This window comes from Stappia sp. ICDLI1TA098 (assembly GCF_054880955.1).
The window spans coordinates 844,199-956,791 of record NZ_JBTZBT010000002.1 but is presented as its reverse complement, the minus strand read 5'-3'; the positions used below and the strand labels follow the sequence as shown (position 1 = coordinate 956,791).

At 66.3% G+C, this 112,593-nt stretch carries 102 protein-coding genes (2 of these 102 only partly in view); 73 read left to right on the top strand and 29 right to left on the bottom strand.

What is annotated here, in order from left to right; all coding sequences use genetic code 11:
• Positions 1–606, bottom strand: partial view of a fumarylacetoacetate hydrolase family protein gene (locus ACSLUQ_RS14670; RefSeq protein ID WP_417771791.1) — the 5' portion only. It extends 540 nt beyond the left edge of the window; 606 of the gene's 1,146 nt are visible here — the first part of the coding sequence; the start codon lies at positions 604–606; the stop codon falls past the left edge of the window.
• A 249-nt stretch (positions 607–855) separates the two neighbouring features.
• On the opposite strand from ACSLUQ_RS14670, the gene ACSLUQ_RS14665 reads away from it, so the two are divergent.
• The 12 genes from ACSLUQ_RS14665 to ACSLUQ_RS14610 all read left to right on the top strand — a co-directional run bounded on the left by ACSLUQ_RS14665 (position 856) and on the right by ACSLUQ_RS14610 (position 14,936).
• Positions 856–2,322, top strand: coding sequence for an aldehyde dehydrogenase family protein (locus ACSLUQ_RS14665; RefSeq protein ID WP_461808930.1), 1,467 nt, complete (start codon positions 856–858; stop codon positions 2,320–2,322).
• Between the two features lies 1 nt (position 2,323).
• Positions 2,324–3,841: a xylulokinase gene (xylB, locus tag ACSLUQ_RS14660; protein WP_461808929.1), complete on the top strand. Its 1,518-nt coding sequence runs from the start codon at positions 2,324–2,326 to the stop codon at positions 3,839–3,841.
• A gap of 28 nt (positions 3,842–3,869) precedes the next feature.
• On the top strand, positions 3,870–4,544 hold the full coding sequence (locus ACSLUQ_RS14655) for an HAD family hydrolase (protein ID WP_461808928.1): 675 nt from the start codon (positions 3,870–3,872) through the stop codon (positions 4,542–4,544).
• Between the two features lie 20 nt (positions 4,545–4,564).
• On the top strand, positions 4,565–5,404 hold the full coding sequence (locus ACSLUQ_RS14650; protein WP_417771795.1) for a MurR/RpiR family transcriptional regulator: 840 nt from the start codon (positions 4,565–4,567) through the stop codon (positions 5,402–5,404).
• Between the two features lie 45 nt (positions 5,405–5,449).
• Complete coding sequence (rpiA, locus tag ACSLUQ_RS14645) at positions 5,450–6,154, top strand: ribose 5-phosphate isomerase A (RefSeq protein ID WP_417771796.1); 705 nt, start codon at positions 5,450–5,452, stop codon at positions 6,152–6,154.
• Between the two features lie 248 nt (positions 6,155–6,402).
• Positions 6,403–7,467: a substrate-binding domain-containing protein gene (locus ACSLUQ_RS14640; protein ID WP_461808927.1), complete on the top strand. Its 1,065-nt coding sequence runs from the start codon at positions 6,403–6,405 to the stop codon at positions 7,465–7,467.
• A 90-nt stretch (positions 7,468–7,557) separates the two neighbouring features.
• The gene (locus ACSLUQ_RS14635; protein ID WP_417771798.1) at positions 7,558–9,072 is read left to right on the top strand and encodes a sugar ABC transporter ATP-binding protein; all 1,515 of its coding nucleotides are present in this window, start codon (positions 7,558–7,560) and stop codon (positions 9,070–9,072) included.
• Positions 9,073–9,094: 22 nt separating this feature from the next.
• The gene (locus tag ACSLUQ_RS14630; protein WP_417771799.1) at positions 9,095–10,093 is read left to right on the top strand and encodes an ABC transporter permease; all 999 of its coding nucleotides are present in this window, start codon (positions 9,095–9,097) and stop codon (positions 10,091–10,093) included.
• Between the two features lie 344 nt (positions 10,094–10,437).
• Positions 10,438–11,502 (top strand): ABC transporter ATP-binding protein, encoded by a 1,065-nt coding sequence (locus tag ACSLUQ_RS14625; protein ID WP_461808926.1) that lies wholly within the window; start codon positions 10,438–10,440, stop codon positions 11,500–11,502.
• A 124-nt stretch (positions 11,503–11,626) separates the two neighbouring features.
• Positions 11,627–12,943 carry an ABC transporter substrate-binding protein gene (locus ACSLUQ_RS14620; protein WP_417771801.1) on the top strand — a complete coding sequence of 439 codons (1,317 nt, stop codon included), beginning with the start codon at positions 11,627–11,629 and terminating at the stop codon, positions 12,941–12,943.
• Positions 12,944–13,083: 140 nt separating this feature from the next.
• Positions 13,084–14,016: a carbohydrate ABC transporter permease gene (locus tag ACSLUQ_RS14615; protein WP_417771802.1), complete on the top strand. Its 933-nt coding sequence runs from the start codon at positions 13,084–13,086 to the stop codon at positions 14,014–14,016.
• Between the two features lie 14 nt (positions 14,017–14,030).
• Positions 14,031–14,936: a carbohydrate ABC transporter permease gene (locus ACSLUQ_RS14610; protein WP_461808925.1), complete on the top strand. Its 906-nt coding sequence runs from the start codon at positions 14,031–14,033 to the stop codon at positions 14,934–14,936.
• Positions 14,937–15,024: 88 nt separating this feature from the next.
• On the opposite strand, the gene ACSLUQ_RS14605 is transcribed toward ACSLUQ_RS14610, so the two are convergent.
• Positions 15,025–15,402, bottom strand: coding sequence for an MAPEG family protein (locus tag ACSLUQ_RS14605; protein ID WP_417771804.1), 378 nt, complete (start codon positions 15,400–15,402; stop codon positions 15,025–15,027).
• Between the two features lie 137 nt (positions 15,403–15,539).
• Here ACSLUQ_RS14605 and ACSLUQ_RS14600 point away from each other — a divergent pair, with 137 nt between their 5' ends.
• Complete coding sequence (locus ACSLUQ_RS14600; RefSeq protein WP_417771805.1) at positions 15,540–15,887, top strand: carboxymuconolactone decarboxylase family protein; 348 nt, start codon at positions 15,540–15,542, stop codon at positions 15,885–15,887.
• Positions 15,888–16,102: 215 nt separating this feature from the next.
• Positions 16,103–16,552 (top strand): arsenate-mycothiol transferase ArsC, encoded by a 450-nt coding sequence (locus ACSLUQ_RS14595; protein ID WP_461808924.1) that lies wholly within the window; start codon positions 16,103–16,105, stop codon positions 16,550–16,552.
• Positions 16,553–16,601: 49 nt separating this feature from the next.
• On the opposite strand, the gene ACSLUQ_RS14590 is transcribed toward ACSLUQ_RS14595, so the two are convergent.
• Positions 16,602–17,174 (bottom strand): GNAT family N-acetyltransferase, encoded by a 573-nt coding sequence (locus tag ACSLUQ_RS14590; RefSeq protein ID WP_417771807.1) that lies wholly within the window; start codon positions 17,172–17,174, stop codon positions 16,602–16,604.
• Positions 17,175–17,472: 298 nt separating this feature from the next.
• On the opposite strand from ACSLUQ_RS14590, the gene ACSLUQ_RS14585 reads away from it, so the two are divergent.
• From ACSLUQ_RS14585 to lpdA, 12 genes are all read left to right on the top strand, one after another.
• Positions 17,473–18,042: a protease inhibitor Inh/omp19 family protein gene (locus tag ACSLUQ_RS14585; protein ID WP_417771808.1), complete on the top strand. Its 570-nt coding sequence runs from the start codon at positions 17,473–17,475 to the stop codon at positions 18,040–18,042.
• Positions 18,043–18,075: 33 nt separating this feature from the next.
• Entirely contained in the window at positions 18,076–18,504 is a 429-nt protein-coding gene (locus tag ACSLUQ_RS14580) for a carboxymuconolactone decarboxylase family protein (RefSeq protein ID WP_461808923.1), read from the top strand.
• A gap of 185 nt (positions 18,505–18,689) precedes the next feature.
• Entirely contained in the window at positions 18,690–19,865 is a 1,176-nt protein-coding gene (zapE, locus tag ACSLUQ_RS14575; RefSeq protein ID WP_461808922.1) for a cell division protein ZapE, read from the top strand.
• A 109-nt stretch (positions 19,866–19,974) separates the two neighbouring features.
• Positions 19,975–20,937 carry a malate dehydrogenase gene (mdh, locus tag ACSLUQ_RS14570; protein ID WP_417771811.1) on the top strand — a complete coding sequence of 321 codons (963 nt, stop codon included), beginning with the start codon at positions 19,975–19,977 and terminating at the stop codon, positions 20,935–20,937.
• Positions 20,938–21,012: 75 nt separating this feature from the next.
• Positions 21,013–22,212, top strand: coding sequence for an ADP-forming succinate--CoA ligase subunit beta (gene sucC, locus ACSLUQ_RS14565; RefSeq protein ID WP_417771812.1), 1,200 nt, complete (start codon positions 21,013–21,015; stop codon positions 22,210–22,212).
• Positions 22,212–23,120, top strand: coding sequence for a succinate--CoA ligase subunit alpha (gene sucD / locus ACSLUQ_RS14560; RefSeq protein ID WP_417771813.1), 909 nt, complete (start codon positions 22,212–22,214; stop codon positions 23,118–23,120). Before sucC ends, sucD begins: the two co-directional genes overlap by 1 nt.
• A 209-nt stretch (positions 23,121–23,329) precedes the next feature.
• Positions 23,330–26,314 carry a 2-oxoglutarate dehydrogenase E1 component gene (locus ACSLUQ_RS14555; protein ID WP_417771814.1) on the top strand — a complete coding sequence of 995 codons (2,985 nt, stop codon included), beginning with the start codon at positions 23,330–23,332 and terminating at the stop codon, positions 26,312–26,314.
• A 182-nt stretch (positions 26,315–26,496) separates the two neighbouring features.
• Positions 26,497–28,050: a 2-oxoglutarate dehydrogenase complex dihydrolipoyllysine-residue succinyltransferase gene (gene odhB, locus ACSLUQ_RS14550; RefSeq protein WP_461808921.1), complete on the top strand. Its 1,554-nt coding sequence runs from the start codon at positions 26,497–26,499 to the stop codon at positions 28,048–28,050.
• 124 nt (positions 28,051–28,174) lie between these two features.
• Complete coding sequence (locus tag ACSLUQ_RS14545) at positions 28,175–28,741, top strand: HXXEE domain-containing protein (protein WP_461808920.1); 567 nt, start codon at positions 28,175–28,177, stop codon at positions 28,739–28,741.
• Between the two features lie 16 nt (positions 28,742–28,757).
• Complete coding sequence (locus tag ACSLUQ_RS14540; RefSeq protein ID WP_417771817.1) at positions 28,758–29,372, top strand: LysE family translocator; 615 nt, start codon at positions 28,758–28,760, stop codon at positions 29,370–29,372.
• Between the two features lie 40 nt (positions 29,373–29,412).
• Positions 29,413–30,171, top strand: coding sequence for an SDR family oxidoreductase (locus ACSLUQ_RS14535; RefSeq protein WP_417771818.1), 759 nt, complete (start codon positions 29,413–29,415; stop codon positions 30,169–30,171).
• Between the two features lie 75 nt (positions 30,172–30,246).
• Positions 30,247–31,656, top strand: coding sequence for a dihydrolipoyl dehydrogenase (gene lpdA, locus ACSLUQ_RS14530; protein ID WP_461808919.1), 1,410 nt, complete (start codon positions 30,247–30,249; stop codon positions 31,654–31,656).
• Positions 31,657–31,835: 179 nt separating this feature from the next.
• On the opposite strand, the gene ACSLUQ_RS14525 is transcribed toward lpdA, so the two are convergent.
• From ACSLUQ_RS14525 to fsa, 3 genes are all read right to left on the bottom strand, one after another.
• The gene (locus ACSLUQ_RS14525; protein ID WP_461808918.1) at positions 31,836–32,261 is read right to left on the bottom strand and encodes a hypothetical protein; all 426 of its coding nucleotides are present in this window, start codon (positions 32,259–32,261) and stop codon (positions 31,836–31,838) included.
• 60 nt (positions 32,262–32,321) lie between these two features.
• Positions 32,322–33,293 carry a tyrosine recombinase XerC gene (locus ACSLUQ_RS14520; protein ID WP_461808917.1) on the bottom strand — a complete coding sequence of 324 codons (972 nt, stop codon included), beginning with the start codon at positions 33,291–33,293 and terminating at the stop codon, positions 32,322–32,324.
• An 828-nt stretch (positions 33,294–34,121) separates the two neighbouring features.
• Positions 34,122–34,775 carry a fructose-6-phosphate aldolase gene (fsa, locus tag ACSLUQ_RS14515; protein ID WP_417771822.1) on the bottom strand — a complete coding sequence of 218 codons (654 nt, stop codon included), beginning with the start codon at positions 34,773–34,775 and terminating at the stop codon, positions 34,122–34,124.
• Between the two features lie 275 nt (positions 34,776–35,050).
• Between fsa and ACSLUQ_RS14510 the strand changes: the two genes are divergently transcribed.
• The 6 genes from ACSLUQ_RS14510 (at position 35,051) to ACSLUQ_RS14485 (ending at position 42,627) form a co-directional block, all read left to right on the top strand.
• Complete coding sequence (locus tag ACSLUQ_RS14510; RefSeq protein WP_461808916.1) at positions 35,051–37,294, top strand: primosomal protein N'; 2,244 nt, start codon at positions 35,051–35,053, stop codon at positions 37,292–37,294.
• 432 nt (positions 37,295–37,726) lie between these two features.
• Positions 37,727–38,287 carry a F0F1 ATP synthase subunit delta gene (locus ACSLUQ_RS14505; protein ID WP_417771824.1) on the top strand — a complete coding sequence of 187 codons (561 nt, stop codon included), beginning with the start codon at positions 37,727–37,729 and terminating at the stop codon, positions 38,285–38,287.
• On the top strand, positions 38,287–39,816 hold the full coding sequence (atpA, locus tag ACSLUQ_RS14500; RefSeq protein WP_417771825.1) for a F0F1 ATP synthase subunit alpha: 1,530 nt from the start codon (positions 38,287–38,289) through the stop codon (positions 39,814–39,816). Before ACSLUQ_RS14505 ends, atpA begins: the two co-directional genes overlap by 1 nt.
• Positions 39,817–39,849: 33 nt before the next feature.
• A complete protein-coding gene (locus ACSLUQ_RS14495; protein ID WP_417771826.1) occupies positions 39,850–40,731 on the top strand; it encodes a F0F1 ATP synthase subunit gamma in 882 nt (293 codons plus the stop codon).
• Between the two features lie 24 nt (positions 40,732–40,755).
• Positions 40,756–42,195: a F0F1 ATP synthase subunit beta gene (atpD, locus tag ACSLUQ_RS14490; RefSeq protein WP_417771827.1), complete on the top strand. Its 1,440-nt coding sequence runs from the start codon at positions 40,756–40,758 to the stop codon at positions 42,193–42,195.
• A 24-nt stretch (positions 42,196–42,219) separates the two neighbouring features.
• Positions 42,220–42,627, top strand: a complete 408-nt coding sequence (locus ACSLUQ_RS14485; RefSeq protein ID WP_417771828.1) for a F0F1 ATP synthase subunit epsilon — start codon at positions 42,220–42,222, stop codon at positions 42,625–42,627.
• Positions 42,628–42,829: 202 nt separating this feature from the next.
• Here ACSLUQ_RS14485 and ACSLUQ_RS14480 read toward each other — a convergent pair whose 3' ends face one another.
• The 6 genes from ACSLUQ_RS14480 to ACSLUQ_RS14455 form a co-directional block, all read right to left on the bottom strand.
• Positions 42,830–43,672 carry a fumarylacetoacetate hydrolase family protein gene (locus ACSLUQ_RS14480; RefSeq protein ID WP_417771829.1) on the bottom strand — a complete coding sequence of 281 codons (843 nt, stop codon included), beginning with the start codon at positions 43,670–43,672 and terminating at the stop codon, positions 42,830–42,832.
• Positions 43,673–43,701: 29 nt separating this feature from the next.
• Positions 43,702–44,436, bottom strand: a complete 735-nt coding sequence (locus tag ACSLUQ_RS14475; RefSeq protein ID WP_417771830.1) for an SDR family NAD(P)-dependent oxidoreductase — start codon at positions 44,434–44,436, stop codon at positions 43,702–43,704.
• 163 nt (positions 44,437–44,599) lie between these two features.
• A complete protein-coding gene (locus ACSLUQ_RS14470) occupies positions 44,600–45,430 on the bottom strand; it encodes a GntR family transcriptional regulator (protein WP_417771831.1) in 831 nt (276 codons plus the stop codon).
• Between the two features lie 39 nt (positions 45,431–45,469).
• Positions 45,470–46,357 (bottom strand): NAD(P)-dependent oxidoreductase, encoded by an 888-nt coding sequence (locus ACSLUQ_RS14465; protein ID WP_461808915.1) that lies wholly within the window; start codon positions 46,355–46,357, stop codon positions 45,470–45,472.
• A gap of 19 nt (positions 46,358–46,376) precedes the next feature.
• On the bottom strand, positions 46,377–47,363 hold the full coding sequence (gene denD / locus ACSLUQ_RS14460) for a D-erythronate dehydrogenase (RefSeq protein WP_461808914.1): 987 nt from the start codon (positions 47,361–47,363) through the stop codon (positions 46,377–46,379).
• Between the two features lie 105 nt (positions 47,364–47,468).
• Positions 47,469–49,304, bottom strand: a complete 1,836-nt coding sequence (locus tag ACSLUQ_RS14455) for an IlvD/Edd family dehydratase (RefSeq protein ID WP_417771834.1) — start codon at positions 49,302–49,304, stop codon at positions 47,469–47,471.
• A gap of 353 nt (positions 49,305–49,657) precedes the next feature.
• Here ACSLUQ_RS14455 and ACSLUQ_RS14450 point away from each other — a divergent pair, with 353 nt between their 5' ends.
• Positions 49,658–50,257 (top strand): RBBP9/YdeN family alpha/beta hydrolase, encoded by a 600-nt coding sequence (locus tag ACSLUQ_RS14450; RefSeq protein WP_461808913.1) that lies wholly within the window; start codon positions 49,658–49,660, stop codon positions 50,255–50,257.
• Here the strand turns inward: ACSLUQ_RS14450 and ACSLUQ_RS14445 are convergent.
• Both ACSLUQ_RS14445 and ACSLUQ_RS14440 read right to left on the bottom strand, forming a co-directional pair.
• Positions 50,221–50,730 (bottom strand): GNAT family N-acetyltransferase, encoded by a 510-nt coding sequence (locus tag ACSLUQ_RS14445; RefSeq protein ID WP_461808912.1) that lies wholly within the window; start codon positions 50,728–50,730, stop codon positions 50,221–50,223. The two genes, ACSLUQ_RS14450 and ACSLUQ_RS14445, sit on opposite strands and share 37 nt — an antisense overlap.
• On the bottom strand, positions 50,727–51,344 hold the full coding sequence (locus tag ACSLUQ_RS14440) for a DsbA family protein (RefSeq protein WP_461808911.1): 618 nt from the start codon (positions 51,342–51,344) through the stop codon (positions 50,727–50,729). The genes ACSLUQ_RS14445 and ACSLUQ_RS14440 overlap by 4 nt, the downstream gene beginning before the upstream one ends.
• A 227-nt stretch (positions 51,345–51,571) precedes the next feature.
• Between ACSLUQ_RS14440 and ACSLUQ_RS14435 the strand changes: the two genes are divergently transcribed.
• The gene (locus tag ACSLUQ_RS14435) at positions 51,572–51,868 is read left to right on the top strand and encodes a helix-turn-helix domain-containing protein (RefSeq protein WP_417771838.1); all 297 of its coding nucleotides are present in this window, start codon (positions 51,572–51,574) and stop codon (positions 51,866–51,868) included.
• A gap of 89 nt (positions 51,869–51,957) precedes the next feature.
• Entirely contained in the window at positions 51,958–53,679 is a 1,722-nt protein-coding gene (locus tag ACSLUQ_RS14430; RefSeq protein WP_461808910.1) for a SulP family inorganic anion transporter, read from the top strand.
• Between the two features lie 12 nt (positions 53,680–53,691).
• Here ACSLUQ_RS14430 and modC read toward each other — a convergent pair whose 3' ends face one another.
• From modC to ACSLUQ_RS14390, 8 genes are all read right to left on the bottom strand, one after another.
• Positions 53,692–54,789 carry a molybdenum ABC transporter ATP-binding protein gene (gene modC / locus ACSLUQ_RS14425; protein WP_461808909.1) on the bottom strand — a complete coding sequence of 366 codons (1,098 nt, stop codon included), beginning with the start codon at positions 54,787–54,789 and terminating at the stop codon, positions 53,692–53,694.
• Positions 54,786–55,481 carry a molybdate ABC transporter permease subunit gene (gene modB, locus ACSLUQ_RS14420; protein WP_417771841.1) on the bottom strand — a complete coding sequence of 232 codons (696 nt, stop codon included), beginning with the start codon at positions 55,479–55,481 and terminating at the stop codon, positions 54,786–54,788. Before modB ends, modC begins: the two co-directional genes overlap by 4 nt.
• Before the next feature lie 103 nt (positions 55,482–55,584).
• Positions 55,585–56,379, bottom strand: a complete 795-nt coding sequence (gene modA, locus ACSLUQ_RS14415; protein ID WP_417771842.1) for a molybdate ABC transporter substrate-binding protein — start codon at positions 56,377–56,379, stop codon at positions 55,585–55,587.
• Between the two features lie 120 nt (positions 56,380–56,499).
• On the bottom strand, positions 56,500–56,880 hold the full coding sequence (locus ACSLUQ_RS14410; protein WP_417771843.1) for a winged helix-turn-helix domain-containing protein: 381 nt from the start codon (positions 56,878–56,880) through the stop codon (positions 56,500–56,502).
• Positions 56,881–57,015: 135 nt separating this feature from the next.
• On the bottom strand, positions 57,016–57,504 hold the full coding sequence (locus ACSLUQ_RS14405) for a DUF992 domain-containing protein (RefSeq protein ID WP_417771844.1): 489 nt from the start codon (positions 57,502–57,504) through the stop codon (positions 57,016–57,018).
• A gap of 242 nt (positions 57,505–57,746) precedes the next feature.
• Positions 57,747–58,385: a pyridoxamine 5'-phosphate oxidase gene (gene pdxH, locus ACSLUQ_RS14400; protein ID WP_461808908.1), complete on the bottom strand. Its 639-nt coding sequence runs from the start codon at positions 58,383–58,385 to the stop codon at positions 57,747–57,749.
• 115 nt (positions 58,386–58,500) lie between these two features.
• Positions 58,501–59,355 carry a universal stress protein gene (locus tag ACSLUQ_RS14395; protein WP_417771846.1) on the bottom strand — a complete coding sequence of 285 codons (855 nt, stop codon included), beginning with the start codon at positions 59,353–59,355 and terminating at the stop codon, positions 58,501–58,503.
• A 32-nt stretch (positions 59,356–59,387) separates the two neighbouring features.
• On the bottom strand, positions 59,388–60,872 hold the full coding sequence (locus tag ACSLUQ_RS14390; protein WP_417771847.1) for a SulP family inorganic anion transporter: 1,485 nt from the start codon (positions 60,870–60,872) through the stop codon (positions 59,388–59,390).
• Between the two features lie 385 nt (positions 60,873–61,257).
• On the opposite strand from ACSLUQ_RS14390, the gene dnaK reads away from it, so the two are divergent.
• From dnaK to ACSLUQ_RS14370, 4 genes are all read left to right on the top strand, one after another.
• Positions 61,258–63,180 carry a molecular chaperone DnaK gene (gene dnaK / locus ACSLUQ_RS14385; protein WP_461808907.1) on the top strand — a complete coding sequence of 641 codons (1,923 nt, stop codon included), beginning with the start codon at positions 61,258–61,260 and terminating at the stop codon, positions 63,178–63,180.
• Positions 63,181–63,339: 159 nt separating this feature from the next.
• Complete coding sequence (locus ACSLUQ_RS14380; RefSeq protein ID WP_461808906.1) at positions 63,340–64,227, top strand: FkbM family methyltransferase; 888 nt, start codon at positions 63,340–63,342, stop codon at positions 64,225–64,227.
• Between the two features lie 11 nt (positions 64,228–64,238).
• The gene (dnaJ, locus tag ACSLUQ_RS14375; RefSeq protein WP_417771850.1) at positions 64,239–65,369 is read left to right on the top strand and encodes a molecular chaperone DnaJ; all 1,131 of its coding nucleotides are present in this window, start codon (positions 64,239–64,241) and stop codon (positions 65,367–65,369) included.
• 114 nt (positions 65,370–65,483) lie between these two features.
• Positions 65,484–66,089 (top strand): class I SAM-dependent methyltransferase, encoded by a 606-nt coding sequence (locus ACSLUQ_RS14370; RefSeq protein WP_461808905.1) that lies wholly within the window; start codon positions 65,484–65,486, stop codon positions 66,087–66,089.
• Between the two features lie 42 nt (positions 66,090–66,131).
• Here ACSLUQ_RS14370 and ACSLUQ_RS14365 read toward each other — a convergent pair whose 3' ends face one another.
• Entirely contained in the window at positions 66,132–66,584 is a 453-nt protein-coding gene (locus ACSLUQ_RS14365) for an Lrp/AsnC family transcriptional regulator (RefSeq protein WP_417771852.1), read from the bottom strand.
• Between the two features lie 149 nt (positions 66,585–66,733).
• On the opposite strand from ACSLUQ_RS14365, the gene ACSLUQ_RS14360 reads away from it, so the two are divergent.
• Both ACSLUQ_RS14360 and ACSLUQ_RS14355 read left to right on the top strand, forming a co-directional pair.
• Positions 66,734–67,939 (top strand): methionine gamma-lyase, encoded by a 1,206-nt coding sequence (locus ACSLUQ_RS14360; RefSeq protein ID WP_461808904.1) that lies wholly within the window; start codon positions 66,734–66,736, stop codon positions 67,937–67,939.
• 157 nt (positions 67,940–68,096) lie between these two features.
• Positions 68,097–70,487, top strand: a complete 2,391-nt coding sequence (locus ACSLUQ_RS14355; protein WP_461808903.1) for a 1-deoxy-D-xylulose-5-phosphate synthase N-terminal domain-containing protein — start codon at positions 68,097–68,099, stop codon at positions 70,485–70,487.
• A gap of 81 nt (positions 70,488–70,568) precedes the next feature.
• Here the strand turns inward: ACSLUQ_RS14355 and ACSLUQ_RS14350 are convergent, their stop codons facing one another.
• On the bottom strand, positions 70,569–70,922 hold the full coding sequence (locus ACSLUQ_RS14350) for an MmcQ/YjbR family DNA-binding protein (RefSeq protein WP_417771855.1): 354 nt from the start codon (positions 70,920–70,922) through the stop codon (positions 70,569–70,571).
• Between the two features lie 116 nt (positions 70,923–71,038).
• Between ACSLUQ_RS14350 and ACSLUQ_RS14345 the strand changes: the two genes are divergently transcribed.
• The 26 genes from ACSLUQ_RS14345 (at position 71,039) to pnp (ending at position 98,705) form a co-directional block, all read left to right on the top strand.
• Positions 71,039–71,620 (top strand): NADPH-dependent FMN reductase, encoded by a 582-nt coding sequence (locus ACSLUQ_RS14345; RefSeq protein WP_461808902.1) that lies wholly within the window; start codon positions 71,039–71,041, stop codon positions 71,618–71,620.
• A gap of 132 nt (positions 71,621–71,752) precedes the next feature.
• Positions 71,753–72,310: an ATP-dependent protease subunit HslV gene (gene hslV / locus ACSLUQ_RS14340; RefSeq protein ID WP_417771857.1), complete on the top strand. Its 558-nt coding sequence runs from the start codon at positions 71,753–71,755 to the stop codon at positions 72,308–72,310.
• Positions 72,311–72,346: 36 nt separating this feature from the next.
• Entirely contained in the window at positions 72,347–73,477 is a 1,131-nt protein-coding gene (locus ACSLUQ_RS14335; RefSeq protein WP_461808901.1) for a hypothetical protein, read from the top strand.
• A 24-nt stretch (positions 73,478–73,501) separates the two neighbouring features.
• Positions 73,502–74,806, top strand: a complete 1,305-nt coding sequence (hslU, locus tag ACSLUQ_RS14330; protein ID WP_417771859.1) for an ATP-dependent protease ATPase subunit HslU — start codon at positions 73,502–73,504, stop codon at positions 74,804–74,806.
• Positions 74,807–74,900: 94 nt separating this feature from the next.
• Positions 74,901–75,395 carry a universal stress protein gene (locus ACSLUQ_RS14325; protein ID WP_417771860.1) on the top strand — a complete coding sequence of 165 codons (495 nt, stop codon included), beginning with the start codon at positions 74,901–74,903 and terminating at the stop codon, positions 75,393–75,395.
• Positions 75,396–75,638: 243 nt separating this feature from the next.
• Positions 75,639–76,193: a NifU family protein gene (locus ACSLUQ_RS14320; protein WP_417771861.1), complete on the top strand. Its 555-nt coding sequence runs from the start codon at positions 75,639–75,641 to the stop codon at positions 76,191–76,193.
• Positions 76,194–76,352: 159 nt separating this feature from the next.
• Positions 76,353–77,039, top strand: coding sequence for a tRNA (adenosine(37)-N6)-threonylcarbamoyltransferase complex dimerization subunit type 1 TsaB (gene tsaB / locus ACSLUQ_RS14315; protein WP_461808900.1), 687 nt, complete (start codon positions 76,353–76,355; stop codon positions 77,037–77,039).
• A gap of 13 nt (positions 77,040–77,052) precedes the next feature.
• Positions 77,053–77,541: a ribosomal protein S18-alanine N-acetyltransferase gene (gene rimI, locus ACSLUQ_RS14310; RefSeq protein ID WP_461808899.1), complete on the top strand. Its 489-nt coding sequence runs from the start codon at positions 77,053–77,055 to the stop codon at positions 77,539–77,541.
• 170 nt (positions 77,542–77,711) lie between these two features.
• Positions 77,712–78,095 (top strand): Fur family transcriptional regulator, encoded by a 384-nt coding sequence (locus ACSLUQ_RS14305; RefSeq protein WP_417772155.1) that lies wholly within the window; start codon positions 77,712–77,714, stop codon positions 78,093–78,095.
• Between the two features lie 4 nt (positions 78,096–78,099).
• Positions 78,100–79,011, top strand: coding sequence for a lyso-ornithine lipid O-acyltransferase (olsA, locus tag ACSLUQ_RS14300; protein WP_417771864.1), 912 nt, complete (start codon positions 78,100–78,102; stop codon positions 79,009–79,011).
• Between the two features lie 74 nt (positions 79,012–79,085).
• On the top strand, positions 79,086–80,537 hold the full coding sequence (gene miaB / locus ACSLUQ_RS14295) for a tRNA (N6-isopentenyl adenosine(37)-C2)-methylthiotransferase MiaB (protein ID WP_461808898.1): 1,452 nt from the start codon (positions 79,086–79,088) through the stop codon (positions 80,535–80,537).
• Positions 80,538–80,651: 114 nt separating this feature from the next.
• On the top strand, positions 80,652–81,701 hold the full coding sequence (locus ACSLUQ_RS14290; protein WP_417772156.1) for a PhoH family protein: 1,050 nt from the start codon (positions 80,652–80,654) through the stop codon (positions 81,699–81,701).
• On the top strand, positions 81,698–82,255 hold the full coding sequence (gene ybeY, locus ACSLUQ_RS14285; RefSeq protein ID WP_461808897.1) for an rRNA maturation RNase YbeY: 558 nt from the start codon (positions 81,698–81,700) through the stop codon (positions 82,253–82,255). The genes ACSLUQ_RS14290 and ybeY overlap by 4 nt, the downstream gene beginning before the upstream one ends.
• Positions 82,256–82,445: 190 nt before the next feature.
• Positions 82,446–83,405: a hemolysin family protein gene (locus ACSLUQ_RS14280; RefSeq protein ID WP_461808896.1), complete on the top strand. Its 960-nt coding sequence runs from the start codon at positions 82,446–82,448 to the stop codon at positions 83,403–83,405.
• A gap of 161 nt (positions 83,406–83,566) precedes the next feature.
• Complete coding sequence (gene lnt / locus ACSLUQ_RS14275; RefSeq protein ID WP_461808895.1) at positions 83,567–85,219, top strand: apolipoprotein N-acyltransferase; 1,653 nt, start codon at positions 83,567–83,569, stop codon at positions 85,217–85,219.
• 207 nt (positions 85,220–85,426) lie between these two features.
• Positions 85,427–85,834: a helix-turn-helix domain-containing protein gene (locus ACSLUQ_RS14270; RefSeq protein WP_417771869.1), complete on the top strand. Its 408-nt coding sequence runs from the start codon at positions 85,427–85,429 to the stop codon at positions 85,832–85,834.
• A 400-nt stretch (positions 85,835–86,234) separates the two neighbouring features.
• Positions 86,235–87,407, top strand: a complete 1,173-nt coding sequence (metK, locus tag ACSLUQ_RS14265) for a methionine adenosyltransferase (RefSeq protein WP_417771870.1) — start codon at positions 86,235–86,237, stop codon at positions 87,405–87,407.
• A 144-nt stretch (positions 87,408–87,551) separates the two neighbouring features.
• Positions 87,552–88,238 carry a tRNA (guanine(46)-N(7))-methyltransferase TrmB gene (gene trmB / locus ACSLUQ_RS14260; protein WP_461808894.1) on the top strand — a complete coding sequence of 229 codons (687 nt, stop codon included), beginning with the start codon at positions 87,552–87,554 and terminating at the stop codon, positions 88,236–88,238.
• Positions 88,239–88,516: 278 nt separating this feature from the next.
• A complete protein-coding gene (rimP, locus tag ACSLUQ_RS14255) occupies positions 88,517–89,119 on the top strand; it encodes a ribosome maturation factor RimP (RefSeq protein ID WP_417771872.1) in 603 nt (200 codons plus the stop codon).
• Positions 89,120–89,229: 110 nt separating this feature from the next.
• Positions 89,230–90,891 carry a transcription termination factor NusA gene (nusA, locus tag ACSLUQ_RS14250; RefSeq protein WP_461808893.1) on the top strand — a complete coding sequence of 554 codons (1,662 nt, stop codon included), beginning with the start codon at positions 89,230–89,232 and terminating at the stop codon, positions 90,889–90,891.
• A 140-nt stretch (positions 90,892–91,031) separates the two neighbouring features.
• Entirely contained in the window at positions 91,032–91,730 is a 699-nt protein-coding gene (locus ACSLUQ_RS14245) for an RNA-binding protein (protein ID WP_461808892.1), read from the top strand.
• Between the two features lie 7 nt (positions 91,731–91,737).
• A complete protein-coding gene (gene infB / locus ACSLUQ_RS14240; RefSeq protein ID WP_461808891.1) occupies positions 91,738–94,401 on the top strand; it encodes a translation initiation factor IF-2 in 2,664 nt (887 codons plus the stop codon).
• 129 nt (positions 94,402–94,530) lie between these two features.
• A complete protein-coding gene (gene rbfA / locus ACSLUQ_RS14235) occupies positions 94,531–94,965 on the top strand; it encodes a 30S ribosome-binding factor RbfA (protein ID WP_417771876.1) in 435 nt (144 codons plus the stop codon).
• A 1-nt stretch (position 94,966) separates the two neighbouring features.
• Complete coding sequence (gene truB / locus ACSLUQ_RS14230) at positions 94,967–95,911, top strand: tRNA pseudouridine(55) synthase TruB (RefSeq protein WP_417771877.1); 945 nt, start codon at positions 94,967–94,969, stop codon at positions 95,909–95,911.
• 32 nt (positions 95,912–95,943) lie between these two features.
• Positions 95,944–96,213 (top strand): 30S ribosomal protein S15, encoded by a 270-nt coding sequence (gene rpsO / locus ACSLUQ_RS14225; protein WP_417771878.1) that lies wholly within the window; start codon positions 95,944–95,946, stop codon positions 96,211–96,213.
• Between the two features lie 374 nt (positions 96,214–96,587).
• Positions 96,588–98,705: a polyribonucleotide nucleotidyltransferase gene (gene pnp, locus ACSLUQ_RS14220; RefSeq protein WP_417771879.1), complete on the top strand. Its 2,118-nt coding sequence runs from the start codon at positions 96,588–96,590 to the stop codon at positions 98,703–98,705.
• A 109-nt stretch (positions 98,706–98,814) separates the two neighbouring features.
• Here the strand turns inward: pnp and ACSLUQ_RS14215 are convergent, their stop codons facing one another.
• The gene (locus ACSLUQ_RS14215) at positions 98,815–101,580 is read right to left on the bottom strand and encodes an EAL domain-containing protein (protein ID WP_461808890.1); all 2,766 of its coding nucleotides are present in this window, start codon (positions 101,578–101,580) and stop codon (positions 98,815–98,817) included.
• A complete protein-coding gene (locus tag ACSLUQ_RS14210; protein WP_461808889.1) occupies positions 101,577–102,605 on the bottom strand; it encodes a substrate-binding domain-containing protein in 1,029 nt (342 codons plus the stop codon). Before ACSLUQ_RS14210 ends, ACSLUQ_RS14215 begins: the two co-directional genes overlap by 4 nt.
• Before the next feature lie 367 nt (positions 102,606–102,972).
• Here ACSLUQ_RS14210 and dapB point away from each other — a divergent pair, with 367 nt between their 5' ends.
• Both dapB and ACSLUQ_RS14200 read left to right on the top strand, forming a co-directional pair.
• A complete protein-coding gene (dapB, locus tag ACSLUQ_RS14205) occupies positions 102,973–103,776 on the top strand; it encodes a 4-hydroxy-tetrahydrodipicolinate reductase (RefSeq protein WP_417771882.1) in 804 nt (267 codons plus the stop codon).
• 66 nt (positions 103,777–103,842) lie between these two features.
• Complete coding sequence (locus ACSLUQ_RS14200; RefSeq protein ID WP_417771883.1) at positions 103,843–104,463, top strand: 2,3-bisphosphoglycerate-dependent phosphoglycerate mutase; 621 nt, start codon at positions 103,843–103,845, stop codon at positions 104,461–104,463.
• A gap of 106 nt (positions 104,464–104,569) precedes the next feature.
• Here the strand turns inward: ACSLUQ_RS14200 and ACSLUQ_RS14195 are convergent, their stop codons facing one another.
• The 3 genes from ACSLUQ_RS14195 to ACSLUQ_RS14185 form a co-directional block, all read right to left on the bottom strand.
• Positions 104,570–105,571 (bottom strand): adenosine kinase, encoded by a 1,002-nt coding sequence (locus ACSLUQ_RS14195; protein WP_461808888.1) that lies wholly within the window; start codon positions 105,569–105,571, stop codon positions 104,570–104,572.
• A gap of 81 nt (positions 105,572–105,652) precedes the next feature.
• Positions 105,653–106,543: a prephenate dehydratase gene (locus ACSLUQ_RS14190; protein ID WP_461808887.1), complete on the bottom strand. Its 891-nt coding sequence runs from the start codon at positions 106,541–106,543 to the stop codon at positions 105,653–105,655.
• Between the two features lie 17 nt (positions 106,544–106,560).
• Entirely contained in the window at positions 106,561–107,313 is a 753-nt protein-coding gene (locus ACSLUQ_RS14185; RefSeq protein ID WP_461808886.1) for a 3-deoxy-manno-octulosonate cytidylyltransferase, read from the bottom strand.
• Positions 107,314–107,637: 324 nt separating this feature from the next.
• On the opposite strand from ACSLUQ_RS14185, the gene ACSLUQ_RS14180 reads away from it, so the two are divergent.
• The 4 genes from ACSLUQ_RS14180 to ACSLUQ_RS14165 form a co-directional block, all read left to right on the top strand.
• Positions 107,638–108,405, top strand: coding sequence for a c-type cytochrome (locus ACSLUQ_RS14180; protein WP_417771887.1), 768 nt, complete (start codon positions 107,638–107,640; stop codon positions 108,403–108,405).
• A gap of 287 nt (positions 108,406–108,692) precedes the next feature.
• Positions 108,693–110,093 (top strand): diguanylate cyclase, encoded by a 1,401-nt coding sequence (locus ACSLUQ_RS14175; protein WP_417771888.1) that lies wholly within the window; start codon positions 108,693–108,695, stop codon positions 110,091–110,093.
• 200 nt (positions 110,094–110,293) lie between these two features.
• On the top strand, positions 110,294–112,201 hold the full coding sequence (locus ACSLUQ_RS14170) for an extracellular solute-binding protein (protein WP_461808885.1): 1,908 nt from the start codon (positions 110,294–110,296) through the stop codon (positions 112,199–112,201).
• A protein-coding gene (locus ACSLUQ_RS14165) for an extracellular solute-binding protein (RefSeq protein WP_461808884.1) crosses the window boundary here: on the top strand, positions 112,198–112,593 show its start. 1,497 nt of this gene lie beyond the right edge of the window; 396 of the gene's 1,893 nt are visible here — the first part of the coding sequence; the start codon lies at positions 112,198–112,200; the stop codon falls past the right edge of the window. The genes ACSLUQ_RS14170 and ACSLUQ_RS14165 overlap by 4 nt, the downstream gene beginning before the upstream one ends.

Below are 112,593 nucleotides of genomic sequence, written 5' to 3'. Positions count from 1 at the left end.
GGGCTCGGGATTGTTCCAGGCGGAGATCGGGTTGATGCCGACCTCGGCACCGTGGCCGACGGCGGAAAGCACTTGCGACTTGGTGAAGACCTCGGCGTCGGGGCCGATGCCGACCTCAAGGTATTGCGACCACAGGCCCTCCGCCTGCAGCGCCGCCTTGACCTCCGCCGCCTTCTCCGATCCCGCCTCGATGTTCGACAGGCTGCCGCCGATGAGCGTGCCGATGCGCTGGCGGATCTCGTCGGCGCGCGCCGGGTCGCCGGCGGTGCGCTCGTCGATGACGCGCTCGATCATGCTCTGGGCGAAAGTCACGCCGCAGGCTTTCAGCGGCTGGAAGTCACAGGGCGCGAGCAGGCAGTCGCGTGCGGCGCCGTACCCGATATCGGCAGGGTCGAGGAGGAATTTCTCGATCCCGCCAATGTCCTCGCCCTCCAGCGTGTCGAAGCGGCCGGCCGGATCGTTGTCGAGAAAATCGGCGACGCTGGTCACCGCGTTGGTGACGTCGATGACGCGGCCTGCGCGCAGGATCGCCACGGCCGGCGCGCCGAGGTCGGCGCGCCAGACGCGGCCGACGAGGCGCGCGGCGTCCGGAAAGTCTGGCAGCATGGGAGTCTCCTCTGATTTTGTAGTAAAACTATTTATGTAGCGTTTGGAAAGTCAAGCGGACTTGTCATTGGGCATCTGAATTTTTTCGATCTCCTCGTTTTTGTTTGAATTAAAAGGATTATTTTCATTTTTGCGATGATCGAGCCAGCGTGCTGGGCGGTTGTGTCAGGGTGGGTCTTGCAAAAATGTAGTAATCCTATATTTCTGGAAAAAACAGGATGCCATGCGCTGTGGCCGGGAGGAATGCGAATGCCGCTTGAGGATGTTGCCGACCTGGACGGGATGATCTTTGTCGAGGGAGCCTTCCGGCCAGGTGCCGGTCCCCGCGTCGCGGTCGAGAATCCCGCGACCGGAGAGGTGATCGGTCACATAGCGGCATCGACGGCGGAAGAGATCGAGGCGGCCGTTGCCGCCGCGCGTCGGGCCTTCCGCCCCTGGGCAGGCCTGCCGGCGCGCCGGCGCGCTGAGGCGCTGCACAGGCTCGGCGACCTGATCGGCGCGGACGCCGACGCCATGGCGCGCATCATGACGCTGGAGCAGGGCAAGCCCGTCAACGAGGCGCGGGGCGAGATCCTGAAGCTTGCCGAGGCCTGTCACTTCTATGCCGAGGAAGCGGTGCGCGTGCATGGGGAGATAGTGCCCAATGACCAGCCCGGCTTCCAGAGTCTGGTGGTGCGCGAGCCGATTGGCGTCGTCGGCGCGATCACGCCATGGAACTATCCGGCGGAACTCGTGGGCTGGAAGCTCTGCGGTGCGCTTGCCGCCGGCTGCACCATCGTCATCAAGCCGGCCGAGCTCACCCCCTTCACGGCGCTTGCCATCGCGGCGAAGGTGGCCGCGGCCGGCATTCCCGCCGGCGTGGTCAATGTCCTGACCGGCAAGGGCTCGGTCGTCGGGCAGGCGCTGGTGGAACATCCGGGCGTCGACAAGATCGCCTTCACCGGCTCGAGCGCGGTTGGCCTTCACATTCAGCAAAGCTGCCCGCAGGTGAAGCGCCTGTCGCTGGAGCTTGGCGGCAACTGTCCGATGATCGTGACGGCGGCCGCCGATCTCGATGCGGCGGTCAAGGGTGCGGCCCGGCGCTCCTTCCGCAACATGGGGCAGATCTGCATCGCCATCAATCGCATCTATGTGGCCCGGCCGGTCTACGACGCGTTCCTCGAGGGATTTGCCCGCGCCGCCGACGCGCTGACAATCGGCAACGGCCTGGAGCGGCCCGACGCCGATCTCGGCGCGATGGCCTCGGCCGAGCCGCTTGCCAAGACCCGTGAGCATCTCTCCGATGCGCTGGACAAGGGCGCACGGCTCGTCGCCGGCGGAGCCGCGCCGCAGGGGGCGGAGTTTGCCAGCGGGTATTTCTTCCGGCCGACCATCGTCGCCGACTGCCGTCAGGACATGCTGGTCATGTCGCAGGAAACCTTTGGTCCGCTGGTCGGCGTTGCTCCCTTTGATACGCTCGACGAGGCCATCGCGCTGGCCAACGACACGCCCTACGGCCTTGCGGCCTATGCCTACAGCCGTGATCTCGGCGAGGTTCAGCGCCTGTCCGCGCATCTCGACTACGGCAATGTGGCGCTCAACTCCGTCGACGCGGGCATCATGAACGCGCCCTATGGCGGGCGGAAGCAGAGCGGCGTCGGCTACGAACACGGCCGAGAGGGAATGCTGGAGTATTTCAACTTCAAGCATGTCCGCCTCTTCCACGGTGAGGTGTGAGATGGGCGAGGCACTGCTTGGCATCGATATCGGCACTTCCGCCTGCAAGGCGCTGCTGATCGGGCGCGACGGCGGCGTGATCGCCGCCGACACCGCAGCCTATCCCTTCGACCAGCCGCGCCCCGGATGGACGGAGCAGGACCCGGCGCTCTGGGTGGAGGGCGCGCGCAAGGCGGTGGCCGGCGCCCTTGCCGCCGCGCCGGGCACGACGGTGCTCGCCGTCGGCCTGTCCGGGCAGATGCACGGGCTGACGCCGCTGGATGGCGAGCGAAAGGTGCTGCGCAAGGCGATCCTCTGGAACGACCAGCGCAACGGCGCGGAGTGCGAGGAGATCACGCAGGCCGCCGGCGGGCTCGAGGCGCTTCTGGCTGCGACCGGCAACCGGATGCTGGTCGGCTATACCGGCGGCAAGATCCTCTGGATGAAGCGGCACGAGCCGGACCTCTTCGCCCGGCTTCGCCATGTGCTCAATCCCAAGGACTACCTGCGTCTCGTCCTGACCGGCGAGATCGCGACCGAGGTCTCGGACGCATCCGGCACGGGTCTGTTCGACACCCGCCGACGGCGCTGGGCGACCGGGCTGATCGAGACGCTCGGCATCGACCCCGCCATCCTGCCGCCCTGTCACGAATCCCATGTGGTCAGCGGTCGGGTGAGCCGCTCCGGTGCCGAACTCTTCGGTCTGCCCGCGGGCACGCCGGTCGTCGGCGGCGGTGGCGACAGCGTCATCCAGACCATCGGCTCGGGGGTGATCGCGCCCGGCGAGCTGCAGACGACCATCGGCACGGCGGGCATTCTCGCCGCCGCGCTCGACGCGCCCATCGACAGCGGCGACGGCCGTATCCAGGTGTTTTGCAACGTCAGCCCCGCGACGTGGCACGCCATGGGCGTGTCGCTCAACGCCGGTGGCGCGATGAGCTGGTTTCGCGAGGTTCTGCGCGGCTGGGGCAACGAGGCGTTCGATTTCGAGGAGATCGTGGCGCGCGCGGAAACCGCGCCGCCGGGCGCGCGCGGCCTTCTGTTCCTGCCCTATCTCAACGGCGAGCGCTGCCCTCATCCCGACCCGGCCGCGCGCGGCGCTCTCGTCGGCCTGACCGCGCGTCACGGCGCCGGCGACCTCGCCCGCGCCGTGATGGAGGGCGTGGTACACGCCTTTTACGACATGCACGGGCTGATGCGGGCAATGGGCATTCCCGGCCATCTCGTCAAGGCGTCGGGCGGTGGCGCCCGGTCCCTCCTGTGGCGGCAGATGCAGGCCGACCTCTTCGGCTGCGACGTGGTGACCTGCGAGGGGGCGGCGGAAGGCGCGGCCTTTGGCGCGGCCCTTGTCGCCGGTGTCGGAGCCGGCGTTTGGCCGGATGCGACGGCGGCGGCCGCGACGCTGCGCGAGCTGGCGCGCGAGACACCCGACCCCGGCGCGACAGCGATCTACCGGCGCGCCCACGATATCTACCAGGCGCTCTACCCCGCCCTTCACGACAGCCTTGCCGCGCTCGGCCATCCAGACCTTGACCCGTGACATGACGACCGAAAGGACCTCAGCGCGCATGCCAGGATACAGCGCCCTCATCTTCGATCTCGACGGCACGCTGATCGACAGCGCCCCGGATATCGCAGCCGCCATCAACGCCTGCTTCGCCGAACGCGGCTGGCCCGAGCTGCCGGTCGCCTATGTCGAGAGTTTTCTCGGCAACGGCCCGCGCCGCCTCGTTGCCGACATTGTCGCCGACAAGGAGATTTCCGCTGGCGAGGACGAGATTACGTCGCTGCTTGCCGCCTATATCGCCGCCTATGGTGAAAGGCCAGCCGAGCGCACGCGCTTCTTTCCGCATGTGCGCGAGGATCTCGCCGAGCTCAGGCAGGCCGGTTTTCGCCTGGGCATCTGCACCAACAAGCCGCATGCGCTCACCGGCCGCATTCTCGAGATCCTCGGCCTCGCGCCGCTCTTCGACGCGGTGCTCGGTGCCGACGCGGTGTCGGCCTGCAAGCCTGATCCAGGGCATCTTCTCGCGGTGGCGGAGCGCATGGGGCTTGCGCCCGGCTCCTTCGCGTATATCGGGGACACGCCGGTCGACCGGAACACCGCCCGGAGCGCCGGGGTGCCGTTCTTCGTCGTGCCCTGGGGCGGCGGGCCCGAGGTCGATGTGCCGGCGCAGGCGCGGCTCGCGCGCCTCTCGGATCTCTTGGCATATCGACCGGACCCGGCGGTAACGCCCGCGTGACCGCAGACAGGGAGACACTCGTGACCATCAGCCTTCTTCAGCGGATCCAGCAGGAGCGCGACGGCATGGGCGCCGCCGAGAAGCGCGTGGCCGATTTCATCAGCTCGGTGCCGGGCGACGTCATCCATATGAGCATGGCGCGGCTCTCGGAGAACTGCTCCGTCAGCGATCCGACGATCATCCGTTTCTGCCGCCGCTTCGGCTTCGACGGCTACCAGGATTTCAAGCTCAACCTGGCGCAGAGCCTGGTTCCCTCGGCGCCCTTCGCCTATGAGCAGATCGTCGCCCGCGACGGCATCGACAACATCGTCCGCAAGACCTGCCGCAATTCGCTCAACGCGATCCAGCGGGTTCTGGAGGATCTGGTTCCCCAGCAGGTCGAGGATGCGGCCGGCCTTCTGCGCGCCGGCACCTGGACCGGCATCTATGCGACCGGCATTTCCGAGGTGACGGCGATCGATGCCGAGCACAAGTTCCAGCGCCTCGGCATGCGCTGCGCCGCTGTTGTCGGACGCAAGAAGCAGTGGATGCATGCCGAGGCCTCGCGCCCCGGCGAGGTGGCGCTGATCTTCTCCCAGTCCGGCCACACCAAGCAGATGGTGGAGATCGCCATCGCCGCCCGGGCGGGTGGCGCGCGCGTCGTTTCCATCACCGCCGCCGACAGCCCGCTTGCCCGCGTCACCGACGCCCTCGTCGCCGTGCTCCCCTACGACCGCACGGAACTGATGACGCCGCTTGCCTCGCGGCTGAACCACCATCTCGTCGTCAACATGCTGGTGACGGCCATCGCGGTCATGAGCGGCAGCGAGTTTCCCGACCAGTTGCCCGCGCTCGACAGCTGGCAGACGGACAAGATCTGACGCGGGGCTTCGCCCGCGCGCCCCATCATCACGGAAAGGTTGCCCATGTCGGCTCAGGATGAAGCAAAGAAGATTGCCGGACGCAGGGTCATCGAGGAATTCGTGCGCGACGGCATGAAGCTCGGGCTCGGCTCGGGCACCACGTCGCATTTCTTCGTGCGCGAACTCGGCAAGCATGTCGCCGGCGGCCTGCGCCTGACCTGCACCACCACCTCGCGTTCGACCATCGACGTCGCCCGCGAGGTCGGTATCGCCATCACCGACCCGAACGACATCGGCGAGATCGACCTTACCATCGACGGCCCCGACGAGATCGACCGCGACTTCAACATGATCAAGGGCGGCGGCGCCTGCCTGCTGTGGGAGAAGATCGTCGCCCATGCCTCGAAGCGGATGATCACCGTGTGCGACGAGAGCAAGATCGTCGACCGGCTCGGGGCGTTTCCGCTGCCGGTCGAGGTGGTCCAGTTCGCCTGGAAGCAGACCGAGCGGATGGTGGCGGGCGCGCTTGCCTCCAATGGCGTCGGCGATGCGGCGATCGCCCGGCGCATGCGCGACGGCCAGCCGGTGGTGACCGACAGCGGCAATTTCATCCTCGATTGCGCCTGCGGCGTCATTCCGGTTCCCGCGGCGCTCGAACTGGAGCTGAACCGCATCCCCGGCGTTGTCGAGAACGGCCTCTTCACGCGCGAATCCGCCGGCATGGTCGTCGGCTGCTTCGACGGCACGTCCTACGTTCGCATGCGATAATGTAGTAAAACTCAATTAATCGCCGCCTGATCAACCAGGTGGCGCGAAATTGCAGATAATTTCCATTTCTTGTTGATCTTTCCGAATGTTTTCGGAAGGGGCGGGTGGATTTTGTCTCGGGGTTGAGCTTTGAGCATCGGCAGAAATGCTATGGATCGCAGGGCTTTTTCTTGACAGCTCAACAAAAAATATAGCAAAACTACATCAGCCATTGTCCAAGGGAGGAAATGATGGTGACGGATTGGAAAATGACGCGCCGGAGCGTTCTGGCAGGTGGTGCCGCGTTGGGGGTGACGGCGCTTGCGGGGGGCACGCTGCGTGCCCAGGACCGCGTCTTCATTCCCTACAGCAACAAGAGCCTCGACTATTATTTCTTCGTCATCCAGGAGGAGGCGGTGAAGCGGGCGGTGCAGGGGCGTTCCTGGGAATTCCAGGCGACCAACGCCAACTTCGACAACACCCGCCAGCTCGAGCAGTGGCAGAGCCTGATGCTCTCCCAGCCCTCGGCCATTGTCTCCGACCCCATCGACAGCCAGGCGATCGCCAGCTCGATCCGTCGCTACAACCGCCAGAACATCCCGGTGGCGATCATCGATACGCCGGCGGACGGCGGCGATGTCGCGATCACCGTCAGCTTCGACAATCACATCGGCGGCGTGATGGCGGCGCGGGAGATCATCAAGCGTCTCGTCGAGCGCCATGGCAGCCCGAAGGGCAAGGTGCTGAACTGCTACGGCGCCCTGGCCAGCGTTGCCTGGCGTCAGCGCAAGGAAGGCATGGACGAGGAGTTCGCCAAGTATCCCGACATCACCTATATCGCGCGCCCGACCGAGGGACAGCTCGAGCAGATGCTGTCGGTGACGCTGGCGACGCTCTCCGAGCATCCCGATCTCGACGCGGTGCACGCGCCGAGCGACTCGCCCTCGCGCGGCATCGTCACCGCCCTTCAGCAGAAGGACCGCTGGAAGAAGGTCGGCGAGGACGGCCACGTCATCTTCGTCAACATCGACGGCGAGCCGATCGCGTTGAAATGGATCCAGGAGGGCTACATGGATGCCTGCGTCTCGCAGGACCCGATTGCCTATGGCGAGATCGCGGTGGAGATGCTGGCGAAACACGCGCTCAAGGGCGAGGCGGTGCCGCTCGGCGCCTATGAAAACGACAAGTACTTCTGGGAAAAGGGTGAGATCGTCGACGGCAAGACCGGCCCGACGCTGATCATTCCGCCCTTCGTGATCGACGGCTCCAACGCCTCCGATCCGCGCCACTGGGGCGCGGTGGCGGAAAAGGAATGGGGCATTCCCTACACCTGATCCGCCGTGCACGTGTTCCCCTTGTCCCGTCGCGGCCCGGCCGCGGCGGGGCGTCCCGCTCCGCACCGTCTCGTGAAGAAGGCAATCCCCATGACGACACCAGGCGCGAATTCCGCTTCGGAAGGCGATGCGGTGCTGCGTGTCGAGAACCTCGGCAAGACCTACGGCCATCAGGCGGCCCTGCAGGGCGTCAGCCTCGAGATCCGGCGTGGAACGATCCACGGGCTTCTGGGAGAAAACGGCGCGGGCAAGAGTACGCTCGTCGGCATCGTCTCCGGCCAGCGCACCCCGACCTCGGGCCGGATCTTTCTGAACGGGCGCGAGATCGTCGGCTCAAGCGTCGGCGACATGGAAGAGGCGGGCGTCTTTCTCGTTACCCAGGAGCCGATGATCATCGACCACATGACCGCGGCGGAGAACCTCTTCCTCGGCATCTGGCCGTCGCGCGGCGGCCTCGTCAACTGGCGGCGGCTGAAGGGCGAGGCAGCGCGCATGCTCGAGGGGTCGGGCATCGATCCGGGTGCGCTCGCCGGGCGGCTGAACGCCGTGGCGCGGCGCAAGCTCAACATCCTGCGCGCCATGTTTTCCGGCGGCCGGGTGATCATCCTCGACGAGCCGACAGCGGCGCTCACGGTGCCCGACCGGCGGCAGCTGTTCGATTTCATGCGCCGGCTAAAGAATGAGGGCGTCACCTTCATCTTCATCTCGCATTACAACGACGAGATCCTCGAGATCTGCGATGCGGTCTCGGTGCTGCGCGACGGCCGCCTGGCGGGCGGGTCGCAGAGCGTGGCGGACATGACATCCTCGCAGTTGTCCGAGCTGGTTCTGGGACGCGGTCTTGATCTCTTCCAGCGCGAGCGGCGAAGCTTCCCGCGCACGCGCCCCGCCGTGGCCCTGCGCGACATTCGCGCCGCCGACGTCGACGTCGCGGCGCTCGATCTTTGGCCGGGCGAGATCGTCGGTTTCACCGGCCTGCCCGGTGCCGGCGCCAAGGAGCTTGCCCGTGTGCTTTTCGGCCTGCACGCGGTCGGGGGCGGGAGCATCGCCTTCGACGGCGGCGCCCGCGAGCCGATGCCGCGCGATCCGCGTGAGGCCTTCGACCGGCGGATTGCCTATCTCTCCGACGACAGGCGCCGCGATGGCGCTGTCGGCGGCATGTCGATCGCCGCGAATATCGCCCTGTCCTCGCTTGGCGCCCGCGCCCGGTTCGGCTTCATCGACCAGGCGGCGGAGGAGCGCGTCAGTCTCGACTATTTCCGTCGCATGGGCATCAAGGCGGCGACCCCCGCGGCCCCCGTCGACACACTGAGCGGCGGCAACCAGCAGAAGGTCTGCCTGGGGCGGGTGCTGGCGACGCAGCCGCGGCTGCTCATTCTCGACGAGCCGACGCGCGGCATCGACGTCGGCGTCAAGCAGGATGTGCTGCGCATCATCGACGAACTGAGCCGCGAGGGGCTTTGCGTCATCATCGTGTCGACAGACACGGACGAACTTGTCCGCGCCGTCGACCGGGTGTGTGTCTTCCGCGACGGGCGGGTCCACGAGACGCTGACCGGCGACCGGATCTCCAACGAAGAACTGCGCGCCGTGGCCCAGGCCTGAGGCGATGGAACGAGGAAACGTCATGACGAACGCTGATACAGCGCTCCCGAGCGCGCCCGCGCAGGCCGGCCGGGACCGGATGCGCCGCAATGTCGGCTGGGTCCTGCACAATGTGGTCTGGATCTGGCTCGTCGCCCTCGTGCTTGGTTTCGGCCTGTTCAACGAGTTCTTCCTGAGCGTGCTGAACCTCCAGAACATCATGGTCCAGGCCACGGTTCTCGGCATGCTCGGCCTCGCCGTGGCGCTGCCGCTGATGGTCGCCGAGATTGACCTTTCGATCCCGGCCAACCTCGGTTTCTCCTCCGCGCTCGGGGTGCTGGCCTATTCCGATCTCGGCCTGCCATGGTTTCCCGCCATGCTGCTCGGCGTTGCGGCGGCGACCTTCGTCGGCTTCTTCAACGGCCTGTGCATCACCCGCCTGCGTATGGTTTCGCTGATCCAGACCCTGTCGATGATGATCATCCTGCAAGGCGCGCTGCTGGCGCTCACGCAGGGCCGGACGCTGACCAACATGGCCGACGGTTACGTCTGGATCGGCCAGGCGGCGATCGACCGCTGGCCGGTCATGCCGCTGATCTTCGTTGCCGCCCTCCTCGGTGTCGGCGTCATGCTGCGCTACACGGTGCTCGGCCGCTCCATCTATGCCGTCGGCGGCAATCCGGTGGCCTCCAACTCCGCCGGCATCCGCGTCGCCCGCACCAAGATCATCGCCTACACGCTCTCCGGGTTTCTGGCCGGCGTCGGCGGCTTCCTGCTTGCCTCCTGGCAGATGGCGATCACCTCGAACCAGGGCTCGAGCTACCTGCTCTATGCCATCGCCGCGCCGATCATTGGCGGCGTCAGCGTCTTCGGCGGGCGCGGCAACGTGCTCGGCGTGCTCGGTGGCGTGCTGCTCCTGACGGTGATCCAGGTTGGGCTGGCGATCGTCTCCGTGCCCTCCTTCTACGTCGGCATGATCGGCGGCCTGATGATCTTTATCGCCGTTGCCATCGACGCGCTGCGCGTGCGCTATTTCGGCTGAGCGCCACCCGTCTCCCTCTCTCCCTACTTCCTGCAGGAAACGAAAGACGCCGGGGCCGCGTGGTCCGGCGTCTTTCGCGTTTCTACACGCCGCGCCGGCAACTCCTGCCGGCGCGTTTTCGCGTCCGGCCAACACGGTTTTACGGGGGGAGAACGCAGGCGATCCGCCTCCCTGATTGCCGCCGAATGCTGTTTGCGAGACATTGAAATCAATCTCTGCATACGTTGATTCATGTCGTATTGCCGCGCATTAGGGCGTGAAACAAAAAGAAAAATCCGCTGTTGCGCTGGGGAAGGAATGCGGACACTATGACTTAATGAATACATTAAGGAGGGAGGACCTTAATGGCCCCAGTGACATTTCGAGATGTGCGCAAGGCGTTTGGGCAAGTGGAGGTGCTGCACGGCGTCTCGGTGGACATCGAGGAGGGGCAGTTCGTCGTTCTCGTTGGCCCTTCGGGATGCGGGAAATCGACACTTCTGCGGATGTTGGCAGGCCTTGAGCATATCAGCTCCGGCGAAATCCTGATCGGCGACCGGGTGGTCAATGACCTGCCGCCGAAGGACCGGGACATCGCCATGGTGTTCCAGAACTACGCACTCTACCCTCACATCACCGTGGCGGAGAACATGGGCTTCTCGCTCATGCTCAAGGGTGCGTCGAAGAGCGAGATCTCCGCCAAGGTTGCGCCGGCGGCGGAAATCCTTGGCCTCACCCATCTGCTCGAACGCTATCCGCGGCAATTGTCCGGCGGCCAGCGCCAGCGCGTCGCCATGGGCCGCGCCATCGTGCGCGATCCGCAGGTGTTCCTGTTCGACGAGCCGTTGTCCAATCTCGACGCCAAGCTGCGCGTTTCCATGCGCACCGAGATCAAGAACCTGCACCAGCGGCTGAAGACGACCACCGTCTATGTCACCCACGACCAGATCGAGGCCATGACCATGGCCGACAAGATCGTCGTCATGCACGACGGCATTGTCGAGCAGGTGGGCGAGCCGCTGGAGCTTTACGACCGGCCGGCGAACCTGTTTGTCGCCGGCTTCATCGGATCGCCGGCCATGAACATGGCGCCGGGCCGTCTCGATGACGCCGACCGGGGCGTGTTTGTCACCCGCGGAGGGCAGCGCATCGCCGTTGCCGCGCCGGGGGCGGCGGAGCCTGGCCGTGATCTCGTTTGCGGGATCCGGCCCGAGGCGATCCATCTGGGCGGCGACGTCGCGCTCACCGTGGAGGTGGTGGAGCCGACGGGGTCGGAAACCCATGTGGTCGCCAAGATGGATGACGTCGAGGTCACCTGCGTCTTCAGGGAGCGCATTACCGCGCGGCCCGGCGAGACGCTGAAGATCTCCATCGATCCGCAAGCCGTGCATCTCTTCGACGCGGAAGGGGGCAAGCGGCTTTCGGCGTGATGGATTCCGCGCGTTTGGGAGGACGCGCGGCAAGAGGCGGGCACGATTGCGCCCGTCACCCAGGCGGCGGCAGACCGCCGGCGCGTCCATCCGGACGGCGCCAAAGTCAGGAGGAGACGTTGCAATGACGATTGATCGCAGGACATTTCTTTCCGGAACAGCCACCCTTGCCCTTGGAGGCGCCCTGGCCGGCTCGCTCGGCTCGCGCCACGCACTCGCGCAGGCCGCCGCCGCGGCCTTCAAGCCGGAGGAGGGAGCATCCCTTCGCCTGCTGCGCTGGGTCCCCTTCGTCAAGGGCGAGGAAGAGGCGTGGAACAACAACACCAAGGCCTTCACCGAGGCGACGGGCGTCGAGGTGCGCATCGACCAGGAAAGCTGGGAGGACGTGCGTCCGAAGGCCGCCGTCGCCGCCAACGTCGGCTCGGGTCCGGACATGGTGATGACGTGGTTCGATGATCCGTTCCAGTATCCCGACAAGCTGGTCGACGTGACGGATCTGGCGACAGCGCTCGGCGAGCAGTATGGCGGCTGGTATGACGGCCTTGCCGGCTATGCCAAGCAGGGCGATCGCTTCATCGCGGTGCCGCTTTGCGCCATCGGCAACGCCATCTGCTACCGCGACAGCCACATGAAGGCGGCCGGCTTCGACGAGTTCCCGACCGACACCGACGGCTTCCTGGCGCTCTGCAAGGCGCTCAACGAGAAGGGCACCCCGGCCGGCTTCCCGCATGGCAAGGCCGTCGGCGACGGCAACAACTATGCCCACTGGCTGCTGTGGAGCCACGGCGGCATGACCGTCGACGAGAACGGCAAGGTGGCGATCGACAGCCCGGAGACGCGGGCGGCGATCGAATACGCCAAGGCGCTCTACGCGACCTTCATTCCGGGCACCGAGAGCTGGCTCGACATCAACAACAACCGCGCGTTCCTCGCCGGTCAGGTGTCGCTGACGGCGAACGGCGTGTCGCTCTACTATGCCGCGACCAAGGACCCGGCGCTGAAGGAGATCGCCGACGACATCCGCACGACCAACCTGCCGGTCGGTCCGGTGGGCAAGTCGGTGGAGCTGCACCAGACCTCGACGCTGTCGATCTTCAAGCACTGCAAGTTCCCGAACGCGGCCAAGGCCTACCTGAACTTCATGTATCAGGCGGACCAGATGAACGCCTGGCTCGAGGGCGCCAGCGCCTATTGCTGCCAGCCGCTCAAGGCCTTCGCGGCCAATCCGGTGTGGACATCGAACCCGATCCACGCGCCCTACGCGAAGGCGTCGGAATCGCTGCGTCCGAACGGCTATGCCGGCCCGCTCGGCCCGGCATCGGCGGGCGTCATGGCCGACTATGTGGTCGTCGACATGTTCGCCGAGGCCGTCACCGGCCAGCGCTCGACGGACGAGGCGATTGCCAACGCCGCGCGCCGCATCGCCCGCTACTACCGCTGATGCGGGACGCCCGGGCGGGCCGTTCGCCCGCCCGGGCGCCGGGGCCTTCCGAGGGGGCCGGCGTCGTCAGCCGGACCGGTTCCCTCGGCTGACCGACATCGCGACCTGACCGACAACGCGTAACGAAAGGCGTCCTGCCAATGTCCGACATTCGGCCTGAGCGCTCGGCCTCGATCTTCCGGTGGCTCTTCGAAAGCCGCAACGGGCTCGGCCTCCTGTTCATGCTGCCGGCGGTGATCTTCCTGCTGTGCTTCCTGACCTATCCGCTGGGCCTGGGCGTCTGGCTCGGGTTCACGGACACACGCATCGGCCGCGCCGGCGTCTTCATCGGGCTGGAAAACTACCAGTGGCTGTCGGGCGACCCGATCTTCTGGCTGGCGGTGTACAACACGCTGCTCTACACGGTCGTCGCCTCGGTGCTGAAATTCGCGCTCGGCCTCTGGCTGGCGCTGATCCTCAACAACCACCTGCCGTTCAAGACCTTTTTCCGCGCCGTTCTGCTGCTGCCCTGGGTGGTGCCGACGGTGCTCTCGGCGATGGCCTTCTGGTGGATCTACGACAGCCAGTTCTCGATCATTTCCTATGTGCTGCTGGAGCTTGGCTGGATCGACCAGCCGATCAACTTCCTCGGCGATCCCAACAACGCGCGCGCCTCGGTGATTGCCGCCAACGTCTGGCGGGGCATTCCTTTCGTGGCGATCTCGCTGCTGGCCGGGCTGCAGACCATCCCGCAGTCGCTGAACGAGGCGGCCGCCCTTGACGGGGCCACCTCCTGGCAGCGCTTCACCAAGATCACGCTGCCGCTGCTTTCACCGATCATCGCGGTGGTGATGACCTTCTCGGTGCTGTTCACCTTCACCGATTTCCAGCTCATCTACGTGCTCACCCGCGGCGGTCCGGTCAACGCGACCCACCTGATGGCGACCCTGTCGTTCCAGCGCGCCATTCCCGGCGGCCAGCTGGGCGAGGGCGCGGCCATCGCGGTCGCCATGATTCCCTTCCTGCTCGGCGCCATCCTGTTCAGCTATCTCGGGCTGCAGCGGCGCAAGTGGCAGCAGGGCGGCGGCGATTGAGGAGAGGCGACACGATGTCCGATCACACGACCCCCGAGCGCTCCGCCACCGTGCATGCCGACAATGTCGAGGGCCTGGCGCAGTTCAACACGCTGCCACGGCGCATCCTGACGATCTATCTGCCGCTGGGCTGCTTCGTCTTCGTGATGCTGTTCCCCTTCTACTGGATGGCGATCACGGCGGTGAAGCCGAACCACCAGCTCACCGACTACACGAACTACAGCCCGTTCTGGGTGGTCAAGCCGACCCTGGAGCACATCAAGTTCCTGCTGTTCGAAACGTCCTACCCCGGCTGGCTGTGGAACACGATGCTGGTGTCGGTCGCCTCCACCGTGATCTCGCTGTTTGCGTCGGTGTTTGCCGCCTACGCCATCGAGAGGGTGCGTTTCACCGGGGCGCGGGTGACGGGGCTGCTGATCTTCCTGGCCTATCTGGTGCCGCCGTCGATCCTGTTCATCCCGCTTGCCTTCATCGTCTTCCAGGTCGGCATCTTCGACAGCAAGCTGGCGCTGATCCTGACCTACCCGACGTTCCTGATCCCGTTCTGCACATGGCTGCTGATGGGCTACTTCCGCACCATCCCCTTCGAGCTGGAGGAGAGCGCGCTGGTCGACGGGGCGAGCCGCTGGCAGATCCTGACCAAGGTGATCCTGCCGCTGGCGGTGCCGGGGCTGATCTCGGCCGGCATCTTCGCCTTCACCCTGTCGTGGAACGAGTTCATCTACGCGCTCACCTTCATCTCCTCCTCGGAGAACAAGACGGTGCCGGTCGGCGTGCTGACCGAGCTGGTGCGCGGCGACATCTACGAATGGGGAGCGCTGATGTCCGGCGCGTTGCTGGGCTCGCTGCCGGTGGTGATCCTCTATTCGTTCTTCGTCGACTACTACGTCTCGTCGATGACCGGTGCGGTGAAGGAATAGGACGCGGGCAAGCCTTGCGCACGGACCCGCCCGCCGGAAGGAGATCCCTTTCCGGCGGGCGGGTCCGCAGCGGGTTGCCGGTCTGGCGTCAGCTCCACACGGGGCTTGTGAAGATCGCCAGCGTCGAGGCGAAGCCGACCGCCCAGGCGAGCGAGCGCGGCGTTGCCCGGTCGCTCCAGTAGCAGAAGACATAGACCAGGCGCATGGCGATGAAGAGCGCGGCGAGGCTGTCGATCCACTCCGCGTCGCCGCCCTGGCCGAGACCGACGATCACCGCCACGGCAAACATGGGAAACGCTTCGAAGCCGTTGGCCTGGGCGCCGGCGGCGCGCGCGCGGAAACCGTCCTTCCAGTAGGCCGGATCGCGCGGACGGTTGTTGTCGTAGTCCTTCGAGAGCTTCGCCGGAAAGACCGAGAGCAGCGGCAGCACCGCGGCAACGAGAACGCACCAGAGGGCGAAGGGCATAGGGTGTACCTTTCCTGCTGTGAGGGGGGCGCCCGCGCGGTGCATCCGATTGATCCAGCGCAAGGCGTCCCGGCGGGTCGTGCGGTCATAGTCCCCGCCATGGGGCGACGTGCAACCAGAATTCGGAGTTTCAGGCCATGGCAGTCAGCGACTGGCAATCCTTCATCACCCAGACCGACAAGCGCATGGGCGAGCTGCGCGGCGGCATTCCCGGCGTCGCCAAGGGGTTTCACGAGATCGCGCGGGCGGCGATCGCCGGCGGCGCGCTTGATTCCAAGACCAAGGAACTGATGGCGCTGGCGATCGGCATCGCCGCGCGCTGTGACGGGTGCCTGGCCTATCACGCCAAGGCCTCGGCCAAATACGGCGCCACCCGTGAGGAGATCATGGAGACGATCGGCGTCGCCGTCTACATGGGCGGCGGACCGTCGATGATCTATGGCGCGGAGGCGCTCGCCGCCTATGACGCCTTCTGCGAGGAGTGAGAGGCGCGGCTTTGCGGCCGCGCCTTGACGCCGGACTGCCGGGGCGGGGAGCGAGCTTCTCACCCTTGGCAATCCTGCGGAGGCTGATTTGAATGCCCCGGGATTGCCATCAAGCCTTTCGGATCTCGTCACAATCCCGTCTCCGACGACGCCTAGAACCTGCCTCGCGAGGCGGGGGCGATTCGGGAGCCAAGCGGCAAGGAGTGACGATGCCGATGACGGTCTTGTTCCTGTGCGATGACAACGCCAGGCTCAGTCCCATGGCGGAGGCCTATCTGAACACCGTCGGGGAAGGGCGTATCCGTGCCTTTTCCGCCGGAATAGCGCCGGCTCCGGCGCTTGCGTACGGCGTGGTGCATATTCTTGGCGAAAGCGGCATCGAGGATGCCGAGCTGGAGCCCAAGAGCTGGGAGCTCTTTTGCCTGCCGCATGCGCCGGTGCCGGATGTCGTCGTCGGGTTGACGCCGGCGGCCCTCTATTCGACACGCAAGGCCTGGCCGGTCGCGACCAGGCTGCTTGACTGGCGCCTGGGCGCCGAGGCGACCGGCAGGCTGGTTGGCAAGGAAGCCCTGCGCGCCGCCTTCCGCCGCCTGCGCGGCGCCATCGACACGGGCCTTGCCGGCGATCTCTTCGGGCCAGCCGGCCTCGCCATGCCGGCTGCCTGAGCCGGCGATACGACGCATGCCGGGCGGGATCCTTTCGCCCGGCCGCCTCTCATCCGCGCGGCTGCGGCCGCACGCCGTCGATCATCTCCGAGACCGCGCCGAAGAGATCGGCGATCTGCTCGCGCAGCAGGCTGAACGGCGAGGCCGAATGCTGGGCGATGTGGCAGACCACATCTCCCATCTCGAAGGTCAGATCGTTGGAGAACTTGCGCGCGAGCTGCTGCATCGCCCGGTTCGTGGCCAGGCAGTTCATCAGGATGTGGCTGCATCCGCGATTGCGTGCCGCGATCAGCGTCAGCTCCATCAGCCGCGTGCCGACACCCGATTGCTGGAAGCCGCGCTCGACCGAGAAGGCAGCCTCTGCGGCTTCGCCTTCGCCGATGGAGCGCAATTCGGCAACCGCGCGCAGCGTGCCCTGCAGGAAGTAGCCATGAATCACCGTTCCGAGCGTGAAGCTGGTCTCGGCATAGCAGCGCAGGAATGGATCGCTGGCGATCATGGCAAAGCGGGCCCGGCGCGCGTCCGGGTCGAGGCGCAGCAGGTGATCGCGAAATTGTGGTTGGTCGGCGTAGGAGAGTTTGCGGAAGTATCCGGCTGTTACGGGGTCATGCACTTGCGTCATGCGGTGCTCCTGGCGTTTACAGGCACCGCTCCTCGGGTCTCCCCAGACCTTTGCTCATGTATCGCCGATCACTGCGGCGGATTCGTGGCCGTACCCCGCTCTCCTCCTCCTTACGAAAACGTCAGGGCCATCATTTGGTCCCAATCTGCTGCCCCTCATGCGGGCCGTCAACGATTTGGTTACCAAAAAAGAACAACACTTGAGATGATCGTTAATGGCGGCGAAGCGGTTGGAGGGGCCCGATCGGTCTCCTCGCGCGCACGCCGGGCAAGACCAGACCGAGCAAGGATAGTCCATCATGATCCGTTCCGTCCGCGCCTCCGCGCCTCTGGCGACAGCGCTGTGCCTGACCGTCGCGCTGGCCGGCTGCCAGCGTCTCGGCTACGGCAGCAGCCGTCCGGCGCCGCTGCCCGCGACGCCGACGGCCCCCGTCTCCAGCCAGTCTCTCGAACCGCTCGATCCGACCTATGGCGCGCAGGGCCAGCAGGGGCAGCTCGGCGTCGACGGTGCTCCGCTCGACGGTGCGGCGGGAACCGATGTCGCCTCTGTCGACCCGCTCGGTGGCGCCGCGCCGGCCTCGGCGCGCGAGATCGGCCGCTCCGACATGCTTGGCGGCTGGTCCGTCACCTCGGGCTCCGACAGTTGCAAGCTGTTCATGACGCTGACCACCTGGAGCGGCGGCTACCGCGCCAACTCGCGCGGCTGCGCCACCCCGCAGATGCAGACGATCTCGGCCTGGGACCTTCAGGGCAAGCAGGTGATCCTCAAGGACGCCGGCGGCACGACGGTGGCCGAGCTCTATGCGACCGGAGCCGAGAGCTTCTCGGGCCGCACCACGACGGGCCAGCCGATCCGCGTCTTCCGCTGATCAGCCGGTGCTTGTGTGGGGAGGGGAGGGAACATGTCCGTCTGGCCGCTTCTTGGGGATGACGAGATGCCGGCGCGCTCCGCCGCCGTCATCGACGACATCCGCGCCACCCGCAAGACTGACTTCATCAACAATTTCTGGCGGGTTCTGGCCAATGATCCGGCGCTTCTGGAGCGCACCTGGGCCAGCCTGAAGGACGTGATGGGGCCGGGCGTGCTCGATCCCAAGGTGAAGGAGATGCTTTATGTGGCCGTCTCCATCGCCAATTCCTGCGAGTATTGCATCCGCTCCCACACGGCGGCGGCCCGCGCCAAAGGCATGAGCGAGGCCGAGCTCGGCGAACTCATGGCGATCGTCGGCATGGCAAGCGAGACCAACCGGCTGGCGATCGGCCTTCAGGTGCCCGTCGACGCCGCGTTCGGCGTGCCCTTCGCCGGTGCCCGCGAGCCGGACGCCGGCTAAGCGCCGGAGCGCGGGAGGCGGCCATGCCGTCCTTGCGCTTGCGTGCCCTCCCGCATGCGCGCTATCCAGCCACAAGTTCCAGCAATCCCCGAGGGTTCCGTGACCGTTCGATCCGATGACCGTTGCCGGCAGGCCTCGCGCCGTGCCGCTTTCCCGTGCGCCCACGCCCTTGCGGGGAGGGCACGATGAGCGCCGGCGGGATGCCCGGCGGCACGCTGCCCATCGCCCACACCGTTGCGGGGCGCTACGAGGCGCTGATCGCGGCCGGCGAGATCGAGCGGGACCCGGCGCAGACCGAGGTCGTGGCGGCGCTCGACAGGCTCAACATTCGCCTGGCGGAGACCGGACCGGCGTCGAAGAAGAGCGCGCTCGGCTGGCTTTTCGGCAAGCGCAAGGGCTCCGGCGAGCCGGTGCGCGGGCTTTACGTTTGGGGAAAGGTGGGCCGCGGCAAGACCATGCTGATGGACCTGTTCTTCAACGTCGCGGTGACGAAGAAGAAGCGGCGGGTACACTTCCACGAGTTCATGGCCGACGTGCATGAGCGCGTCTATGCGGTGCGCAACGCCATTCGCGACGGCAAGATCTCCGGCGACGATCCGATTCCGCCGGTCGCCGCCGCTCTCGCAGACGAAGTCCGGCTGCTGTGCTTCGACGAGTTCGCGGTGACGGACATTGCCGACGCGATGATCCTCGGCCGGCTGTTCACCCGGCTGTTCGAGCTCGGCGTGGTGGTCGTCGCGACCTCCAACGTCGATCCGGACGACCTCTACCGCGACGGCCTCAACCGGGGGCATTTCCTCGGGTTTGTCGAGCTTCTGAAGACGCGGGTCGACGTGGTCTGCCTGGATGCGCGCACCGACTACCGGATGGAGAAACTGGCCGGGGCGCCGCTCTACCTGACGCCGCTCGGGCCGCAGGCCGACGCGGCCGTCGATGCACTGTGGCGCAAGCTCACCCATGGGCTGCCCGTCCACAAGGAGGAGCTGGAGGCCAAGGGGCGGATCATTCCGGTCGAGCGCACGGCCGCCGGCGTTGCACGCTTTTCCTTCGCCGAATTGTGCGAGCGGCCGTTGGGCGCCGCGGACTACCAGCGCCTCGCGCATTCCTATCACACGTTCATCGTCGAGAACGTGCCGGTGATGGACCTTGCTCAGCGCAATGCCGCCAAGCGCTTCATCAACCTGGTGGATACGCTCTACAACACCCGCAACAAGCTGGTTGTCTCCGCCGCGGCCGAGCCGGACGGGCTCTATGTCGCCACCACAGGTACGGAATCCTTCGAGTTCGCCCGCACCGTCTCGCGGCTCGTGGAGATGCGTTCCGAAGCCTGGTTGAGCGATCCGGACGAGGCCGCCGGCTAGGCGTTCCGCCCTTCGATTAACTTGCACGCAAGGCACAAAGGGTTTAGTGCCATGCGCGACCGTTCGGAACGGTCGATGCTCCATTTTACGTAAAGGGAAGCAATAGGATATGGCTCGGAACAAGATCGCTCTGATCGGCGCTGGACAGATCGGCGGCACGCTCGCCCACCTCGCCGGCCTGAAGGAACTCGGCGACATCGTGCTCTTCGACATCTCTGAAGGCACGCCGCAGGGCAAGGCGCTCGACCTTGCCGAATCCTCCCCTGTCGACGGCTTCGATGCGAAGCTGTCGGGCGCGAACTCCTACGAGGCGATCGCTGGCGCCGACGTGGTGATTGTCACCGCCGGCGTGCCGCGCAAGCCCGGCATGAGCCGCGACGACCTGCTCGAGATCAACCTCAAGGTGATGGAGCAGGTGGGCGCGGGCATCAAGGCGCATGCGCCCAATGCCTTTGTCATCTGCATCACCAATCCGCTCGACGCCATGGTCTGGGCGCTGCAGAAGTTCTCCGGCCTGCCGGCGAACAAGGTCGTCGGCATGGCCGGCGTGCTCGATTCCTCGCGCTTCCGTTACTTCCTCGCCGAGGAGTTCGGCGTGTCGGTGGAAGACGTCACCGCGTTTGTGCTCGGCGGCCATGGCGACACGATGGTTCCGCTCGCGCGCTACTCCACCGTCGCCGGCATTCCGCTGACCGACCTGGTCAAGATGGGCTGGTGCACGGCCGAGCGTCTGGAAGAGATCATCCAGCGCACCCGCGACGGCGGCGCCGAGATCGTCGGCCTGCTGAAGACCGGTTCGGCCTTCTACGCGCCGGCCGCCTCCGCCATCGCCATGGCCGAGAGCTACCTCAAGGACAAGAAGCGCGTGCTGCCCTGCGCCGCGCATCTGGATGGCCAGTACGGCCTCAAGGACACCTATGTCGGTGTTCCGACCGTGATCGGCGCCGGTGGCGTCGAGCGCATCATCGAGATCAGTCTCGAGGGCGACGAGAAGGCGAGTTTCGACAAGTCTGTCGCCGCCGTCGATGGCCTCGTCGAGGCTTGCAAGAAGATCCAGCCCGCGCTGGCGTGACACGGATCGGGAGGCCTCGCGGCCTCCCGTTTCGCATGACGCGAGCCGTCTCCATCGAACACGGGGGATAGACGCATGAATATCCACGAATACCAGGCCAAGCAGGTCCTCAAGGCCTATGGCGCGCCGGTGGCCGAGGGTGTCGCCATCTTTACGGCGGCCGAGGCCGAGGCCGCCGCCAAGTCGCTTCCCGGCCCGCTCTGGGTCGTGAAGTCGCAGATCCACGCCGGTGGTCGCGGCAAGGGCAAGTTCAAGGAACTGGGCCCCGACGCGAAGGGCGGCGTCCGCCTCGCCTTTTCGCTCGACGAGGTGAAGGCGCATGCCGCCGAGATGCTCGGCAACACGCTCGTCACCAAGCAGACCGGCCCGGCCGGCAAGCAGGTGAACCGCCTCTACATCGAGGATGGTGCCGACATCGAGCGTGAGCTCTACCTCTCCATCCTCGTCGACCGCACCGTCGGCCGCGTGGCCTTCGTCGTCTCGACCGAGGGCGGCATGGACATCGAGGCCGTCGCCGAGGAGACGCCCGAGAAGATCCACACGGTGCCGATCGACCCGGCCACGGGCGTCACGGCGGCCGATGCGGCCAAGCTCTGCGACGCGCTGGAGCTGTCCGGCGAGGCCCGTGCCGACGGCGAGAAGCTGTTCCCGATCCTCTACACGGCCTTCGTCGAGAAGGACATGAGCCTTCTCGAGGTCAACCCGCTGATCGTCATGAAGGACGGCCGCCTGCGCGTTCTCGACGCCAAGGTGTCCTTCGACGGCAACGCCCTGTTCCGCCATCCCGACATGGTGGAGCTGCGCGACATCACCGAGGAGGACGCCAAGGAGATCGAGGCGTCCAAATACGACCTCGCCTATGTGGCGCTCGATGGCGACATCGGCTGCATGGTCAATGGCGCCGGCCTGGCCATGGCGACCATGGACATCATCAAGCTCTACGGCGCGGAGCCGGCCAACTTCCTCGACGTGGGCGGCGGCGCCTCCAAGGAGAAGGTGACGGCGGCGTTCAAGATCATCACGTCCGATCCGAACGTGAAGGGCATCCTGGTCAACATCTTCGGCGGCATCATGCGCTGCGACGTGATCGCGGAAGGCGTGATCGCTGCGGTGCAGGAAGTCGGCCTGCAGGTGCCGCTGGTGGTGCGCCTCGAGGGCACCAACGTCGAGCTCGGCAAGAAGATCATCAACGAGAGCGGTCTCAACGTGATCGCCGCCGATGATCTCGACGACGCTGCCCAGAAGATCGTCAAGGCTGTGAAGGAGGCTGCGTAATGTCCATTCTGGTCAACAAGGACACCAAGGTCATCGTTCAGGGCCTGACCGGCAAGACCGGTACGTTCCACACGGAGCAGGCGCTTAACTACTACGGGACCAAGATGGTTGCCGGCGTGCACCCGAAGAAGGGCGGCGAAAGCTGGACCTCGGGTCTCGATTCGGCGGCTTCCCTTCCCATCTTCGCCACGGTTGGCGAGGCCAAGGAGGCGACCGGTGCCGACGCTTCGGTGATCTACGTGCCGCCGGCAGGCGCCGCGGCCGCCATCATCGAGGCCATCGACGCCGAGGTCCCCTTCATCGTCTGCATCACGGAAGGCATTCCGGTCGCCGACATGGTGAAGGTCAAGGCGAAGCTCGAGAAGTCGAAGTCGCGCCTGCTCGGCCCCAACTGCCCGGGCGTCCTGACGCCGGAAGAGTGCAAGATCGGCATCATGCCGGGCTCCATCTTCAAGAAGGGCTCGGTCGGCGTCGTCTCGCGCTCTGGCACGCTCACCTATGAGGCCGTGTTCCAGACCTCCAACGCCGGCCTCGGCCAGACCACGGCCGTCGGCATCGGCGGCGATCCGGTCAAGGGCACCGAGTTCATCGACGTGCTGGAGATGTTCCTCGCCGACGACGAGACCAAGTCGATCATCATGATCGGCGAGATCGGCGGCTCGGCCGAGGAAGAGGCCGCGCAGTTCCTCAAGGACGAGGCCAAGAAGGGCCGCAGCAAGCCGATGGCCGGCTTCATCGCGGGCCGCACGGCGCCTCCGGGCCGCACCATGGGCCATGCCGGTGCCGTCATTTCCGGCGGCAAGGGCGGCGCAGAGGACAAGATCGCGGCGATGGAAGAGGCCGGCATTCGCGTCTCCCCGTCCCCGGCCAAGCTCGGCGAGACCCTGCTCGAGGTTCTCAAGGGCTGATTTTTCTGGCGGTATCGGTTTGTTTACCGGGGCCGCGGACACATATGTGGACGGGATCTTCCCTTGGGGAGTGTTCCCGTGTACCGATCTTGAGAAGGAGCCGCGCGGGACACGCATCGCGCGGCTCTGTCCCACTTCCGTTCGACAGGGGCGCTGCGTGAAAGGGCTCCCCTCAACAAGGCGGGCGGGGGCAACCCCGCTATGGTGTGATGGCTCGACAGGACGCGAACAATGCATTCGCGATGACGTCGTTTCTGTACGGCGGCAACGCAGCGTATATTGAAGATCTTTATGCGCGCTTCAAGGAAGACCCCGGCTCGCTCGACGAGACGTGGCGCGACTTCTTCTCGAACCTCTCGGACGAGAAGGCGGACGTTCTGAAGGAGGCGCGCGGCGCATCCTGGAAGCGGCCCGACTGGCCGATCTCGGCCAATGGCGACCTGATCAATGCCCTCGACGGCAATTGGGCGCCGGTCGAAAAGACCCTCGGCGACAAGATCAAGGCCAAGGCGGACACCCGTGGCGAGGCGCTGACGGAAGCCGCGGTGCAGCGGCAGTCGCGCGATTCCGTGCGGGCGCTGATGATGATCCGCGCCTACCGCATGCGCGGCCATCTCCACGCCGACCTCGATCCGCTCGGCCTCAGCCAGCCCGGCGATCACGAGGAGCTGCACCCCTCGTCCTACGGCTTCACCGAGGAAGACTGGGACCGCAAGATCTTCATCGATCACGTTCTGGGTCTTGAGTTCGCGACCATCCGCGAGATGCTCGACATCCTCAAGCGGACCTATTGCTCGACGCTCGGCGTCGAGTTCATGCACATCTCCAACCCGGCCGAAAAGTCGTGGATCCAGGAGCGCATAGAGGGACCGGACAAGGAGATCGAGTTCACGCCGAAGGGCAAGAAGGCGATCCTCAACAAGCTGCTCGAGGCCGAGGGCTTCGAGAAGTTCCTTGACGTCAAATACACCGGCACCAAGCGCTTCGGTCTCGATGGCGGCGAGGCGCTGCTGCCCGCGCTTGAGCAGATCATCAAGCGCGGCGGCGCGCTTGGCGTGAAGGAAATCCTGTTCGGCATGGCCCACCGTGGCCGCCTCAATGTGCTTGCACAGGTTCTCGGCAAGCCGCTGCGCGCGATCTTCCACGAGTTCAAGGGCGGCTCCTTCGCACCCGACGACGTCGAGGGTTCCGGCGACGTGAAGTACCACCTCGGCGCCTCCTCGGACCGCGAGTTCGACGGCAACAAGGTGCACCTGTCGCTCACCGCCAACCCGTCGCATCTGGAGATCGTCGATCCGGTGGTGCTCGGCAAGGCGCGCGCCAAGCAGGATCAGCTTTCCGCCGTCGACGGCCGTTTCGTCGAGACGACCGAGGTCGATCGCTCCAAGGTGATGCCGCTGCTGCTGCATGGCGATGCGGCCTTCGCCGGCCAGGGCGTCGTGGCCGAGTGCTTCGGCCTGTCGGCCCTGCGCGGCCACCGCACCGGCGGTTCGGTCCACTTCATCATCAACAACCAGATCGGTTTCACGACCAATCCGCGTTTCTCGCGCTCCTCGCCCTATCCGTCCGATGTGGCGAAGATGATCGAGGCGCCGATCTTCCACGTGAACGGCGATGATCCGGAAGCGGTGGTCTTTGCCGCCAAGGTCGCCACCGAGTTCCGTCAGCTCTTCGGCAAGCCGGTGGTGATCGACATGATCTGCTACCGCCGCTTCGGCCACAATGAGTCCGACGAGCCGGCGTTCACCCAGCCGATCATGTACCGCAAGATCCGCAAGCATCCCACGACGCTGCAGATCTACGCGGACAAGCTGGTGGCCGAGGGTGTGGTTTCCGCCGAGGAGGTCGACGCCATGCGGGCCGAGATCCGCGCGCGTCTCGACACCGAGTTCGACGCCGGACAGGCCTACAAGCCGAACAAGGCCGACTGGCTCGATGGAAAGTGGGCCGGCATGCGCCAGGCGCAGGATCTCGACGATCCGCGTCGCGGCCAGACCGGCGTCGCCAGCGGCGAGCTGGAGCTGGTCGGCAAGGCGCTGACCACGGTTCCCGACGGCTTCAACGTGCACCGCACGATCCGTCGGTTCCTCGACAACCGCCAGAAGATGTTCGAGACCGGCCAGGGCTTCGACTGGGCGACGGCCGAGGCGATGGCCTTCGCCACGTTGCTGCTCGAGGGGCATCCTGTGCGTCTGTCGGGTCAGGATTGCGAGCGTGGAACCTTCTCGCAGCGCCACTCCGTCCTCTACGATCAGGAAGACGAGGGCCGCTACATCCCGCTCAATCACCTGCGGGACGACCAGTCGCGCTACGAGGTCATCAACTCGATGCTCTCGGAAGAGGCGGTGCTCGGTTTCGAATACGGCTACACGCTGACCGAGCCGAACGCGCTGACGCTCTGGGAAGCCCAGTTCGGCGATTTCGCCAATGGCGCGCAGGTGATCTTCGATCAGTTCCTGTCGTCGGGCGAGCGCAAGTGGCTGCGCATGTCGGGCCTCGTCTGCCTGCTGCCGCATGGCTACGAGGGTCAGGGACCGGAGCACTCTTCCGCCCGGCTCGAGCGCTTCCTGCAGATGTGCGCGGAAGACAACATGCAGGTCGCCAACTGCACCACGCCGGCGAACTACTTCCACATCCTGCGCCGTCAGCTGAAGCGCGACTTCCGCAAGCCGCTGATCCTGATGACGCCGAAGTCGCTGCTGCGCCACAAGCGCGCCGTGAGCCGCTTCGACGAGTTCGCCGAGGGGTCGAGCTTCCATCGGCTGCTGTGGGACGATGCCCAGCATCCGGGCATGAGCGACATCAAGCTGGTCGACGACAAGAAGATCCGCCGGGTCGTTCTGAGCTCGGGCAAGGTCTACTATGACCTGTTCGAGGAGCGCGAGAAGCGCGGCATCGACGATGTCTATCTCCTGCGCGTCGAGCAGCTCTATCCGTTCCCGACCAAGGCCCTGGTGACCGAGCTGTCGCGGTTCAAGGACGCCGAGATCGTCTGGTGCCAGGAAGAGCCCAAGAACATGGGTTCCTGGTTCTTCGTGCAGACCTACATCGAATGGGTCCTGTCGCAGATCGATGCCAAGCACCAGCGTCCGCGCTACGTCGGTCGCGCCGCTTCGGCGGCCACCGCGACCGGCCTGATGTCGAAGCATCTGGCCCAGTTGCAGGCATTCCTGGACGAGGCCTTCGCCGAATAAGGCGGGCGCGGCGCGGGGGCGGCATGACGCCGGCCCCGCGCCACCGCCGTCAAGAAGTCTGACCGATTTTTCGCCCGTGCGCCGGACCGCGCCACGGGACAGGGCGGACCCCGGCAGGTCCGTCGCATTGCGTCGGGACCGCTTCCGCCCCGCGCTGCCACCGGATGAAAGAGATTGAGATCATGGCGACCGAAATTCGAGTGCCCACGCTTGGCGAATCCGTAACCGAGGCAACCATTGCCCAGTGGTTCAAGAAGCCCGGCGAACAGGTGAATGCCGACGAGCCGATTGTCGAGCTGGAGACGGACAAGGTAACGGTGGAAGTCCCCGCCCCGGCCTCCGGAACCCTCGGGGAGATCCTGGTCAAGGAAGGCGACACCGTCGAGGTCGGCACGCTGCTCGGCCAGATCGAGGAAGGCGCTGGCGCCGCCAAGCCTGCCGCCGCGAAGTCCGCGCCCGCCGCCGCGGCGAAGTCCGATGACGGCAAGGGTGGAAACGACAAGGGTGGCGACGACAAGGGCGGCGAGACCGTCGACGTGGTGGTGCCCTCGGCTGGCGAGAGCGTCACCGAGGCCGATGTCGGCGAATGGTTCGTCAAGGTCGGCGACACGGTGAAGGCCGACGACATCCTCGTCGAGCTGGAGACCGACAAGGCAGCTCAGGAAATTCCGGCGCCCGCTGGCGGCAAGATCGTCGAGATCGCGGTCGCCACCGGCGACACGGTGAGCCCGGGCACGCTTCTCGCCCGCATCGCAACCGGCGCCGGCGCCGGCGCTGCCGCCGCTGCCACCGCTCCGAGCGCTGACAAGGCCGCCGCGAAGCCGGCAGCCGCCGCATCGTCCATGCCGCCGGCTCCGTCCGCGTCGAAGATGCTGGCCGAAAAGGGCGTCGATGCCTCGCAGGTCGAGGGCTCGGGCAAGCGCGGCCAGGTGCTCAAGGGTGACGTGATTGCCGCCGCTGCCGCCGGCTTCGCCCAGAGCGCGCCTGCCGCCTCCGCGCCGGCTGCCGCCCGTGCCCCGTCGGTTGCCGAGGATGCGGCGCGCGAAGAGCGCGTGCGCATGACCAAGCTGCGCCAGACCATCGCCCGCCGTCTCAAGGACGCGCAGAGCACGGCCGCCATGCTGACCACCTACAACGAGGTGGACATGGGCCCGATCATGGAGTTGCGGAAGTCCTACAAGGATCTCTTCGAGAAGAAGCACGGCGTCAAGCTCGGCTTCATGGGCTTCTTCACCAAGGCCGTCTGCCATGCGCTGAAGGAGATCCCGGCGGTCAACGCCGAGATCGACGGCACCGACGTGATCTACAAGAACTTCTGTCACATCGGCGTTGCCGTCGGCACCGACCGCGGCCTCGTCGTGCCGGTGGTGCGCGATGCCGACCAGATGTCGATCGCCGAGATCGAGAAGGAAATCGCCAACCTCGGCCGCAAGGCGCGTGACGGCAAGCTCGGCATGAACGACATGCAGGGCGGCACCTTCACCATTTCCAACGGCGGCGTCTACGGCTCGCTGATGTCCTCGCCGATCCTCAACGCGCCGCAGTCGGGCATTCTCGGCATGCACAAGATCCAGGAGCGGCCGATGGTCGTGAACGGACAGATCGTTGCCCGCCCGATGATGTATCTGGCGCTCAGCTACGACCACCGCATCGTCGACGGCAAGGAGGCGGTGACCTTCCTCGTGCGCGTCAAGGAGAGCCTCGAGGACGTGCAGCGTCTCGTCCTCGACCTCTGATCCCGGCGAACGAACACGGGCTCCGGGCGGCGATCCCGTCCGGAGCCTGTCCCCGCGGGTGTGATCCTTGCCGCTCGCGGCATACGGCGCGCCCGTCCGGGCGGCCGGTCGAGGGGAAGCGGGCATGAAGGCAACCGTCAGCCGTTTGCAGGCGAACTGGGTTTACGGCGGCGCGCTTGCCGGCGTCGGCCTTCTGGCGCTTTCTCCGCTCCTGACTGCCGGCTGGCCACTTGGCCAGCTCCTGGTCTGGCTTGTCCTGCCCGTCTACATGCTGCACCAGCTCGAGGAACATGACGGTGACCGCTTCCGTCTCTTCGTCAACGCCACCATCGGGCGCGGACGCGAGGCGCTGAGCGTGCGCGACGTCTTCGTGATCAACGTCTTCGGCGTGTGGGGCGTCATGGTCGTGACGCTCTGGCTGATGCGCGCCGTCGCGCAAGGGTGGGGGTTGATCGGGATCTATCTCGTGCTGGTCAACGCGGTTCTGCATCTGGTGCAGGCGCTCGCCATGCGGCGCGTCAATCCGGGGCTCTGGACGGCCCTCGCCCTGTTCCTGCCGCTTGGAGCATGGGGGCTTGCCGAACTGGGGCCGCAGGAGACACTTGCCCTGCACGCCGTTTCGCTTGCCGTCGTCGTTGTGCTTCATGGCGCGATCATGGTGACGGTGCGTCGCAGGCTGGCGAGCGCCTGACGAGGAGGAGGTGTTTATGGGACCCGAATTTCTTCTCACCGCCCTCGTGGTGGTGCTCGTTCCGGGCACTGGCGTGGTCTACACGGTGGCCACCGGGCTCTCCCGGGGGCGGGCTGCGGGCATCGCCGCAGCCTTTGGCTGCACGCTTGGCATCGTCCCGGCACTGCTGGCCGCGATGTTCGGGCTCGCGGCCCTGCTTCATGCCAGCGCGCTTGCCTTCCAGGTGTTGAAATACGCCGGCGCCGCCTATCTCTTCTACCTCGCCTGGCAGGCGCTGCGGCAAGGCGGCCCGCTCGCCTTCGATCGCGCGGCCGCCGGGCCGGCGGATCTGGTCGCGGTGGCGCGCAACGGGTTTCTCATCAACGTGCTGAACCCGAAGCTCTCGCTGTTTTTCCTGGCCTTCCTGCCGCAGTTCGTCAGCCCGCAGGCCGGGCCGGTCACGCTGCAGGTGCTGGGGCTCGGCGGCGTCTTCATGGGGCTGACGCTGGTGGTTTTCATCGGCTACGGTCTGTTCGCGGCGGCGGTGGGGGCAAGGCTCCTGTCAAGCCGCCGTGCCATGGCGTGGCTCGGGCGCACGGTAGCCGTGGCGTTCGCCGGTTTCGGCCTGCGTCTGGCACTGGCGGAGCGCTAGGGCGGCTGCGGGCCGTTCAAACGAACGAACAGGGGATCCGATGAGCGAGAGTGTTGTGATCGTGACGGGGGGAAGCCGGGGCATTGGCGCGGCCGCCGCCCTGCGTCTGGCGGCGCCAGGCACCACCGTGCTGCTGACCTATGTCTCCAGCCCGGCCCGCGCCGACGAGGTGGTTGCCGGGATCCGGGCACGCGGCGGCAAGGCGGTGGCCCTTCAGGCCGACGTGGCGAGCGAGGCGGACTGCCTGAAGACCTTCGCCGAAGCCGACCGGCTTGGCCGGCTCACGGGCCTGGTCAACAACGCCGGCGTGGTCGATGTCGCCGCACCGCTCACCGACATGTCCTTCGAGCGGCTGCGGCGCATGTTCGACGTCAACGTGCTCGGAACGATGATCTGCGCCCGTGAAGCGGTGAAGCGCATGTCCACGGCGCATGGCGGCAAGGGCGGGGGGATCGTCAACCTGTCGTCCGCCTCCGCGAAGCTCGGCTCGCCGTCGCAATATATCGACTACGCCGCCGCCAAGGGCGCGATCGATACCTTCACCGTCGGTCTTGCCAAGGAGGTGGCGCGCGAGGGCATCCGCGTCAACGCCGTGCGTCCGGGCATCATCGAGACGGAGATCCACGCCTCGGGCGGCGATCCCGATCGCGCGGCGCGCATGGCCGCCGAGCTTCCTATGGGGCGGGCGGGAACAGCGAATGAATGCGCCGAGGCCATCGCGTGGCTGCTCTCGGATGCGGCGAGCTACACCTCCGGCGCCATCCTCGACGTGTCGGGCGCCCGGGCCGTCGTGCCCTGAGACGCCGGCGTCACGGACTAACATGAACAACGGCGGCGCGGTCCGCCCTTGCGAACAGGAAAAGAGGCGAAAGCAATGTCCAACTTCGATCTCGTCGTCATCGGCACCGGTCCCGGCGGTTATGTCTGCGCCATCAAGGCGGCCCAGCTCGGCCTCAAGGTCGCGGTCGTCGAGAAGCGCGCCACCCATGGCGGCACCTGCCTCAACATCGGCTGCATCCCCTCCAAGGCGCTGCTGCATGCCTCCGAGCAGTTCGAGGAGGCGGAGCATTCCTTCGAGGGCATGGGCATCAAGGTCGGCAAGCCGAAGCTCGACCTCAAGGCGATGCTCGCCTTCAAGGACAAGGTCGTCGACAGCAACGTCACCGGCATCGACTTCCTGTTCAAGAAGAACAAGATCACGCCGTTCCACGGCACCGGCCGCATCGTTTCCGCCGGTCGCGTCGAGGTGACGTCGGCGGAGGGCAAGACCGAAACCGTCGAGGCCAAGGCGATCGTCATCGCCACCGGCTCCGACGTGGTCCAGCTTCCCGGCGTCGAGATCGACGAGAAGCAGGTCGTCTCCTCCACCGGTGCGCTGACGCTGGAGAAGGTTCCGGGCAAGCTCATCGTCATCGGTGCCGGCGTCATCGGCCTCGAGCTCGGCTCCGTCTGGCGCCGCCTTGGCGCCGAGGTCACCGTGGTCGAATACATGGACAAGATCCTCGGTCCGATGGACGGCGACGTCTCCAAGTCGTTCCAGCGCATCCTGAAGAAGCAGGGCATGGAGTTCCGCCTGTCGACGAAGGTCACGGCGGTGGAGAAGAAGGGCAAGCAGGTCGCCGTCACGGTCGAGCCCGCGGCTGGCGGCGAGGCCGCGGCCGAGACGCTCGAGGCCGACGTGGTGCTCGTCGCCATCGGCCGCCGTCCCGTGACCGCCGGCCTCGGCCTTGAGGAGGCCGGCGTCGCGCTCGACGAGCGCGGCCGGGTCAAGACAGACGGCCACTACCAGACCAATGTCGCCGGCATCTACGCCATCGGCGACGTGATCGCCGGCCCGATGCTCGCCCACAAGGCCGAGGATGAGGGCGTCGCACTGGCGGAGATCCTCGCCGGCCAGGCCGGCCACGTGAACTACGGCGTCATCCCGGGCGTGGTCTACACCTCGCCCGAGGTCGCCGACGTCGGCAAGAGCGAGGAGACGCTGAAGGCCGAGGGCGTCGACTACAAGGTCGGCAAGTTCTCCTTCATGGCCAACGGCCGCGCCAAGGCGATGGGCCACACCGAGGGCTTCGTCAAGGTGCTCGCCGACGCGCAGACCGACCGGGTGCTCGGCGTTCACATCATCGGCCATGGTGCCGGCGAGATGATCCACGAGGCGGCCGTGCTGATGGAATTCGGCGGCGCGTCGGAGGATCTGGCGCGCACCTGCCATGCCCATCCGACGATGAGCGAGGCGGTCAAGGAAGCCGCCATGGCCGCCTTCTCCAAGCCGATCCACGCCTGAGTGGCGCGGTCCGCCCGGCCGCGCATCGCATAACGACAAGATCCGCCCGCGCCGGTCTCTCCGGCGCGGGCGGTTTGCGTTTCGCAGGCTGTTCACCGGGGCGAGCCCGGTCGCGGAGACCACGCGAAAACAAGCGCTTCTATGGCGCGCCGCCCGGGAAAATTCTTTTATAAGCCGGCTTACTGCCTTGTCATGATCGCCGCGTGGAACTCGGGCCTGGCGTTGCGATCATGCGGATGAAGCGTCACCAGCGCCTCGATCCGGTCGTCCATGGTGATGATCTCGATCTCCCGGGCGCCAAACAGTCCGGGGAAGGTGGCGACGATCCGGCCCGTGGCGTTTCTATGCGCCTGCACCCATCCCCATTTGCAGTCGCGCGGTGCGCATTTGACAAAGGCGCGCATGCGAAACGCGACGCCGTCCTTGCCAACGCAGCGGCTTTCGATCTCGATCCGGCGGATCTGCTGCGTCCGCGCCCTGGTGTTGATCCAATGACCGGTCTCGGGCGTGATGCAGGTCCTCTCCTCGGCAATGGCATCGGTGGGGACGAGAAGCGCCGCCAGCGCCAGGAAGAGCGTCGAAAGGGCAGGGAGCATCAGGTGCATGGCGGCCTCTCGGGCGGGTTGGCTGCTGTCACGCGCGCGACAACAGCGGCAGGCGCGTGTCTATGGCGTCCGCGCGGCGGACGTCCCGCCGCGCGGGTGGGCCTTGTCGAAGGCATCGAGCAGGCGCGCGGCGTCGACCTCGGTATAGATCTGCGTGGTGGAAAGGCTCGCGTGGCCGAGCAGTTCCTGAATGGTGCGCAGGTCGCCGCCGCCGGCGAGCAGATGTGTTGCGAAGGAGTGGCGCAGCGCGTGCGGCGTGGCGCTGTCGGGCAGGCCGAGCGCGCTGCGCAGTCGCGCCATGGCGTATTGCACGATGCGCGGATTGAGCGGCCCGCCCCGTGCCCCGAGAAACAGCGGCCCGTCGGGCTGCGGCGCATGGGGGCTGAGCGCCAGATAGCTCTCCACTGCCTCGCTCACCACCGGCAGCACCGGCACGATGCGCTCGCGCCCGCCCTTGCCGCGCACGCGCAGGGTCCTGGTGCCCTTGCGCGGGGCCGTGCGCCCGGTCAGCGACAGCGCTTCGGAGATGCGCAGCCCGCAGCCATAGAGCAGCGTCAGCACGGCGGCGTTGCGGGCGGCGATCCAGGGTTCCGCGTCAAGCCCGCTGTCGGCGTCGACAAGGGTCATGGCGTCTCCGGCCGAAACCGGCTTGGGCAGCGAGCGGGGTTGCCGGGGCGGGCGCACGACCGTGCTTGCCGCCGCATTCACCTGCCCGCGCGTTTCGAGAAAGCGCAGGAAGGAACGCACGCCCGCCAGTCCGCGCGCCAGTGATCGGCTGCCGACGCCGCTCTGCCTGCGGCTTGCCAGGAAACCACGATAGTCGGCCGGGCGAAGGTCGGCGAGATGGGCGAGCGCTGGCGGTTCGCCAAGATGTCCGGTCAGGAAACGGAGGAACTGACGCAGGTCGCGCTCATAGGCAATGAGCGTCTTGTCGGCGAGGCGGCGCTCACCACCAAGGTGATCGAGCCAGTCGCCGACCGCCGCGTTCACATCCGGCCTTGCACACACAAGAAGCGAATCGCCATCCGTCATCGCGCGATTCTAGCAGACGCCTGCGATTTTCGCGCGCATTTGGCCTTGCGGCGATGTGACCCGCGACCGCCGCCGACCTGCCGTTACGTCCGCGCTTTTCCCGCAAGTCTTCCGGCACCCGCTCCGGCACGCCTGCTCCGGCACGCCCACTCCCCGCCCGGGCGTGTCGCTCCCCCCACCTCGGTGTCACCCCGGGCTTGACCCGGGGCCTACTCGTTTCCAGAGCCCCCGCCCTGTCGCCCCAGCCCCGGAGGCGGGCTGCAATCCCGGGTGGGGGGCCACGTGCGCGAACCCTCCGGAGGCACGCCTGGCGTTTGCCCGGGAGGGCGGTTGCGGCGAAGGCGGGCGATGTTGAGGTGCGGCTGCGGCCTGTGCCGGCGTGGATTAGGTCCCGGGTCAAGCCCGGGATGACGTCCGGCGGAGGGGCGAAGGCCGAGCGAGCACTGAGGGCAGGGGGGGGCGGGGGCTGGGCAAGTTGAAGGGTTGAAGACTGAGGTATGCGAGGGTTGGGGGGAAGGTGAGGGGGCTGATGATTGAGGTATGCGCAAGGGCCGAGATCCGCGCCTACGCCCCGTAGGCCGCTCCCCCCACCTCGGTGTCACCCCGGGCTTGACCCGGGGCCTACTCGTTTCCAGAGCCCCCGCCCCGTTGCCCCGGCCCCGGAGGCGGGCCGCAGGCTCGGGGGGGGGCGACACGCTCGAACCCTCCGGAGGCACGCCTGGCGTTTGCCCGGGAGGATGGTCGCAGGGGTGCAGGAAGCTTGGCACAAAAAAGGGCCGGAGGTTGCCCCCCGGCCCCGAACTGATCACAGGCGCGAGGCGCCCGGTCTTACAGGATGCTCTGGCCGGTCTTGGCCCAGTCCGAGAGGAACTGCTCGAGGCCCTTGTCGGTCAGCGGATGCTTGACCAGGCCCTTCAGCACCGCCGGCGGCACCGTGGCGACGTCGGCGCCGATCAGCGCGCAATCCTTGACGTGGTTGGCGGTACGGATCGAGGCGGCGAGAATTTCGGTCTCAAAGCCGTAATTGTCGTAGATCACCCGGATCTCGCGGATCAGGTCGAGCCCGTCGATGTTGATGTCGTCGAGACGGCCGATGAAGGGCGAGATGAAGCTGGCGCCGGCCTTGGCGGCGAGCAGCGCCTGGTTGGCCGAGAAGCACAGGGTGACATTGACCATGTGGCCGTCGCCGCTGAGCGCGCGGCAGGCCTTGAGCCCGTCCAGCGTCAGCGGCAGCTTGACGGCGATGTTGTCGGCGATGGCGGCAAGCGAGCGGCCTTCGGCGATCATCGCCTCGGCCTCGGTCGCGGTGACCTCTGCGGAGACCGGACCCTCGACCAGATCGCAGATCTCGGCGATCACGTCCTTCATCGGCCGGCCGGCCTTGAGGATCAGCGAGGGGTTGGTCGTCACGCCGTCCAGGAGACCGGTTTCGGCGAGGTCGCGGATCTCGCCGGTGTCGGCGGTATCGACGAAGAACTTCATGGCGGGGCAGGGCTCCCTTGGCGGAATGGTGTCGAATGCCGGGCGGCATTGCCCGCGCCCCGTCTCCTTACCATTTTAAGCCGGGCCGGGAACCGTCCCGCCCGCAAAAAGACGCGCCCGCTTGCGAAAAGCGCAAAAGACGTGAATGACGACATCCGCCACGCCGCTCTGCAATCCGCGCGGCGATGGGCGTAGGGTGGCTCCCGGGGAGGCGTCCGATTCGCCCGCCGCGCGGCGCACAAGGCCGCGACTGCCCGACGACCCGCCGCAGGACCATGACGAACCGACCGCCCGCCCGCACCATCGACGATCTCTTCGCGAAGGATGGCCCGCGCCGCAACGTGCCGAAGCTGGCCCGCGTGCTGCTGCCGGTCGCCATCGGCATGGCCTACAGCTACCGGGTGCCCGAGGGCATGACGGTTGAGCCCGGCACCATCGTGCGCGTTCCGCTCGGCCCGCGTGAGGTCGTCGGCGCGGTCTGGGGGCTGGAAGAGGATGCAGCCGGGGTGGCCCCGGCACGGCTCAAGGACATCCTCCATGTCTATGATGATGTGCCGCCGCTCAGGGAGGATCTGCGCGCCCTGGTCGACTGGGTTGCCGGCTGGACGCTGGCGACGCCCGGCATGGTGCTGCGCATGGTGTTGCGCTCGGAAGCGGCCCTGGAGCCCGAACCGCCGGTGGCCGGCGTGCGGCGGGTCGAGGCGGCGGCCGCGCCGGAGCGCCTGACACCGGCGCGCAAGCGCGTGCTGGCGGCCCTGGAGGACGGCTTCGCCTGGTCGAAGAGCGGGCTTGCCCATGCCGCCGGCGTCAGCACCTCGGTGGTGGACGGGCTGATCGCCCACGGCGCTCTCGAGGTGGTGGAGATGCGCCGCTCGCCCGCGCCGCCCGCGCCCGATCCGGATTTTGCCAGGATACCGCTCACCGGGAGCCAGCAGGCGGCGGCGGACACGCTGGTCGAGGCGGTCGGCAAGGGGTTTGCCACCTTCCTCATCGACGGCGTCACCGGCTCGGGCAAGACGGAGGTCTATTTCGAGGCCGTGGCTGAGGCGATCCGCCAGGGCCGGCAGTCGCTGGTGCTCATTCCCGAGATCGCGTTGACCAGCGCCTTTCTCGAGCGGTTCGAGCGCCGCTTCGCCGTGCGTCCGGCCGAATGGCATTCGCAGATCACGCCGAAACAGCGCGCCGCCGTGTGGCGGGGCGTCGGCAACGGCGACGTGCGGGTCGTCGTCGGCGCACGCTCGGCGCTGTTCCTGCCGTTCTGCGAGCTGGGGCTCGTCGTCGTCGACGAGGAGCATGACACGGCCTACAAGCAGGACGACCGGGTGCCCTACAACGCCCGCGACATGGCGGTGGTGCGCGGCCATCTGTCGCGCTTTCCGGTGGTGCTGGCCTCGGCGACGCCTTCCGTCGAAAGCCGGGTGAACGCCGATGCCGGACGTTACCGGCTGATCGAACTGCCCGAGCGGGCGACGGGCGCGCCCATGCCCGAGATCTCCATCGTCGATCTGCGCCAGGACGGTCCCGATCGCGGTCAGTGGATCGCGCCGGTCCTGCGCCGGGCGATCGCCGACACGTTCGCCGGCGGTGGTCAGTCGCTGCTGTTCCTCAACCGGCGCGGCTACGCTCCTCTGACGCTCTGCCGCACCTGCGGTCACCGGTTCCAGTGCCCCAATTGTTCCGCCTGGCTGGTCGAGCACCGGTTTCGCGGGCAGCTCGCCTGCCACCATTGCGGCCATTGCGAGCCGACGCCGGACCATTGCCCTGCCTGCGGCGACACCCAGTCGCTGGTTGCCTGCGGCCCCGGAGTCGAGCGCATCGCCGAGGAGGCGAGCGACCTTTTTCCCGAGGCGCGCGTGCTCGTGCTGTCGTCCGACATGCAGGGCGGGACGGAGCGCATGAAGCGCGAGATGAAGGTGATCGAGGAGGGCGGGGCCGACATCGTCGTTGGCACCCAGCTCGTCGCCAAGGGCCACAACTTCCCGCTGATGCGGCTCGTGGGCGTCATCGACGCCGATCTCGGACTGGCCAACGGAGACCCGCGCGCGGCCGAGCGCACCTTCCAGCTCCTCGCCCAGGTGACGGGCCGCGCCGGGCGCATTGGCGGCGGCGGACGCGGGTTCCTGCAGACCCATGCGCCCGAGCATCCGGTGATCCGCGCGCTTGCCAGCGGGGATAGCCGTGCCTTCTATGATGCGGAAATCGCGGCGCGACGTGTTGCCGGCCTGCCGCCCTTCGGCCGGCTCGCGGCGCTCGTCGTCTCCGGCCCCGACAAGGCTGCGGCGGAAGCGCAGGCCCGCGCCCTTGCCCGCTGCGTGCCGGCCGATCCCTCGCTGACCGTGCTCGGTCCGGCCGAGGCGGCGATGGCCGTCGTGCGCGGCCGCCACCGCTTCCGCCTGCTTGCCATGGCACCGCGCGGTGTCGACCTGCAGAAGCTGCTCCGGGCCTGGCTCGTGGCCGCGCCGAAACCGCGCGGCGGAGTCCGCGTCCAGGTCGACGTCGATCCGCAGAGCTTCTTTTGACGGGGCAGGCCTGGCGGATTCGCAAAAATGCCGGAAAAAGCCCTCCCGCCGTCGGGGCGCGACAAAATTACGTCATTTTCGCGCGTGAAAAGTCGAAAATGCCGCGATACGCTGGCGATACGCTGGGGAAACCGTGGCCGGGACAGGGAATCCCGGGCTTGGCGGGACATTGCGGCGGGACGGGAAAAGCGGGTTTGACGGCCCGCTCGGGGCCGGTTTCCTCCACATGTGCCCATTTTCCTGAAGTTTGGCGCATTTGAGTCGCGCCGCTATGTTGCTCACATGTGAAGCCTGTGCTAATCGAAGCGCGGCTTTGCGGGGTACGAGCGGGCTCGCATCTTCCCCGGTCTGAAAAATGTCGATTTACCAACGCCTTGCGGACGGCTTTGCCGGACGTATGGGCTTAAACCCGCCTCAGAGAGCACGGACCCTGTGACCGACAACGTAACTCTCATTTCAGGTGTGGCTTCCCGTTATGCGACGGCGCTGCTCGACTTGTCAGAGGAGCAGGGCTCCGTGGCGGAGGTCGAGAAGGCACTCTCCGCGTTCGAGAAGCTTCTCCAGGACAGCGAAGACCTGCGTCGTCTCGTGACGAGCCCGGTCTTCTCCGCCGACGAGCAGCTCAAGGCGCTGACCGCCGTTCTCGACAAGGCCGGCATCGGCGGCCTTGCTGCGAACTTCGTGAAGCTCGCTGCCCGCAACCGCCGCCTCTTCGCGGTGCCGTCGATGATTGTCGCCTACCGCGCCGCGCTCGCAGAGCGCCGTGGCGAGCTTCCCGCCGACGTGGTGTCGGCCAGCGCGCTCTCCGACGAGCAGCTGGCGTCCCTCACGAAGTCGCTGAATGAGGCGACGGGCAAGTCGGTGATGATTTCGGCGAAGGTCGATCCCTCTCTGATCGGTGGCCTGGTGGTCAAGGTCGGTAGCCGGATGATCGACACTTCGCTCAAGACCAAACTCAATTCCCTCAAGTTCGCTATGAAAGAGGTCGGCTGATGGATATTCGGGCCGCGGAAATCTCCGCCATCCTCAAGGACCAGATCAAGAACTTCGGCCAGGAAGCCGAAGTTTCGGAAGTTGGTCATGTGCTTTCTGTCGGTGACGGCATCGCTCGCGTCTATGGCCTCGACAAGGTCCAGGCCGGTGAGATGGTCGAATTCCCCGGCGGTATCAAGGGCATGGCGCTGAACCTCGAGACCGACAACGTCGGTATCGTGCTGTTCGGCTCCGACCGTGACATCAAGGAAGGCGACACGGTCAAGCGGACCGGCGCCATCGTCGAGATCCCGGTTGGCAAGGGCCTGCTCGGCCGCGTCGTCGACCCGCTCGGCCAGCCGCTCGACGGCAAGGGCCCGATCGAGGGTTCCGAGATGCGCCGCGTCGACGTCAAGGCGCCGGGCATCCTGCCGCGCAAGGGCGTTCACGAGCCGATGTCGACGGGCCTCAAGGCCATCGACGCTCTGATCCCGGTTGGCCGCGGCCAGCGCGAGCTGGTCATCGGTGACCGTCAGACCGGCAAGACGGCAATCATTCTGGACACGTTCCTGAACCAGAAGCCGATGCACGCGACGGACAATGAGGGCGAGAAGCTCTATTGCATCTACGTCGCCGTCGGCCAGAAGCGTTCGACCGTCGCCCAGTTCGTCAAGCAGCTCGAGGAATCGGGCGCTCTCGAGTACTCGGTGATCGTCGCCGCGACGGCCTCCGATCCGGCGCCGCTGCAGTTCCTGGCGCCGTTCTCCGGCACCGCCATCGGCGAGTTCTTCCGCGACAACGCGATGCACGCCGTGATCGGGTACGACGATCTGACCAAGCAGGCCGTGGCCTATCGCCAGATGTCCCTGCTTCTCCGTCGTCCGCCCGGACGTGAAGCCTTCCCGGGCGACGTGTTCTATCTCCATTCTCGCCTGCTCGAGCGTTCGGCCAAGCTCAACGACGCCAATGGCGCCGGTTCGCTGACCGCCCTTCCGGTCATCGAGACCCAGGGCAACGACGTCTCGGCCTTCATTCCGACCAACGTGATCTCGATCACCGACGGCCAGATCTTCCTCGAGACGGATCTGTTCTTCCAGGGCATCCGCCCGGCGGTGAACGTCGGTCTGTCGGTGTCGCGCGTGGGCTCCTCGGCTCAGATCAAGGCGATGAAGCAGGTTGCCGGCAAGATCAAGGGCGAGCTGGCCCAGTATCGCGAGATGGCGGCCTTCGCCCAGTTCGGTTCGGACCTCGACGCCACGACCCAGCGCCTGCTGAACCGTGGTGCGCGCCTGACCGAGCTTCTGAAGCAGGGTCAGTTCCAGCCGCTGAAGACCCAGGAGCAGGTCGCCGTCATCTATGCCGGCGTCAATGGCTACCTGGACAAGCTGCCGGTCAACAAGGTCAAGGACTTTGAAGACGGTCTGCTTCTGAACCTGCGCGGCGAACATGCGGATCTCCTGGATGGTATCTGGGAGAAGAAGGCGCTCGACGCCGACCTTGAGGCTCGTCTCAAGGCGGCCATCGAGGCCTTCGCCAAGAACTTCGCCTGACGCGACCGACGGCATCCAGGACAAGGGGCGGCCATGCCGAGCCTGAAGGACTTACGAAACCGGATCGCCTCCGTTAAGGCGACGCAGAAGATCACCAAGGCCATGCAGATGGTGGCCGCGGCGAAGCTGCGTCGCGCGCAGGAGGCGGCCGAGGCCGCGCGGCCCTATGCGGAGCGTATGGAGGCGGTGCTCGCCAACATCGCCACCGCATTCGAGGGGCGTGACGACGCACCGCGCCTCTTCGCCGGGACCGGCAAGGACGACGTGCATCTGCTCGTCGTCGCCACGGCGGAGCGCGGCCTGTGCGGCGGCTTCAACTCCTCGATCGCCAAGCTGGCGCGCGAGCGGGCAAAGACGCTGATCGCGCAGGGCAAGACGGTGAAGATCGTCTGCGTCGGCAAGAAGGGCTTCGATCTTCTGAAGCGCGATCTCGCGAGCCACATCATCCAGACCGTGGAACTGCGGCATGTGAAGCGCGTCGCCTTCGAGAACGCAGACGAGATCGGCGATCTCGTTCGCAAGATGTTCGATGCGGGCGAGTTCGATGTCTGCACTCTGTTCTACGCACGGTTCCAGTCGGTGATCAGCCAGATCCCGACGGCGCAGCAGCTCATTCCGGTGACCTTCGACAAGTCGGCATCCGAGAGCGAAGAGGCGGCCACGCTCTACGAGTACGAGCCGGACGAGGCGGAGATCCTCGAGGATCTTCTCCCGCGCAACATCTCGGTGCAGATCTTCCGGGGTCTTCTTGAGAATGCGGCTTCCGAGCAGGGTGCGCGTATGAGCGCGATGGACAACGCCACGCGCAACGCCGGTGACATGATCAACAAGCTGACGCTCAACTACAACCGTCAGCGGCAGGCTCAGATCACCAAGGAGCTGATCGAAATCATCTCGGGCGCCGAGGCGCTCTGACCGGATCGAGACGAGGATAGCAATATGGCTGACAAAGCAGTCGGGCGGATCACTCAGGTCATCGGCGCCGTGGTCGACGTCAAGTTCGACGACCACCTGCCGCCGATTCTCAACGCCCTTGAGACCGACAACAACGGCAACCGCCTCGTGCTTGAGGTGGCCCAGCATCTCGGCGAGCACACGGTTCGCACCATCGCCATGGACGCGACCGAAGGTCTCGTTCGCGGCCAGAAAGTCGTCGACACCAACGAGCCGATCTCGGTTCCCGTTGGCGCCGGCACGCTCGGCCGCATCATGAACGTCATCGGCGAGCCGGTCGACGAGGCCGGCCCCATCGTTCACGAGACGAAGCGCGGCATCCACCAGGAAGCCCCGAGCTTCACCGAGCAGTCCACGGAGGCGGAAATCCTCGTGACGGGCATCAAGGTCGTCGACCTGCTCGCGCCGTACGCCAAGGGCGGCAAGATCGGCCTGTTCGGCGGCGCCGGCGTCGGCAAGACCGTGCTCATCATGGAGCTGATCAACAACATCGCCAAGGCGCACGGCGGCTACTCCGTCTTCGCCGGTGTGGGTGAGCGTACCCGTGAGGGCAACGATCTCTACTGGGAGATGATCGAGTCCAACGTGAACCGCGATCCCAAGGAGCACGACGGTTCGACCGAGGGTTCCAAGTGCGCGCTGGTTTACGGTCAGATGAACGAGCCCCCCGGAGCCCGTGCCCGCGTGGCGCTGACCGGCCTCACCGTTGCCGAGCATTTCCGTGACGAAGGCCAGGACGTGCTGTTCTTCGTCGACAACATCTTCCGCTTCACGCAGGCGGGTTCGGAAGTGTCGGCGCTTCTCGGCCGTATTCCCTCGGCCGTGGGCTACCAGCCGACGCTCGGCACCGACATGGGTGCGATGCAGGAACGCATCACCACCACGACCAAGGGGTCGATCACCTCGGTGCAGGCCGTCTACGTGCCGGCCGACGATCTGACCGATCCGGCGCCGGCCTCGACCTTCGCCCACCTTGACGCCACGACGGTTCTCAACCGTTCGATCGCCGAGAAGGGCATCTACCCGGCCGTGGATCCGCTCGATTCGACCTCGCGTATCCTCGATCCGCGCATCATCGGCGACGAGCACTACGAGACGGCCCGTGCCGTGCAGGCGACCCTGCAGCGCTACAAGGCGCTCCAGGACATCATCGCCATTCTCGGCATGGACGAGCTCTCGGAAGAGGACAAGCTCACCGTGGCGCGCGCCCGCAAGATCGAGCGCTTCCTCTCGCAGCCGTTCTTCGTTGCCGAGATCTTCACCGGTTCGCCGGGCAAGCTCGTTGCGCTCGAAGACACGATCAAGGGCTTCAAGGGCCTGGTCGACGGCGAGTACGACCACCTCCCGGAGGCGGCCTTCTACATGGTCGGTTCCATCGATGAGGCGATCGAGAAGGCGCAGCGTCTGGCGGCCGAAGCGGCCTAACCAAACCAGGAATAGAGGACCGATATGGCCGCAGCATTCCAGTTCGAGCTCGTTTCGCCGGAGCGCCTGCTCGTCTCCGAGGAGGTGACGCAGGTGGTCGTGCCGGGAAGCGAGGGCGAGTTCGGCGTCATGGCCGGTCACGCGCCGTTCGTTGCAACGCTGCGTCCGGGGTTCCTCAAGGTTTCCCGGACGGGCGGTGACGAACTCGACTTCTTCGTCCGCGGCGGCTTCGCCGAGGTCGGCGCGAATGGTCTGACCGTTCTGGCCGAGCGTGCGATCAAGAGCGAGGAACTCCACGCGGAGGAAATCGCCAAGCAGATCCGCGACGCGGAAGAGGACGTCAAGGATGCCTCCGACGAGGCCGTTCGCGACAGGGCCTTGCAGACGCTCCAGCAGCTTCGCGATGTCGAGGCAGCGCTGAAGTCGCTCTGAGCCGAGCCACCAGCCAGCAATATCAAACGCCCGGGAGCACCGCTCCCGGGCGTTTTTCGTTGGGCAGCCTTCCTGCGTGGACACGGCGCGCCTGCGAGGGCACAAAAAAAAGGGCGCACCGGCGAGGCGGTGCGCCCAAGGGGGCAGTGCAGTGCGGTCCGGGCGCCGCGCGCGGCACCCGGGGAAGCGGAAAAGTCGTGGCTCAGGCGGCGACGACCGTCTGGCGCTGTGACCCGAGGCCGGCGATGGAAAGCTCCATCACGTCGCCCGGCTTCAGGTACTGAGGCGGCTTCATGCCCATGCCGACGCCCGGAGGCGTGCCGGTGGAAATGACGTCGCCCGGCATCAGCGTCATGAACTGCGACAGGTAGGAAATCACATGCGGCACGTTGAAGATCAGCGTGTTGGAATTGCCGGTCTGGCGGCGCACGCCGTTGACGTCGAGCGTCATGTCGAGATTGTGCGGGTCGGCAAGCTCGTCGCGGGTCACGAGCCAGGGGCCGAGGGGGCCGAAGGTGTCGTGGCTCTTGCCCTTTGTCCACTGGCCCGACCGCTTGGTCTGGAAGTCACGCTCGGAAACGTCGTTCATGATCGCGTAGCCGGCAACATGGTCCATCGCATCGGCTTCGCTGACGTATTTGGCCCGCTTGCCGATGATCACGGCAAGCTCGACCTCCCAATCGAGCGCCGAGGAGCCGCGCGGCATCTCGACATCGTCGTTGGGGCCGCAAAGGGCGTTGAGCGCCTTGGCGAAGATGATCGGTTCACTCGGCGGCTCGGCGCCGGTCTCCGCCGCGTGGTCGGAGTAGTTGAGGCCGATGCAGATGATCTTCTGCGTGCCGCCGACGCAGGGACCGATGCGCGGGGCGCCGGAAACCGCGGGAAGCGACAGAGGATCGATGGCGGCGAGGCGGGCAAGGCCATCGCTCGACAGCACATCGCCGGCGATGTCGGCAACGGTGCCGGAGAGATCGCGGATCGAGCCGTCGGAAGCGAGGATCCCGGGCTTTTCCTGGCCTGCGGGGCCGTAGCGCAACAGTTTCATTTCACGTGTCCTGCTGGTTTGGATGAGGGTTAGTAGACGGCACGGCCGCCGGAAATGTCAAAGACGGCGCCGGTCGAGAAGGAGCAGTCCGCCGAAGCCAGCCAGGCGATCATGGCGGCGGCCTCCTCGGGCTCGAGGAAGCGCTCCATCGGGATCTTCGACAGCATGTAGTCGATATGCGTCTGGGTCATCTGGTCGAAGATGGGCGTGCGGGCGGCGGCCGGCGTGATGCAGTTGACGGTCACGCCTGCCTTGGCCAGCTCCTTGCCGAGCGACTTGGTCAGCGCGATCAGCCCGGCCTTCGATGCCGAATAATGGGAGGCGTTGGGGTTGCCCTCCTTGCCGGCGATGGAGGCAACGTTGACGATCCGCCCGTAGCCACGTTCGATCATCCCCGGCACCAGTGCGCGGCAGGTCAGATAGGGAGCCACGAGATTAACCTCGAGTGTCCGTCGCCAGATCTCGGGCTCCAGCTCCCACGTGACGCCGTTGCCGCCGGTAATGCCGGCGTTGTTGACGAGGATGTCGATATCGCCGGCAGCCTTCGCCGCTGCGGCGACGGCGGTTTCGTCGCTCAGCTCGACCTGGCGGCCGCTTGCCTTCGGCCCGAGCGCGGCGACCGCCTTGTCGAGCGCGTCGGCGTTGATGTCCCAGGCGACGACGTCCGCGCCGCTGTCGATGAAGCGACGGGCTGCGGCAAAGCCGATGCCCTGGGCCGCCCCCGTGATTACGGCACGGCGGCCGTTCAAGTCGATCGTGTTCATGGCACCTCCTCCCTCGGCGCGATTCTCCCGCGTCCACATAATCACAATGTATACATTATGAAAAGGGCGCGCCGTGCGATTTCGCACGCGACGAAGTCACGGCAGCGAAAGGAAAAAGCCGGCTTGCTTGAGCGCTCGCGAGAGGCAGGCAAGCGGCAATGGATCAACTCGGCGCGCCGATGGCCGACTGGCCGCGCAACAGCGACAGCAGCATGGTGTCGGCCCGGTCGCGATGACGCTGGTGCAGCAGGCTCGTCCTGGCCTCGTCGCCGGCGCGGATGGCGGCGAGGATCTCCCGATGCTCGGCGTCGGAAAGCACCGGCAGCGGCCTCAGCTTCACGATGGCGATGCGGGCGCGGTACTGCATGTCCCAGAGCTGACGCAGCATGCCCTGCAGGCGCGGATTGCCGCAAAGCGCGACGAGCTCGGAATGGAAGATGTCGTCGAGCTCCGACCATTGCTCGATGTCGCCGCGCAGCGTCGCCCGTTCCATCTGGGAGAGGATGCCGTCGAGCCGGTCGTGGTCGGCGTCGCTGATGCCGCGACGGGCGGTGAGCTGCGCCGCCTTGACCTCCAGCGCCGAGAAGACCTCGTAGATCTGCTGGATTTCCTCGATGGAGAGCGCCTTGACGGTGATGCCGTGACGCGGGCGCACCTCGACGAGGCCCTCCTCCTCGAGGCGGATCAGCGCCTCGCGCACCGGGGTGCGGCTCAGCGACAGGAGATTGGCGACCTCGGTCTCGAGCAGCGTCGTGCCCGGCGGCAGGCGGCCTTCGAGGATGCGGTATCTCAGCTCGTGATAGGCGCGGTCACGGGCCGGAAGCTTGGAGATGCCCTGAAGGCTCGGCCGGGCGCGCACGCTGACGGGAGAGCCGGCCGACTTGTCGCTGCCTGCCGCGCCCGAGGGCGCCGCGCGCGCCTGCCCGCGACGTGCCGGTCCCTTGGCTCCGGCCCGTCCGTTGTCGCCGTCCTTGTCCTTCCGCTCTTCCCGCACGCGGTTCCCCGACTTCTTATTGTGCCTGGCGGCGGCGTCCTAGCGCCCGATGCCGTTGAGCCGGGCAACAATCGCCGCGATCTCCGGCAGGTAGTCTTCGCCATGACCGGTTGCCTCCGCGGTGGCATAGCTGTTCTTGACCGCGGAGGAAACATGCGAGGCGATGCCGCTTTCGTTGGCGAGACCGACGACGTAGCGCATGTCCTTGTGGGCGTTGCGCAGGGCGAAGCGGTGGGCATTCTTGTCGCCATGCACCACATGGCGCATGAACGTCTGGAAGAAGCCGCAATCCATGCGCCCGCCGCCGACGACGGCCTCGACCGTCGCCGCGTCGATCCCGTTGCGCGCGCCGATGGCCAGCGCCTCGGCATAGAGCGCGCCATAGCCGAGCGAGAGGAAGTTGTTCACAAGCTTCATCGTGTGGCCGGCGCCGACATCGCCGACGCGCACGACCTTGGTGGCGAAGGCGGACAGGATCGGTTCGAGCCTGGCGAAGAGGTCTTCCGGCGCCCCGGCCATGACGTCGAGCGTGCCTTCCCAGGCTTCGGCCGGGGTGCGCGACAGCGGCGCGTCACACAGCGCGCCGCCGACCTCCGCCATCCGTGCGGCAAGCGCGCGGGTGGAGACCGGGTTGGCGGTGCTGCAATCGACCACCGTCTTGCCCTTGGCGCCGGCGGCAAGGATCTCGCCGACGGCGCGCTCCACCTCTGGGCTGCCGGGCAGGCACAGGAAGATCACCTCGCTGCGGGCGACGAGCTCGGCGATATCGCCGGCCTCGAACGCGCCGCGTGCGATGAGATCCTCGACCGGGGCGCGGTTGCGGTGTGCGAGAACGGCGAGGGAATGCCCCTTCTCCACCAGATTCTTCGCCATGCCGTGGCCCATCAGGCCGACGCCGATGAAGCCGATAGCAGCCTTTTCCGTCATGCCGCGCCCCTTCCCTGGTTCAGTTTGCCGTCTTGCTCACGTCCTCGCTGGCGATATGCGCGCGAATGATGCTCTCGAAATCGGCGTCGGCGGTGAAGCCGACCTCTTCCGCCCGCGCGGCGACGAAGTCGCGCGGCCAGCCCTCGACGATCTTCACGATCTGCGGATCGCGCTCGCGCCGGATGAGCTTGACCACGTCGTCGCCGGCAACCTTGCGCAGCGCCTCGATCATTTCCGCAACGGTGACCGAGAGCCCCGGCATGGTGAGGGTGCGCCGGTCGCCGAGGACGCTCGTGTCCATCGTCGCCGCATGGACGAGGAAGCCGACGGCCGCAGCCGGGCTCGCCACCCAGTGACGCACGTCGTCCTCGACCGGAAGGATCGCCTCGATCCCGGCGAGCGGCTCGCGGATGATGCCGGAGAAGAAGCCCGAGGCCGCCTTGTTGGGCTTGCCGGGGCGCACGACGATGGTCGGAAGGCGGATGCCGATGCCATCGACGAAGCCCTTGCGGGTGTAGTCGGACAGGAGCAGCTCGCCGATGGCCTTCTGCGCGCCGTAGCTTGTCAGCGGCGCGGTGAAGAAGGTGTCGTCGATCTTCTCGGGGAAAGGTGCGCCGAAGACGGCGATGGAGGAGGTGAAGACCAGCCGCGGCACATAGTCGTCGCCCTGGTGGCGCACGGCCTCCAGCAGGTATCGGGTGCCATCCATGTTGATGGCGTAGCCCTTGTCGAACTCGACCTCGGCCTCGCCGGAAACGATCGCCGCGAGATGGAAGATCACATCGGGCCTGCCGGCGACGAAGGTTTTCACCGTCGCCTCGTCGGCAACATTGCCTGCCGCCGCCTCGATGCGCGGGCCGCCCGTGCGCGCGGCGAGCTGGGGCTCGACCACGTCGACGGCGTGAATGGTGTCGATTGTCTTGCCGCCGAGCGTTCCCTCGGCAATCAGCTTTTCGGCGAGCCTCCGGCCAACCATTCCGGCGGCTCCGATAATCAGGATGCGCATGGGCGCCCTTCCCCTTCCGTTTCAGTCATTCGACGTTTGTTGAACTTCGCGTTTCGCGGTCCGCCTCCTGCCCGCGCTTGTCCGGCGGGCAAGAGGCGTTGGTTGTCAGTGATTGTCGCGCGGCACCCTCGGCATGGTGCCGTCGGCCCCGCCCTGGGCGATCCGCTGATACTTCACCGCCGGTTCCAGCACCATGCCCGCCTCGAGCTGCGCGACGATGCCGCGCTGGATCTCCTGCCAGGGGGTCTGGTGCGCCGGATAGACGTAGCCGCCGGCCTCCTCGAGCGCCTTGCGCCGGTTCGCCAGCTCCTCGTCGGAGATGAGGATGTTGGCCGTGCCCTTGTTGATGTCGATGCGCACCCGGTCGCCGGTGCGCAGCAGTGCCAGCCCGCCACCGGCAGCCGCCTCGGGTGAGGCGTTGAGGATCGACGGCGAGCCGGAGGTGCCCGACTGGCGGCCGTCGCCGATGCACGGCAGCGCCGTGACGCCGCGCTTGAGGAGGTAGTCGGGCGCGCGCATGTTGACGACCTCGCCGGCGCCCGGATAGCCGATCGGGCCGGTGCCACGCATGAACAGCACCGAAGTCTCGTCGATCGCGAGGGCCGGGTCGTCGATGCGGGCGTGATAATCCTCCGGTCCGTCGAAGACGATCGCCGGCCCCTCGAAGGCCATCGGGTCATCCGGGTTGGAGAGATAGCGGTCGCGGAACTCCTGGGTGACCACGGAGAGCTTCATGATGGCGGAATCGAAAAGATTGCCGCGCAGCACCCGGAAACCGGCCGCTTCCTTCAGCGGCTTGTCGAAGGGAACGATCACCTTCTCGTCGAGCACTTTCGCATCACGGCAGTTGTCGCCGATGCTCCGGCCGTTGACGGTCATCGCATCTTCCTCGATCAGCCCCTGCTGCATCAGCAGGTTGACGACCGCGGGCACGCCGCCGGCGTGATAATAGTCCTCGCCGAGATATTCGCCGGCCGGCTGCATGTTGACCAGCAGAGGGATCTTCTCGCCGTGCGTCTGCCAGTCGTCGATGGACAGGTCCACGCCGAGGTGGCGGGCGATGCCGTTGAGGTGGATCGGCGCGTTGGTCGAGCCGCCGATGGCGGAGTTGACCCGGATCGCGTTGAGGAACGCCGCGCGGGTCATGATGTCGGTCGGCTTCAGGTCCTCATGCACCATGTCGACGATGCGCAGGCCCGTGCGGTAGGCGGCCTCCTGGCGGTCGCGATAGGGGGCGGGGATGGCCGCGCCACCGGGGAGCTGCATGCCGAGGACCTCGGTCAGCGAGTTCATCGTCGAGGCGGTGCCCATGGTGTTGCAATAGCCGGTCGAGGGGGCGGACGAGGCGACCAGCGCGACGAAGCCCTCATAGTCGATCTCGCCAGCGGCCATCATCTCGCGGGCCTTCCACACGATGGTGCCCGACCCGGTGCGCTGCCCGCGGAACCAGCCGTTGAGCATCGGCCCGACCGACAGGGCTATGGCGGGAATGTTGACCGTCGCCGCCGCCATCAGGCAGGCCGGGGCTGTCTTGTCGCAGCCCACGGTCAGCACGACGCCGTCGAGCGGATATCCGTAGAGCACCTCGACGAGGCTCAGATAGGCGAGGTTGCGGTCGAGCGCGGCGGTCGGACGCTTGCCGGTCTCCTGGATCGGGTGTACGGGAAACTCGATGGCGATGCCGCCCGCCTCGCGGATGCCCTCGCGCACGCGCTTGGCCAGCTCCAGATGGTGCCGGTTGCACGGCGACAGGTCCGAGCCGGTCTGGGCGATGCCGATGATCGGCTTGCCGGATTGCAGTTCCTCCTGGGACAGGCCGTAGTTCAGGTAGCGCTCGAGATAGAGCGCGGTCATGTCCGGGTTGGAGGGATTGTCGAACCAGGCGCGCGAGCGCAGGTTGGATGTCTTGGGCGCTTTGCTCTTGTCGTGCGCGTTGCTCATGGTGTCTCCGGCGTGTCGGCTGCGGCTACGGTTTTACCCGTCGGCTATCGACAATGTATACAAACTTTCATCAAGTGCAAATTTCGTCTCTCCGCTGCTTTCCCTGCGCCGAGAGGGGGCGAATATCCTTGTAAAATTGCATGAAACCGCCGTGAAAAGGCTGTCCCGTGCTCACAGGATGTCGCGACCTTGGGACAGTGGACCTGTCCTTTTGGTTTCTGTGGATACGTTGTTCCTTATGTCCCTGAGGTGGGTTTCCGGGAGGTTCAGGCTTTCTCACTTCAGCACCGGCGACGGCTCGGATAAGCGTCGATCCTGGACGTTGCGGGCAAGCACGGCGAGGGAGATGCGACATGGTGGCGACAATCGTGGTTCCGGGCATTGGCGGTTCGGGGGAGGCGCACTGGCAGACGGTCTGGGAGCGCCGCGACCGCGACTTCAGCCGGTTCGCCCCTTCGGACTGGGACAGGCCGGAACTTGGCGACTGGATCGATGCGCTCGAGCGTGCGGTGGAGGAAGCACGGGCGCGCTCCGGCGCGCCGCCGTTGCTGCTCGCCCACAGCCTCGCCTGCCTGCTGGTGCCGCACTGGGTGGCGGCGCGGGCGAGGTCGGACGAGCGGCCTGCGCCGATTGCCGGCGCGGTCCTCGTCGCCGTGCCCGATCCCGCCGGCCCGGTTTTCCCGGCAGAAGCAGCCTCCTTCGCCGGCGCGCCGGACGATCCGTTGCCTTTTCCCTCGCTCGTCGTGGCAAGCGAGTCCGATCCCTACGGCGATCTCGACTATTGCCGCGCACGCGCCGATTGCTGGGGCGCGAGCTTTTTCGTCGCCGGGCCGCTGGGCCACATCAACGGGGCCAGCGGTCTGGGTGACTGGCCGCAGGGATTTGCGCTGTTCGAGGCCTTTCGGGCCATGCTCGCCTATCGGCGATCCGCGGCCTCGAGCCTCAGGACGTAGCTTTTCCAGGGGGCTTGCTCGGCGATCCGGTCGTAGAGCCTGAGGGCGGATCGGTTCTCCTCGGGCACGAGCCAGCGCAGGTGCACCCAGCCACGCGACTTGCCTTGCGCCGCGACCGCCGAAACGAGCCTTTCGGCAAGACGCCGGCCGCGCGCCCTGGACGCGACGAAAAGGTCGTCGAGCTGGCCCGCGCGTCCCGACGAGATCGCCTCGGGAAGGTCGAAGTAGAGCGCGAAGCCGACGAGCGTCTCCGCGTCGAAGGCGCCGAGAACGTGGGCGAGCGGGTCGGCAAGCAGGCGCGCAGCCGCTGCTTCCTCGGCAGCCGTGCCGGCGGCGGCGGTCGCCGAGCCGTTCCGCATCTCCTGGCCATAATCCGCCAGCAGGCGGGCGAAGGCCGGCGTGTCGTCCAACGCTAGCGGGCGCAGGGTGAGCTGTCCCGACCGGTCTTCGCCGCCGTTCTCGCCGCGTGTCACCAGCCACCCCGCCGGATCCAGTCCTCCATCATTGCCATGCGGTCGGCGCCAAAGAAGGGTTCGCCGTCGACGACGAAGAAGGGCGAGCCGAAGATGCCGCGCGCCACCGCGCCTTCGCCGATCTCCCTGGTACGGGCCTTCAGCCCCGGCTCGTCCAGTGCGGCGAGAACGGCGGCGCGGTCAGCGCCGAGCGCTGCGCAGATGTCGGCGACGTCCTGTGCGTTGCCGGCATCCTTCTCGCCCCGATAGTAGCTGGCGAACATGGCAGCCGCGAAGCGCCGGGCAAGATCCGGTGCTTCCTCCTCGAGGTGATAGAAGGCCCGCGTCGCGGCCAGCGCGACCGTCGGATGCCCGGACGGGGGAGAAAAGGGGACGCCATGCAGGCGGGCGAGGCGCTGCCAGTCGCGCAGGGCGTAATCGCTCTTCAGCGGCGTCGAGGACAGTCCGCGCGCGCCGGTCGCCTTGAAGGCGGTGCCGAGCATGTAGGGGCGCCAGAGCACCGGCCGGCCAACACGTTCGGCCAGTGCGTCGATGCCGAGGGCCGCGAAATAGGCGTATGCCGAACCGAAGTCGAACCAGAATTCGATGGCGCCATCCGGCGTGTGTGCGTCCATGAGGCGTGCATCCCTGTCTCGTGGGCCTGCGTTTCAGGCACCAGGCGAAGCGTGGCGCGTGCGTCGCGTCGGCGCAATTGAAAAACCTTGCAGGTCGCGCGAGGTGTGCTCGGGGCGGGGGAGCCGTCTCGATGGGTGGGTTTGGTGTCTGAAATAAGGATATTGATATCTCAGATATCATTATGTAGATGTGAAGCGTTACTCTTAAAGCTGGAGCCGCAGGCCGCATGATCACCGCAGCTCAGATGCGCGCCGCGCGCGCCCTTCTCGGCATTGACCAGAAGACGCTTGCCGAGCGGGCCGGCGTCTCGGTGCCGACGATCCAGCGCATGGAGGCGAGCGGCGGCCAGGTGCGCGGTGTTGTCGATACGCTGGCCAAGGTCGTCGAGGCGCTGTCCCGCTCCGGCGTCGAACTGATCGGTGACAATGCGGCGAGCGTTTCCGGTGGCCGCGGCGTGCGCCTCGTCGAGGCGAGCCCGTCCGCACCGGCCCCCAACGACCTTTCCCCGTCCAGCTCAGGCTGAGACCGGCAGAACCACCAGACCACCCGCGACGGCGACCGCCGAGACGACCGACGATCCCGCCGCCTCTTCAAGAAGGCAGCCGGACTGACATGACTGAAAAGCGTTCCGCTCCCTCCGTTTCCGACGAGCCGGGTTTCGTTGACCTGTTCACACCGAAGCTGGTTTCCGTCCTGCGCGAGGGCTACACCGCCGCCCATCTGAAGGCGGATGCCGTCGCCGGGCTGACGGTCGCCATCGTCGCGCTGCCGCTGTCCATGGCGATTGCCATCGCCTCCGGCGCGACGCCGGCCCAGGGGCTCTACACGGCGATTGTCGGCGGCTTCTTCGTCTCGCTGCTCGGCGGCAGCCGTTTCCAGATCGGCGGGCCGGCTGGCGCCTTCATCGTGCTCGTGGCGGGAACGGTCGCGCAGCACGGCATGGAGGGCCTGATCCTCGCCACGTTCCTCTCGGGCCTGATGCTCGTCGCCGCCGGCTTTCTGCGGCTTGGCACCTACATCAAGTTCATCCCCTATCCCGTGACAGTGGGGTTCACGGCGGGCATTGCCGTGATCATTTTCGCAAGCCAGCTGAAGGAGCTTTTCGGCCTGACGCTGGTCGGCCCGGAACCCGGACCGCTGCTGGCGAAGTTGCCCGTCCTCTACGAGGCCCTGCCGAGCCTCGAGCCCGCGAGCCTCGGGCTGGCGCTGGTCACCATCGCCGTCATCGTCGGCCTCAAGCGGGTGCGCCCGCATTGGCCGGGCATGCTGATCGCGGTGGTGCTCGCCGGTCTCGCGACCTGGGGGCTCGATCTGCCGGTCGCCACCATCGGCTCGCGCTTCGGCGGGATTCCGAGCGGCCTGCCGGCGCCGTCGCTGCCGGATTTCTCGGTTGAGCGGATCGCCGCGATCCTGCCGAACGCCATCGGCTTCACCTTGCTTGGGGCCATCGAATCGCTGCTGTCGGCGGTCGTCGCCGACGGCATGACCGGTCGCCGCCACCGCTCCAACTGCGAGCTCGTCGGGCAGGGTGTCGCCAACGCGGCCTCCGCGCTTTTCGGCGGCATTTGCGTCACCGGCACCATCGCGCGCACCGCGACCAACGTGCGCTCCGGCGCGCATGGGCCGGTCTCCGGCATGCTGCACTCCGCCTTCCTGCTGGTGTTCATGCTGGTCGCCGCGCCGCTGGCCCAGTATGTGCCGCTTGCCAGCCTTGCCGGGCTTCTGGCGGTGGTTGCCTGGAACATGATCGAGAAACACGCCATCCGCACGCTGCTGATGACGTCGCGCGGCGATGCCATCGTGCTGCTGGCGACCCTGGGTCTCACCATCTTCCGCGATCTCACCGAGGCGATTGTCGTCGGCTTCGCGCTGGGCTCGGTGCTGTTCATCCACCGCATGTCGAAGGCGGTGGCGGTGGAGCGGCACACGCCGCTGGTGGCGGAGGACCGCGCCGACGATGCCAATGGTGACCGCAAGCCCTATGACGAGGGGGTGACCAACGATCCGGACGTGGTGGTCTACCGCATCACCGGCGCGTTCTTCTTCGGCGCCGCCGCCTCCATTGGCTCGGTGCTCGACCGCATCGCCGACACGCACAAGGCGCTGGTGCTCGATTTCGCCGCCGTGCCCTTCCTCGATTCGACGGCGGCCAACACCATCCGCGGTCTCGCCGACAAGGCGGCGCGGAGGGGCGTGCGCGTCGTGCTCACCGGCCTGCGCAAGGAGGTGAAGCGCGACCTCGCCGCCCAGGGCATCTGCCCGCCGCTGGTCGACTTCGAGGCAAATGTCGCGGATGGGCTGAGGGTTGCCCACGCCGCCGTCGCGACCGCCTGAACAGGCGGTCGCTCAGGCGATCCAGACGTCGCTCGGGGCGATGGCGACGGACTTCAGGATGGCGTGGCACTCCAGGCCGGGGGCAAGGCGCAGCGCCTCGGCCGAGCGGCGGGTGACGCGGGCCAGGAGCAACGCCCCGCCGCAGTCGAGCCGCACAACCACGCCGGGCCCCTCGCCCCGCCGCAGCGCGGTGATCCGCACGGGCAGCACGTTGAGGGCCGAAAGGCCCGTCGGCGCGTCGCGCGCCAGGATCACGTCATGGGCCTGCACGCGCACGCGCACGTTCGTGCCTTCCGGGGCGTCGAGTTGCGGCAGCAGCAGTCGTCCGCCGGCGATGGCGATCTCGCTGAGGCCGTCGGCATGGTGCTCCAAGATCATGCCCGCCAGCACCGCGCCGGCGTCGCGCACGCCAAGCGCCGGCACGGCGGCAGGGTCGGTCAGCACATCGACCGGCGGTCCCGCGCGCGTCACCTTTCCGTCCTGCAGCATGACCACGGTCGAGGCCAGCCGGGCGACCTCGGCGACCGAGTGGCTGACATAGAGGATCGGGACTTCGGTTTCCTGTGTCAGTCTTTCCAGAAACGGCAGGATTTCTTCCTTGCGCGCCTCGTCGAGCGCCGCCAGCGGTTCGTCCATGAGCAGCAGTTTCGGGCGGGCGAGCAGTGCCCGGCCGATGGCGACGCGCTGTTTCTCGCCGCCCGACAGCGTCGCCGGGCGGCGGGCGAGCAGATGGTCGATGCCGAGCAGGTGCACGATCCGCTCGAAACCCGCCTCGCTCTCGTGCCTGGCACCGCGTGACGAGAAAAAGCGCCCGTAGGACAGATTCTGGCAGACGGTGAGATGCGGAAACAGCCGCCCCTCCTGGAAGACGTAGCCGATGCGCCTGCGATGCGGCGGCAGGAAGGCGCCCGTTTCGCGATCGAAGAGCGTCATGCCGTTGACCCGCGCGTGACCGCCGTCCGGCTTCAGCAGGCCGGCGATGGCGTTGACCACGCTGGTCTTGCCCGAGCCGGAGCGACCGAAGAGCGCCGTGACGCCGTCGGGGGCGTCGAAGGCGACGTCGAGGGAGAAGCCCGGGAAGGCGTGGCGGATGGCGACGGAGATGCTCATGAGCCGCGTATCCTGCTGGCGATGGAGCGGCCGACCCATTCGGACAGCAACAGAGCTGTCATGGAGATGACGATGGAGACGCCGACAAGACGCGCGGCCGAGGTCTCGCCGCCGGGCACTTGCAGGAAGGCATAGATCGCCGAGGGCAGGGTCTGGGTCTGGCCGGGGATGTTGGACACGAAGGTGATGGTCGCCCCGAATTCGCCCATCGCCTTGGCGAAGGCGAGGATCGCCCCGGCGACGACGCCGGGCAGGATCAGCGGCAGCGTCACCGTGGCGAAGACCAGCGGGCGCGACGCCCCCAGCGTTCCCGCCGCTTCCTCCAGCTTCGGGTCGACCGCCTCGATGGCGAGGCGAATGGCGCGCACCATCAGCGGAAAGGCCATGATGCCGGCCGCCAGCGCCGCCCCGGTCCAGCGAAAGGCGAAGACGATGCCGAAGGCCTGGTCGAGAAACGCGCCCACCGGCCCCTTGCGCCCGAAGGTCATCAGCAGCAGATAGCCGGTGACCACCGGCGGCAGGATCAGGGGGAGATGCACGAGGCCGTTCAGGAGCTGAAGCCCGAAAAAGCGTCCGCGCGCCAGCAGAAGGGCAACGGCGACGGCGAGCGGCAGGCTCACGAGCGTGGCCCAGAAGGACACGCGCAAGGACAGCGCCACCGCGCTCCATTCCTCCGGGCTCAGGAAATCCATTCGACCTCGATCACCTGTCTGGACCTGCGCCGTCCGGAACACCCGCTCCGGGCGGCGCCTGTTTCGTGTCATGACGCGCGCGAACGCGAAAGGGCGGGGATCGTCAGTCGAGGACGACGAAGCCCTGCCGCTCGAAGGCCTTGCGCGCTTCCGCGCCCCTCAGGAACGCCAGCGCCTTTGTCGCCGCCGGCGTGTTGGCCTCCTGCGTCAGCGCGGCAGGATAGATGATCGCGGGGTGGGTGTCGGCGGGAAAAGTGGCGACGACGGTCACGTTGTCGTCGGCCGCCGCGTCGGTCGCGTAGACGATGCCATACGGCGCCTCACCGCTGGAAACGAGGGCGAGTGCGGCGCGCACATTGTCGGCCTGCGCCACGCTCGGTTCGACGGCGTCCCAAAGCCCGAGACTTGTCAGCGCTGCCTTGCCGTAGATGCCGGCCGGCACCGCGTCGACCAGTGCCATGGCCAGCCGTCCCTCTCCAAGGAGGCCGGGGAGATCCATGTCGCGGGCGATCTCGACCGGGCCGGCATCCTTGCCATGGGCGATGAGGACGATGGAATTGGCGAGCAGGTCGACCCGGGTGTCGGCCCGGATTAGGCCGTCGGCGGCAAGCGTGTCCATCCATTTGACGTTGGCCGAGATGAAGAGATCGGCCGGCGCCCCGGCCTGGATCTGGCGGGCAAGCGCCGAGCTTCCGGCAAGCGAAACGACGAGCCTGTCGCCGGTGGCGGTGGCGAAGGCCGGGGCGATTTCGTCCATGGCGTTCTTGAGGCTCGCGGCAGCGAAGACGGTGATGTCGTCGGCGCGGGCATCGTTCCCGGTCCCGCCAAGTCCGCAAGCAAGGGCGAAGGCGAGAATTCCGGCGCGCAGGCTTGCCGAGGAGGGGAGCTTCAGGGACATGTGGCGTCTCCGGATTGCGAGGATTCGATATGTACGGATGGAAATATCGCTTCACGTCGAATGGAGTGCAACCGTTATTTCCGTCCGTACATATCGATGTGACCGAAAGCGGCTGGCCGATCAGCCGGAAGAGGTGCCGCCGCCGGCGCCGCGCGCCATGGCCCTGAGTTGGGCGATCTCGTTGCGGCCCGCCTCGCGGGCCTTCGCCTCCAGCCGGCGATAGAGATCGAGTGCCCTCTCGCCGTCCGCCGTCAGCCGTGCCCCGCCGCCCGCCGCCCCGCCGCGGCTGCTGTGCACCAGCGGCAGCTCGAACATGCCGTTCATTTCTTCCACCAGCGTCCAGGCGCGCTTGTAGCTCATGCCCATGCGGCGGCCGGCAGCGGCGATGGAGCCGGTCTCGGCGATGCCCTCGAGAAGGTCCGCCTTGCCGGGGCCGAAGGCGGTGTCGGGCTCGAAGACCAGCCGCAGTCTGACGCCGGGAGGTGTGGTGTCGCGTGTCATGGCCCGTTGGTACCGCCGCCGCGCGGGCTTGTCATCCGCTGCGGAAAACTTACTGCTCCCACGAAAAAGGGTGGCGGGCCTCTCCGGCCCGCCACCCTCATCGAACATTTGTCAGTCTGGCGGTCGAATGCCGGCTCAGTTGGTGTACTTCAGCACCAGCGAGGTGACGCCGATGGTCAGGTTGGTGCCGGTCTGGGACTCGATGCTGAGCGGGTTGAGCGCGATCGACTTGTCGAGGCCGCCGATCAGAGCGTTGGCCTTCAGGCCCGCACCGAGGCTCGCGCCAGCGGTTACACCCGCATATTTGCCTGCCAGAGCGCCGGGGTCGGTGTCCGCGGCGGGAGCCAGAACACCCCAGACGAGCGTTGCATCACGCTGCGTGCCGATGTCGAGGCCGAACTCGTGGCTTTCGCCACTGTAGAAGGCCGTCGGACCGCCATTGGCGGGCTGGTACGTGCAGGCAAGCGTGTTGCTGCCGCCGATGATGAAGTTGCTTTCACCCTCGACGTTGCAGGTCAGCTTGCCGATCTCGACGCCCGGCTTCGAACTCTGCGCGAAGGCGAGGGGCGAGGAAACGATAAGGGCGAGAAGGGCGGTTCCGGCAAGGCCGATGGTCCGACGCATGAATTCCTCCGATGGTTGCGGCATGCCTGTAGCGGCGGCCGCGTTGGGATGTTGTGTCGATAACGGATGGATGCGGAAAAGGTTTCATCCGCGCGGGCAGGTTTTCGACGGGACCGCGCTTTTTATGTGCGGTGGTACACTTGCGAATGCCAGTCCCTGCGACGCTGTGTCCGCGGGGACTGGCTGGGCGGCTCACGAGAAAAATGCCCGCTCCGGCGGATCTTCCGGTCCGGGCGCGGTTGTCAGGGATAGAAACGCTCGGTCGTCCACGAGCCGTCCGGCTGGTCGCGGCGGAAGATGTGGCGGTCATGCAGGCGGAAGGGGCGGTCCATCCAGAACTCGATGTAGAGCGGACGGATGCGGTAGCCGGTCCAGTGCGGCGGCCGGGGAACCTCGCCGATGCCGAAGCGCAGGGCCTGCTTGGCGACGGCCTTTTCCAGGGCGAACCGGCTTTCCAGCGGCCGCGACTGCTGGCTTGCCCAGGCGCCGATGCGGCTGTCGCGCGGCCGCGAAGCGAAATAGGCGTCCGCCTCCGCCTCGGTGACCAGTTCCACCGGTCCGCGAAAACGGACCTGTCGGCGCAGTGACTTCCAGTGCAGCACGCCGGATGCCTGCATGTTCTGCGCAAGCTCCTGGCCCTTCTGTGATTCGGTGTTGGTGTAGAAGACGAAGCCGCGCTCGTCATATTCCTTCATCAACACCATGCGCACGTCCGGCAGCCCGTCGCTGCCGGCGGTGGCGATGGCCATCGCATTGGGGTCGTTCGGCTCCTTGCGTTCCGCCAGAGCCAGCCATTCGCCGAAGATCGCGAAGGGATCGCCCTGCGAGATCTGTTTTTCGAGCGCGTCGGGGCTGGCGGCGGTGTCGGTCTCGGCGGTCATCCTGCAAGATCATCCTGTGCTGGCCGGCGGCCGGGCCGCCGTGCAAAACGCTGCAACGACTTATATCGCAGCCGCGCGCTCCTGCCACCCTCGCTCGCCGCAGGAGGGGCATGCATCAGCGCAGCAGAAGCACCGGGATCTTGCAGGAGCGCACCATCTCCGTGGTGGTCGACCCGATGATCAGCGAGCGGATGCGCGAATGGCCGTAGGCGCCCATCACCAGAAGATCGATGCCTTCCTGCTCCACTTCCTCCGCAATCGCCTTGTCGGGCTGGCCCGAGCGAAAGGCGAAGCTTGCCGCGTGACCGCCGGCGGACAGCGTCGCGACGGCGCCTTCCAGGCGGCTGCGGGACTCGGGCGTATCCGCGCCGACGGTCAGCAGGCGGATGTCGAGACCGGCAAGGACGGAGCTGCGCGCCACATGGTCGACCGCCTTGAGGCTGCTCGCGCCGCCGTCGAAGGCGATGAGCACGCGCTTTATTGGACGGAAGGCGCGGGCGGCGACGAACACCGGCTTGCTGGCGGCACGCACGATGCGCTCGAGATTCGACCCCAGATGCAGCCTGGCGAAATCGGCGGCTTCGCCGCGCTTGCCGAGGACGATGGCGTCCGCATCCGCCTCGGTTTCCTCCAGCGTCTCCAGCAGGTCGCCGGCGCGCAGGCGCGTCGTCACGGTCTGCGCGCCCGAGGCGCTCAGGCTGGCGGCGGCGTCATCCAGGATAGCGCGGCCGCGCGCCTGCGACAGCTTGGCCATGCGCTCGTCGAGCTCGGAGAGCTCGTTGAGCAGCGTGGTGCGGGCGCCGAGCGCGATGCTGCCGGAGAGGTTTGCCGCGCCGCCTTCCGCCTGGCGGCGGCCGATGACATGCAGCGCCTCGACGGAGGCGCCGGTGCGGGCGGCTATCCAGCCGGAGAGTTCGCACACGCTTTGCGAATAGAGCGATCCGTCGACGAGGGCGACCAGTTTGCGCATCGGATGTCCTTTCCCAGCTCTCGGGCGTGGCGTCAGTGGCCCATCAGGCGCTCGAGCGCGCCCGGCTTGTCGTGGATGGCCAGCTTGTCGACGATGGTCTCGCTGGCTGCATTGATGCCGACGATCTCAACCTCGGCGCCCTCGCGGCGGAATTTGAGCACCACCATGTCGAGCGCGGCAACCGACGAAATGTCCCAGATGTGGGCGCGGCTGACGTCGATGGTGACCTTTTCCAGCACCTCGCGGAAGTCGAAGGCGGCGGAGAAGGCCTCGGCCGAGGCAAAGAAGACCTGGCCCTCGACCACATAGGTGCGCGCCTTGCCGTCCGGCGACAGCGTCGAGGTGATGCGGAAGATCTGGGCGATCTTGCCGGCGAAGAAAATGCCGGAGAGCAGCACGCCAATGAGGACGCCGATGGCCAGATTGTGGGTGGCGAGCACGCCCGCGACCGTGGCCAGCATGACAACGGAGGAAGAGCGCGGGTGATCCTTGAGGTTCTTGATCGAAGACCAGCTGAACGTGCCGATCGACACCATGATCATGATCGCGACCAGCGCCGGCATCGGGATGCGGGCGACCCATTCGCCAAGCGCCACGATGAGGACGAGCAGGATCGCGCCGGCGCAGAAGGTCGAAAGCCGTCCGCGACCGCCGGATTTCACGTTGATCATCGACTGGCCGATCATGGCGCAACCTGCCATGCCGCCGATGAAGCCGGACGCGATGTTGGCGACGCCCTGGCCGACGCACTCCTGATTGCGGTCGCTCGGCGTGTCGGTGAGCTCGTCGATGAGCGAGGCGGTCATCAGCGATTCCAGCAGGCCGACGACAGCGACCGCGGCCGAATACGGGAAGATGATCATCAGCGTGTCGAGGTTGAGCGGGATGTCGGGCAGCAGGAAGACCGGCAGGGAATCCGGCAGATCCCCCATGTCGCCGACGGTGCGCACGTCGAACCCGAAGGCCATGGTCGCGGCAGTCAGAACCAGGATGCAGATGAGCGGTGAGGGTACCGCCGTGGTCAGTTTGGGAAACAGGTAGATGATGGCGAGGCCGGCGGCGACCATGACATAGGTCAGCCAGGACACGCCGGTAAGCTCGGGCAGCTGCGCCAGGAAGATGAGGATGGCCAGCGCGTTGACGAAGCCGGTCATCACCGAGCGCGAGACGAAGCGCATCAGCCCGCCCAGCCGGGCGTAGCCGGCGCCGATCTGCAGCACGCCGGCCAGCACGCTGGCGGCGAGCAGATACTGCAGGCCGTGATCGCGCACCAGCGTCACCATCAGCACGGCGGTGGCGGCGGTGGCGGCGGAGATCATGCCCGGCCGGCCGCCGACAAAGGCCGTGACGACGGCGATGCAGAAGGAGGCGTAGAGGCCGACCTTGGGATCGACGCCGGCGATGATCGAAAAGGCGATGGCCTCGGGGATCAGGGCGAGAGCGACGACAAGGCCGGCGAGAACGTCGCGGCGGACGTTTCCGGTCCACTGTGCGCGATAGGCGGAAAGGGAGAACATGGCGGGTCCGTGGCGGCTCTTGTCCGTTGCGCGAAACGCGCAAGCTGACGGGCGGGGCTCGGGGCCGCGACGTCAAGAGAGGGGCCGCGGGGGCAAGCGGTCTCGATATCCGTATTTCTGCTGCGATGCAACAGCCGCAGCCTTGCGCGGTTCCCAGGCCTGCTTGACGCGCCCGCGCCGGGGTCGCGCCGAATGCCTGCCTCAGCCAGCCTTGCGATGCGGGCGGGCCCAACATATATAGCGTTCACGTCATGTCGCCGGGCTGCCCGAAGCTGCGGACACGCCAAAGGCGACAGCTCTGGACGTTTAGAAAAGACGTTTCGAGAATAGGAACCGGTCCGATGCCGTAACGGGTCCGACCGGTTTGCTGGAAAGGAAGGACAACATGGCAAAGGTCATCGGTATCGACCTCGGCACGACCAACTCGTGCATCGCCGTCATGGACGGCAAAGCCCCCAAGGTTATCGAAAATTCGGAAGGCGCCCGTACGACGCCGTCGATGGTTGCGTTCAACGACGACGGCGAGCGCCTCGTCGGCCAGCCGGCGAAGCGCCAGGCGGTGACGAACCCGACGGGCACGCTCTTCGCGGTGAAGCGCCTCATCGGCCGCCGCTACGACGACCCGACCGTCGCCAAGGACAAGGACCTGGTTCCTTACACCATCGTCAAGGGTGGCAATGGCGACGCCTGGGTCGAAGCGGAAGGCGAGAAGTACTCCCCCTCGCAGGTCTCCGCCTTCATTCTTCAGAAGATGAAGGAAACCGCTGAAAGCTATCTCGGCGAGAAGGTCGAGCAGGCGGTCATCACCGTTCCGGCCTATTTCAACGACGCCCAGCGTCAGGCCACCAAGGATGCGGGCAAGATCGCCGGCCTCGAGGTGCTGCGCATCATCAACGAGCCGACGGCGGCAGCGCTTGCCTACGGTCTCGACAAGAACGACGGCAAGACCATCGCGGTCTATGACCTCGGCGGCGGCACCTTCGACGTCTCGATCCTCGAGATCGGCGACGGCGTGTTCGAGGTGAAGTCCACCAACGGCGATACGTTCCTCGGCGGCGAGGACTTCGACATGCGCCTGGTCGATTATTTCGCCTCGGAGTTCAAGAAGGACCAGGGCATCGACCTCAAGGGCGACAAGCTTGCCCTGCAGCGCCTTAAGGAAGCTGCGGAGAAGGCCAAGATCGAGCTGTCGTCCTCGTCGCAGACCGAGATCAACCTGCCGTTCATCACGGCCGATGCCTCGGGCCCGAAGCACCTGACGATGAAGCTCACGCGCGCCAAGTTCGAGAGCCTCGTCGAGGATCTCGTGCAGCGCACGATCGATCCCTGCAAGGCGGCTCTCAAGGATGCCGGCATCGCGGCCGGCCAGATCGACGAGGTCGTTCTCGTTGGCGGCATGACCCGCATGCCGAAGATCCAGGAGGTCGTCTCGACCTTCTTCGGCAAGGAGCCGCACAAGGGCGTCAACCCGGACGAAGTCGTGGCCATGGGCGCCGCGATCCAGGCCGGCGTTCTGCAGGGTGACGTCAAGGACGTGCTGCTGCTCGACGTGACGCCGCTGTCGCTGGGCATCGAGACGCTGGGTGGCGTGTTCACCCGCCTGATCGACCGCAACACGACGATCCCGACGAAGAAGAGCCAGACCTTCTCCACCGCCGAGGACAACCAGACAGCGGTGACGATCCGCGTGTTCCAGGGCGAGCGCGAGATGGCGGCCGACAACAAGATGCTCGGCCAGTTCGATCTGGTCGGCATTCCGCCGGCACCGCGCGGCGTGCCGCAGGTCGAGGTGACCTTCGACATCGACGCCAACGGCATCGTCAATGTGTCGGCGCGTGACAAGGGCACGGGCAAGGAGCAGCAGATCCGTATCCAGGCCTCGGGCGGTCTCAGCGATGCCGACATCGAGAAGATGGTCAAGGACGCCGAGGCGCATGCGGACGACGACAAGAAGCGCAAGGAGCTTGTCGAGGCCCGTAACCAGGGCGAGGCTCTCGTCCATTCGACCGAGAAGTCGCTGAAAGACTATGGCGACAAGGTCTCGGCTGAGGACAAGGGTGCCATCGAGCAGGCTGCAGAGGCGCTGAAGTCGGCGCTTGGCACCGAGGATCTCGAGGACATCAAGGCCAAGACCCAGGCTCTGGCCGAGGTCTCCATGAAGCTCGGCGAAGCCATGTACAAGGCGGCCCAGGCCGAGGAGGACGGCGAGGCCTCCTCCGAGACCGAGGATGCCCCCAAGGCCGATGACGATGTTGTGGACGCGGACTTCGAGGAAGTGCGCGACGACGACGACAAGAAGTCGGCCTGACTGGCCAACTGACCGGGAAAGCGGCGTTCTTCCGAAAGGAGGGGCGCCGTTTTCCGCATTGAGGCGGAAGGGCCGGCGCGCCCGTCCGCCCGCGGTCCGGTCCGGCACCGCCGTGTGTGGCGGCGCCCGGGCCGGTAAGCCGGGAAAGGTTCCGGGGGCATGAAACTGCGTTCGCTCGATCCGCCATTTGGCACCTACGCCCTGCCCTGGCCGGCCGAAGGTCTGCGTCGGCTGGCCGCGCGCATGCCGGCGAACCGCGCCGGGCGCATGCTGGTGTCGGCCTTGCGCAAGATCAGCGTCGGTCGCAGCGCCGGCCCGATCGATGTCGCCGAGGTGTTTCCGACCATCGGTGCGCGGCTCTACCCGACGACCAACCGCTGCGAGAAGCGCGCTGTCGCCGGTGCGCAGCACTTCGACCCCGAGGAGCGCGAGGCGCTTGCCCGTGCTTTTGCGGCATCGTCGTCTGCCCCCTTCGTTTTCGTCGACCTCGGCGCCAACGTCGGCCTCTACAGCCTCTGGATGGTGTCCGTGGCGCGGCAGGCGGGGCGCGACGTTGTCGGTCTGGCGGTCGAGCCGGATCCGGTGACCCGCGCCCGACTGGAGGGAAACCTCTCGGCCTCCGGCGTCGACTGCGTGATGGTCGCGGCTTGCGCGGTCGGCGAGACGGCGGGGCGCGGTGCCATCGTCGCTCATGACGGCAACCGCGGCGAACACCGGGTGCGCGATGCCGGCACCGACGAGGACGGCACCTTCGAGGTGCTTCCGGTACAGGAAATCTGCGCGCGCCACGGCATCGCCCGGATCGATGCGATGAAGATCGATCTGGAAGGGCATGACGAGGCCGCACTTCGTTCGATGTTTGCAGGCGCGCCGCCAACGCTGTGGCCGGACCTGATCGTGGTCGAGGCGGGCAAGGGCCGGGAGCTACCCTCCGTCGTGCGCGTCTGTCTCGACAATGGATACGAACTTGATCGCCGCACGCGGCTGAATGCGCTTCTGGTGCGCGCGCCGCACGAAACGGGCGTTCGCGCCGGCGGCGAAAGCTGATGGATGCTTCGATGGAAAAGCGAGACTACTACGAGGTTCTGGGCGTTTCCCGCGACGCGGATGGTACGGTTCTGAAGAGCGCCTACCGCAAGCTGGCGATGCAGTTCCATCCGGATCGCAATCCGGGCGACTCGGACGCGGAAAACCGCTTCAAGGAAGTCAGTGAGGCGTATGACGCCTTGAAGGACGAGCAGAAGCGGGCTGCTTACGACCGCTTCGGCCACGCCGCCTTCGAGAACGGCGGGATGGGCGCGCGTGGCGGCAATCAGGGCGACTTCGCATCGGCCATGTCGGATATTTTCGACGAGTTCTTCGGCATGGCCGGCGGTGGCCGTCGTTCCGGCGGGCGCGACCGTGGCGCGGACCTGCGCTACAACCTCGAGATCTCGCTTGAAGACGCCTACACGGGCAAGACGGTCGAGATCGAGGTTCCGACCTCGATTTCCTGCGAGGCCTGTTCCGGCTCGGGCGCAAAGCCCGGCACCCAGCCCACCACCTGCCGCACCTGCGGCGGTTCCGGCCGCGTGCGCGCCGCGCAGGGCTTCTTCACACTGGAGCGCACTTGCGCTTCCTGCCAGGGGCGCGGTCAGGTCATCGCCGACCCCTGCACCTCCTGCAACGGCACCGGCCGCAAGACGCTGAACCGGATGCTGTCGGTGAACATTCCCGCCGGCATCGAGGACGGCACGCGCATTCGCCTCGGCGGCGAGGGCGAGGCCGGGTTGCGCGGCGGCCCTTCTGGGGACCTCTACATCTTCCTGTCGCTGCGCCCGCACGCATTCTTCCAGCGCGACGGGGCGGACCTTTACTGTCGCGTGCCGGTGTCGATGGTCACGGCGGCGCTCGGCGGCCAGTTCGAGGTGCCGACGCTCGGTGGCGAGATGACCAGGGTCAAGGTTCCCGAGGGAACCCAGACGGGCAAGCAGTTCCGTCTGCGTGGCAAGGGCATGCCGGTCATGCGCTCGCAACATCACGGGGATATCTATATTCAGGTCACGGTGGAAACGCCGGCCAATCTGACCAAGCGCCAGCGCGAGTTGCTGGCCGAGTTCGAGACCGAATCGTCGAAGGAAACCCACCCCGAATCCCATGGTTTCTTCGCCAAGGTGAAGGACTTCCTCGACAATCTGGGCGGCAACTGACGCCGTTCCGCCCCTGTCACCCGGCGCTTGCGATCGCGCCGCCTCTGCCGTTGCCTTGAATTTGCCACGGCCGATCGCGAGTGTTGTAGGAAGTCACAGGAGGTTGATCGGCTCATGCTCGAAATGTCGGCGCGCAAGGTCAAGGGCATCAAGGAAAAACTTGCCGACGAGGTGCGCTTCATCCGCAGCTGGGCGGAAAACCCGCTGACCACGGGAGCCGTAAGCCCGTCGGGGCCGGACCTGACGCGGCGCATGGCTTCCTTTCTTGAGGTCGACCGGCCGGGAAAGATCCTGGAAATCGGCCCGGGCACCGGTGTCGTCACCCGCGCCATCCTCGAGCGTGGCGTCGCTCCCGCGCGCGTCATCGCACTCGAGTACAACGAAAGCTTCTGCCAGCTCCTGCGTCGGCGCTATCCCGACATGGATGTGGTGAGCGGCGACGCCTATCGTCTTCGCGAGACGCTTGCCCATGTCGAGCCGCGATCGCTGGCGAGCATCGTCTCGTCCATGCCGCTGTTCTCGCGCCCCAAGGAAGAGCGTCGCGCCCTGCTCATGCAGGCGTTCGAGCTGATGCCGGCGGGCGCTCCCTTCATCCAGTTCTCCTATGCGCTTGTGCCGCCGATCGCGCCGGATCCGGACGTCTTCAGCATCGAGCGCTCCGGCTGGATCCTCAAGAACCTGCCGCCGGCGCGGGTCTGGGTCTACCGCGCCCACGCCTGAGCCAGAGGGGCGACAGGCGCCGGGATTACTCCGGCGCCGGTGTCACCCCGGCAACACCTGCGATTGCTTGATTACACCGAAGGCGAAGCTCGATTCGAGCGAGGCGATGCCCGGCAGCTTGTGCACGCGCCGGCGCATGAAATCCTCGTAGTCGGCGAGCGAGGCGACGACGACCTTGACCAGATAGTCCCGGTCGCCGGCCATCAGGTAGCACTCCATGATCTCGTCGATCCGCGCGACCGCCTGTTCGAAGGCCGCGACGGTCTGCTCCGTGTGCGGGCTGAGCTTGACCTGAAGAAACACCGTTACCGGCAGGCCGTAGGCTTCCTGGTCGACGATCGCCGCATAGCCCGAAATGATGCCCGCCTTTTCCAGGTTGCGCACCCGCCGCAGGCAGGGCGATGGCGAGAGCCCCGCCCGTTCGGAAAGTTCCTGTATCGTCTGGCGTCCGTCCCGTTGCAGTTCACGCAGGATCTTGCGGTCCGTATCGTCCATGCTTTTCTCCAGATTGGCAGGATCTGCCAAGAGTAGCCCCACTTGGAGCGGAGATAGCCGGAAAAATGCGCTGATACGCCCTTATTCTGACATCGGGAATGAGGGATACGCGGCGAGGGGCCGCGCCTCCCGCCACAGGAGAGCGAACGATGATCAGAAACCGCGAAGCAGGCTTTGCCACGCGCGCCATTCATCACGGTTACGACCCGATGCAGAACGAGGGCGCGCTCACGCCCCCGGTTCACATGACCTCGACCTTCGCCTTCGAGACGGCGGGCGAGGGCGGTGAGATGTTTGCCGGCGAGCGCGCGGGCCACGTCTACAGCCGGATCTCCAACCCCACCGTCTCCCTGCTGGAAGCCCGCATGGCAACGCTTGAGGGCGGCGAGGCCGCCGTTGCCACCGCCTCGGGCATGGGTGCTATCTCCTCGGTGCTGTGGACCTTTCTGGCGCCGGGCGACGAAGTGCTCGTCGACCAGACGCTCTATGGCTGCACCTTTTCCTTCCTGCATCACGGTCTGGCGAAATTCGGCGTCACCGTCACCCATGTGGACATGCGAGATCCCGCGAATGTCGCGGCGGCGCTGACCCCGTCGACGCGGCTCGTCTATTTCGAGACCCCGGCCAATCCGAACATGCGTCTCGTCGACATCGCGGCGGTGTCCGCCATCGCCCGCAAGGCCGGCCTGCGCACGGTGGTCGACAACACCTACTCCACGCCCGTGCTGACAAGGCCTCTGGAACTGGGTGCCGACATCGTCGTCCACTCCGCCACCAAGTATCTGGGCGGTCACGGCGATCTCGTCGCCGGGGTTGCCATCGGTTCGGCGGACGACATGCAGGAGGTGCGCCTTTTCGGCCTCAAGGACATGACCGGCGCGGTGATGGCGCCGCTTACCGCCCATCTGGTGCTGCGCGGCCTCAAGACGCTGGAGCTGCGCATGGAGCGGCATTGTGCCAGCGCGCGGACCGTTGCCGAGGCGCTTGAGGCCCATCCGGCGGTGGCGCGGGTGTTCTATCCGGGGCTGGCGACCTTCGCGCAGCATGATCTCGCCTGTCGGCAGATGCGCGGTTTTGGCGGTATGATCGCACTCGAACTCAAAGGCGGCTTTGCCGCTGGAATGGAATTCCTCGACGGGCTCTGCCTGGTTACCCGAGCCGTCAGCCTGGGCGATGCCGAAACGCTGGCGCAGCACCCCGCCAGCATGACCCATTCGACTTACACGCCCGAGGAACGCGCGCACCACGGAATTTCCGACGGCCTCGTGCGCATCTCGGTCGGGCTGGAATCGATCGACGACATTCTCGCCGACTTGATGCAAGCGCTCGACCGTGTCCGCCGCGTTGCGGCCTGACGGGAACGGCAGGTGCGAATTTTCGCGAGAATTGCCGAAATGGGGGATAAAATTTCAATTCATGGCAGTGGGTGCGGCTGATATGGATCAGAAATTACCCGGATGCGCCCGATAAGGTCGGGCGCATCTGCCATGATCGGAGGAGAAGGCAAAGCTCATGGATGCCGCGCGCAAGGCCGAACTGAAGGCCATCGAAAAGAAGCTGCTCTGGCTCGCCTGCTGGACGGTGCACAATGCCAACCACCTGCGGGAGAAGGGGGATGGCCTCAAGGTGGGCGGCCACCAGGCGTCCTGTGCCTCCATGGTATCGATCATGACGGCGCTCTACTTCGCCGTGCTGCGCCCGCAGGACCGGGTGGCGGTGAAGCCGCATGCCTCGCCGCTCTTCCATGCCATGCAGTATCTCGCCGGCAACCAGACGCGCGAAAAGCTGGAGGCGTTTCGCGCCTTTGGCGGCGCACAGTCCTATCCAAGCCGCACCAAGGACATCGACGATGTCGATTTTTCCACTGGCTCGGTCGGTCTCGGCGTCGCGATCACCGCGTTCTCGTCAATGATCCAGGATTATCTCGCGGCGAAATCCTGGGCGGGTGAGCGGCCCGAGGGGCGCATGGTGGCGCTTGTCGGCGACGCCGAGCTCGACGAGGGCAACGTCTACGAGGCCTTGCAGGAAGGGTGGAAACACGACCTGCGCAACACCTGGTGGGTGATCGACTACAACCGCCAGAGCCTCGACGGCGTCGTGCGCGAGGGGCTGGCCGGGCGCATCGAGGCGATCTTCGGCGCGTTCGGATGGGACGTGGTGCGCATCAAGCATGGCGCCTTGCAGCGCGCCGCCTTCGCGGAAGCCGGCGGCGCTAATCTGCGCGACTGGATCGATACCTGTCCCAACGCGCTCTATTCGGCGCTGACCTTCCAGGGCGGCGCCGCCTGGCGCAAGCGCCTGCAGGACGACATCGGCGATCAGGGAGAGGTCAGCGCGCTGATCGACCGCAGGAGCGACGCAGAGCTGCAGGAACTGATGACCAATCTCGGCGGCCATTGCCTCGAGACACTGGCCGCGACCTTCGCCGAGCAGGCCCTTCACGACCGGCCGGTGGCCTTTGTCGCCTATACGATCAAGGGCTGGAACACGCCGCTTGCCGGTCACAAGGACAACCACGCCGGTCTGATGACACCGGCCCAGATGGATGGATTCCGTCAGGCGATGGGCGTGCGCGAGGGCCACGAATGGGCACCCGGCGAAGGGCTCGACATGAGCGACGAGGCAATCTGCCGTCTCGTTCGCGAAACGCCCTTCTTCGCACCGGGGCCGCGCCGGCACAGCGCCGACCGGATCGAGACGCCGGGGCCGCATTTCCTCGATGACAAGGTGCTTTCCACGCAGGCAGGCTTCGGCAAGATCCTCGACAGTCTCGCCAAGTCGGACCATCCGCTGGCCAGCCGCGTGGTGACCACCTCGCCGGACGTGACGGTTTCCACCAACCTCGGCCCCTGGGTGAACCGGCGCGGCCTCTTCGCCCGCGATGCGGTCGCCGACACGTTCCGCGACGAGCGCATTCCCTCGACGCAGAAGTGGGCGTTCTCCCCCGAGGGGCAGCATATCGAGCTCGGCATTGCCGAGATGAACCTGTTCCTGCTGCTGGGCGCGGCCGGCCTGTCGCACTCGCTCTTCGGCGAACGCCTCATTCCGGTCGGTACGCTCTACGATCCGTTCATCTCCCGCGGCCTCGATGCGCTGAACTATGCCTGCTATCAGGATGCGCGCTTCATGGTGGTGGGCACGCCCTCCGGCGTGACGCTGGCGCATGAGGGCGGCGCGCATCAGTCGGTCGGAACACCGCTCATCGGCATGAGCCAGGATGGCCTCGCCTCCTTCGAGCCGGCTTGGCTGGACGAGCTTTCGGTGATCATGGACTGGAGCTTCGACTATCTGCAGCGTGATGGCGACGCGGTTCATGACGAGCGCACCTGGCTGCGCGACGAGACGGGCGGCTCGGTCTACCTGCGGCTTTCGACACGCGCGCTGGAGCAGCCCATGCGCCGCGAGGACGAGGCCTTCCGGCGCGGCGTCATCGATGGCGCCTACTGGCTGCGCGAGCCGGGCCCGAACTGCGAGGTGGTGATCGCCTATCAGGGTGTTGTCGGGCCGGAGGCGATCGAGGCGGCGGGCCGCATCGGCTCCGACCGTCGCGACATCGGCGTGCTCGCGGTGACGTCGGCCGACCGGCTCAATGCCGGCTGGCACGCGGCTATGCGGATGCGCAAGCGCGGCGCGGGCGGGGCCATGAGCCACATCGAGCGTCTGCTGACGAAACTGCCGCCCCATTGCACGATGATCACCGTGCTTGACGGCCATCCGGCGACGCTCGGCTGGCTGGGGTCTGTCTGCGGCCACCGCACGGCGGCGCTCGGGGTCGAGCACTTCGGCCAGACCGGCACCATCGCCGACCTGCACCACCACTTCGGCATCGATGCGGATGCCATCGTCGCCGCGGCCTCGGAGCTTGCGCCCGGACGTCCGGTCCGCCTTGCCGCCCCGATCTGAAGGCAAAGCCCGCGAAAGACGGAAGAGGGCCGGTTCACCGGCCCTTTTTCTTGATCATTCGTTGCTTTATAAGCCGGCTTATCAAAGGCCGAGATCGGCGCGTTGCGCCCGTGTCAGCTTCGCCGCGATCAGCCGGTGTGCCTCCTCGATATGGGCAAGAAGATCGTCCTGCGACAGCGCTGCCGGCGCACGCACCTGCACCCACGACGCCCGGGCGAGATAGGGGGCGGGGACAATGCCCGGCAGCTCGGTCAGGATCGTGTAGCTGAGCTGCGAGCATTTGAACGAGATCGCGTCGACGCCGTTCGTCGCCCAGCTCGAGCAGATCGCGAAGATCTTGCCGCCAACCTTCCACACCGATGCCTCGCCCCATTGCACCACATGGGTGGTGGCGGGCAGACTTGCGCAGAAGGCATCGAATTCGTTGCGGGTCATCGTCGGCACGTTCCGTTCTGAAAAAGGGGAGATGACCCGTCCCGTCGTCGGCCTATATCCCGGTGACGGGGGGCTGCGGCCACCCCAGGCAAGGTCAGCTTGAAAAAGGAAATTTCATGAAGGATATCCGCATTCTCGTTCTTTCCGGCTCCATTCGCGCCGCCTCGTTCAACACCCGTCTCGCCGGATTGGTGGCGAAGCGCGCGGCGCTTGAGGGCGCTGACGTAGCGCAGATCTCGCTTGCCGACTATCCTCTGCCGATCTTCGACCAGGATCTGGAAAAGGAAAAGGGCGTTCCACAGGAAGCCCGGCGGCTGAAGACGCTGTTCCAGCGCCACGACGCTATCTTCATCGCATCTCCGGAATACAACACCGCAGTAACGCCGCTGCTGAAGAACACGCTCGACTGGGTGTCGCGCCTGTCCGATTCGGGCGAGCCGCCGGCTGCTGCCTTCAGGAACCGTGTCTTCGCATTGGGTGCGGCCTCGCCCGGTGCGTTGGGCGGCATTCGCGGGCTGATGGGCCTGCGCACCATCCTGGAAATCGGCCTCGGCGCGCTGGTGATTCCGGAGATGGTGACCGTTCCCAATGCAGGTTCCGCCTATGATGAACACGACGATCTGACCAATGAACGGGCCGGCGAAATGCTCAAGACGATGGTTGCGCGCATGATCGAGGAGGCGCGCCTGCGCAGGTAGCCTGGCCGCTTTGGGGCCGGCCTGCGGCATCGCCCCGGATTTGCAATCGCGACCCGGCCGCTTACATAGGCAGTCCGGAGAAGTCATGCGCAGCATGGTGCATGGCGCGACAGACAAGCAGACGAGGCGAAGATGCGCGGGCAAGACGATCCCACGGGCTGGCACGGCACGACGATCCTGAGCGTGCGCAAGGGCGGCAAGGTTGTGATCGCCGGCGACGGCCAGGTCTCGCTCGGCCAGACGGTGATCAAGGCGACGGCGCGCAAGGTGCGCCCCCTGGCCAAGGGCGAGGTGATCGCTGGTTTCGCCGGTGCCACAGCCGATGCCTTCACGCTGTTCGAGCGGCTTGAGGCGAAACTCGAGCAATACCCTGGCCAGCTCATGCGCGCTTGCGTCGAGCTTGCCAAGGACTGGCGAACGGACCGCTACCTGCGCCGGCTCGAGGCGATGATGCTTGTCGCCGACAAGTCCGTCTCGCTGGTGTTGACGGGAACTGGCGACGTGCTGGAGCCGGAAGGCGGTGTCATGGGGATCGGCTCGGGCGGCAACTACGCGCTGGCGGCCGCGCGCGCGCTCGTCGATACGGACCTCGAGGCCGAGGCCATCGCCCGCAAGGCGATGGCGATTGCCGGAGAGATCTGTGTCTACACCAACGGCAATCTGACCATCGAGACGCTGGATGCGGAGTAAGCAGGCGAGCGTGCCGGGAAAGCCGGGAGCGCGCGCATGAGCGCTCCCACGCACGCTGACCAGGCCGCTCCGGATCCGACGCCGCGACCGGTGGCGGGCCGCCGCGCCGAGCCTCTCGATCTGCAACGGCTGGATGACGCCGTCGCGGCTGGCGTCCTGTCTCAGGAGCAGGCTGGCCGGCTTGCGGATTTCTGGGTCGACGCGGGGGAAGACGACGACGTCTCGGTCAGCCACGTGGATGCGGAGGAGGTCCGCTTCGCGCGCGGCTTTCACGACGTCTTCATTGCGATTGGCATCGCTGTCTTGCTCTTCGGTCTTTCTTTTGCGCTGAGCGATGCCGTGTCGCTGGTTGTCTCGGCCGGTGTGGTTGCCGCGGTGATATGGGGACTTTCGGAGGTTTTCGCCCGCAGGATGCGGCTTGCCTTGCCGTCGTTCCTGCTGACGATCGCCTTCGCGCCCGCCTTTCTGCTGGCGGCGATCGGCCTCTCGAGCGGTGCAGACAATCCAGGCGACGCGCTGGCACGGCAGCCGGAGACGCTCCTGATGCTTCTGCCGACCTTCCTGGGCTTTGCCGGCGGGGCGCTTCACTATTGGCGGTTTCGCGTGCCCGTGGGCGTGGCGGTCATTGCCGCGACGCTCCTGCTGCTCGCGGCGGTCCCGGTGGAGGTGGCCGCGCCCGGCTTCCTGGGAGACCATCCGGCGACCTTCTCGCTGATTGCGGGGCTGGCCTGCTTCGCCGCGGCGATGCGGTTCGATGCCAGGGATCTGCGGCGGGCGACCGTTGCCAGCGACAAGGCCTTCTGGCTTCATCTGCTGGCGGCGCCGCTTATCGCTCATTCGGTTCTTGGCTATCTTTTCGATGAGCTTGCCACGCAGTCGGCGCTCGCTTCCGCCGTCGTCATCTGCTCCTTCCTGGCGCTCGCCTTCGTGGCGGTGGTGGTCGACCGGCGCGCCCTGCTCGTCTCCGGCCTCAGCTATTTCGGCGTCGCCATCGGGCAGTTGCTGGTCGAGGCCGATGTTTCCAGCGAGAGCGCGTTGGCCATGGCGCTGATCGTTCTTGGCGGCTTCATTCTGATTCTCGGGTCCGCCTGGCGGGTTGTGCGCCGCCTTGTCGGGCGGGCGGTCACCGCGACGCCGATTGCCCGATACGTCCCCGCATTTGACTGACTTCATCGAGGGAAAGACACGCAAATGACCAATCTGTCCCCCCGCGAGATCGTTTCCGAGCTCGACCGGCACATCATCGGCCAGAAGGACGCCAAACGCGCCGTGGCCATTGCGCTGCGCAACCGCTGGCGTCGCCAGCAGCTCGAGGAAGGGCTGCGCGAGGAGGTGATGCCGAAGAATATCCTGATGATCGGCCCAACGGGCGTCGGCAAGACCGAGATCGCCCGTCGGCTTGCAAAGCTCGCCCATGCGCCGTTCGTCAAGGTCGAGGCGACCAAGTTCACCGAGGTCGGCTATGTCGGCCGTGATGTCGACCAGATCGTGCGCGACCTGGTCGAGGCCGGCGTCGCGCTGGTGCGCACCGCCAAGCGCAAGGCGGTGGAGGCCAAGGCCCATCTCCAGGCCGAGGAGCGTGTGCTCGATGCGCTGGTCGGCAAGAGCGCGAGCCCCGCGACGCGGGACAGCTATCGCAAGAAGCTGCGCGACGGCGAACTCGACGACAAGGAGATCGAGATCCAGGTCCGGGCGCAGCCGCAGATGCCGAGTTTCGACATTCCGGGCATGCCCGGCGGCAACGTCGGGGTGATGAACCTCTCCGACATGCTGGGCAAGGCACTCGGCGGTCAGACCAAGCCGCGCCATGTCAACGTGCGCGACAGCTACCAGCTCCTCATAGAGCAGGAAGCGGATGCGCTGCTCGACGAGGAGAAGCTGACGGCGGAGGCGATCGACCTCGTGGAGAACTCCGGCATCGTCTTCCTTGACGAGGTCGACAAGATCTGTGCCCGGGGCGAGCGCTCCGGCGGCGATGTGTCGCGCGAGGGCGTGCAGCGCGACCTGCTGCCGCTGATCGAGGGCACGGTGGTGTCCACCAAACACGGGCCGGTGAAGACCGACCATATCCTGTTCATCGCCTCGGGCGCCTTCCATGTCGCCAAGCCGTCGGATCTGCTGCCGGAGCTGCAGGGCCGACTGCCGATCCGCGTCGAACTGCGCGCTCTGACCAAGGATGATTTCCGCGCCATCCTCACGGATACGGAGGCAAGCCTCATCAAGCAGTATGTGGCTCTGCTGGCGACCGAATCGGTGGAACTCGAGTTCACCGACGACGCCATCGCGGAAATCGCCTCCATTGCCGTCGACCTCAACGCCACGGTCGAGAACATCGGCGCGCGCCGCCTGCAGACGGTGATGGAACGCGTGCTCGACGAGATTTCCTACACCGCGCCCGACCTTGGCGAAAAGAAGGTCGTCATCGACGGCGACTTCGTGCGCGACAACATCGGCGAACTCGCCAAGAACATCGATTTGTCGAGGTTCATTCTGTGACGGGTGGTGGGATCTTCGGAAAACCGGCCGTCGTCGTCCGGCCTGCGGCTCCATGCCGCTTGCCGCGACGCCGGCCCGATGGCAGCATGCGCGCATGGTAGCGATCCGAAAGAGTTTCGAGGACGGTCACAAGCGCAAGTTCCTGGTCGTCGTCGACGAGACCAGCGAGTGCGACAGGGCCATCGTCTATGCGGCCAAGCGAGCCGAGCGGACCGGTGGCACGGTGATCCTTCTCTATGTCGTGGCTCCGGGCGATTTTCAGCACTGGCTCGGGGTCGAGGACATCATGCGCGCCGAGGCGCACGAGGAGGCGACGACCTGCCTCTCGCGTGCCGCCGACCGGGTGCGGGCCGTCGCCCGCACCGAGCCGGAACAGGTGATCCGGGAAGGCAACAGGTCTGAGGAAATCCTCAACCTGATCGAGGATGACGCCGACATCGCCATTCTGGTGTTGGCGGCCGGCAGCAGCTCCGAGGGCCCCGGCCCGCTGGTCACAGCCATCGCCGGCAAGGGCGCGGCGAGTTTCCCGATCCCGGTGACCATCGTTCCGGGCACGCTCGACGACGAGGCAATCGCGGCTCTGGCCTGATCCGCAGCGATCTTCCTTCGGCAGGACGACCCTTCCGGGTGCCCACCTTCAGGAAAATACATAGTCTGGAACCATTCCAATCTGGTTTATCCGGGCCCGACCCTATATACTGGGGTCAACGACAGGCGGGAGACCGCCCGGTCAGGTGACAGCGCGCAAGACGGGTCATCTTGGCCGATGAGGATATCCGAGCGAGGATGCAACGGGACGCACCGGCATTCTCCGCGAACGAGGACGACCGACATGTTCATCCAGACAGAAGCCACGCCGAACCCGGCGACCCTGAAGTTCCTTCCCGGCCGCATCGTCCTGAGTGAGGGCACGATGGATTTCCGCAAGTCCGAGGACGCCAGCGCCTCGCCGCTGGCGCAGAAGCTGTTCGAGGTTTCCGGCATCGAGGGCATCTTCTTCGGCCATGACTTCATCTCCGTCACCAAGGGCGATGTCGACTGGCAGCACATCAAGCCGGCGGTGCTGGGTGCGATCATGGAGCATTTCATGTCCGGCGCGCCGGTCATGGCCAGCGAGGCCCTCGCCGACAGCGACGAGGAGTTCTTCGAGGACGGCGACGAGGAGACCGTTGGGACGATCAAGGAACTGATCGAGACCCGCGTTCGCCCGGCCGTTGCCCAGGACGGGGGCGATATCACCTTCCGCGGTTTCCGCGATGGGGTCGTCTATCTGTCGATGCGCGGCGCCTGCTCGGGTTGCCCATCGTCGACGGCGACCCTGAAGCACGGCATCCAGAACCTCCTGCGCCACTTCGTTCCCGAGGTGGAGGAAGTTCGCGCCCTCTGAGGCTTCCCCCCCACCGAAATCGAGAGGGCCCGGCCGCAAGGCTGGGCCTTTTCCGTTTCAGGGGCTTTCGGCTTGCCGCCTTCGCCTGCGTCGACTAAGGGCAGGTCACTATCAATAGGTCTGATCGACGGACCTCAGCGAAACTGGTTTGCTCCTGCCATGCGCCTGCTCGCCCTCGACACCTCTCTCGATGCCTGCTCGGTCGCCGTCCTCGACGGCGCGGGAGAAGACGCGCGCCTGACACAGGCGAGCGAGGTGCTCGGGCGCGGCCATGCGGAGCGGCTGATGGCGATGATCGGCGAGGTCATGGCGGAGGCGGGAGCTACCTTCGCGAGCCTCGATCGCATTGCCGTGACGACGGGGCCGGGCAGCTTCACGGGGCTGCGGGTCGGCCTTTCGGCAGCGCGCGGCATCGCTCTGGTGGTTGGCGCACCGGCCGTCGGCGTCACCACGCTGGCGGCGCTGGCCGAGGCGGGACGCCGCAGCGCGGCCTTCGATCCGGCCCGTCCGGTCCATGCCGTCATCGCTGCCAAGGGAAATGAGGTCTATGTGCAGGGCTTCGCCGGCGACGGAACGCCGCTCGATGCCCCGCGGGTTGCGGAGGTCTCGGCTCTTGCCGCCGCCCTGGCCGAGGGCGATCAGCTTTTCGGCAGCGGCGCGGCCAGCGTTGCAACATGCGCCGCGCAGCGCGGCCTCGTCGTTCTTGGCGATGCCGGCTGGCCGGACATTTGCTGCGTGGCGCGACTGGGGCGTGCGGCCGCCGCCCCGGAGGGGCCGCCTGAACCGCTTTACCTGCGACCGCCGGACGCCAAGCCGGCGGTTCGCGACACGAGATTGCTGGCGTGAAGGGGGTTGCTGCATGAGCATGTGGTGGTTTGCCACGCCGGCACCGGTTCTCGAGGAGGCGGTGTTCGAGGACTTCCCGGACCTCGCCGATCTGCACGAGCGCTCGTTTTGCCTCTCCTGGGGCGCGGATGAACTGTCGCGGCTCGCCACGCAGCCCGGTGTTTTCGTGCTCAAGGCACGGCGCGACAGCGTGCTGGGGAGCCGTGCGGCGCTTGGCTTTGCCGTGGTGCGCGTCGCCGCCGACGAGGCGGAGATCCTGACCATTGCCGTCGATCCGCGCCAGCGCCGGCGCGGCATCGGTGCCAAGCTGCTGCGCGCCGTTTTCCAGCGGCTTTATGCAGATCGGGTGGCGATGCTGTTTCTGGAGGTCGATGCGGCCAATGAAGCCGCCCTTGCCCTTTATCGCCGCCTCGGATTTCGCCAGGTGGGCGAACGCCGGGGGTATTACCAGGCGAGCGAGGGCGACGGCGGCGCGCTTGTCATGCGCATCGATCTGGCGTAATCGGCAAGGCGACGAGGGTTCCCTCCGCCCGCCCGCCGGGCAGCGAGGCAGGCCGCAAGAGGACAGGCGAGATGACCGATACCGGTTCCCCCCGCTCCGCTCCCCCGCATTCGCGCGAGCCAGCCCCCGGCAGCGCGCAGACGCTTGAGGAGCAGTGCATTGCCAAGGGCATGCGCATGACCGAGCAGCGGCGCACCATTGCCGGCGTGATCGAGGACGCGAGCGACCATCCGGATGTGGAGGAGCTCTACCGTCGCGCCGTCGAGCAGGATTCGCGTATTTCGATTTCCACCGTCTATCGCACGGTGAAGCTGTTCGAGGACGCGGGCATCATCGAGCGTCACGATTTCCGCGACGGACGGGCGCGCTACGAGACAGTGCCGGACGAGCACCACGACCACCTCATCGACCTGAAGACCGGTCGGGTGATCGAGTTCCGCAACGAGGAGATCGAGCGGCTGCAGGAGACCATCGCCCGCAGCCTCGGCTTCCGGCTTGTCGACCACCGCCTCGAACTCTACGGCGTGCCGCTGGGAACCAAGGAACGGGAGTAGGGACATGGCGCGGCTGCGGGCGGTCCTGGTGCTGGGGATCCTGACGGCGATTACCCTGCCGCTCATCCCGGTCCAGTGGCTTGCGATGAAGACCGGCGGCCAGGTGAAGCGTCGGCTGCCGGTCGTCTGGCACCGCATGGCCTGCGCGCTTGTCGGCATCCGTGTCCGTGAGGTCGGCAGTCCGGCCGCGGGGCGACCGCTGCTGATCGCCGCAAACCACGTTTCCTGGATCGACATCACCGTTCTCGGTGGTCGCATGCCGCTGTCCTTCGTGGCCAAGTCCGAGGTGGCCGGCTGGCCAGTCTTCGGTCTTTTCGCAAAGCTCCAGCGCTCGGTGTTCGTCGATCGCCAGCGGCGCAGCGCCACCGGCCGCACCGCGCAGGAACTGGGCACCCGTCTTGCCGCCGGAGACGCCATGGTGCTCTTCGCCGAGGGGACCTCCAGCAGCGGCAACGAGGTTCTGGCATTCCGTTCGGCATTGATCGGCGCTGCCCGCCATGCGGTCGCCGGCGAGGGCGATGATGTCTGGATCCAGCCGCTGGCGCTTGCCTACACCCATCTTCACGGACTTCCGATGGGACGCCAGTTCCGCAATCATGTCGCCTGGTACGGCGACATGGAGATGGTGCCACATTTCATGAATGTGGTCCGGCAGGGCGGAATCGACGTGACCGTCGTCTGGGGCGAGCCCTTGCGGGTATCGCCGGGCGAGGATCGCAAGGCGCTGGCGCTTCGCCTCGAGCGCAGCGTGCGTGACATGGCGGCCGGGGCCCTTGCCGGACGGCCGCTGGGGCCCCATCTCGTGGCAAGCGCGGAAGATCGCGGGGCGCGGGAGGTCGGTGCGGCGGCGCCCGAACCGGCGGGATCGCCTGACGCGGGCGCGCCCCCTATTCTCAAGCGCGCCAAAAACGGCTAAAGCAGGCCCGCTTTCAATCGCGTTTGCCGCTGACACGAATATAGAAGGGGGGCTTGGACCCGCCCGGAGACAGGATGACCGACGAGACCTCCACCGCCCTGGACGCTTCCCCCGCCGAGGCGACGGCCCTGCCGCGCGTCGGGGCGACGCCGCGCCGTGTCTTCGTCAAGACCTACGGCTGCCAGATGAATGTCTACGACAGCGAGCGCATGACCGACGCGCTGGCGCCGGAAGGCTTCGAGGCGACGCAGAGCGCTGAGGATGCCGATCTCATCATCCTCAACACCTGCCACATTCGCGAGAAGGCGGCGGAGAAGATCTATTCGGAGCTTGGCCGTCTGCGCAAGCTCAAGGCGGAGCGTGCCGAGCAGGGCAAGGCGACGGTGATCGGGGTTGCCGGCTGCGTCGCCCAGGCGGAAGGCGAGGAGATTTCCCGCCGCGCGCCGGTGGTCGATCTCGTCTTCGGGCCGCAGACCTATCACCGCCTGCCGGAGCTTCTGCGCCGGGCGGGCACGGGAGAGAATGTCGTCGAGACCGACTTCGAGGTCGAGGACAAGTTTCGCCATCTGGCAACGCCTGCGCCGGCGCGCGACGGCAAGCGCGCGCTCACAGCCTTTCTCACCGTTCAGGAAGGCTGCGACAAATTCTGTACCTTCTGTGTGGTGCCCTACACCCGCGGCGCCGAGGTCTCGCGTTCCGTCGAGCAGATCGTCGCGGAGGCCGAGCGGCTGACCGCGCGCGGCGTGCGCGAGGTGACGCTGCTCGGGCAGAACGTCAACGCCTGGCACGGCGCGGGCGCGGATGGTCGCACCTGGGGGCTCGGGGAGCTGCTGCGTCGGCTCGCCGGCATCGAGGGGCTCGACCGGCTGCGCTACACCACCAGTCATCCCCGTGACATGGACGATGCGCTGATCGAGGCGCATCGCGACCTGCCGCAGGTCATGCCCTATCTGCATCTTCCCGTTCAGTCTGGCTCGGACCGCATTCTCAAGGCGATGAACCGCAAGCATGGGCGCGAGGACTATTTCCGCCTCGTCGACCGGATTCGCGCGGCGCGCCCGGACCTGGCGCTTTCGGGCGACTTCATCGTCGGTTTCCCCGGCGAGACCGATGCTGACTTCCGCGACACGATGGATCTGGTGGAAAGGGTCGGCTACGCTTCCGCCTTCACCTTCAAGTACAGCCCGCGTCCCGGTACGCCCGGCGCAAGCATGGGCGATCAGGTGCCGGAGGACGTGAAGACCACGCGCCTGCATGAGCTGCAGGCGCTCATCGCCGCCCAGCAGGCCGGCTTCAACGCCTCGATGGTCGGGCGCCGCTGTGAGGTCCTGTTCGAAAAGCCGGGCCGTAACGCGGGTCAGATCGCCGGGCGGTCGCCCTGGCTGCAGCCGGTTCTGGTCGACGGCCCGGAGAGCCTGATCGGCCGGATTCTTGCGGTGGAAATCACCGGAACCGGTGCGAATTCCCTGTTCGCCGAGGTGGTGACAGGGCACAATGACCCCGTCGCAACCTCAGCCTCGGCGTAAGGTGGACCGACGCGGCGGGGCGTCAGGAGACAGGATGTCAGGAGAAGCCGTTTGACCGGCGACAGCCGGACCCCCAGCCGGAACGGCAACCGCGACGCGGTTCCCGCCTCCGACATGACGCATGTCGTGCTGGCCTTCGACGACAATCGTCTTGTTGGCGATCTCTTCGGCCAGTTCGACCAGAACCTCGCGCTGATCGAGCAACGGCTCGGCGTGGACGCGGTGGCCCGTGGCAATCAGGTGATCATCAAGGGACGGCATTCCGGCTGCGAGCAGGCTCGCCGCGCGCTGGAGGCGCTTTACGCGCGTCTGCAGCAAGGGCAGGAGCTGCATCCGGGTGACGTCGAAGGCGCGCTGCGGATGGCGGCGGCAGAGGAGGCGCAACTGGATCTCCCGACCTTCGAGCGGCGGTCGCATCTCGCGTTCGCCCAGATCTCGACCCGGCGCAAGACGGTGCTCGCACGCACCCCGGCGCAGGATGCCTACATTCGCGCGATGGACCGTTGCGACCTGACGTTCGGCGTCGGTCCGGCGGGCACAGGCAAGACCTTCCTGGCGGTTGCCTATGCGGCCGCACTTCTGGAGCGCGGAGATGTCGCGCGCCTGATCCTGTCGCGACCGGCGGTCGAGGCGGGCGAGCGGCTCGGCTTCCTGCCTGGTGACCTGAAGGAGAAGATCGATCCGTACCTGCGCCCGCTCTACGACGCTCTCTACGAGATGATGCCGGCGGAAAAGGTCGAGCGCGGCTTGCAGTCGGGCATGATCGAGGTCGCGCCGCTGGCCTTCATGCGCGGGCGCACGCTCTCCAACGCGGCGGTGATCCTCGACGAGGCGCAGAACACCACCTCGATGCAGATGAAGATGTTCCTGACCCGTCTCGGCGAGAATTCGCGGATGATCATCACCGGCGATCCGAGCCAGGTCGACCTGCCACCCGGGCAGATTTCCGGTCTGCGCGAGGCGCTGGGCCTTCTGGAAGGCGTCGAGGGTGTGGCGACGGTGCGCTTTTCCGACGTCGACGTCGTTCGTCACGAGCTTGTGGCGCGTATCGTGCGGGCCTATGACGCGGCCGGTCGCGAGGCTTCGGAGCGGGCGGAAGCGGCGGCTGCAGGCGGCAATGTTCCGGCGCAACCCGAGCGGCGTCCGCGGGAGCCGCGCGCATGAACCCTGCCCGGGAAACGGGATCCGACGTGACGCTTCCCGAGATCGATCTCGCCATCGAGGCCGATGGATGGGGCGACGAGGACGAACTTGAGGCGCTCGTCGCGCGCGCGGTTGCCGCCGCGTGCCGGATCGCGGCGCTCCGGTTGCTGCCGGGGGCGGAGCTCTCGGTGGTGCTTGCCGACGATGCCCGCGTGCGCGAGCTCAATCGCGAGTGGCGGGGCAAGGACACGGCGACCAACGTTCTGTCCTTCCCGGGTGGAGACGAAGACAAGCCTCCCTATGGCCCGTTGCTCGGCGATCTCATTCTGGCGCGCGAGACGGTCGTGCGCGAGGCGGGGGAGATGGATCTCGCCTTTTTCGATCATCTGACGCATCTTGTGGTGCACGGGTTCCTTCACCTTTTCGGTTACGATCACCACATGGATGACGAAGCCGAGGAGATGGAAGATCTCGAGAGGCGGATTCTCGCGACGCTTGGCATCGCGGACCCCTATCTCGATCCGCCCGGCACCGATGATGACATGGAGAACAGGTTCCCCGGCCGTGCCGGGTGACAAATACGAGATGAACGACTCCGAGGCCCGAAGTTCCGAGACTTCTTCCGCTCCCCGTCAGACGGGAGGCGAAGCCGCCCCCGGCGAAGAGACCGCCACAGATCCGGCCAGTCCAGCGCGGCGACGGACAGATCCCTTTTCACTTGCGCCGTTCCGCCTTTTCAGGGAATGGCGGAGACGTGTGCTCGCCATGGTGCGCGGGCTCGTCGTGTCCCGGCGCTACGGTCCCGCGTCACTGCGCCAGAACCTTCAGGACGAGCTTGCCCGCGATGCCGGGCCGAGCACCAGCTTCACGCCTGAAGAGCGGATTCTGCTGTCCAACATCCTGCGTCTGCGCGAGCTGCGCGTGGATGACGTCATGGTTCCGCGCGCCGACATCGATGCGGTCGAGGACACGGTCTCGCTCGGTCGGCTGATGGATGTATTCCGCGAGTCCGGCCATTCGCGCATGCCGGTCTATCGCGAGGGTCTCGACGATCCGCGCGGTATGGTCCACATCAAGGATCTGGTGGCCTATTTCTACGCGCGTTCGACCAATGGCGCGCCGCGCGAGACGGAGGCCGGGTCGAACAGCGAGATCGACCTGGATCTGTCGCAGGTGGATCTTTCCACTCCGCTTTCCGAGGCCGGGATTATTCGCTCCGTGCTTTTCGTGCCCCCCTCCATGCCCGCGACGGATCTGATGACCCGCATGCAGGCCGACCGCGTTCAGATGGCCCTGGTCATTGACGAATATGGCGGAACGGAAGGTCTCGTTTCGCTCGAGGACATCGTCGAGACGGTCTTTGGCGACATCGAGGATGAGCACGACGAGGACGAGGAGGCGATGATCGAAAAGTCCGGCGACGGCATCTGGACCGCCGATCCGCGCGTGCCGATCGAGGAGGTCGAGGAGGCGCTCGGCACCGATTTCCAGCTTGGCGACCTTGCCGAGGAGGTCGATACGCTCGGCGGCCTCGTCTTCTCGCTGGTCGGGCGCGTTCCGGTGCGCGGCGAGCTTCTCGCCGCCCGTGAACTGCCGGGCTATGAGTTCGAGGTTCTCGATGCCGACCCGCGTCGCATCAAGCGCCTGCGGATCCGCGCCCGCCGGCCCGAGGCTCGTGGCGTGGACGCACGCCGGCGGGTGCGCCGACCCGATGCTGCCTCCTGAGAGTGCTGAAGCGGCAACGCCGGGCGGGCTGACCGCCGGTTCCGCAATGCGCGGCTCTTGACCCTGGAAGCGCTGGCGAGGATCGTCCGTGAACGCGCGGGCGATTCGTTTTGGCCGGGCCTGGCGGGACCCCGCTCGTCGCGCCGCATGGCGGATGCCGCATGAGCGGTCGCGCCGCTGCGCATGGCGCGCAACCAACAGGAGCTGCGGCAGTGCTGCGAGTGGCGCAGGTGTTTCTTCTTGCCGACGGCTGGCGTCGGTGGCTTCTGTCCCTTCTGCTTGGCGCGCTGTCCGCGCTTGCCATGCCGCCGGTCGGCGCCTTTCCCGTCCTTGCCGTCTCTTTCCCGGGCCTTGTCTGGCTCATCGATGGCGCCATGCAGGTCGGGGTGCCGCGCCGGGCAAGGTTCAGGCCTGCGCTGGCCATCGGCTGGTGGTTTGGCTTTGGCTTTCATCTGGCCGGCCTTTGGTGGATCGGTCGCGCCTTTTTGGTGGAAGCCGACGTCTTCGCCTGGATGATCCCGCTCGCGGTTGTCGCCCTGCCGGCCGGGCTGGCGCTGTTCACCGGGCTCTCGGTTGCGGTCGCCGGTCTGTTCTGGCGTGACGGCTGGGACAGGATGCTGGTGCTTGCGCTGTCGCTTGCCTGCGGCGACTGGCTGCGCGGCCATGTGCTGACGGGGTTCCCCTGGAACGTGTGGGCCCATGCATTCTCAGGCGTGACGGCGCTGGCCCAACCGGTTTCCGTGATCGGCCTCTACGGGCTCTGCTTTGTCGTCGCCCTGATCTTTTGCGGCCTGGCCGGTCTTGCAGATGGCTCCCGCGGCGGTCGTCGCATGGCTGTGTTTTCCATCTCGCTCTTCATCGCGGTCGCGGGGCTGGGCGCTGCCCGTCTCGCGCTGACGCAGGTGCCGGAACCGCAGCCCGTGGCGCTGCGCCTCGTTCAGCCCTCCATTCCGCAGGAAGAGAAGTGGTTGCCGGAAAACCGCGCCCGCGTCTTCGAGACCTATCTGGAGATGAGCCGCGCGCCCTGGCGCGACGAGCTGGGGGAGAGCGGAACGGACACGTTGCCGCGCCTCGTCATCTGGCCGGAGTCCGCGCTTCCCTTCCTGCTGACGGAAACCCCCGACGCGCTGGCGGCCATCGCCGCGCTGCTCGGCCCGCGCGACACGCTGGTGACCGGAGCAGTTCGCGCCAGCGTCGAGGACGGCGGTCGCGTTTTCTACAACAGCGTTTATGTGCTCGGCGGCGACGGCGAGATCCGTGACGCCTACGACAAGGTGCATCTGGTTCCCTTCGGAGAGTATCTGCCGCTCAAGCCCTGGCTCGAGGCGATCGGGCTCACCAAGCTTGTGCCGCTGCCCGGCGAATTCCGGGCTGGGTTCCGTCCGCGCCTTCTGGCTCCGGTCGAAGGTCCGTCGTTTCTGCCGATGATCTGCTACGAGGCGATTTTCCCCGTTGTTGCGGAAGGACTTCCCGAGCATCCGGGCTTTCTCCTCAACGTCACCAATGACGCATGGTTTGGGGAGACCGCCGGCCCCTACCAGCATTTCGCCTTGTCGCGAATGCGCGCGATCGAACAAGGGCTTCCGCTGGTCAGGGTTGCGAACACCGGGATTTCCGCGGTGGTGGATCCGCTCGGCCGGGTCATCGCGAGCCGCTCTCTCGGCGTCACGGACAGGATTGACATCCGCCTTCCATCGGCAATGAAGCCGATAACGTCGGAAATAATACGACAAAAGGCATTGTTAATTATCCTGATTCTTTCGCTTGGACTCCTTGTCGTGACGCGATACGTAGGGGATGCGCGTAATGATTGACGAGTCGACGCGCGGCACGGCATCATAACAACCGCATCCGCGCGTATCGTACAGCGGGTTGTAGTCTGTGAAACTGCCGTGAAGAAAACGTGCCGGCACCTCGTCGCCGGGGGGGTGGTGAACGCGCGTTGGCAGTTCTTTATTGATGTGACTAAATAAAAATAAGTCTGGTCACAGAAATCCCCGAAACCGGAAAGAAGACAAATAATGAGCAGCAAAAAAGCACCGAACCCCATCGATGTGCATGTTGGAAGTCGCGTTCGCCTGCGTCGCATGATGCTTGGCATGAGCCAGGAAAAGCTCGGCGAGGCTCTTGGAATTACATTTCAGCAGATTCAGAAGTATGAAAAGGGCACCAACCGGATTGGTGCAAGCCGGCTTCAGCATATCGCCACGATCCTGAAAGTGCCGGTCGCTTTCTTTTTCGAGGACGCTCCGGGAACGCCCGACGAAGCTGCCGGCTTCGGCGAGGCCAAGCCGGCCTCCTATGTTGTCGACTTTCTTTCCTCTTCGGAAGGCCTTTCGCTCAACAAGGCTTTTGTCCGCATCGAGGACGCGAAGGTTCGCCGCCGTGTGGTCGAGCTGGTTCGCGCGCTCGCCGGCGAAGAGGCCTGACCCACGCGGGGCGGCCTCGCATTGGGAGCCTGAACGGATATCTCTCCGGCCGACCGGAAACAGGGCCGGCCGGAGCATGAGCGGTTGAACGGGACGTGCATGCGTCCCTTGTCAATGATGTCGGTGTTTCATTTGCGCGTGGCGCGGCGTCCACTCCGGGTGGACGCGCCCGTTCGGTCGAACGAGATTTCCCGCCAGAAATAGGCTGAACCGCAATCGGCAATAGGCGTCCCGACACAATCGGGGGCTTTCGAGGATTTTTTTGCCACTCGCGGAGGCGGTTCGCCCGTGAACCCTCCGATCAACTTGACGAAGCCGCGCCTTCACTGGCATGTGTCGAGCCGGGCGTCGGGGTGATCCTGCCGCCTGTTTCGATTTCTTCCCAGAAGGACGGTTGAACGTGGCTCGTCAAAACTACCTTTTCACTTCCGAATCCGTTTCGGAGGGACACCCCGACAAGGTCTGCGACCGTATTTCCGATACGGTCGTCGACGCTTTTCTTTCCGAGATGCCGGAAGCGCGTGTTGCCTGCGAGACGCTGGCCACGACGAACCGCGTTGTGATCGCTGGCGAGACCCGCGGTCCCGCGTCGATCACCAATGAGTACATCGCGCATCTGGCGCGCATGGCGATCAGGGACATTGGCTACGAGCAGGAAGGCTTCCACTGGGAGAACTGCGACGTCAAGGTCTACCTGCACGCGCAGTCGGCGCATATTGCGCAGGGCGTCGATGCGGCCGACAATAAGGACGAGGGCGCGGGCGACCAGGGCATCATGTTCGGTTACGCCTGCCGTGAAACCCCGGAGCTGATGCCGGCGCCGATCTATTATTCGCACAAGATTCTCGAGATTCTCGCCGAGGCGCGCAAGTCCGGCAAGGAGCCTGTTCTCGGTCCGGATGCCAAGAGCCAGGTCACTGTTCGCTACGAGAACGGCCTGCCGGTCGGAATCACTTCGATCGTGCTGTCGACGCAGCACCTTGACGGCAGCCTGTCTTCCGACGACATCCGCCAGATCGTCGAGCCCTACATCCGCACCGCCATTCCCGGTGGCTGGATCGGCGACGATACCGTATGGCACGTCAACCCCACCGGTGCGTTCGTGATCGGCGGACCCGACGGCGACGCGGGCCTCACGGGGCGCAAGATCATCGTCGACACCTATGGTGGCGCGGCGCCGCATGGCGGCGGCGCGTTCTCCGGCAAGGATCCGACGAAGGTCGACCGCTCGGCCGCCTATGCGGCGCGCTATCTGGCCAAGAACGTCGTTGCGGCCAATCTTGCCGACCGGTGCACCATCCAGCTTTCCTACGCCATCGGCGTCGCCGAGCCGCTGTCGGTCTATGTCGACCTGCACGGCACGGGAAATGTTGCCGAGGAGAAGCTCGAGCTTGCCGTTCGCGAGGTCATGAACCTGACGCCGCGTGGCATTCGTCAGCACCTCAGCCTCAATCGCCCGATCTACGCCCGTACCGCGGCCTACGGTCACTTCGGCCGTGAGCCGGAGGCCGATGGCGGCTTCTCCTGGGAGAAGATCGACCTGGTGCATGCCCTGCGCGACGCCGTTTCTTAAGCGCGCGGATACGAGAGACAGTCGCCCCGCCCGGCATGTGCCAGACGCATGTGCCGGGCGACGCTTTACGCATCGCCCGTACGCAGGCCCGTGGCCTCGCGCGGCCGGTGTAAGGCCGCGGGCGCATTTGGCGGACGTCACCCAATGACCGATCACACCAAGGGTTCCTTCTTCGGCAGGCGCGTCGGCAAGCCGTTGCGCGTCAACAGGCGAACCCAGTTCGATGCGGCGATCGCGCGTCTGAACGTCGATCTTTCCGCACCCGCCCCGGCGGACCTGCGGACCTTGTTCGAGGCTCCGGTTGGCTCGGTCTGGCTCGAGATCGGCTTCGGTGGTGGCGAGCATCTCCTGCATGAGGCCGGTCGGTTGGCCGACACCGGCTTCATTGGCGTCGAGCCGTTCGTCAACAGCCTTGCCAAGGCCGTGGTGGAGGTCGACGAGCAGGGGCTCGACAATGTGCGCGTCTTCGACGATGACGCGATCAAGCTGCTCGACTGGTTGCCGGCAGGCGCGCTCGACGGCATCTACCAGCTCTATCCGGATCCCTGGCCGAAGCGGCGGCACTGGAAGCGCCGCTTCGTAAATCCGACCAACATCGACCGGTTCGCGCGCGTGCTGAAGCCGGGTGCGGTCTACCGTTTCGCCAGCGACATCGACACGTATGTCGACTGGGCGCTCGCCCGGTTCGCTGCCCGGGACGATTTCGACTGGACGGCTGAGAAGGCCACCGACTGGCGTGAGCCATGGCAGCCCTGGTCCGGTACGCGCTACGAGGAAAAGGCCTTCCGTGAAGGCCGGCGCGGCCACTACCTCGAGTTTCGCCGGCGTTGATCCGGCCTCGATATGCCGTCGCGAACGGGGCGTCCGCCGCCATGCCCGGCAAAGGGCACGGCGCGGGCCGTGGTGCGCGGGGCGGTGGAATCTTCTTGCTTTGGCGGCCCCCATCGCTATAGTCGGAAGCATTCAATCTCTATGGCTCGCGTGAGCAGTACGAGAGTGGGCCCCGCAAGGACCCGCTCTTTTTGTTTTGGACGAGCCGACAGACGGTCCGGCGTGCGTTCCAGGGGGATCCACCTCGGGGAACCGGGACCAAGAGTTAAGAGGAACGGGTGCAGGAACGGGAAACGCGGATCGTACGAGAGAACGGACTTGAGGCGCGGATCGCGGCGATGGTCGAGCCGGCCATTACCGATCTCGGCTTCCGCCTTGTGCGCATCAAGCTGTCCGGCCTTAATGGCCTGACCCTCCAGCTCATGGCCGAGCGGCCCGACGGAACCATGACCGTCGACGATTGCGAGAGCGTCAGTCGCGCCATCACTCCGGTGCTCGACGTCGAGGATCCGATCAACCAGGAATACCATCTGGAGGTCTCCTCGCCGGGCGTCGACCGGCCGCTGGTGCGGCCCGAGGATTTTCGGCGCTGGCGCGGTCATCTGGTCAAGCTCGAGCTTGAGGTTCCCCTCGATGGCCGCAAGCGCTTTCGTGGCGAGATCCGCGGTGTCGAGGATGGCAATCTGGTTCTGCGGCTCGAGGATCTGCCGGATGACGGTGTGCCGGACGTGCGCCTTTCCTTTGCGGATATGGCTGAAGCGCGCCTGGTCATGACCGACGCGCTGGTCGAGGCTGCCCTGAAGGCCGAGAAATCCGCGCGGCGCAAGGCCAAGAAGGCTCCCAAGGGCGTAGATGCCGGGGACGATATCGGCGGCGATTGAGCTGCCTTTGCGCCGGTTTCGGCCGGCGAGAAACATGAAGTGGCGCCGGATCCATCCGGCAAAGGCCAAGGACATGCGCCGGAAGGACGGCGCCAGAGGAGTGGACTGGGATGGCAATCAGTGCGAACCGGCTCGAGCTTCTGCAGATCGCGGACGCTGTGGCGCGCGAGAAGACGATCGACCGGAGCATCGTCATCGCGGCGATGGAGGACGCGATCCAGAAAGCCGCGCGTTCCCGCTACGGTTCCGAGACCGAGGTCCGCGCCGAGATCAACGCGCGCACCGGCGAGATCAAGCTGCAGCGTCTGCTCCTGGTCGTCGATGAGGTCGAGAACACCTCGACCGAGATCGGCATGAAGGATGCGCTGGTGCGCAACCCCGCTGCCCAGCTTGGCGACTTCATCGCCGAGCCGCTGCCGCCGCTCGACTTCGGCCGCATTGCCGCTCAGTCGGCCAAGCAGGTGATCGTGCAGAAGGTCCGCGAGGCGGAGCGCGATCGCCAGTATGACGAGTTCAAGGATCGTATCGGCGAAATCGTCAATGGCGTCGTCAAGCGCGTCGAGTACGGCAATGTGATCGTCGATCTCGGTCGCGGCGAGGCGATTGTCCGGCGCGACGAGCTGATCCCGCGCGAGCAGTTCCGCACCGGTGACCGCGTGCGTGCCTATATCTACGACGTGCGCCGGGAGCAGCGTGGCCCGCAGATCTTCCTGTCACGCACCCATCCGCAGTTCATGGCGAAGCTCTTCGCTCAGGAAGTGCCGGAGATCTACGACAATGTCATCGAGATCCGGGCGGTTGCCCGTGATCCGGGTTCGCGCGCCAAGATCGCCGTCATCTCCAAGGATAGCTCGATCGATCCTGTCGGCGCCTGCGTCGGCATGCGTGGCAGCCGCGTTCAGGCGGTGGTCGGCGAGCTTCAGGGCGAGAAGATCGACATCATTCCGTGGAGCGCGGACGAGGCGACGTTCATCGTCAATGCGCTGCAGCCGGCCGAGGTCGCCAAGGTGGTGGTCGACGAGGACGCGGAGCGCATCGAGGTTGTGGTTCCCGACGAGCAGCTGTCGCTCGCCATCGGCCGTCGCGGCCAGAATGTGCGTCTTGCCTCCCAGCTGACCGGCTGGGCAATCGACATCATGACGGAGCACGACGAGTCGGAGCGCCGCCAGAAGGAATTCGCCGAACGGACCCAGCTTTTCATGGATGCGCTCAACGTCGACGAGGTCGTCGGACAGCTGCTTGCGTCCGAAGGATTTGCCTCCGTCGAGGAAGTGGCGTATGTCGAACGCGACGAGGTGGCCTCCATCGAGGGCTTCGACGGAGATACGGCCGACGAGATCCAGGCGCGCGCACGCGAATATCTGGAAGAGGTCGAGGCAAAGCTCGACGGCGAGCGCCGCGAGCTGGGTGTTTCCGATGACCTTCGCGCCATCCCGGGGCTGACGACCGCCATGCTGGTGGCGCTCGGCAAGGACGAGATCCGGACGGTGGAAGATCTTGCGGGATGTGCCACCGACGATTTGACCGGCTGGACCGAGCGCGCCAATGGCGAGGTGCAGCGTCACGAGGGTGCCCTGAGCGCCCATGACGTTTCCCGCGCCGACGCCGAGGCCATGATCATGGCTGCGCGTGTCGCGGCGGGCTGGATCAGCCCGGAAGAGCTGGAGCTGGAGCCGGAGGTCGAGGAGACCGACGGGGACAGCGAGGCGGACGAAGCGGGTGAGGACGAGGCCGAGGGCGTCGTCGCAACCGGGGTCGTTCACGAGGTTTGAGCGCATCTCGCGCCGGCTTTCCCGCTCAGGCGGGGCGGACTGGCGCGCGGGCCGACGACATCATGGCCGCGCGGTGCGGGCGGAAGGGTGACCCTTCCGCAAGTGCCGGCGCGGTGATCGAACAAGGGGCTTGATGCGCTGTGCCCGACGGGCGCGCGCCGCCCCGGAGTGGCGCGGTGCCGAAGCGAAACGAGCCGTTGGAACGAAGCTGCGCGGTGTCGCGCCAGGTGCGTCCGGTGGCGGATCTGATCCGCTTCGTTGCGGCGCCCGACGGAACGATCGTGGCGGACCTGCGTCGCCGGCTTCCCGGCCGTGGCGTGTGGGTTACGGCTGATCGGGCAAGCGTCGAGATGGCGCAGAAGAAAAAGGTTTTCGCGCGCGCCCTCAAGGACAGCGGCGTGCGCGTCGAGGGCGATCTGGCCGAGGAGGTCGAGCGCCTTCTGGAGCGGGCCGCGCTGGATGCGCTGTCTTTCGCGCGCAAGGCGGGTGAGGTCGTGGCGGGGTTCGCCAAGGTCGAGGCTGCGTTGCGCGGCGAAAAAGTGATCGGGCTCGTTCATGCCGCCGGCGGCGGCGAGGATGGAGCCAGCAAGCTCGCGTCGATTGCGCGGGCACGTTTTTCCGATACCGGCGGGTGCCGGCTGATCGGTTGTTTTGCATCGACTCAATTGGATTTGGCATTGGGTCGGTCAAATGTGATACATGCTGCACTGCTTGCAGGTCGAGCAGGCGAGAACGCGCTTGCCCGGATCGCAGATCTGGAGCGGTTCCGCGCCGGTTTTCCGGCCGGCTTCCTAGAGGCGTCAGGTAGCGGTGTAAGTGATGCGGTGACCCAGGACTGAAGGCGATATGAGCGAAACGAAGAATCCCGGCGACAAGACGATCAGTATGGAGCGCAAGACACTGGGCCTGAAACGCTCCGGCGTTGAGCAGGGCACAGTGCGTCAGAGCTTCTCCCATGGGCGCAGCAAGGCGGTTGTGGTCGAGAAGAAGAAGCGCCGCGTCGTTGTGCCGGGCGAGACTTCCAAGACCGAAGTCGAGGCGCCGCAGCCCCAGCCGCAGCAGCCCTCCACGGCTTCCCGTGAGCGGCGTCAGGCCGATGCGGCCCCGGCGCGTCAGGCTGCGTCCGGCCAGCGTCCGCGCGGCAATATCCTGCGCACCCTGACCCAGGACGAGGCTGCTGCCCGTCAGGTGGCTCTGCGTGAAGCGCAGGTCCGCGAGGTCGAGGATCAGAAGCGTCGCGCCGAGGAAGAGGTTCGTCGTCGCGAGGAAGAAGCCAAGCGCAAGGCCGAGGCCGAGGAGCGTGCGCGTCTGGAGGCCGAGGAGGCCGCCCGTCGTGCTGCCGAGGAGGCCGCGCGTCCGCAGGTCGAAGAGCCGCGCGAAAAGGTTTCCGCCGCCGATGCAGCGGCCGCGCTGGGTGCTGTCGTGTCCGACAGCGGCAATGCCGAGCCAGGTGGACAGGCGCCGCGCGCTGATGCGCGCCCGGCTCCCGCCCGCAAGCCCGGTGCCGGCGCAGCAGCGCCTGCCGGTGATGATCGCAAGACCGTCAGCAAGGCGCCGAAGCGCGCGAAGGCTGTCACTCCCGAGCGTACGCCGTCCCCGGCGCGCGGTGCCGGCGACGACCGTCGCCGCTCGAAGCTGACGATCTCGTCGGCGACCGGCGATCAGGATGGGCGCAGCCGTTCGCTCGCCTCACTGCGTCGTCGCCGCGAGAAGGAGCGTCGCTCCGGCCAGCAGGTGGCGCGCGAGAAGATCTCCCGTGAGGTGGTTCTTCCCGAGGCGATCACCATTCAGGATCTCGCCAATCGTATGGCCGAGCGCTCCGTCGACGTCATCAAGCTGCTCATGAAGCAGGGTCAGATGATGAAGATCAACGACGTGATCGACGCCGACACGGCCGAGCTGATCGCCGAGGAGATGGGCCACAAGGTCAAGCGTGTCTCGGAGGCGGATGTCGAGGACGGACTGTTCTCGCTGGCCGATGCCGATGAGACGCTGGTCCAGCGCCCGCCGGTCGTCACGATCATGGGTCACGTCGACCACGGCAAGACCTCGCTGCTCGACGCGCTGCGTCGTTCCAAGGTCGTGCAGGGCGAGGCCGGTGGCATCACCCAGCATATCGGTGCCTATCAGGTCGAGCGGAACGGTCAGAAGATCACCTTCATCGACACCCCGGGTCACGCTGCCTTTACGCAGATGCGTGCCCGTGGCGCGAAGGCGACGGATATCGTCATCCTGGTGGTTGCCGCCGATGACGGCGTGATGCCGCAGACCCGCGAGGCAATCAGCCACGCCAAGGCTGCCGGCGTGCCGATCATCGTTGCCATCAACAAGATGGACAAGCCGGGCGCCGATCCGACCAAGGTCCGCACGGAGCTTCTGCGCGACGAGATCGTCGTGGAGTCGATGGGCGGTGACGTCATCGAGGTCGAGGTCTCGGCACTCAAGGGTACCAATCTCGACAAGCTGCTCGAGATGATCCTGCTTCAGTCCGAGGTTCTCGAGCTGAAGGCCAATCCGGATCGCACTGCCGAGGGCATCGTCATCGAGGCCCAGCTCGACAAGGGTCGCGGCCCGGTCGCAACGGTGCTGGTTCAGAAGGGCACGCTCAAGGTCGGCGACATTCTCGTGGCCGGCTCCGAGTGGGGCCGCGTTCGCGCCATGCTCGACGAGAACAGCCAGCAGCAGAAGGAAGCTGGACCGTCCAAGCCGGTCGAGGTCCTCGGCTTCAACGGCACCCCGGCGGCCGGCGACATGGTCGCCGTCGTTGAGAACGAGGCCCGTGCCCGCGAGATCGTCGATTATCGCCAGCGTCTGCTGCGCGAGAAGACCAGCGTGCGCGAACTCGGCGCCCGCGGCTCGCTCGAGCAGATGATGAACCGCCTGCAGGAAACCGGTCACAAGGAGTTCCCGCTCCTGATCAAGGCCGACGTGCAGGGCTCGGCCGAAGCCATCGTCGGAGCGCTTGACGCGCTTGGTACCGACGAGGTCAAGGCCCGCATCATCCATTCGGGTGTTGGCGGCATCACCGAGAGCGACGTGACGCTTGCCACGGCCTCCAATGCCCCGATCATCGGCTTTAACATCCGCGCCAACAAGCAGGCGCGCGATGCGGCCGAGCGTGAGGGCATCGAGATCCGCTACTACAACATCATCTACGATCTCGTGGATGACGTTAAGGCAGCCATGTCCGGCCTTCTGTCGCCGGAGCGTCGCGAGACCTTCCTCGGCAACGCGGAAGTGCGCGAGATCTTCAACATCACCAAGGTCGGCAAGGTCGCCGGCTGCCTCGTCACCGAGGGTACTGTCGAGCGTGGCGCGGAAGTGCGCCTCATCCGCGACGATGTGGTGATCCACGAAGGCAAGCTCGGCACGCTGAAGCGCTTCAAGGACGAGGTGAAGGAAGTTCAGTCCGGCCAGGAATGTGGCATGAACTTCGTCGGCTACCAGGACATGCGTCCCGGCGACGTCATCGAGTGCTACCGGGTCGAAGAGGTGGCCCGCACGCTGTAACCACGGCGGCGCGAAATCTGACAGGCGCCGGCGGGTCTTCTCCCGCCGGTTTTGCCGTTTGGCCGGGGCGTTTCGCGCCGGCCAGGCGGCTCCGCCGATTCGCCCCGACCTCACGCCTGGATCTTACCCATGTCGAATTCGAACCGGACACCGGCCGGAATGCCTTCGCAGCGCCAGTTGCGCGTCGGCGAGCTTGTGCGCAAGGAAGTCTCAGACATCCTGTCGCGCGGCACGCTTGCGGATCCCGTCCTCGACGGCACCATCATCTCCGTGCCGGAAGTGCGCATGACGCCGGACCTGCGTCTGGCGAGCTGCCTCGTCATGCCGCTTGGCGGCAAGGACGGCGACAAGGTGGTGGAGGCGCTGAACCGCAGCGCTCGTGTCATTCGCCGCGACCTCGCACGCCGGATGACCATGAAGTTCCTTCCCGACCTGCGGTTCGTTCTCGACACCCGTTTCGACGACGACGACCGGATCACCACGCTGCTGAATCGCGACGACGTGCGCCGCGATATCGACGCGGACGAGGCCGGCGACGGTTCCGAGACCGACGACCGGACCTGACATGGCTCGACGCAGGAAAGCGAACCGCAACCGCATCGACGGCTGGCTGGTGCTCGACAAGCCCGTCGGCCTGTCGTCCAACGATGCGCTGACGCGGCTGAAGAAGATCTTTCATCCCGAGAAGGTTGGACACGCGGGCACGCTGGATCCGCTCGCCTCTGGCTGTCTGCCGATTGCCTTCGGCGAGGCGACGAAGACCGTTTCCTTCGCCATGGACGGCCGAAAGGTCTACCGCTTCACCGTGCGCTGGGGCGAGGCGACGGCGACAGACGACACCGAGGGCGACGTGATTGCCACGTCGCCGGTGCGCCCTGACGCAGCCGCTATCCGCGCCGTTCTGCCGGAATTCACCGGAACGATCGCGCAGGTGCCGCCAAAATACTCCGCCATCAAGGTCGACGGCGCGCGCGCCTATGACCTGGCCCGTGGCGGCGAGGAGGTCGAGCTTGCGGCGCGCGAGATCGACGTCCACCGGCTGGATCTCGTCGACTGTCCGGATACCGACCATGCCGTTCTCGAGGCGGAATGCGGCAAGGGGACCTACGTTCGCTCGCTCGCCCGCGACATCGCCGAGCGTCTCGGCAGCCGTGGACACGTGAGCGAATTGCGGCGTCTCCTCGTCGGCCCCTTCGGCGAGGATGACATGATTCCGCTGGAAACTCTGGAGGAGTTGGGGCAATGTGCGCCCGGCGAGGGCCTCGACGAGGACCACGCACGCTTCATCATGCCTGTTCAGACCGCGCTGGACGACATCCCGGCGCTGGCCGTGAGCAGGCAGGATGCCGCCCGTCTCCGACAGGGGCAGGGCGTATTGCTGCGCGGGCGCGATGCCCCCGTGTTTACCGGGCCGGTCTCGGTCACGGCTCAAGGCGAGCTGGTGGCCATTGGCGAGGTGGAACGCGGGGAACTCCTGCCCAGGCGCGTTTTTAATCTCGCGGACCTTTGAGGATCCGTGACGTCTCAGGAAAGGACTGACCGATGTCGATTACCGCGGAACGCAAGGCGGAACTCATCAAGGAATACGGGATCAAGGAAGGCGACACCGGCTCTGCCGACGTGCAGGTCGCTGTCCTGACCGAGCGGATCGTCAACCTCACCGACCACTTCAAGACCCACGGCAAGGACAACCATTCCCGCCGCGGCCTCCTGAAGATGGTGAGCCAGCGCCGTTCGCTCCTGGATTACCTGAAGAAGACCGACGTGGCGCGCTACCAGAACCTGATCCAGCGTCTGGGTCTGCGTCGCTAACGAGTTGAAGGGCGCGGCGTCCGCAAGGGCGTCGCGCCTTCTGTCTTCGGTGCCGGTGCGGCGCGTCCGGAGGGATGCGCGACCGGAGCCGCGAGGAAGGCCGCAGACACGGCCTCTTGGCGGTCATGGGGCAGGATAGCAGGTGGCTTGGCGAGCTTTCCGGGCGTGTCCTGGAATACCTCCGAGCCCCCCGGTGTCTTGCCCGTGGCGCGTCGTTCACAGGCGATGGCTGTCCGAGAAGGCGAGGCTGTTGCCACAAGGGATCGACCCGCCCGAGCCGCGCATGATGTGCGCGGTGTCGGCGAGGGTCCCACAGACCGACCCGCGACAGGCGCCAGCAGCGCGGCGCGGGCGATCTCAAGTTAGGAAGAGACATGTTTGATATTCATCGCGTGGAAGTCGACTGGGGCGGACGCCCGCTGACCCTCGAGACGGGCAAGGTTGCCCGCCAGGCTGACGGCGCAGTGCTTGCCACCTACGGCGAGACCAAGGTCCTTGCCACGGTCGTCGCCGCCAAGTCGCCCAAGCCGGGCCAGGACTTCTTTCCGCTGACCGTGAACTACCAGGAGAAGACCTACGCAGCCGGCAAGATCCCCGGTGGCTTCTTCAAGCGCGAGGGGCGCCCCTCCGAGCATGAGACGCTGACATCGCGTCTGATCGACCGCCCGATCCGTCCGCTGTTCGTCGACGGCTTCAAGTGCGACACCCAGGTGATTATCACCGTCCTGTCGCACGATCTGGAGAACGCTCCCGATATCCTGGCGATGGTCGCAGCCTCGGCCGCGCTCACCATTTCGGGCATCCCCTTCATGGGGCCGATCGGTGGCGCGCGCGTTGGCTACATCAATGGCGAGTATGTGCTCAACCCGTTGATCGACGACATGCAGGAGTCCTCGCTGGACCTCATCGTCGCCGGCACCACCGAAGCGGTTCTGATGGTTGAATCGGAAGCCAAGGAGCTTGCCGAGGATGTCATGCTCGGCGGCGTCATGTTCGGCTTCCAGCAGTTCCAGACCGTGATCGGCGCCATCGTCAAGCTGGCCGAGACGGCCGCGCGCGAGCCGCGCGAGCTGAACCTGCCGGATCACTCCGCGCTTGCCGCCCGTGTCAAGGAGCTAGCCAGCGAAGAGCTGACCGCCGCTTATGCGATCCGCGAGAAGACCGAGCGCCGCAATGCCATCGACGCGGTGAAGGCCAAGACCTTCGAGACCATGTCCGCCGAGGCGGGCGAGGCCGGTCTCGAGAAGGTTGTGTTCGGCGACCTCTTCAAGAAGACCGAAGCCGGCATCGTGCGCGGCGCGATCCTTGACAAGGGCGAGCGCATCGACGGGCGCGACCTGAAGACGGTTCGCCCGATCGTGTCGGAAGCGGGCATCCTGCCGCGCGCACACGGTTCGGCGCTCTTCACCCGCGGCGAGACCCAGGCTCTTGTCGTCGCCACGCTCGGCACCAATGACGACGAGCAGTTCGTCGATGCGCTGGAGGGCACCTACAAGGCGACCTTCATGCTGCATTACAACTTCCCGCCGTACTCCGTCGGCGAGACCGGCCGCATGGGTTCGCCCGGCCGCCGCGAGATCGGACACGGCAAGCTCGCATGGCGCGCCGTGCATCCGCTGCTGCCGCCGCATCACGAGTTCCCCTATACGCTTCGCGTCGTGTCCGAGGTCACCGAGTCGAACGGTTCCTCCTCGATGGCAACCGTCTGCGGCACCTCGCTTGCCCTGATGGACGCCGGTGTTCCGCTCAAGGCTCCGGTGGCGGGCATCGCCATGGGCCTGATCAAGGAAGACGAGCGCTTCGCGGTCCTCTCCGACATTCTCGGTGACGAGGATCACCTCGGCGACATGGACTTCAAGGTGGCCGGCACGGCCGAGGGCGTGACCTCGCTGCAGATGGACATCAAGATCGATGGCATCACCGAGGAGATCATGAAGGTCGCCCTGGCGCAGGCGCGCGACGGCCGCATTCATATCCTGAGCGAGATGGCCAGCGCGCTTTCCGAGGCACGCACCGAGCTTGGCGAATACGCGCCGCGCATCGAGGTGATGAAGATCCCGGTGGACAAGATCCGCGAAGTGATCGGTTCGGGCGGCAAGGTGATCCGCGAGATCGTCGAGAAGACCGGCGCCAAGATCAACATCGAGGACGACGGCACCGTCAAGATCGCTTCGTCGGACGGCAAGGCGATCCAGGCGGCCATCAACTGGATCAACTCCATCGCCGCCGAGCCGGAAGTCGGTGTGGTCTACGAGGGCCGCGTCGTCAAGACGGTGGACTTCGGTGCCTTCGTCAACTTCTTCGGCGCCAAGGACGGTCTGGTCCACATCTCCCAGCTTGCTCCGCAGAAGGTTGCCAAGACCACGGACGTGGTCAAGGAAGGCGACAAGGTCTGGGTCAAGCTCATGGGCTTCGACGAGCGCGGCAAGGTTCGCCTGTCGATGAAGGTTGTCGACCAGGAGACCGGCAAGGAGCTCGAGGCGGACGCCTGATTTAGGCGCCGGCTTTTCCGCGGAAACGCGGCTGAGGAAACAGGAAAGGGCCGGCGCGATGCGCCGGCCCTTTTTGTTTTGTGCCCTCTGTCCTGTCGATCGGGCTCTTCTAGAGCGGTATCGCCGAGCGCGGCGCGGAGAGCGTGTCGTGGGCGCGCACGAAGGCGCGGAACGCATCGCCCGGCATCGGTCGTCCCAGGTGAAACCCCTGGATCAGCCGGCAGCCGAGGGCGGTCAGGGCCTCGCATTGCCCTTCCGTCTCCGCGCCCTCGGCAATGACGTCGAGCCCGAGGCTTCCCGCGAGCGCGACAATCGCCTCAATGAGCGCCGGCGCGTCGAGGTCGCTTTCCAGGTCGCGGACAAACGAGCGGTCGATCTTGAGCGTGTCGATCGGGAACCGCTTGAGATTGCTCAGCGAGGAATATCCGGTGCCGAAATCGTCAAGAGACAGGCGGACGCCGAGCGCGCGGAGGGCGCTCAGCGTCTGCACCGGGTCGCTGCCCGTTTCGTCGAACATCACGCTTTCGGTGATCTCGAGATGCAACTGTTCGGGCGGCATGCCGGTCGTGTTCAACGCGCTGCGGACCAGATCGAGGAAGCGTTCGTCGCGGCACTGGCGGGGCGAGACGTTGACGCTGAGCATCGGCAGGTCGATCCCTTCCGTGCGGCAGGCCTGGTGGAAACGGCAGGCCGTTTCCAGTACGAAGGCGCCGAGCGGTACGATCAGGCCGGTGTTCTCTGCAATGGGAATGAAATCCTTCGGAGGGATCTCGCCCTTGTCCGTGTCCGTCCAGCGCACAAGCGCCTCGCAGCCGGCAACACGTCCGGCGACGACGTCGATGACGGGCTGGTAGTGAAGCTGGAGTTCCTGGCGGTCGATTGCCCGCCGCAGCGCGCTTTCAATCTCCATCGCCTGCGCGGCCTGCTCGTTCATGTGCGCCGAGAAGAACCGCACCGCATTTCCGCCGTCGGCCTTGGCGTGATACATGGCGGTGTCTGCCTGGCGCAGAAGTCCGTCCGCGTCGCGGCCGTCGGCCGGAAACACGGTGATGCCGATGCTGGCGGTGGAAAAGACCTCCGCGCCGCGCCCCACGACAATCGGTCGGGCGAGGGTGTCGAGGATCCGCGAGGCGGTCTCCTCGATGTCCCAAAGGTCCCGCGCGTGGGCCAGGATCACCGCGAACTCGTCGCCGCCGAGGCGCGCAACGGTGTCGTTCTCGGCGAGAGCCGCCGAAATGCGCGTCGCCGCGGCGGTGATCAGCTCGTCGCCGGCGCTGTGGCCGAGCGTGTCGTTGATGTTCTTGAAGCGATCCAGATCGAGAAAGAGCAGCGCCACCGACTGCTTCTCCCACTCCGCCCGTGCCAGCGCCTGCACAAGGCGGTCGCGGAAGAGATAGCGGTTGGGCAGGCCCGTCAGCCCGTCGAAGTTCGCCTGACGGACGATCAGTTCCTCCTGCCGCTTGCGCTCGGAAATATCCGCGATGGTCACATAGTAGGCGTCTATCCCGTTCCAGCGCGTTTCGCGAACGTGCATCTCGATCCAGATGATGCGCCTGTCCTTACCCACGGCGCGCGCCTCATAGACGCTTGGCGCGCTGGCCCCCGCGCGTCGCGCCTGATTGTAGGACAGAAGCCGAACCTGCTCGTCGGGCGGGAACAGGTCGGTGAGCCACATGTCGGTGACACTCTGACGTTCGCTCTTGTCGTAGCCGAGGATCTCCAGAAGCGCGTCGTTCAGGTAGAGGATCCGCTCGCCGCCGTAGATGCACACCCCGTGCAGCGATTTGTCGATCAGGGAGCGGAATTGCGCGTTGGTGTCTCGCAGGTCCGTGAAGACATTCTGCAGCGCCTTGCCGAGTTCGTTGAACTCAGCCACACGCCCGGGGCGATAGTTCAGGTCTCGGGAATCCTTGCGGATATGGGCCGCGTAGCCGAGCAGCCGCTCGAGCGCCGGGCTCATGAACCTGTGCAGCGTGTAGGCGGCGAGCAGCGATGCGGCCACCAGATAGAACAGGAAGGGAAGAAAGATCTCCCTGTAGGTCTGCTGCACGTTCCGGAGCGTCTCGTTCGGGCGGCTGGAGACGATATAGGCTTCATCCATCTCTCCGGCCGTGCTCAGGCTGCTGCGCACATAAAGGCGCTGGTTCTCGATGACGTGGTCGGTGGTTGCCAGCGCACTCAGGGCGTCCTGGGGCAGCTTCTCGCCGCGTGGCGCGCCGAACTGAGCGATGATGCTGTCGCGATGAATGAGCGTGACCCGCTCCGTGTCGAGGGCATTGGCGATGTCCACCATGAACGGCAGGCTGTCGTTGAAAACATATGCCCCGACGAGATGGCCGAGCACCTGCCCGTCTTCATTGTCGACGACAGGGATGGACGCGGCGGCGAGCAGAACCGTCTCCCCGTCTTGCCGGCCGACATGAAACTCCCACGAGCTGTTGACCATTGCCTCGCGGGCCGCGGCGGGAAGGACCGCGTTCACGTCGAAGATCGAATAGCTGGCGTCCACCCAGCCCGGCTCTCCGGGAAGGTCGACGATCAGCATCTCGAACTGCGCCCCCATGCGCTGCCAGGTGGTGTCCTCAAGCAGCTCCGCGACCGCACGCTTGTCGCGCGCGCGCAGCGCGTTGCGCAAGGCCGGCTCGCCTGCCAGCCGGCGCTGGAAGGTGTCGAGGCGCGACAGCGTCTGCTCGAAGACGAGGTGGACGAGCGCGCTTTCCTTGCGCGCGAACCTCTCGACCTCACGGTCCGCGATCGACAGGCTGCTCACATAGCTGATCGAGAACAGCAATGTCGACGTGACGACAAGTGCGATGGCGAACAGCCCCAGGACGAGACTGTTGAAGCTGATCTCGTGCTTCCGATTTTTCTTCATTGGGAGTAGCGGTATGCTCGTCGCTTCAGTTGCTCGATCCGTTGTCGCGGATCCTTGGATGTGACCAAAGCGAAGGTGCCGGCATAGACCGGCGGCACTTCAGCCCGCCGTCCCGACTGGTCGAGCGCGATTGCCTCGGCGATCGCCACGCCGCTGTCGTCGTCCATGCGCATCGCGGTTGCAGTCAGACGTCCCCGGGCGATCAGCTCGAGTTCCTCGCTGCCGCCTCCCCAGCCGTTTGTCGCAACCTTGCCGACGAGACCGAGTTGCTCGATCGCCTCGCTGACACCGAGCGCGATTTCTGTCGAACAGGCATAGATGAAACCGATCCGGTCGTCGCGTCCGAGAAGGCTGAGCGCCGCGGTGCGGGCCTTTTCGCGGTCGAAACCGACGAAATAGGTGGCAGCCAGCGTCTTGTCCGTACGCTTGAGCATCGCCGTGCGAAAGGTCTCCCCGCGAGCGCGGCTGACAAAGCCGGGCTCGCCGTAGAAGATCGCGAAGCGCTCGTGCTCCGGTCGGCTTTCCACATAGTGGTCGATCAGAAGCCGGGTGCCTTCCTCATGGTCGAAGCCGACATAGAGGAATGGCTGTGCCTTGCCCCATTCGCGAACCGGCGTCGTGATGTTCTGCAGGATGACCTTGGGCCTGCTGCGGCTGACGAGGCGTTCGATGAGAGACCTTTGACGGAAGGAGTCGAGCATGAAAATGAGGTAGTCTGGATCGCTCGCGAGCGCGTCGAGAACCATATTGGTCTGCCTGCGCATGTCTCGATCCTGCGGCGCCTTCCGCTCGGCGATGGTGAAGGGGACCTGCAGTTCCCCGAGCCTGGCCCGCAGGGCGGCGATGCTGCGCCGCCAGTGTTCGGAATATTCGGTGCGCGAGGTGACGATGGCGATGTGGACCGGACGTTTTTCGCCGGCGATCGGCACGGCGTTTTTCGATACGCGATCATAGAAGCGCAGGCTGCGTGCGCTTTCTTCAGGATGTTCCGTGAGGAAAGTCTTGAGCGGCATGTTGCCGCTCATTGCGCCGCCGCCGATGTGTTGGGCGGCCGCCGGGTGGTATTGCCCGCCCAACAGGATGCACAGAAGAGCGAGCACGACCGTCGGAGTGCATTTGATTTTCTTGCGCACAACGACAATCCAGGGTTCGACGTGACGTGTTCGATTCTGAAACAGCGAATCGTTCGATGCAAGGATGATATCTATCGGCATAGCCGTTCAGTCGTTAACGGACCCGGACGCCGGCAAGGACTTTGTCCACCTTCCCGTCGAGGATGGACGGCCGACGGGAGCTTCCGGCGCGGGCGTTGCACGCGCCGGTCAACCTGATATACCGCAAACCTGAAAAGCTCGAGGGCGGTAGCAAGGGACGGAAATCGATATGCCGGCAATGCGTCTAGCCGTTGTGGGAGCCGCGGGGCGGATGGGCGGAGCGCTTGTCCGCGCGATCTCGCAGATGGATGGCGTCGAGCTCGCGGGAGCCGTCGAGCGTCCGGGTGCCGAGGCGATCGGCAAGGATGCGGGTGTTCTCGCCGGGCTCCAGCCGAACGGCGTTATCGTGGTCGACGATCCGCTTCGCGTCTTTGCAGATTGTGACGGCGTGCTTGATTTCACCGCCCCTGCCGCCACGCGTGTCTTCGCCGAGCTTGCCGCCCAGGCGCGCATCGTTCACGTCATCGGCACCACCGGCATGAGCGAGGAGGATGTGGACGCCGTTCGGCCCGCCGCCCGCCATGCCCGTATCGTCAAGTCCGGCAACATGAGCCTCGGCGTGAACCTGCTGGCCGCCATGGTGCGCCGCGCGGCCGCGGCCCTCGACGAGGATTTCGACATCGAGGTGCTGGAAATGCACCATCGAAACAAGGTTGACGCTCCTTCGGGAACGGCATTGATGCTGGGCGAGGCGGCTGCCGAAGGCCGGGGCATCGACCTGGCGACCCGCTCCGTGCGCCAGCGTGACGGCATCACCGGCGAGAGGCCGCGCGGCGACATCGGCTTTGCCACCTTGCGCGGCGGCACGGTGATCGGCGACCACAGCGTCCTGTTCTCCGGTCCGCTCGAGACCGTCACCCTCTCCCACCACGCCCAGGATCGGCAGATTTTCGCCCGCGGCGCCATCAAGGCGGCTCTCTGGGCGCGGGGCCGCAAGCCCGGCTTCTACACGATGGACGACGTTCTCGGCCTTTCCGACTGATCGACAGCGGAGGCTTCGCCGCTGGCGCCTTGCGCGCCCGGATCTTCCAACTGGAGACACTGCGACATGGAACATCTTCTGGTTCTCGTCCGTCACGGGCAGAGCGAATGGAACCTGAAAAACCTGTTCACCGGCTGGAAGGATCCGGACCTGACGGAGAAGGGGATCGAGGAAGCGAAGCTGGCCGGTGCCAAGCTGCGCGATCTGAAGCTCGCCTTCGACGTCGCCTACACCTCGGTTCTGACCCGCGCCCAGCATACGCTGGATCTCATCCTGTCCGAACTGGGGCAGGACGGGCTCGAGACCATTCGCGATCAGGCGCTCAACGAACGCGACTACGGCGATCTGACCGGCATGAACAAGGATGAGGCGCGCGAGAAGTTCGGCGAGGAGCAGGTGCACATCTGGCGCCGCTCCTTCGACGTGCCTCCCCCCGGCGGTGAGAGCCTGAAGATGACGGCCGAGCGCGTTCTGCCCTACTACCGGGCGCAGATCCTTCCGCAGGTTCTGTCCGGAAAGCGCGTCATTGTCGCGGCGCACGGCAACTCGCTGCGATCGCTGGTGATGGAACTCGAGGGTCTGTCGCCGGAGGAGATCCTGAAGAGGGAGCTGGCGACCGGTGTCCCGATCGTCTACCGGCTCACCGAGGACGGCCGGATCTCGTCGGTGCAGGACCTCTCCGACTGACGGGACTGCGAGCCCCTCGCGAGCTCGAGGACAGAAACGAAAAAGGCGCCGCGCGGGATCGCGCGGCGCCTTTTTTTTGTCCGTCCCGTTCCGCGAGGGCGGGGCTTCAGATGCTGAAGCCTCCCTCGGCGGCGATCTGGCGCAGCGCCCGCTCTGGACGCGCGCCGACATGGCCGATGACTTCGGCGGCGCACAGGCAGCCGAGTTCCGCCGACATGGACAGGTCGTAGTCGCGCGACTGGGCAACCAGGAAGCCCGCGGCGAAGAGATCGCCGGCGCCGGTCAGGTCGACGATCTCGTCGACCTTCTGTGCGGGGACGCGCACGGTCTTCTCACGCGAGATCGCCATCGCGCCCTCGGCGCCGAGTGTCAGCGCGGTCAGCGCGCAGTCCTCGCGCACGGCGGCGATGGCCGTATCGACATCGGCGGTTTCGTAGAGCGCGCGCAGTTCGTGCTCATTGGCGAACAGGAGGTCGATGGTTCCGTCGCGCATCATCGCCAGGAACTCGCTGCGATAGCGGTCGACGCAGAAGCTGTCGGAAAGCGTCAGGCTGACTTTCCGGCCGGCGCCATGGGCGATCTCCGCAGCCTTCAGGAAGGCGCGCTTCGCCGCCGGCGGGTCCCACAGGTAGCCTTCCATGTAGGTAAAGGCGGAGGCCGCCACGACCTGCGGATCGACATCGTTCTCCGAAAGCTCGACGCAGGCACCCAGGTAGGTGTTCATCGTGCGCTCGCCGTCCGGCGTGATCAGGATCATCGAGCGTGCCGTCGGCACGCCGTCGATCAGGGCGGGGGTCTCGAAGTGGACACCGGTGCCACGCATGTCGTGGCGATAGGCGTCGCCGAGATCATCCTTCGCGACCTTGCCGAAATAGGCGGTCTTGCCGCCGAGCGAGGCAACGGCGGCGGCGGTGTTGCCCGCGCTGCCGCCGGAGATGCGCGTCGTCTGGCCCATCCTCTCGTAAAGCCGGACGGCCTCTTCGGTGTCGATCAGGCGCATCGAGCCCTTCACGAGGCTTTCCCTGGCGAGGAAGTCTTCCTCCACATGGGCGAAGACATCGCAGATCGCGTTGCCGATGCACAGAGCGTCGAAGGTCTGGCTGGTCATTGGTGTCGAAAATCCTCTTCTCGGCATTGGCGTTTGTCGGATCCGGGCCGGGCGCCGAAGCGGTCTGGCCATGGGCGGGGTTCAGATCCCGGGGGTCGGGCGAAGCGCCCGGTTGGCTTCCGGCTCGCGGATCTTGTCGCGGAAGGCGGCGGCGGGATAGACGCCGAGCAGCTTCAGTTCGGCGCAGAAGAACTCGAGTTCCTCAAGCGCCAGCGCGACGGAGCGGTCGTCGGGATGTCCTTCCACGTCGGCGTAGAACATGGAGGCGAAGAACTGTCCCTCGAGCTGGTAGGATTCGAGCTTCGTCATGTTGACGCTGTTGGTGGCGAAGCCGCCGAGCGCCTTGAAGAGCGCCGCCGGAACGTTGCGCACCCGGAAGATGAAGGTGGTGATCACCGGCTGGCCGTTATTTTTCGCCTTGACTGGCTCCGGCGACAGGATGAGGAAGCGCGTCGTGTTGTGGGCGGCATCCTCAACGTCCCGGCGCAGGATTTCCAGCCCGTAGGCTTCGGCCGCCATCTCGGGGGCGAGGGCCGCCGCGCTGAGGTCGCCGCGCTCGGCGATCTGGCGCGCGGAGCCGGCGGTGTCGGCGCCAATCACCGGCGACAGGCCGAGTTCGCGAATGATCTTGCGGCACTGGCCGAGCGCCATGATGTGGCTCTGGACGCTCTTGAGCGTCTCGATCCGCGCTCCGGGAAGCGCCATAAGCTGGAAGCGGATGGGGAGGAAATACTCGCCGATGATGTTGAGCGAGGAGCGCGGCAGCAGATGGTGGATGTCGGCGACCCGGCCAGCGACGGAATTCTCCACCGGGATCATTCCAAGATCGGCCTCGCCATTCTCCAGCGCGGTGAAGCAGTCCTCGAATGTCGCGCAGGGCACCGGCTCGCAATCCGGAAAGGCGTCGCGGCATGCCATGTGCGAGTTTGCACCGTATTCGCCCTGGAAAACGATCTTCTTCTGTTTCGACATCGGGTTGGACCAGCTTGTCAGGAGTGTCGGGTGGTGGTGCGGTGACCGAGGACGGCGCGCGCGGCGTCGAGGTCGGCAGGCGTGTTGACGTCCATGGGCGTCGAGTCGATCAGGCTGACGTCGATGCGCATGCCCGCCTCCAGCGCGCGCAGCTGCTCCAGGCTCTCCCGACGCTCGAGGGTGGAGGGCGGCAGTGCGACGAAGCGCTCCAGCGCCGCGCGGCGATAGGCATAGAGGCCAATGTGCTGGTAGAGCGGCCCCGGTCCGCTCGGCGCCGTCGCGCGGGTGAAATAGAGCGCCCGCAGGCGGTTCTCGTCGACTGGCGTGCCGATGGTCTTGACCATGCCCGGGTCGGTGCGGCCCGCCTCCGTGCGGATTTCGGTCGCGATCGTGCCGATATCGACGGCTGGGTCCCGCAGCGGCGCGAAGGTGGCGCGGATCGCTTCGGGATCGATCAGGGGCACATCCCCTTGCAGGTTCAGCACCACGTCGAATTCACCGTCCGGGTCGATGCTGCGGACGGCGGCGCAGACGCGATCAGAGCCGCTGGCAAGGTCGGGATCGGTCAGCACGGCCCGCCCGCCCGCCGCTTCCACCGCATCGCGGATGCGCGGGTCATCGCAGGCGACGACGACCGGGCCGATCCCGGCCTCCTCGCCGCGCGCGAGAACATGGGCGATCATCGGTTTCCCGGCAATGTCGGCGAGAGGCTTGTCGGGAAGACGCGACGATGCCATTCGCGCCGGAATGACGACAAGGGCTCGGATCACGAAAGTTCCTTCACGGTGGACGACATCGCAGCAGGCACGGAAAAACCCACCCGCGCCCGCCGTTTGGGGGGCATCGGGGAAGCGGTCTCGGTGGGCGCCGGGAAAGGTGCGAAAAACGTGACTTTCCCGGGAAAATCAGCTGCGATCATTTGTATCATCGATTGCTCTTTTAAAGCTATGGACACGGGCGTCAAAAACTTTGTAGTTTCCGGCGACTTTTTCACCACGCGCTGCGTTGCGCGGGGCCCTCTCGTCATGGGCATGCCTGACAGGGGTCCCTGAACGTGGCCGCGCCGCAATAGACTAGAGTTGGAGCCAGCGGGAATGAACTCTGCCAAGCTAAACACGATCGCCGGCGCGGTCCTCTTCGTCCTTCTCCTGACGATGGGACTCGGCATTCTCTCGGAAATCCTCTTCGAGCGGCATGAGCCGGAGAAGCCGGGCTTCGAGATTGTCGTCGCCGAGGCTGGTGGAGAAGAAGGCGGTGCTCCCGCCGCGGACGAGCCTCAGGTTGAGCCGATCGCGGTTCGCCTGGCCAGCGCCTCCGCCGAGGACGGCGAGAAGCTGACGCGCGCCTGCGCCGCCTGTCACGATTTCTCCAAGGGCGGCCCCAACAAGGTCGGCCCGGAGCTGTGGGGCATTCTCGGTCGCAAGCCGGGTGGCCGCGAGGGCTTCCGCTATTCCAACGCCATGGTCGCCTATGGCGATGAAGTCGGCGAGTGGACCTACGATGAGCTCGATCACTTCCTGACGAAGCCGAAGGATCTCGTTCCCGGCACCGCCATGGGCTATGCCGGCATGCGCAAGCCGGGCGACCGCGCCAACCTGATCGCCTATCTGCGCACGCTCAGCGACAATCCGCAGCCGTTGCCCGAGCCGGAAGCCGCCGCGCCGGCTACCGAGGCTCCCGCTGCCGAGGCTCCTGCAGCTGAAGCCCCCGCTACCGAGGCGCCGGCTGCCGAGGCTCCTGCAGCCGAAGCTCCTGCTACCGAGGCGCCGGCTACCGAAGCCCCCGCTGCCGAGGCTCCTGCTACCGAAGCACCCGCCACGGAAGCCCCTGCCGGCGAGACCCAGACCGCTCCGGCCCAGTAAGGCCAGATCAGTCTCTTGGATATGCAGAACAAAGGCCGGGCATGCCCCGGCCTTTTTTTGAATGCGGCGGCTTTGCCGTTGGTGGGAAGCGGCGAGGAGGACGCTGCGTAAACTTGATTGCAAGCTATTTTGACAAACTATTGTGTGGGGACGCCTGATCGCTGAAACACCGGTTTCTGGTGTTTTGTCTCGGCGTCAGTTTTGGGACGCGCCATCGTGCAATCCGGGTCTGGGCAGGACCCGGCGCATCGAGGTTTGCAGGAGCATGCGCGTCAAGGGAGGGGTAGATGAAGCGTCACTCCGTTATCGGAGTGTCAGGCAGGGGCGCCTGCAAGCATATTCCGCTTGTCGCCGTGCTTCTTGTCGTGGCTGCGATCGGCATTGCCGTCACGGGCTATGTCGCACACTTGCTCGGCGTGACGGAGCGCGAGCGCATGGAGCACGAGACGCTCGCGCGCCTCTCGGAATTGCGCGCGCGCCTTGAGGGTGAACTGAGCGGCACTCTTTACATCGCCCAGGGGCTTGCGAGTTTCGCCGCGATCAATGGCGATCTTTCGCCCGGACAGTTCCGCCGTTTCGCCGAGGAGACGGCTGCGCTCAACAGCAATGTGCGCCGTATGACGCTCGCGCCCGACAATGTCGTGAGCTTCACCTATCCGCTCTACGGAAACCTCGACGTGCTTGGCCGCGATCTGACGTCCGATCCCCTCGACCTCAAGACGGTCGAGGAGGCGTCGCGCCGACGCAAGGCGCTGATCTCCGGGCCCTATTCGCTGGATGGTGGCAGCCGGACGATCATTGCCCGCGCGCCGATCCTTGTCGCCGAGGATGATTCCCTGCTCTGGGTCGATCGCGCCTATCGGGGCGTTGCGACGGTGATGGTCGACTTCGACGGCATCTTGACGTCCGCCGGCATCCGCGCCGAGGACGGGGGTTATCAGGTGGCGATCCGTTCCGTGATCGCGAATGGCGGAGAGACCGGTTTGGCGGGTGGCACGGTGCTTCTGGGCGACGCCGCGCTGTTTGACGCCGACGCGGTACGTCTCGCCGTTGCGTCGCCTGCTGGCGACTGGGAGCTTGCCGCAACACCTGCCGGTGGCTGGCCGACCATGTCGCGCGACCGTGTGCTGGCCCTGATCGCGGGTGGCGGCGCGACAGGCGTGATGGCGCTCCTGGCGGGCCTTGCGATGTTTGCCCAGCAGCGCGCGCGCATCATGGCCCACCAGGATGAGCTGACCGGTCTGCCGAACCGACGCTTCCTGGAGAAAAGGCTGCACCATCTTGCCGCGCGCAGAGAGCGCACGAACGTGGGCTTTTGCGTCTTCTTCGTTGATCTGAACCACTTCAAGCCGATCAACGACACCCATGGTCATGCTGTCGGGGATGCGCTGCTGCGCGAGATTGGACGGCGGTTGAGTGTTTTCACGCGCGAGACCGATACGGTCGCGCGCGTTGGCGGCGATGAGTTCGTGGTCGTGGTCCCGGGCAACCTTGCCGAGCTCAAGGCGAAGTCGGTCGCCGAGCGCCTGCGCGACGTCGTCTGCGAGCCGGTGGTTGTCGGTGAGAAGCGCATCACGGTCCGTGCAAGCGTTGGTTTCGCCGGCTATCCGGATGACGCGGGAACCATCTCGGGGATCCTGGAACTCGCCGATCGGCGCATGTATCTCGAAAAGAGCAACGCGGCCTGACCGGGGGCAGGCGGGCCGCGCCAGAGTGTTTCGATCGCGTTGGTTCGATTAAACTTTGGTCATCTTTCGTTTCGGCGCTGTCGGTGCGCGCCTGAAATCCCTACACTCGAACGATAGCAAAGCTCGTGACGCGAGGACCCGCCCCCCGGCCGCCGCGCCGGTCGGGGCAGGCCCACAGGAAGGGGACCCTACCCATCGCCATGCCGCATCCTCTGACATTTCCGTTCGCTCCGCGCCTCGATACCTTCCTTCGCCGGACCGGGGTCGCCGCCTGTGCGGCGCTTGCCCTCTCGTTGAGCCTGATTGCGTCTTCGGCCAGTGCCGAAGAAGAACCAGCATGGCGGCATGCAGCGGCGCTGACCGGCGAGCCTCGGTATTCCGAGGGCTTCAAGCATTTCGACTATGTCAATCCCGATGCCCCCAAGGGGGGGAGGGTGCGGCTCGCGGCTTCGACGGGCTTTGATTCCCTCAATCCGATCCTGTCGCGCGGCAATCCGGCGCCCGGTCTCGGGTTGATGTATGATTCGCTGCTCGAGCCGTCGCTCGACGAGGCCGACATCAACGCCGACTACGGTATGCTGGCGGAGGCGTTGCGCTATCCCCAGGACTATGCCTGGGCGGAGTACCGCCTGGACCCGCGCGCGCGCTGGCATGATGGCGAGCCGGTGACCACAGACGACGTCATCTGGAGCTTCAACAGGCTCATCGAGGTCAATCCGAGCCAGGGCTTCTATTACAGGCACGTCAAGAGCCTGGAGAAGGTCGGCGAGCGCACCGTACGCTTCACGTTCGACGCTCCGGGCAACCGGGAACTGCCCAAGATCGTCGGCCAGCTCCCGGTGCTGCCGAAGCACTGGTGGGAGGGAACGGACGCCAACGGCGCGAAGCGCGACATCGCGCGCGGCACGCTGGAGCCGCCGCTCGGCTCCGGCCCCTACCGGATTCGTTCCGTCGATCCCGGGCGCAACATCGTCTACGAGCGCGTCGACGACTATTGGGCCAAGGACCATCCGGTGCGCGTCGGGTCTTATAATTTCGACGTGGTTCGCTACGATATTTTCCTCGATTCCGCCGTCGAGCTGGAGGCCTTCAAGGGTGACCAGTACGACTTCCGGGATGAGCCGAGCGCCAATGTCTGGTCCAAGGCCTATGATTTCCCCGCCGTGCGCGAGGGGCATGTGGTTCTGGAGGAGTTTCCGAGCCGGGCGGTCGGACGCATGCAGGCCTATGTGCCCAACCTGCGTCGCAAGAAATTTCAGGACCCGCGGGTCCGCGAAGCGCTGAACTACGCCTATGATTTCGAGACGACCAATGCCGTCGTCTCCGCGGGGTTGCACAAGCGCATCGGCTCCTATTTCGCCGGCACGGAACTCGCATCTTCAGGGCTGCCGACTGGCAAGGAGCTGGAGATCCTGGAGACGGTGCGCGACGAGGTGCCGCCCGAAGTTTTCACCAAGCCTTATGAAAACCCGGTCGGCGGCAGCCCGCAAAACGTGCGTGAGAACTTGCGCCAGGCGGTGCGGCTCTTTCGCGAGGCGGGTTACAAGCTCGACGGCGGGCGCATGGTCGACGAGAAGACCGGCGAGCAGCTCTCGATCGAGTTCATATACTATGATCGCTCGGCCGAACGCGGGCTTCTTCCCTACACGAAGAACCTGGAGAACATCGGCGTCAAGACGGTGCTCCGCCTCATCGACGTGCCGCAATACATCAACCGCGTGCAGAATCGCGACTTCGACGTGGCCACGCTGGTCTGGGCGCAATCCCTGTCGCCCGGCAACGAGCAGCGCGACTTCTGGGGCTCGGATGCCGCCGACCGGCCGCAATCGAAGAACTACGCGGGCATCAAGAACCCGGCCGTCGACAAGCTGATCGAGCGCGTCATTTTCGCCAAGGACCGCGAGGAGCTTGTGGCAGCGACCCATGCGCTCGACCGTGTCCTTCTGTGGAACCACTATGTGGTGCCGCAGTTCTATTCCGACGTCGACCGCACGGCCCGCTGGGACAGGTTCGCACATCCTGCGAAATTGCCGGAATTCACGCATGGTTTTCCCTCAATCTGGTGGTGGGATGCCGAAAAGGCCGCACGAATCGGAGACAAGGGATGAAGGGAACGAGCAGCATGAAGGATGGTGCGACGATCGATCGGCGTACGCTGCTTGCAGGCACCGCGGCGCTTTCGGTGGCGCTGATGCTGCCGGGCGGGCGGGCGCGCGCCGCGGAACAGGGCAAGGCCGTGCATGGCCTGTCGGTCTTCGGCGATCTGAAATACCCGCCCGGGTTCGAGGCGTTCGACTATGTCGGGCGCGATGCGCCCAAGGGCGGCCGTTTCGTCTTTTCGGCGCCCTCCTGGGGCTTCAACCAGAACCCGCAGACCTTCAACACCTTCAACACCTTCATCCTGAAGGGCGACGCTCCGCCGCGCATGGAGCTGTGCTTCGACACGCTGATGGTGCGCGCGCTCGACGAGCCCGACGCGATGTATGGCCTTGTCGCCGAA

What these genes read in the sequence shown, in the direction of transcription:
- ACSLUQ_RS14665 (WP_461808930.1), top strand. Translation starts at nt 856, where the DNA reads ATGCCGCTTGAGGATGTTGCCGACCTGGACGGGATGATCTTTGTCGAG.
- xylB (WP_461808929.1), top strand. Translation starts at nt 2,324, where the DNA reads ATGGGCGAGGCACTGCTTGGCATCGATATCGGCACTTCCGCCTGCAAG.
- ACSLUQ_RS14655 (WP_461808928.1), top strand. Translation starts at nt 3,870, where the DNA reads ATGCCAGGATACAGCGCCCTCATCTTCGATCTCGACGGCACGCTGATC.
- rpiA (WP_417771796.1), top strand. Translation starts at nt 5,450, where the DNA reads ATGTCGGCTCAGGATGAAGCAAAGAAGATTGCCGGACGCAGGGTCATC.
- ACSLUQ_RS14640 (WP_461808927.1), top strand. Translation starts at nt 6,403, where the DNA reads ATGACGCGCCGGAGCGTTCTGGCAGGTGGTGCCGCGTTGGGGGTGACG.
- ACSLUQ_RS14635 (WP_417771798.1), top strand. Translation starts at nt 7,558, where the DNA reads ATGACGACACCAGGCGCGAATTCCGCTTCGGAAGGCGATGCGGTGCTG.
- ACSLUQ_RS14630 (WP_417771799.1), top strand. Translation starts at nt 9,095, where the DNA reads ATGACGAACGCTGATACAGCGCTCCCGAGCGCGCCCGCGCAGGCCGGC.
- ACSLUQ_RS14625 (WP_461808926.1), top strand. Translation starts at nt 10,438, where the DNA reads ATGGCCCCAGTGACATTTCGAGATGTGCGCAAGGCGTTTGGGCAAGTG.
- ACSLUQ_RS14620 (WP_417771801.1), top strand. Translation starts at nt 11,627, where the DNA reads ATGACGATTGATCGCAGGACATTTCTTTCCGGAACAGCCACCCTTGCC.
- ACSLUQ_RS14615 (WP_417771802.1), top strand. Translation starts at nt 13,084, where the DNA reads ATGTCCGACATTCGGCCTGAGCGCTCGGCCTCGATCTTCCGGTGGCTC.
- ACSLUQ_RS14610 (WP_461808925.1), top strand. Translation starts at nt 14,031, where the DNA reads ATGTCCGATCACACGACCCCCGAGCGCTCCGCCACCGTGCATGCCGAC.
- ACSLUQ_RS14605 (WP_417771804.1), bottom strand. Translation starts at nt 15,402, where the DNA reads ATGCCCTTCGCCCTCTGGTGCGTTCTCGTTGCCGCGGTGCTGCCGCTG.
- ACSLUQ_RS14600 (WP_417771805.1), top strand. Translation starts at nt 15,540, where the DNA reads ATGGCAGTCAGCGACTGGCAATCCTTCATCACCCAGACCGACAAGCGC.
- ACSLUQ_RS14595 (WP_461808924.1), top strand. Translation starts at nt 16,103, where the DNA reads ATGACGGTCTTGTTCCTGTGCGATGACAACGCCAGGCTCAGTCCCATG.
- ACSLUQ_RS14590 (WP_417771807.1), bottom strand. Translation starts at nt 17,174, where the DNA reads ATGACGCAAGTGCATGACCCCGTAACAGCCGGATACTTCCGCAAACTC.
- ACSLUQ_RS14585 (WP_417771808.1), top strand. Translation starts at nt 17,473, where the DNA reads ATGATCCGTTCCGTCCGCGCCTCCGCGCCTCTGGCGACAGCGCTGTGC.
- ACSLUQ_RS14580 (WP_461808923.1), top strand. Translation starts at nt 18,076, where the DNA reads ATGTCCGTCTGGCCGCTTCTTGGGGATGACGAGATGCCGGCGCGCTCC.
- zapE (WP_461808922.1), top strand. Translation starts at nt 18,690, where the DNA reads ATGAGCGCCGGCGGGATGCCCGGCGGCACGCTGCCCATCGCCCACACC.
- mdh (WP_417771811.1), top strand. Translation starts at nt 19,975, where the DNA reads ATGGCTCGGAACAAGATCGCTCTGATCGGCGCTGGACAGATCGGCGGC.
- sucC (WP_417771812.1), top strand. Translation starts at nt 21,013, where the DNA reads ATGAATATCCACGAATACCAGGCCAAGCAGGTCCTCAAGGCCTATGGC.
- sucD (WP_417771813.1), top strand. Translation starts at nt 22,212, where the DNA reads ATGTCCATTCTGGTCAACAAGGACACCAAGGTCATCGTTCAGGGCCTG.
- ACSLUQ_RS14555 (WP_417771814.1), top strand. Translation starts at nt 23,330, where the DNA reads ATGGCTCGACAGGACGCGAACAATGCATTCGCGATGACGTCGTTTCTG.
- odhB (WP_461808921.1), top strand. Translation starts at nt 26,497, where the DNA reads ATGGCGACCGAAATTCGAGTGCCCACGCTTGGCGAATCCGTAACCGAG.
- ACSLUQ_RS14545 (WP_461808920.1), top strand. Translation starts at nt 28,175, where the DNA reads ATGAAGGCAACCGTCAGCCGTTTGCAGGCGAACTGGGTTTACGGCGGC.
- ACSLUQ_RS14540 (WP_417771817.1), top strand. Translation starts at nt 28,758, where the DNA reads ATGGGACCCGAATTTCTTCTCACCGCCCTCGTGGTGGTGCTCGTTCCG.
- ACSLUQ_RS14535 (WP_417771818.1), top strand. Translation starts at nt 29,413, where the DNA reads ATGAGCGAGAGTGTTGTGATCGTGACGGGGGGAAGCCGGGGCATTGGC.
- lpdA (WP_461808919.1), top strand. Translation starts at nt 30,247, where the DNA reads ATGTCCAACTTCGATCTCGTCGTCATCGGCACCGGTCCCGGCGGTTAT.
- ACSLUQ_RS14525 (WP_461808918.1), bottom strand. Translation starts at nt 32,261, where the DNA reads ATGCACCTGATGCTCCCTGCCCTTTCGACGCTCTTCCTGGCGCTGGCG.
- ACSLUQ_RS14520 (WP_461808917.1), bottom strand. Translation starts at nt 33,293, where the DNA reads ATGACGGATGGCGATTCGCTTCTTGTGTGTGCAAGGCCGGATGTGAAC.
- fsa (WP_417771822.1), bottom strand. Translation starts at nt 34,775, where the DNA reads ATGAAGTTCTTCGTCGATACCGCCGACACCGGCGAGATCCGCGACCTC.
- ACSLUQ_RS14510 (WP_461808916.1), top strand. Translation starts at nt 35,051, where the DNA reads ATGACGAACCGACCGCCCGCCCGCACCATCGACGATCTCTTCGCGAAG.
- atpA (WP_417771825.1), top strand. Translation starts at nt 38,287, where the DNA reads ATGGATATTCGGGCCGCGGAAATCTCCGCCATCCTCAAGGACCAGATC.
- ACSLUQ_RS14495 (WP_417771826.1), top strand. Translation starts at nt 39,850, where the DNA reads ATGCCGAGCCTGAAGGACTTACGAAACCGGATCGCCTCCGTTAAGGCG.
- atpD (WP_417771827.1), top strand. Translation starts at nt 40,756, where the DNA reads ATGGCTGACAAAGCAGTCGGGCGGATCACTCAGGTCATCGGCGCCGTG.
- ACSLUQ_RS14485 (WP_417771828.1), top strand. Translation starts at nt 42,220, where the DNA reads ATGGCCGCAGCATTCCAGTTCGAGCTCGTTTCGCCGGAGCGCCTGCTC.
- ACSLUQ_RS14480 (WP_417771829.1), bottom strand. Translation starts at nt 43,672, where the DNA reads ATGAAACTGTTGCGCTACGGCCCCGCAGGCCAGGAAAAGCCCGGGATC.
- ACSLUQ_RS14475 (WP_417771830.1), bottom strand. Translation starts at nt 44,436, where the DNA reads ATGAACACGATCGACTTGAACGGCCGCCGTGCCGTAATCACGGGGGCG.
- ACSLUQ_RS14465 (WP_461808915.1), bottom strand. Translation starts at nt 46,357, where the DNA reads ATGACGGAAAAGGCTGCTATCGGCTTCATCGGCGTCGGCCTGATGGGC.
- denD (WP_461808914.1), bottom strand. Translation starts at nt 47,363, where the DNA reads ATGCGCATCCTGATTATCGGAGCCGCCGGAATGGTTGGCCGGAGGCTC.
- ACSLUQ_RS14455 (WP_417771834.1), bottom strand. Translation starts at nt 49,304, where the DNA reads ATGAGCAACGCGCACGACAAGAGCAAAGCGCCCAAGACATCCAACCTG.
- ACSLUQ_RS14450 (WP_461808913.1), top strand. Translation starts at nt 49,658, where the DNA reads ATGGTGGCGACAATCGTGGTTCCGGGCATTGGCGGTTCGGGGGAGGCG.
- ACSLUQ_RS14440 (WP_461808911.1), bottom strand. Translation starts at nt 51,344, where the DNA reads ATGGACGCACACACGCCGGATGGCGCCATCGAATTCTGGTTCGACTTC.
- ACSLUQ_RS14435 (WP_417771838.1), top strand. Translation starts at nt 51,572, where the DNA reads ATGATCACCGCAGCTCAGATGCGCGCCGCGCGCGCCCTTCTCGGCATT.
- ACSLUQ_RS14430 (WP_461808910.1), top strand. Translation starts at nt 51,958, where the DNA reads ATGACTGAAAAGCGTTCCGCTCCCTCCGTTTCCGACGAGCCGGGTTTC.
- modC (WP_461808909.1), bottom strand. Translation starts at nt 54,789, where the DNA reads ATGAGCATCTCCGTCGCCATCCGCCACGCCTTCCCGGGCTTCTCCCTC.
- modB (WP_417771841.1), bottom strand. Translation starts at nt 55,481, where the DNA reads ATGGATTTCCTGAGCCCGGAGGAATGGAGCGCGGTGGCGCTGTCCTTG.
- modA (WP_417771842.1), bottom strand. Translation starts at nt 56,379, where the DNA reads ATGTCCCTGAAGCTCCCCTCCTCGGCAAGCCTGCGCGCCGGAATTCTC.
- ACSLUQ_RS14410 (WP_417771843.1), bottom strand. Translation starts at nt 56,880, where the DNA reads ATGACACGCGACACCACACCTCCCGGCGTCAGACTGCGGCTGGTCTTC.
- ACSLUQ_RS14405 (WP_417771844.1), bottom strand. Translation starts at nt 57,504, where the DNA reads ATGCGTCGGACCATCGGCCTTGCCGGAACCGCCCTTCTCGCCCTTATC.
- pdxH (WP_461808908.1), bottom strand. Translation starts at nt 58,385, where the DNA reads ATGACCGCCGAGACCGACACCGCCGCCAGCCCCGACGCGCTCGAAAAA.
- ACSLUQ_RS14395 (WP_417771846.1), bottom strand. Translation starts at nt 59,355, where the DNA reads ATGCGCAAACTGGTCGCCCTCGTCGACGGATCGCTCTATTCGCAAAGC.
- ACSLUQ_RS14390 (WP_417771847.1), bottom strand. Translation starts at nt 60,872, where the DNA reads ATGTTCTCCCTTTCCGCCTATCGCGCACAGTGGACCGGAAACGTCCGC.
- dnaK (WP_461808907.1), top strand. Translation starts at nt 61,258, where the DNA reads ATGGCAAAGGTCATCGGTATCGACCTCGGCACGACCAACTCGTGCATC.
- ACSLUQ_RS14380 (WP_461808906.1), top strand. Translation starts at nt 63,340, where the DNA reads ATGAAACTGCGTTCGCTCGATCCGCCATTTGGCACCTACGCCCTGCCC.
- dnaJ (WP_417771850.1), top strand. Translation starts at nt 64,239, where the DNA reads ATGGAAAAGCGAGACTACTACGAGGTTCTGGGCGTTTCCCGCGACGCG.
- ACSLUQ_RS14370 (WP_461808905.1), top strand. Translation starts at nt 65,484, where the DNA reads ATGCTCGAAATGTCGGCGCGCAAGGTCAAGGGCATCAAGGAAAAACTT.
- ACSLUQ_RS14365 (WP_417771852.1), bottom strand. Translation starts at nt 66,584, where the DNA reads ATGGACGATACGGACCGCAAGATCCTGCGTGAACTGCAACGGGACGGA.
- ACSLUQ_RS14360 (WP_461808904.1), top strand. Translation starts at nt 66,734, where the DNA reads ATGATCAGAAACCGCGAAGCAGGCTTTGCCACGCGCGCCATTCATCAC.
- ACSLUQ_RS14355 (WP_461808903.1), top strand. Translation starts at nt 68,097, where the DNA reads ATGGATGCCGCGCGCAAGGCCGAACTGAAGGCCATCGAAAAGAAGCTG.
- ACSLUQ_RS14350 (WP_417771855.1), bottom strand. Translation starts at nt 70,922, where the DNA reads ATGACCCGCAACGAATTCGATGCCTTCTGCGCAAGTCTGCCCGCCACC.
- ACSLUQ_RS14345 (WP_461808902.1), top strand. Translation starts at nt 71,039, where the DNA reads ATGAAGGATATCCGCATTCTCGTTCTTTCCGGCTCCATTCGCGCCGCC.
- hslV (WP_417771857.1), top strand. Translation starts at nt 71,753, where the DNA reads ATGCGCGGGCAAGACGATCCCACGGGCTGGCACGGCACGACGATCCTG.
- ACSLUQ_RS14335 (WP_461808901.1), top strand. Translation starts at nt 72,347, where the DNA reads ATGAGCGCTCCCACGCACGCTGACCAGGCCGCTCCGGATCCGACGCCG.
- hslU (WP_417771859.1), top strand. Translation starts at nt 73,502, where the DNA reads ATGACCAATCTGTCCCCCCGCGAGATCGTTTCCGAGCTCGACCGGCAC.
- ACSLUQ_RS14325 (WP_417771860.1), top strand. Translation starts at nt 74,901, where the DNA reads ATGGTAGCGATCCGAAAGAGTTTCGAGGACGGTCACAAGCGCAAGTTC.
- ACSLUQ_RS14320 (WP_417771861.1), top strand. Translation starts at nt 75,639, where the DNA reads ATGTTCATCCAGACAGAAGCCACGCCGAACCCGGCGACCCTGAAGTTC.
- tsaB (WP_461808900.1), top strand. Translation starts at nt 76,353, where the DNA reads ATGCGCCTGCTCGCCCTCGACACCTCTCTCGATGCCTGCTCGGTCGCC.
- rimI (WP_461808899.1), top strand. Translation starts at nt 77,053, where the DNA reads ATGAGCATGTGGTGGTTTGCCACGCCGGCACCGGTTCTCGAGGAGGCG.
- ACSLUQ_RS14305 (WP_417772155.1), top strand. Translation starts at nt 77,712, where the DNA reads ATGCGCATGACCGAGCAGCGGCGCACCATTGCCGGCGTGATCGAGGAC.
- olsA (WP_417771864.1), top strand. Translation starts at nt 78,100, where the DNA reads ATGGCGCGGCTGCGGGCGGTCCTGGTGCTGGGGATCCTGACGGCGATT.
- miaB (WP_461808898.1), top strand. Translation starts at nt 79,086, where the DNA reads ATGACCGACGAGACCTCCACCGCCCTGGACGCTTCCCCCGCCGAGGCG.
- ACSLUQ_RS14290 (WP_417772156.1), top strand. Translation starts at nt 80,652, where the DNA reads ATGACGCATGTCGTGCTGGCCTTCGACGACAATCGTCTTGTTGGCGAT.
- ybeY (WP_461808897.1), top strand. Translation starts at nt 81,698, where the DNA reads ATGAACCCTGCCCGGGAAACGGGATCCGACGTGACGCTTCCCGAGATC.
- ACSLUQ_RS14280 (WP_461808896.1), top strand. Translation starts at nt 82,446, where the DNA reads ATGGTGCGCGGGCTCGTCGTGTCCCGGCGCTACGGTCCCGCGTCACTG.
- lnt (WP_461808895.1), top strand. Translation starts at nt 83,567, where the DNA reads ATGAGCGGTCGCGCCGCTGCGCATGGCGCGCAACCAACAGGAGCTGCG.
- ACSLUQ_RS14270 (WP_417771869.1), top strand. Translation starts at nt 85,427, where the DNA reads ATGAGCAGCAAAAAAGCACCGAACCCCATCGATGTGCATGTTGGAAGT.
- trmB (WP_461808894.1), top strand. Translation starts at nt 87,552, where the DNA reads ATGACCGATCACACCAAGGGTTCCTTCTTCGGCAGGCGCGTCGGCAAG.
- nusA (WP_461808893.1), top strand. Translation starts at nt 89,230, where the DNA reads ATGGCAATCAGTGCGAACCGGCTCGAGCTTCTGCAGATCGCGGACGCT.
- infB (WP_461808891.1), top strand. Translation starts at nt 91,738, where the DNA reads ATGAGCGAAACGAAGAATCCCGGCGACAAGACGATCAGTATGGAGCGC.
- rbfA (WP_417771876.1), top strand. Translation starts at nt 94,531, where the DNA reads ATGTCGAATTCGAACCGGACACCGGCCGGAATGCCTTCGCAGCGCCAG.
- truB (WP_417771877.1), top strand. Translation starts at nt 94,967, where the DNA reads ATGGCTCGACGCAGGAAAGCGAACCGCAACCGCATCGACGGCTGGCTG.
- rpsO (WP_417771878.1), top strand. Translation starts at nt 95,944, where the DNA reads ATGTCGATTACCGCGGAACGCAAGGCGGAACTCATCAAGGAATACGGG.
- pnp (WP_417771879.1), top strand. Translation starts at nt 96,588, where the DNA reads ATGTTTGATATTCATCGCGTGGAAGTCGACTGGGGCGGACGCCCGCTG.
- ACSLUQ_RS14215 (WP_461808890.1), bottom strand. Translation starts at nt 101,580, where the DNA reads ATGAAGAAAAATCGGAAGCACGAGATCAGCTTCAACAGTCTCGTCCTG.
- ACSLUQ_RS14210 (WP_461808889.1), bottom strand. Translation starts at nt 102,605, where the DNA reads ATGAGCGGCAACATGCCGCTCAAGACTTTCCTCACGGAACATCCTGAA.
- dapB (WP_417771882.1), top strand. Translation starts at nt 102,973, where the DNA reads ATGCGTCTAGCCGTTGTGGGAGCCGCGGGGCGGATGGGCGGAGCGCTT.
- ACSLUQ_RS14200 (WP_417771883.1), top strand. Translation starts at nt 103,843, where the DNA reads ATGGAACATCTTCTGGTTCTCGTCCGTCACGGGCAGAGCGAATGGAAC.
- ACSLUQ_RS14195 (WP_461808888.1), bottom strand. Translation starts at nt 105,571, where the DNA reads ATGACCAGCCAGACCTTCGACGCTCTGTGCATCGGCAACGCGATCTGC.
- ACSLUQ_RS14190 (WP_461808887.1), bottom strand. Translation starts at nt 106,543, where the DNA reads ATGTCGAAACAGAAGAAGATCGTTTTCCAGGGCGAATACGGTGCAAAC.
- ACSLUQ_RS14180 (WP_417771887.1), top strand. Translation starts at nt 107,638, where the DNA reads ATGAACTCTGCCAAGCTAAACACGATCGCCGGCGCGGTCCTCTTCGTC.
- ACSLUQ_RS14175 (WP_417771888.1), top strand. Translation starts at nt 108,693, where the DNA reads ATGAAGCGTCACTCCGTTATCGGAGTGTCAGGCAGGGGCGCCTGCAAG.
- ACSLUQ_RS14170 (WP_461808885.1), top strand. Translation starts at nt 110,294, where the DNA reads ATGCCGCATCCTCTGACATTTCCGTTCGCTCCGCGCCTCGATACCTTC.